Origin of the sequence: Carnobacterium sp., from assembly GCF_045617425.1 — a bacterium.
Classification (GTDB): domain Bacteria; phylum Bacillota; class Bacilli; order Lactobacillales; family Carnobacteriaceae; genus Carnobacterium_B.
This window is the reverse complement of the sequence record NZ_JAZLIO010000021.1, coordinates 1-85,938: the sequence shown is the minus strand read 5'-3', so window position 1 is coordinate 85,938 and position 85,938 is coordinate 1. Positions and strand designations below refer to the sequence as shown.

Here is an 85,938-nt window from a genome sequence, read left to right as displayed (position 1 = left end):
TTCCCATGCCGAACACAGAAGTTAAGCTTCTTAGCGCCGATGGTAGTGAAGGGATTCCCTTTGTGAGAGTAGGACGTTGCCACGCAAATCAAAAAGACATCATCTCCGGATGATGTCTTTTTTGTATTTGTTGTTAAGTTTTATTAACAAATGATTATTTGACAAATCGTGTGGATACTTCAAAATGACATTTCTTCTGGAATGGACGGGTTTGCTTGAAAAGCATGGGACTACCGCTAATACTTTCTAATCCACAAAAAGACACTTTGAATATTACATTATCCAAGGTGTCTTTATACGTTTATGTTTAAAGTTTACGCACGAGGGTTATCTAACAAAACAGTATTCTTAACATCTTCAACTGTTTTGGTCCCAGCAAGCTGCATAACAATCTCAAGTTCATGTTTAAAGTGATCGAAAACAGATTTAACACCTTGCGAACCGCCTAAAGCTAAACCATAAATAGCTGGGCGACCAATTGCAACTAAATCAGCACCACTAGCTAAAGCTTTAAAGACATGTTGACCTCTACGTACTCCACTATCAAAAACAATAGGGACTTTCCTATCAACTGCTTCAGCAACGCCTTGTAATGAATCAAACGCAGCAGGACCGCCATCTAATTGACGTCCGCCATGATTAGTTACCCAGATACCACCGGCACCAGAAGCAAGAGAGATTATAGCATCTTCTGCTGATTGAACGCCTTTAACAAATACAGGTAAACCAGAGTAAGATGCAATAAATTCAACATCTTTAGGACTAAGTACTTGTTTAGAAGAGCCATAAACAGAGTCCATGGATTGTCCAACACCTGATTGATAAGCTTGAACGATTGGCATACCTAAAGGAAAAACAAAACCATTTCGTTTGTCGGCTTCACGATTTCCTCCAACAGTTGCATCTGCTGTTAATACGATTGCTTTTACTCCATTAGCTTTAGCTTCATCCAAAATATCTCTGTTAATGCCATCGTCTTTACTCATATAAAATTGGAACCATTGTGGAGCACCAGCTCCGGCTGTTGAAATTTCTTTGAATGGTTTATTGGCATATGAGCTAATAGTCATGATAGAACCAGATTCAGCCACAGCTTTTGCAGTAGCTGGTTCAGCTGCTACATTAGCAAGACCATGAGCAGCGACTGGAGCCATAATGATTGGGGTAGCTAACTCGCTTCCAAAAACAGAAGTACGCTGATCAGGGTGCTCAATATTTTTTAATACACGAGGGACAATTAGTTTATGATTAAAAGATTCAATATTTTGTTTGATTGTCCACAAGTCTCCAGCACCACTAGAAATGTAGCCATAGCCGCCTTTTGGAATGACTTTTTCAGCTTCTAACTCGAGATCAAAAACATTTATGATATCTAATGGTTTTTCCGCTTCACTTGCCTTATAAGGAACTTTGTTGGCGGATGCTGATTCTTCTTCTATATTATCTAAGGAATGATTTATTTGTACGTCTTTTTCAATCTCTGTCATGATATTCCCTCCAAAAAGTTGTATTTGATGATAGGTCTAAGTTTACCACTCCAAAAGAAAAATTCAATTTTTAAGAGAAAATAAGATTAATTTAATGAGAAATTGCTTATTGCATTGAAATATTGTTCTGCTACAGCTAAAATTGAAATAAATAAGAGTGTATAAAAAAAGATTTATTACTTCGAAGGAACGTTATTTTTCAATATTGACAAAAATTTGTCTAATTATGACGATTGATTAAAAAAAAGGTTGACAAATGGTGGTGGATTACTTACTATTTATAACCAATAATGCTATAATGTTATGAAAGAGGTGAAGAAGATATGATAACCATTAAAGATGAAGAAAAAAATGTCTATTGTGAATCTAGGCAAAAAAAGATTTGCCCTAAATTTGAACATACATTTGCCATTTTAGGTAAAAAATGGATGGGACTTATCATTGAAGTGTTATTAGAAGGTCCTCAGCGCTTTAAAGATATAGCAGCTACTATTCCAAACGTAAGCGATCGCGTATTGGTCGAACGACTAAAAGAGCTTGAACAAGAAGGTCTTGTAGCGCGTACGGTTGATCCAGACGCGACGATGAGAGTGGCGTATAGCTTAACTGAAAAAGGTCAGGCTTTAAAAGTAGTGATGGCTGATGTTCAAACTTGGGCTGATGAATGGATTTGTGAGGAATAAACACAATCTTATTGGAAAGTACTTGACCTTTAAGTCAAGATTACGTTAAACTAAATTAGTATGTAAAAAATGAATAATTAAAAACTGTGATGGAAAAGAGTAATTTGGATTGTCTAAACCAGAGAGCAAGTGTCATTGGCTGAAAACACTTGAATTAGAAAACCAAATGAACGTTCACTTCCTGAGTTGACTTTGGGAATTACACTTAGCTAGTTAAAGGTAATGAATAAAGTTCCGGTATACGCCGTTATGTAAATGAAGTGTGGATTTTGCGTAAGCATTATTCAAACAAGGGTGGTACCGCGAACGTAGCCTCGTCCCTTTTTAGGGATTAGGCTTTTTGTGTGCTTTAAAATAGCTTGAAGCAGATTCAGTGAGCGTTGCAATGATAAATTTATTTAAAGGGGAATTAAAATGGACTTAAAAGACAATTTACAATTGTTAAGTAAGGAAGCTGTAGAAAAAATCGAAGCCGCCATAGATTTAAAAGAACTTGATCAAGTACGTGTAGCCTACTTAGGAAAAAAAGGCCCAATTACTGAAATATCTAAAGGAATGAAGACTGTTTCTCCAGAAGAACGTCCTATCTTAGGTGCGCTTGTAAATGAAGTTAGAAATGAAATTACTTCACACTTAGAAACAAAAAAAGCACGATTAGAAATGGAAAAAATCAATCGTGATTTAGAAAGTGAAACCATTGACGTAACGTTGCCTGGCAGCTCTGTAGCTGTTGGTCAATCACATGTATTGACTCAAATAATCGAAGAAATCGAAGACTTATTTATTGGAATGGGCTATCAAATTATAGAAGGACCAGAAGTCGAAGAAGATAGTTACAACTTCGAACGAATGAATTTGCCTAAAGATCATCCTGCTCGAGATATGCAAGACACCTTTTATATTACAAATGAAATTTTATTACGTACGCATACTTCACCCGTTCAAGCTCGTACTATGGATAAACATGATTTTTCAAATGGTCCATTGAAAATGATCAGTCCTGGTAAAGTTTATCGTCGAGATAGCGATGATGCAACTCACTCTCATCAATTTCATCAAATGGAAGGTTTAGTAATTGCTAAAGATATTACAATGGGAGATTTAAAAGGAACGTTAGAAGTGTTTGCAAAAAAACTATTTGGTGAAGAGCGTGAAATACGGTTACGTCCTAGTTACTTCCCGTTCACTGAACCTTCTGTGGAAGTAGATGTTAGTTGTTTCAAATGTAGTGGAAAAGGTTGTAATGTATGTAAACATACTGGCTGGATCGAAATTTTAGGTGCGGGTATGGTTCATCCAAACGTGCTTGAAATGTCTGGAATTGATGCAACGGTTTATAGTGGATATGCATTTGGCTTAGGTCCTGATCGTGTAGCAATGTTAAAATACGGAATTGATGATATTCGTCATTTTTATCAAAATGATGTTCGTTTCTTAAATCAATTCAAAGTAAAGGAGTAAGACTATGAATGTATCTTATCAATGGTTGAAAGAATATTTAGATTTATCAAAAGTTACACCTGAAGCATTAGCAGATAAAATGTCACGAACAGGTATTGAAATTGAAGACATCAATATACCAGAAACTGGATTGAAAAAAATTGTTGTTGGTCATGCGGTAGAAGTAGTGAACCATCCAGATTCTGATCATCTACATGTTTGTCAAGTAGATATCGGAGAAGAAGAATTATCTCAAATCGTTTGTGGCGCACCTAATATTGCAGCTGGTCAAAAAATTATTGTGGCATTACCAGGATCTCGTATTGCTGGAAATGTAAAAATCAAAAAAGGTAAGATGCGTGGTCAAGTATCAAATGGAATGATCTGCTCATTAGCTGAATTGGGTTTCTCTGAAAAAGTGATTCCAAAAAAATATGAAGATGGCATTTATATCTTGCCGGAAGATGCAGTAGCAGGAGAGCCTGTGTTTCCTTATCTTGCAATGGATGATTCGATTCTAGAATTATCGATCACACCTAACCGTGCAGATGCACTAAGTATGCGTGGTGTTGCTTATGAAGTTGGAGCAATATACGATCAACAGCCTAAATTTCCATCTTTTGAATTAACTGAAGATGAAACAGATTCAGTTGAAAACTATCTTAATGTGACTGTAGAAAATAGTGAAGATACACCAAGTTATAATATTCGGATTATCAAAAATGTTAAAGTTTCCGAAAGCCCAATGTGGCTGCAAACAAAATTAATGAATGCAGGCATTCGTCCGTTGAATAATGTAGTAGACATTACAAATTATATTCTATTAGAATATGGACAACCTTTACATGCATTTGATTACGATCAATTGCAATCAAAAGAAATCGTCGTTCGCCAGGCTAATGATGGAGAAAAGTTAACCACTTTAGATGGAGAAGAACGTTCATTAACTTCTGAAGATATAGTAATCACAAACGGTTCTATCCCGGTAGCGTTGGCAGGAACAATGGGTGGGTTGGATTCAGAAATTGAGGACACCACTGTAACAGTTGCAATAGAAGCAGCTGTATTCAATCCAATTTCAGTGCGTAAAACGGCTAAAAGATACAACTTGAGAAGTGAATCAAGTTCGCGTTTTGAAAAAGGAATTAATCTTTCTACGATTACAACTGCTGGAGATCATGCAGCAGCGTTAATAGCTGAATTAACTGGTGGAACAGTAGTAGCTGGAACGTCTTCTCAGTCTGTTTTGGAAATCAAAGACAAAGTTGTCTCTATTACATTAAGTAGAATCAACCGTTCATTAGGAACGTCTATTACTATTGAAGAAGTGAAAGCAATTTTTGACCGTTTAGGATTTAACGTTCTAGAAAAAGAGGGTTTATTTGAAGTAGCTATTCCACCACGCCGTTGGGATATTGAAATTGAAGCAGATTTAGTGGAAGAAGTGGCTCGTATTTTTGGTTACGATAATTTACCTTCGACTTTACCAACAAGTCCAGCTCAGCCTGCAGCTTTAAATAGTAAACAGCGTCTCGTACGTCATACGCGCCGTTTCTTAGAAGGAGCAGGGTTATCACAAGCCATCAGTTATGTATTAACAACTCCAGAAAAAGCAACTCAATACATGATGCGTGAGAGTAAAGCAACACAGTTAGAAATGCCTATGAGTGAAGATCGTAGTACATTAAGAATGAATTTATTAAGTGGTTTATTAGATGATGTTAGTTACAATAAAGCACGTAAAAATAAAAACGTCGCTTTATATGAAATTGGCCGTGTATTCTATAAAGAGTCAAGTCAAGTATTACCAATCGAAGAAGAACATTTGGCAGGTGTGTTGACTGGATCTTTACTGGAAAAAGATTGGAAAGGTCAACCAAAAAAAGTTGATTTCTTTGTTCTAAAAGGTATTTTAGAAAAGTTAATAGCTTCATATGGTTTAACTGAGAAGGTCACTTTTGTTGCAGACAAACAACGTGATGGAATGCATCCAGGACGGACAGCAGCTCTTTACGTAGGAGAAAAGGAAATCGGATTTGCTGGTCAAATTCATCCTTTGGCAGCAAAAGCGTATGAATTAGATGAAACGTACGGTTTTGAAATAAATCTACAGGCTATTGTAGAAGCTGAAAAAGAATCAACTGTCTACGAAGCTATTCCGAAATTTCCAGGAATGACGAGGGATATCGCTTTATTAGTAGATGAGACTATTACAAATCAGCAATTAGTAGATTTAATTTACAAAAAAGGCGGCAAATATTTAGTTGGCGTACGGTTGTTTGATATTTATCAAGGCGAGAATATTGAAGAGGGCAAGAAATCAATGGCTTATACACTTTCCTATTTAAATCCTACTGCAACAATGGTGGAAGAAGAAGTGGCAAAAGCTTATGATAAAGTAACAAGTGCGTTAATAGAAGAATATCAAGTCGTTGTACGCTAAGTCTAGTTGGAATGATTAAGTCAATCCAATGAATTGAGTGTTTAAATGTTGACCACATTTTTGGAAAAATAACAAAAAGAGTCTTGCTAGTAGCAAGGCTTTTTTGTTATGCTAACAAGCACTAAACACAAATGATTATTCTATCTTTTTGCTATCTAGGAAAAGATAATTCAGGGGGAACTATATGAGGAAGAACGAGTTAAAAAAAGAAGTAAGTGGAATAACGGCGTTGACTGTTTTAGTAGGAACAGTAATAGGGGCAGGTATATTTTTTAAACCAACAGCTGTTTATGGCGCAGCTGGTGCTCCAGGTTTAGGTTTATTAGCATGGTTTGTAGCTGGAATCATCACAATGGCTGGTGGTCTGACAGTTGCTGAAATTGGAACAATTTATCCTCAAACAGGCGGAATGATGATTTATTTAGAAAAAGTATATGGACGATGGTTAGGTTTTCTAGTCGGATGGGCTCAGATGATTATCTATTACCCAGCGAATATAGCAGCATTAGCTATTATTTTTGCTACTCAATTTGTTAATTTATTTACATTATCCGATAATGTGATTGTACCGACAGCTATTATAACAGCTATTTTTTTAATGGGCGTAAATTTTTTAGGAACAAAATATAGTGGGCGGATTCAAACAGCGGCCACTATTTTGAAGTTGATTCCTCTTTTAGTTATTATCGTAGCAGGGTTGCTTTATCCTGGTGGAGGTGTAGTAAGACTGATCCCACTTTCAGTAGAAAGTCATCCAGTTTTGACTAGTTTTGGTTCTGCTCTTATTGCAACTTTATTCGCTTATGATGGGTGGATTAATGTAGGGACGCTTGCTGGAGAAATGAAGAGTCCTGGTAAAATGCTACCAAAAGTGATTATTGGTGGATTATCAATCGTCATGGCCGTATACTTATTAACAAATATCGCTTATTTGTTTGTCTTAGACAGTACTCAGCTAGCTGGAACGGATACACCGGCAGCTCTAGTTGCTTCACATCTTTTTGATGGGATTGGGAGCAAATTAGTAACGATAGGAATATTGATTTCTGTATTCGGAGGAATAAATGGGTATATCATTTCTGGACTAAGAGTTCCTTATGCGTTAGCAACTCAAAAAATGTTGCCATTTAGTAACTGGTTTGCCAAAGTCAACACTAAAACCAATTTACCAATTAACGGAGGTCTAGTTATCTTAGGAATTGCCATCTTAATGATTTTGACAGGACAATTCAATCAACTGACAGATTTAATTATTTTCGTTATTTGGTTTTTTATAACTTTGACATTTATTGCGGTTATCATTTTAAGAAAAACTCAGCCAGACATTGAGCGACCATACAAGGTTCCTTTATATCCGATTATTCCATTGGTTGCTATAATTGGAGGATTATACATTATCATTAATACTTTAATCGTTCAGCCAGGAAATGCCTTTATTGGGATTTTTCTAACACTTATTGGAATACCTGTTTATCTTTATTGTAAAAAGAAATACGGAATACCTGAAAAAGAATAATGAAACTAAAAACCTCCATTTGCTGGTCTTCAGCTAGTGGAGGTTTTTAGTTGTATAATCAGCGCAAACCGCTAATTTTTTTTGCTTTTTCTGTATTCGCAAAATGTAACTTAGCATAGTTTCTAAGCAATGGGATTCCACCTTGTTTTAAAAGCTTTGCAGCAACTAAATCAATATTGCTACCGGCACCAGATGGAATTTTGAAACCTGCTTTTGCGCTCAATTCATCAAGACCTTTTAAAAAGGCATAACGTGCAATAATAGAAGCCGCCGCTACGGATAGGTGGTGGCCTTCGCCCTTAGTCTGAAAATAAACAGACTCTTTTACTTGTTTTGGTTGATCATTAATATGGTTGAAATAAGTTGCAGGAAGTTCAAATTGATCGATTAAAATACCATCTGGTTTTTGAGGGCTGATTTTTTCAAGCACATGACCTAAAGCTTGATTATGTAAAATAGCTTTCATTTTACCTTGTGTCATAGTTGGTTGAATAGTATTATATTTTTCAGGCATAACATTTAATAAGCTGTGTGGTAAGAAAGTAACCAAGTCTTTTGCTACACGAATAATTTCTGAATCCTTCATATCTTTCGAATCGCGTACGCCCAATTCCTTTAACAAAGCAAGTTGAGAGTGGTCGGCATAAGCTGCAACGACCGTTAATGGTCCAAAATAACTTCCGGTTCCGACTTCATCACTACCAATAACTGACCAACTACTAAAATCTTTTGGTAAAGGGGTATTCAAAGATGAAGCGGATGATTCTTTTTTTTTTGGTGGGACAATTGATGCTTTGGATTTCCAAATAGCAGCTTCTTTTTCAGAATCTGCACCTTGAAACAATACTTTGCCAGAATTGTATCCCGTTACGTTTACGGCTCCCTTTTTAGCAGCAAAAAAAGCACCAGGAGGAGTAGAGGATTTCAAGCAAGTAGTGTAATATTGTTTCATATCTGTTAAGGTTTTTTTTGAAACTAATAGTACTTCATTAGACATTCTGTCACTCATTTCTTCATTAATTAATCATCTAACTTGTAGTTTACCACATATTTTCATTTGATATTGGCAAGATATTAAAATGAAATGAAAAAAAGTGCAACTATTAGGCGATTCATGGTAAAATAAGGGAAATGTAATTTTTAGGAGGGACTGCCATGTCAAAAGGGAAAATTCGATATAAAACTACAATAGCAGGAAGACCCTATACGATTATCGGAGCTAGACCCGAAGAACACATGCGGTCAGTGTCTAAAATGGTAAATGAGCAAATGCAACAAATTGAATCATTATCAAAAGGATTAGACCCCGAACGTAGAGCAGTTTTAGTAGCGGTTAATGCTGTATCGGATCAAATTGAACTACAAATAAAACTAGATGCTATGCAAAAAAAAATAGCAGAATTAGAAAAGAATTTACAGAAAGATCAGGAATTTAAAATAAATGAAGAACAAATTCCTGAATAAAGGTGATAAGTAGTATGTTAATGACAGTCCTTATAGTTTTAATTTTAGCCATGGGAGCTTATAGTGGTGCTAGAAGAGGTTTAGTCCTTCAATTTGTTTTTACAATAGGTTATTTTGTTTCATACTTATTGGCAAGAAATTATTATCAAATGTTAGGATCACACTTAGAATTGATTGTTCCTTATCCATCAGCTACCGAGAGTAGTCAATTTGTTTTTTATGACCAAGCCTTAGGATTCAATCTAGATGGTGCTTTTTATAATGGTGTCGCATTTATAATCATCTTATTTGTAGGTTGGTTAATCACTCGTTTTATAGGTGGCTTACTAAATGCTGTGACGCTTATTCCAATTATCAAGCAACTAAATTCGCTAGGTGGAGCATTATTAAATGTTATTGTTTCTTATATCGCTATCTTTATCATTTTGTTTTTATTAACAATGGTTCCGATAGATGCTATTCAAGAAGCATTTAGTAATAGTTGGTTAGCACGTACAATAGTAGAAGATACACCAGTCATTTCAGCACAACTGTATAATTGGTGGATAGAATCGTCATTGAAGTAAGTAATATAGTTAAATAGTAAAAAAAAATCGTTTCTCTTAAACTAGGGGGACGATTTCTTAATGTGAACGATAGGAAAACTTTATTTTACAATTAAATAAAGCTAGTAATAAAAGTATAATGAAATGAGAGGTGAAATAGATGAACAAAAAAATCCTTCAAACATTGGAATTTAGTAAAATTATCCAAGCAGTTGCCAATTTTGCTGCTTCTGATTTAGGGAAAGAACAAGCTTTAACGTTAGCTCCCTCAATTGATAAAGAAGAAGTTGAATTATGGCAAGATGAAACCGAAGATGGTACAAAAATTATAAAATTAAGAGGCAGCATGCCTATTCCCAAATTACAAAATGTTCGTCCTCATTTAAAACGCTTGGATATCGGTGCTAGTTTAAATGGATTAGAAATTGCTCAAATTGGAAAAATTTTGCGCACTACTTCTGAATTAAACCGTTTCTTTGAGAATTTAAAAGAATCTGGTATTGAAATGAATCGCTTATATGATCTGGCTGAAAACTTTGTTACAACGCCAACTTTAAATCAGTTGATTCGTGAAACGGTAGATGAAGATGGCCATATTCTAGATGACGCAAGTCTTGCTCTAAAAGGGATTCGTACTGGCATCAAACGAGGAGAAAATAATGTTCGTGAAAAGCTCGATGGAATTGTTCGCGGGAAAAGTGCACAATATTTAAGTGATGCAATTATTACTATTCGTAATGATCGTTATGTTATTCCAGTTAAACAAGAATACCGTAGTCATTTTGGTGGTGTAGTCCATGATCAAAGTTCAACAGGCCAAACATTATTTGTTGAACCACAAAGTGTAGTTGAGTTGAATAATCGCTTGCGCCAACTTCAAATTGAGGAACGACGTGAAGTAGATCGTATCTTAGCTGAAATTTCGAATGAAATTGCTCCGTATAGTAAAGATATTTTAAATAACATGTTTTTATTAGGTAAGCTTGATTTTATTGGTGCAAAAGCAAGTTATGCAAAAAACGTGGCTGCAAATAGACCACTAATTCATGAAGATAACGAAGTGAAGCTATTGAGTGCAAGACACCCTTTATTGGATCCAGAGACTGTAGTCGCAAATGATATTTTAATTGGTGGAGAAAACCAAGCAGTTATTATTACTGGACCAAATACTGGTGGGAAAACGATTATCCTAAAAACATTAGGGTTGCTTCAATTAATGGGACAAGCTGGATTACAAATACCCGTTGCTCCAGAGAGTCAAATTGGATTATTTACTGAAATATTTGCTGATATTGGAGATGAACAATCCATTGAACAGAGTTTAAGTACTTTTTCTTCTCATATGACAAATATTGTATCTATACTAGATCGAATGGATAACAAAAGTTTGATTATCTTTGATGAATTAGGAGCAGGGACAGACCCTCAAGAAGGAGCTGCACTTGCTATAGCTATTCTAGATAAGGTTGGTGCTGTTGGCAGTTATGTTATGGTGACTTCTCATTACCCTGAATTAAAAGCATATGGATATAATCGTCCACAAACAATTAATGCGAGTATGGAATTTGATGTTGACACACTCAGCCCAACTTATCGATTATTGATAGGTGTTCCAGGTCGAAGTAATGCTTTTGAGATCTCTAAGCGATTAGGTTTGAGCGAAGATGTTATTGATTCTGCTCGTCAACTGATTGATGGTGAAAGTCAAAACTTAAATGAAATGATCTCTGATTTAGAAAATAGACGCAAAATGGCAGAAACAGAGTACCTTGAAGTGCGTCACTACGTTGATGAAGCAGAGCAATTGCATGCGGATCTACAAACGGCAGTACAGCAGTTTTATGCTGAACGTGAAGAATTGATGAAAAAAGCACGCGAGAAAGCTAATAATCTAGTTGAGGAAACAGAAGAGACAGCTGATCAAATCATTAAAGATTTACGCAAAAAACAAATTCAAGGGCATTATGAAAATGTAAAAGAACATGAATTGATTGATGCAAAAACACAGCTGTCTGGGTTAAAGCAAGAAGAAGCTTTAGCCAAAAATAAGGTGTTAAAAAAAGCCAAAGCGAAACAGGTAATGAAACCTGGAGATGATGTGATAGTTCAATCATTTGGCCAAAAAGGTGTGTTAATGGAACGAGCAGATAAAAATCATTGGGTCGTTCAAATGGGTATGTTGAAAATGAAACTTAAAGAAAGTGATTTAACATTAACTGAACCAGAAAAAGAACCGAATCGTAAAATGATTGCATCAGTACGTTCAGAATCAAACAGTCATGTTTCGCCTCAGCTAGATTTAAGAGGCGAGAGGTATGAAAATGCCTTAGCTGAATTGGATCGTTACCTTGATGCCGCTCTTTTAGCTAACTACCCTCAAGTGACTATAGTACATGGAAAGGGAACTGGAGCTATTCGACAAGGTGTAACGGATGCGCTGAAAAGGCATCCCTCGATAAAAGAATTTCATTATGCTCCACCTAACCAAGGAGGAAATGGTGCTACAATCGTAGAATTTAAATCTTAAGCTTTTGGGTAGATATTAAAAGTAATTTTTGATATAATGAACAAACAATATAACTTACTATTAATAAGTTGTAAAAATGTCTTTGGGAGGAATAGCAATGGTACAAGCAGTAACTGACGCAACTTTTGAAACAGAAACTAAAGATGGTTTAACAATTACAGATTTTTGGGCAACATGGTGTGGGCCTTGTCGCATGCAGTCGCCAGTATTAGAAGAACTTGATGAAGAAATTGGGGACGAAGTAAAAATCGTCAAAATGGATGTTGATGCTAATCCAGAAGTTCCAAGTTCGTTTGGAATTATGAGCATTCCTACTCTATTAGTCAAAAAAGATGGAGAAGTTGTTGAAAAATTAATTGGTTACCACAATAAAGAACAAATCGAAGATGTTATCGCTAAATACAAATAAACAACAAAAAAAGGATCGAGACAAAAATGTCTCGATCCTTTTTTTTGTTGTTTGTGCTAAAAGTTAGGTATTTTTAATAATTACTTTTTTTGAATGAGAATTCTTATAATAAAGAACTTCTTTCTTTAGCTCTTCTATTAATGAAAAATCTTCAATCGCTTCCAATAAATTAAAGCCTTTTTGAGTCCAGGTTTCTGTCTCAGCAGTAGATTTTTTTAATTTAGTTAATATAATGCCTTTTCGTACGTATACAACACCGAGTATTCGGTACCTCCCTTTGTCTTTGCTTAGTGCAATCAAAGAATCTGCTTTTTCCAACGCTGGTTGGTAATTATGATTTTCCATTAGTAAATAAATGAGATTCATAGAGTAAGCCAGTTTCAACTCTATTGCTTCATGAAAATGTTGGTAATTTTCTAACTCCAGCAATGCGCGTTTTGAAATGAAATGAGAAGTATCAAAATTAAAGAAAAAAAGAATATTGTTTAACAAACGCAATTCAATTAAGTACCATTTATCAAGCTGAGCAATGCGTTGCCAAACCTTTTCAGCATAAGGTGCTGCTTGTGATAGATCATTGGTTTTTGAAAGGGTGATGAGCGCATCACAAATATAAAAAATATCTTGTACAACGTTATCCTCATGCTCATTTAAATAGTTTTTTGTTGTTTCTCTAACTTTCATCAAGGTAGTTAAATCGTTATTTACAGCCATTGTTTTAAATTGATATAAAATAGCGTCTTTTCCTTTTAAGTGATAGTGATTGTGAATGTAATTAAATTCTTCATGACTCATATCTAAATTGTTTAAAATTTGAAAGTATTTAGTAATGGTTGGAATAATACTATCCAATTCAAATTTTGTATAAGTAGAACGTGCCATAGCTTCTTTCGCCACATATTGTTGAGTGTAACCTTTATTTTCTCTTATTTTTTTAAAGTCTTTGCCAAAATATTGACGAATATGTGTCATAAATTAAATCATCTCCTAATAAAAAAATGTGATTATATGAACATTATATAAAATAGTATAAATCATTTGCTATAATTAAGTCAAAGTTAGGAGGGATTGCATGAAAAAGATATTAAAAAAAATAGTATTATTTTTGCCGGTAATCTGGTTCATGGGCGGCGGCGGTGGCTAGTAGAAAGTTAAACCAGTTACTCTAGCATTTCCTTAATTCTTAGTCAGTTTTTCGGATTAGTAAGAGTGAGTTTGTTTGACTTACTCTTACTAATTCTTTGGATAATAAATGGATCTTTCGGTATTAAGTTTAGGAGGGACGCTATGGAAGCAAATAAAGTAAAAGCAAGAAATAGCTATGCTTATATTCTTGAAGGAAAGAATAGTTGTGATACTTTACTGGTAGACGAGGAAGACTTGATTGAAAATGCTGACGGAATCCTTGATTGCCCTCTTGATAGTGTGCTGAGAAAAAATGAATTATCTTTAAGTGATTTAAATGACATGAAAACTACAAAGTTGATATTTGTAAAATTAGACGAGAATAAAACCATAATATTGAATACTATCAACCTCAATATAAATATTTAAAAGAGGTAAAACTAAATAAGTGGATTTTAAAGCGTTGATATAAATTTAACGCTTTTTTTGCTGGTTAAAAAAATTATTTTTGCTACACTTATGTAAAATAATAGGTGTTAAGATTAATAATAAAAGTAGTAAGGATGATAACTTAATGAAAAGCATAACTATTAATACAGAAGATGGCAATCTTTATTGCACTGTAAGTGGGGTGGGCGATCCTTTACTTCTACTGCACGGCAATGAAGAAGACCACCAAATATTTGAACATCAATTCTCTCATTTTAGTAAACATTTTCAAGTTGTTGCACTAGATACAAGAGGACATGGACGTTCAGATCATGGAAAAGGCGTATTAACGTTTCAAAAAATTGCTCGAGATATTTTAGCTGTGTTGCGATATTTTAATTTGTCAGCTGTAAATATCATAGGTTTTAGTGATGGTGGAAATTTGGCATTGTATTTTGGCAGCCATTACCCAAAAAAAGTGATTAAACTTATTGTGATTGGTGCTAACTATAAAGTAAATGGGTTGAAAAAAGATGCTTTAGCTGAAGTAAAGAGAGAATATGTGTTATTGACCGTTTTAGGCGTCTTTTTTTTAAAAGCAGCAAAAAAAAGACAAATCATTGATCTCATGTGGCATCAACTAAATCTAAGTTCTGCTGATTTGGCAGCTATAGAATCGCCTACACTGATAGTAGCAGGTGAGAACGACGTTATTGAAGAAAGTCATACTAAAAAAATCCATAAATTGATCGCCAAGAGTGAATTAGTGATTGTACCAAAAGCAAGTCATTTTCTAATGGTTGAAAAGTATAAAGAGTTTAATCAATTTGCAACAAAATTTTTGCTTAACAATAGCTTTTCCTCATAAGTATTAAGTAGACTAATAGATACTAATTTTCAAGCCGATTTCTTGGAATATTTTAGCTTTTTAATGTATACTATTGGAGAAAATTTAAATTAAGAGAACAGATTAAATATAAAGCAAGATATTTATTTTTATTGTTTAATCTAGTTTCGATAACTAGATTGTATAGTAATTAAAACTGTGTTATCATGTTATTAAATATAGATAAACTAACTATTAAAAAGAAAAAATAAATGACAAAGTCTTTTGGGACACTACTAATTGCCAGATTTTTTTCAAGGAGGAAATAAAATGAACGAAGAAGCAGTGTATACAAAAAAATATCTAGTCACTAATGAGGTGCTTAATGCTGTAACACATGGTATTGGGGCTCTCTTGAGTATTGCTGGAATGGTTTTATTGATTATGAAAGCAGTAAACACAGGTACAACTTTAGAATTAGTTTCGTATTGTATTTACGGAACTTCACAATTTCTCCTTTATTTGTGTTCAACTCTTTACCATAGCTTGATTTTTACTCGAGCAAGAAAGCTGTTTAAAATTTTCGATCATTGTAGTATTTTCTTGCTAATTGCTGGTTCTTATACTCCTATTTCACTTATCACAATTGGTGGGAAAACGGGATGGGCATTGTTTGGAGTCGTATGGGCAATTGCTATATTTGGAATTGTTTACAAATGTCTTTGGATTGAGAAATTCAAAAAAATGTCGACACTACTGTATATTGGTATGGGTTGGCTGAGCATGTTTGCAATCAAACCTATGTATATTGGACTAGGATTTGATGGTTTTGCTCTACTATTAGCTGGTGGACTTTCATTTACCATAGGAACTATTTTCTACAGTATGAGAAACGTTAAGTACATGCATGTCTTGTGGCACTTATTCGTTTTAGCAGGTACTGCATTCATCTATTTTTCTATCTTACTTTATGCATAAAAAAGAAACTTAAAGAAAATGAGTTACTTTCTTTAAGTTTCTTTTTTTTTTGCTTCACTTAAAATTTATAAGGCTTTCTTTATGTTTATTTGCAAAAGAGTTGTATAATAAAACAGCTGAATAAGAATATGCAAGGAGGAATGACATGAGTATTGGGTATGCTTGTTTAACTGTAGGCGTTCCAAATACAGGTTTTAAAACTTGTCGGAAAGCAAATGCCACAGAAGAAAAACTAAAAGAATTAATACATTTTAATTTAAATTCACTAGAAAATGTGATTGAGTACAATATAAAAAATAACATTAAATTATTTCGTATTAGTTCAGACATCATTCCTTTTGGGTCTAGCCCGGTAAATACATTAGCATGGTGGGAACTATTTAAGCCTCAATTTGAACAAATAGGGAGTAAAATCAAATCTAGCGGTATGCGAGTGTCTATGCATCCCGGACAGTATACGGTATTAAACTCACCAGATGAAGACGTTGTGTCACGAGCGGTTGAAGATCTAAACTACCATACAAGATTTTTAGACAATCTTGGAGTAGGACCTGCACATAAAATTATTTTGCATATTGGTGGAGTTTATCAAGAAAAAGAAAAGGCTATGGAACGTTTTGTTAAAACTTACCAAACGCTATTGTCAGATGCCATAAAAAAACGATTAGTCATTGAAAATGATGATCGGTCCTATACGGTTTCTGAAGTCTTGAGAATTAGTCAAGCAACAGGTGCTCCTGTTATTTATGATAATCTTCATAATGCGATTAATACAAGCGATGTTACAAAAGATGATGCTTATTGGATTGAATTAACTCGAAAAACATGGAAAGTTGAGGACGGATGTCAAAAAATCCATTATTCTCAGCAAAGTCCAATGAATCGAATCGGGGCACATACGCAGACGGTCGCGATTGATCCATTTTTGGATTTTTATCATCAAGTATCGAGAGAAGATTTGGACATTATGTTAGAAGTAAAAGATAAAAATCTTTCTGCTGTAAAGTGTATTACTGCGACGACAGAGCACCCACATATTAACTTGCTTGAAAAAGAATGGAGCTTGTATAAATACAGTGTTTTAGAAAGATCACCGAAGTTGTATGATGACATAAGGCAGTTGTTAAAAGATAAAAGTAGTTTTCCAGTACTGGATTTTTATCGTTTACTGGACCAAGCAATAGCCATGGAAGTCACAACAGGAACAGCTGTAAATGCTGCTAGCCATGTATATGGTTATTTTAAAAATGAAACAACAGAAAAAGAAAAAGCGGGCTTTTTAAAGCAACTTGAAAAAGTTGAACAAACTAATGGCTCTATAAAAGCTCTAAAAAAAATATTGTGGAACTTAGCAGTAGGTTACAACCAACCTTACTTGCTTCAGTCCTACTATTTTGTATTTTAAAAATAAAAAAAATGTGAATGCTTGATGATGGAAATAAAATGAAGTATACTATTTTATTGTATCAAGCAATAGCTTGAATAGTTCACAGATGAAAGAGGAAAAAATATGAATATACAAAAAATTATTGCCTTAGTTATTTTACTTTCTGGAATTATTTTACTTTTTTATGGATTTATAGAAAGCAATCGAATTTCTTTAATTACCGGAATCGCCTTAATTGTGATTACAATACTAGATTATATGAAATTAAAAAACAAGAAAAATAAACCCTGAGCTATTTACTTCTAAGGGATTTTTTGTAAAAAAAAGAAAATATAAAATATTCAGTGCATTTAAGATCTAAGTATGCTATACTAATAGATGTAGATGTACGTGGTGTTTCACTTTTTAGAGGTCAAACGATTGTTTTTTCTTGTGTTTAAATAAGGTATAGGTTCGAATCCTATCTTCTACATTTTCAACTACCTTTGCTTAAAGGTAGTTTTTTTGTTTTAAAAATTAGTTTATTCAACATATAGTGTTATAAGGTAAGGTTCGTTAAATTGCTAAACGGATTGTTTGGGTACATCTTCTTTATTTGGTACTATAATAGTGTATTAATTAACTATGATAGGAGGACGAATAAGTATGGTGAAAAATTTCAAAGGTGCTTACCAATCAGTTGAGGAATCAGCAGCTCAAGTTGAACATTTAATTACAGAAGGTTATCAACCTGAGGATATTACTGTGGTCACTCATAAAGAAAATAAAGGTACGATTGAAAGTTTAACTATTGCCGAAGTGGACCCTATTCTTAATAAACAGAATAAATCAGTATGGAATCGAGTTAGAGATACCTTTAATGAAGCAGATGATACCAATCCGCTTAAAAAATATAAGTTAGACCCTACTATTACTCAAAGATACAATACAGCAATAAGAAATGGTGGTTATGTTATTATTACTGAAGAACCAGAGACCAACAAAACCAATCAAAACCTGAGAAGTCATCCAGTTAAGGATAAAAAAGATCCTACTTTATCAACAATTGGTGAAGTTTCCGCATCAGTAAAAGGAAAAATTTCAGAAGGAAACAATAAAGCTCCTTCAATAGACGGGATTCCTTTGAAAGAAACAGATGGGACATTTGGAGGGAATCATCCAACTGATAATCCAAGTATGCCTTCTACGCCTGGAACAGATCAACAAAGAGATATTCGAGTAGATCGATAATTTTAAAAAAATAAAAGCAGATTGAGGCTACGTTCTCAATTTGCTTTTTTAGTCTGTCTTGAAAGTTAACTAAGAATAAGTAGGAATTTATGGATAATAATGGTCTAACTATAAAAAGTCTGTTAGACTTAATACTTAAGTACATAGTTCAGATTACAAGAGTGGAGGAAAAAATATGTTAGAAGTAAAACAACTAAAAAAAACCTTCGGAACGTTAACTGCAGTAGATGATGTTAGTTTTACGATTCCTGATGGTCAGATTTTAGGGATGATTGGGCAGAATGGCGCAGGGAAAACAACAACTTTTCGCTTGATATTAAATTTCTTAACGGCTGATTCTGGAGAAGTATTATGGGATGGTAAGCCGCTGAAAAAAACGGATTATGATATCATTGGTTATTTACCGGAAGAGCGTGGGTTGTACCCTAAGGTTTCAATTGAAGATCAAATTATTTATTTTGCACAGTTACGTGGGAAATCAAAAAAGGAGATCAAACCTCAAATTGATAAATGGATGGAGAAATTCCAAGTTAAAGGAAAAAAGACAGATAAAATTAAATCCTTATCTAAAGGAAATCAACAAAAAGTGCAATTAATCGCTACGTTGATTCATCAACCAAAATTGGTTATTTTAGATGAACCTTTCAGTGGGCTAGATCCTGTCAATGCTGGATTGTTAGAAATTGGAATCAAAGAATTAAAAAAACAAGGGGCTTCGGTCATCTTTTCAAGTCACAACATGAATAATGTTGAGGATATCTGTGACAAGTTGATCATGTTAAGAAATGGTAAAATGGTCTTAGATGGAACCGTCCGTGAAATAAGAGAACAATTTGGTCGAAAAAAATTGTTTTTAGAAACAGCCATTTCTATTGAGGAATTGCAATTGATGCCTGGAGTTGTAAAAGCAGTAGAAACTAATGATGGAATGAAAGTTCTAGATTTAGAACATCCGGAAGATGGAAAAGCTATTTTCGAAAAAGTAACACAAGACGGATACATTACTACTTTTAGTCAGCAGCCACCTACGATAGAGGAAATATTTAAAATGAAAGCAGGTGAATTCCATGAATAAGTTTTGGGTAATTGTGACTGATGTCTACAAAAAAAATATTAAATCATTCGGATTTTTAACAATGGTACTATCACCTATTGTGATGCTGCTAGTCATTGGTGGAATTATTTATTTTATTAGTCAATCTGAAAATGATATTCCTGAAATTGCTGTTTTAACGTCTGATCAAGAGATCCAAACTCTTTTAGCAACTCAGGAAAATCAATTTACTATTAATTCTGAAATTACAACGAAAGAAGCAGCAGAGAAAGCTATGGAGCAAGAAGAGCTAGACGGTTATCTTGAAGTTAAATCTGATAACCAACTTGTTTCAGCAAACTATGTGGATACTTCAGGGAGCGATGCTTTAGATACGACTGTTTTAACAGGTTTACTAACCAGCATCCAATTAAATCGAAAGGCAACAGAATATGGATTAACACAACAAGAAGCAATGGAATTGATGACTCCTGCAAGCCTAACTACAGAAACAGTTCGTTTTGAAGATGGTGGAATCACTAACCAAGATAGTACAGAAGAGACTATTAAAATGTGGAGTTCATATGTTGTCGGTATTGCTATTTTCATTTTTATTATGAATTATGCTAGTATTATTGGGACTGAAATCGCATCTGAAAAAGGAACAAGAATTATGGAAATTATTTTATCAAGTGTTTCTTCTACAACCCATTTCTTTGGAAAATTAGTTGGGATATTATTGGTTTGTCTGACACAAATCATTATCTATGTTGTATTAGCCTTGATAGCTTATCCTTATATAAAAAATATTACTTTTGTTCAAGAATTTTTTGAAGGAATCGATATGGGAGCTTTATTAAGTAATTTATTAGGTACAACACTTATTTACTTTGTATTAGGGATTATTTTATATGCTGGTTTAGCAGCTTTCTTTGGTTCGTTAGTAACGAAAATAGAAGATGTCAGCAAAGCCGTTACACCTTTGGTTTTCTTAGCATTGATTGGGTTTTATGGCGGATTGTTTGCTTTTGCCAGTCCAAATCAACTCATTGTTAAAATTGGTTCTCAAATACCTTTATTCACTCCGTTTATTATGCCCTTTAGAGTAGCGAGTGAAACAGTGTCAACTACTGGGATAGTGATTTCTATTATCGTGATGATTGTATTTACTATTCTTTGTACGTTGCTATCACTAGTAATGTATCGTTCAAATGTTTTAGTTTATTCCGATGCCGGAATGATGAAAACAATGAAGACATCTTTTAGTATTCTAAAAAATGAACGAAAGAAGCCAGAATAGTAAATTAATAAAAGTAAAAGAGAGCTAGGTTAATGTTAACCTAGCTCTCTTTTACTTTTATTTACAGTTCATTTCTCGATGATCTTGAAGGGAAAGTAAATTCAGCTTGTTCAAGAACGTCAATGTTCATTAAGTCCGTTTCTTCATTTTCGTCGTCACTCATAATAAAATGAGTAAGGGGTTCTTCAATTGATAAGCGATCCTTTGTGTCTGATTGTACGATGAATGTAACAACCTTTGTCTTCATGTTTATTTCAGTTAGTGCTTCAGTATATAAACTGTCTAGTGTTTGGATTTGTTCAGCTAAAAATCCAGCTTCTAAATTAAAACTAGGTTGTGCATGTTCTAAACGGGCTTGTACAACTTTACCAGATAAAGTATAAACCTGTTTATTGTGTTGTTCCTTATTCAATTCTATTAAGCCAAAACCCGCTTTATCAAAAAAGCGAATTATGTCTTGCCTATTTGCAAGTGGATATTGTCTGGCCAATTCTTTACCAGCCCAATACAAAATTTCGTGTGTTTCTGCTCCTAATAAGTTGGGTATAAGAACATCTCTAATCAGTTCATATCCAAATAAGGAAGTTGTTTCGTTAAATTTCTCTAGATCCACTTTTTGTTCGTTCTTTTTTCTACTCACTAGCTCATTCACCTCTTTTGTCATTCACAATTTATTATAACGTGATTTGAAACAGAAACCTATCTTTTTAAAAAAAATGCTATTCAGTTACTTAAAAAAAAGAAAAAAGAAGTTATTTAAACGATTAACTAAGTTAATTTACCTAATCCCTTGAATTTCGTGCTAAAAAAAGGGAAAATAGATAGAGTATACAAATGAAAATAAACAGAGGTTGTTAAAGATGAAAAAACAAGCGATAGGTTTTATAGATTCTGGAGTTGGTGGTTTGACAGTAGTAAAAGAAGCTATGCGACAGTTACCAAATGAATCGATTTATTATGTAGGAGATACTGCACGTTGTCCTTATGGTCCAAGACCGGAAGAACAGATTCTACAATTTACATGGGAGATGACCCATTTTTTATTAAAAAAGGATATTAAGATGCTTGTAATTGCTTGTAATACAGCAACTGCAGTAGCCTTAGAAGATTTAAAGAAGAAGTTAGCCATACCAATCATTGGTGTTATTTTACCCGGAAGCCGTGCTGCAATCAAAGCAACAAAAAATAATCGTATTGGAATTATTGGAACTGAAGGTACGATAAAAAGTGACAAATATAAAAAGATGATTCGTTCAAAAGACACTTTAGCATCAGTAGACAGTTTGGCTTGTCCAAAATTCGTTCCTTTGGTTGAAAGTAATGAATATGATAGTGCAATTGCTAAAAAAATTGTTACAGAGACTTTGAAGCCCATAAAAAATAAAAATATCGACACATTAGTTTTAGGTTGTACCCATTATCCATTATTGCGTCCGATCATCCAGAATTTTATGGGTGATTCAGTAACATTGATCGATTCAGGTGCAGAAACCATTAGTGAAGTAAGCACTATTTTGGATTACTTTAATCTTGCAGAATTAAGCAAAAATAAAGAAGTTTCTGAACGGAAATTTTATACAACAGGATCTACACATATGTTTAATGATATTGCCTCTCAATGGTTGGGAAATGAAACATTAGATGTTGAACATATTAAATTAGGGACAGAAAAATTTTAAACAAGAGCTAAAAGCTCAAAAAAAAAGCGAGGTTCAAGTATGCGTGCTGATGGTAGAAAAAATGATGAAAATAGGTTGGTGACAATAGAAACCAATTATTTGAAACACCCTGAAGGATCAGTTTTGGTCTCTTTTGGAGACACGAAAGTAATTTGCAATGCAACAATTGAAACAAGAGTCCCGCGTTTCTTAAAAGGAATGGGTAGTGGATGGGTTCATGCTGAATACAGCATGTTGCCGAGAGCTACAAATACACGAAATATACGTGAAGCAGCTAAAGGAAAATTAAGCGGACGTACAATGGAGATTCAACGATTGATTGCACGTTCGCTACGTTCAAGTATTGACTTAGAAGCCCTAGGAGAACGTTCAATTACGGTAGACTGTGATGTGATTCAAGCAGATGGTGGAACACGAACTGCAAGTGTTACAGGCGCATTTGTAGCTTTAAAATTGGCGATTCAAACATTATTGGATAGTGGTGAATTAACAGAAAGTCCAATCAAAGAAAATGTAGCAGCAATCAGTGTAGGGATTTTAAAAGATGGAGAAGCGGTATTAGATTTAAATTACTTGGAAGACAGTTCTGCAGAAGTAGATATGAATTTAGTTATGACTTCTAGAGGACAATTTGTTGAAATCCAAGGTACAGGTGAAGAATCTACTTTTTCTGCAGAACAACTTTCAGTGATGTTAGAATTTGGTAAAAAAGGGATCAATGAATTGATTCAAGTTCAAGATGATGCATTTCAACAAGCTCTTTCTTTAAAAAATGAAGGTATAAAACCGTACCCGCTTATTCCAAAGGATGAAATTTTAATAGCAACAGGAAATGCTGGAAAAGCTAAAGAATTTGAAGCGTTATTTGCAAAAAAAGGATTCAAAGTAAAAACGTTACGTGATTTTCCTGAGATTCCTGAAGTCGAAGAAACGGGAACAACGTTCGAAGAAAATGCGTTACTAAAAGCAGAAATGATTGCTCGCACACTAAATATGTTAGTGTTAGCAGACGATTCAGGATTAAAAGTAGATGCGCTAGATGGTGCGCCAGGCGTTTTTTCTGCTCGCTATGCAGGAGAATTAAAAAGCGATGCTGCGAACAACGCCAAACTATTGCATGAATTGACAGGGGTAGATAAAGGAGATCGTACAGCACAATTTCACTGTACGCTTGCACTTGCTTTGCCTGGAAAAACAAGTTTAGTTGTTGAAGGCGAAGTAGAAGGATTAATTTTAACCATCCCTAAAGGGGAGAATGGTTTTGGTTATGATCCATTGTTCTTCGTTGAAAGTAAAGGGAAAACAATGGCAGAATTGACTCAAGATGAAAAAAATGAAGTCAGTCATCGTGCAGTAGCACTAGAAAATTTGGAACAAGTTTGGGATGATTGGATAAATAGTTAATCTATTGCTGCAAAAACGGAGGGAAAAGAATGAAAGTACTAGTTGTAAGCGACAGTCATGGAGATCGGGAAATTTTAGTAGAACTAATTGAACGGTATAAGGATAAAGTAGATCAGCTCTTTCATTGTGGGGATTCCGAGTTGGAAGCAACCGATCCCGTTTGGGATTCTATGTTGACTGTCAGAGGAAATATGGATTTTGAAGATGAGTTTGCAATGACACAAACGATTGAAGTACAAAATCAACGGATATTTATGGCTCATGGGCATCGCTTGGATGTTAACTACACTATGCAAGAGTTAGTCTTTGCAGCAAAAGAAGAATATGCAAACTATGCATTTTTTGGCCATACTCACCAAGCTAGAGTGGAACAAATAAATAATATAGTGATATTAAATCCTGGCAGTATTTCAGAGCCCAGAGGCAACTATCCTTTTCCTACCTATGCAATTATTGAGAATGATGACTCTCAAGTCAATGTAACATATTACAACCGCGCTCATGAAGCCATTGAACAATTATCTAGCCACTTTTCTAAAACGAAGGAATAGCAAGGTCCTAAATGCACTTTTTTTTAAGTGAATGATTATTTTTTTATCTAATTCCATTGTTTTACTACTCTTTTAGAACTTTTTCACGTAAAATAGTAGTTGGATTTAGTTATCTCAAGGAAGGAAATGAAGATAATGATAGGAAAAGAAATTGGCGAAATGTTACTAGAAAACAAGGAACAGTTTTTAATTCCAGCGGATCGAGTTGCTCATGTTCAGTTAAATAATCGTTTGAACCATGCTTTATTAGTTCTTACAAAAATTGGGTATTCAGTTATCCCCGTTTTAGATTATGATTATAAAATCAAAGGATTGATTTCAATGCCCCTGATTATTGAAGCTATTACAGGGTTAGAAGATATCGACTTTGATAAATTAGGAGAAATATTGGTTTCAGATGTTATGACAACTGATTTTGCTGTAATCAATGATCCTTATGATTTAGAGGAAGTACTTCATCTACTAGTTAATAATGCCTTTATCTGTGTAACAAGTGAGGATGGTAGTTTTACCGGTATTATCACGAGAAGTGAGATTTTAAAAGGTACTAACCGAATTGCTCATGAATTTGAAAATAAATATGATGTTATTCGTAAAACGGAACGCTTGCATTAAAAATTTAATGAACAGTAAGGAATGATCAAATGAATGCTAATGAAATTATTGAATTTATTGCAAAAAGTGAAAAGAAAACACCTGTAAAAGTTTACTTGAAAGGCAAATTAAATCATTTGAATTTTCCTGAAACGATTAAAAATTTTACTTCTGATGAAGTCGGTACTATTTTTGGTGAGTGGAGTGTTATTGAACCTTTTTTAGAAGCAAATAAACAATGGATTGACGATCAAGTGATTGAAAATGACCGTCGTAATTCTGCAATTCCGTTACTTGATTTGAAGAAATTTAAAGCTCGAATTGAACCAGGAGCATTTATACGGGAGCAAGTCGAAATTGGAGACTCAGCTGTCATTATGATGGGTGCGGTGATTAATATTGGCGCAGTTATCGGCGAAGGTACAATGATCGATATGGGTGCTGTGTTAGGTGGACGAGCAACCGTTGGGAAAAACTGTCATATTGGGGCAGGAACTGTTTTAGCAGGTGTCATTGAACCAGCAAGTGCTCAACCTGTTATTGTAGAAGATAATGTTTTGATTGGAGCGAATGCTGTTGTATTAGAGGGTATTCGAATTGGAGAAGGTTCAGTTGTTGCAGCAGGCGCTATTGTAATCCATGATGTTGCACCTTATACTGTTGTAGCAGGAACGCCGGCTAAAAAAATCAAAGATATTGATGAAAAAACAAAAAGTAAAACAGGTTTAATTGATGCTTTACGTGAATTATAGAAATAAAAAACGATAAATCAAAAGAGTGTGAAACAGAAAGAGAAATTACTTTCTGCTTCATCTCTTTTTTTAGAAGAGGGTAGTGAAAATGCTAAAAGAAAATCCGTTTATCCAAATGCGCAGAGAACTACATTTAATCCCTGAAATTGGCTTAGAAGAGTATGAAACGCATCGCTATTTAATGTCCAAAATTAAAGAATTGCCACAAGAGAACCTAGATATAAAAACATGGGAAACAGCTATTGTCGTTCGAGTCAAAGGAAGTATTGGTCAAAAAACGATTGGGTGGAGAACAGATATAGACGGTTTGCCAGTTGTTGAAGAAACTGAACTACCTTATCAATCGATTCATAAAGGAAGAATGCATGCGTGTGGCCATGATATGCATATGTCAATTGCTTTAGGATTATTGACTCATTTTAGCACACACCAAACGGTAGATGACCTGGTTTTTATTTTTCAACCAGCTGAAGAGAACGTAAGTGGAGCAAAAATCATTTACGATAGCGGATTCTTAAACGATTATATGCCGGATGAAATTTACGCACTGCATGTAAAACCAGATTTACCAGTAGGGACTTTAGGAACAAAAATTGGAACGTTATTTGCTGGAACATGCGCGATCGATGTTGAATTTAGAGGTGTAGACGGGCATGCTGCTTATCCACATGAATCCAATGATATGATAGTAGCGGCGAGTCAATTTATTAATCAAATTCAAACAATTGTTAGTCGTAGCGTTAATCCTATGGAGGGCGCAGTAATTACTTTAGGAACGATGCATGCGGGAACAGCTGGAAATATCATTAGCGGGTATGCAAGTCTTACTGGAACGATACGGACACTAACACCAGAAATGAGTGAATTAACTCAAAAAAGAGTAAGAGAAATCGTTAAAGGTATAGAACTTTCGTATAATTGTAAAATTTATTTAGATTTAGATCAAGCCGGATATTACCCTGTTATTAATAGTGAAGCAGAAACACTTACATTTATTGATTATATGATAAAAAATCAAGATGTAAATTATACAAAAATTGAAACAGCGATGACTGGTGAAGACTTTGGCTATTATTTAGATAAAATTCCAGGAACAATGTTTTGGCTAGGTGTAGATAGTCCTTACGGCTTGCATCATCCCAAAATGACGCCAAAAGAAGAGGCTATTCCGTTTGCAATCGAACACGTAGGAGATTTTTTAGAAAAGAAAGCCAATAGACAGTTATAATAAAAAAGCTTCTCTTTTAAACCAGCAATGGATAAAAGAGAAGCTTTTTTATTTAACAATTAGATAAAGTATACCCAATAAAATGAACAGTGAAGCACTAATAATAACCGTAACACTTGCATTAAAAGACGCAAGCAAACTCCCTATAATAGGTCCTAACATGGTTCCTACACCTTGGAAAGATGAGATGATGCCCCAACTAACATTTTGGTCTTCTTTAGTGATTTTTGTAGCCACAAAAGAATTCCAAGCTGGTAAAAAAAACGTATAGGCAATCGCCATTGACACGACTAAAATGTAAATAACTACAATAGAAGTACTAAAAGCTGTTGAAATCAGTGTAAATCCAAACCACATAAAACCAGCAATAAATAGAAGCCGAGCGCTAAAATAGTCAATCAATCTGCCAATAGGCATCATAAGAAGACCTGCTGTTAAGCCAGCAATGATTAGTAGAAGAGTATACTGATTGTAAGAAAGTTTAAGGTGCTGTAAGACAAAGGTTGGTAAAATAGGAATTAACATACCAAGGGAAATGCTTTGCAATAAAGTACCAGGTAATATGATGCGACTTTTTTTCAAAATAGAAAGAGTTTTTTTGAACATCTCTCTAAAGGGTTGCTTAGTATTTTCTAGTGCTTGATGGTCACCTGACAAACGAAAACTAAAAAAAGCAAGTACTACGAAGACTGGTAAAAGCCAATAAGAGACAGACAAACTAACATTCATTAAGTAATTCATTACGATGACACCACTAGCCATACCTAATAACCAATAAAAATAAATCAATCCCATATTTGTTCCTCGTGATCCTGAACTAGCCTTAGCCAAAAGTACGATCCAAATAGGGCATGCTCCAAAACCTAATAAAATTGAAGCAAGAATAATAACCAAACCGTTGAATTGAAATAATGGAACAATAATTAAAGAAAGAAAGATTAAAATAAAAGAAACAGAAATTATTTTTTTAATACCAAAACGATTCATTAAAAATCCTGCTTGGAAATTTGAAAAAGCATCGCTAATATAATGTAGACTGATAGCCAGTCCTACCAAAGCAAGATTAAACTGAGTACCTACTGCAGCCTGAACCGGCAAGTAACTAATAATAAAAGCAGCACGAACATATTCAACGAGCATTAATGAAATAAGCAAAAAAAAGAATTTTCTGTCAATTTTTAATCTCTTTTGAGTCATATCTTGTCTCCTTTTGAACATAAGGCTTTTCTATCAAAGTTAAGACTTTATCAACTATAAGTGCAGATGATTTTGTATGGAAATGCTTTTCCATTTGCTTGGATAAACTTCTCGCTAAAAGAGGCTGTTTTAATAAGGATAAAACTGCCGGAGCGACTTCCTCTTCGGATTTCGTTACAATAGCCATTCCTTCTTTTTCGAAAAAGTTGGCATTATCTTTTTCTTGTCCAGGAACAGCAGGTGTTAAAATTAAAGGAATTTGGATTGCTAAAGCTTCTGAAAGCGAAATTCCACCTGCTTTTGTTACCATAATATCAGACGTAGTCATTAGATTAGCCATATTTGAAACATAACCAAGAATGGTTATGTTCGTATCATTTTGGTATTTATAAATGAGTTCTTTAAAAAGTAATTGATTTGAACCGCAAACAACTGTAATGTGCAAATCTTCCTTGATTTTTAGTTCATCAAGAATATGAGCTAAATCTTTTAGCACACCATGAGCACCAGCAGAAATCAATAATTTTTTTGTTTCAGTAGAAGAAAAATCTTTGTGCGAAGAATCATAGGTATTTTGATAAAATTCTTCCTTTATTGGAATTCCTGAAATAGTGATTTTGTTTTCATTGATTCCTGTGTCCACTAATTCTTTTTTTAGACTGTCACATGCAACAAAAAAATAATCGATGCCATCTGAAATCCAACGGGTATGCAAACAAAAGTCAGTTAAGACATTAATAAAAGGAATTCCGGGTTTTGTGCGTTGTTTATAAATAGGCAAAGCTTGCATTGGAAAAGTATTAATAACTACATCAAAGTCATTTTCCTTCATTAATTGGCTAATACGCATGTAACCATATCGATCAATCATTCTATCAATTCTAAAATCAGTTAGTCTATAATCAGATTTATAATACAGGAAACCATAGATATTTTGTCCTTTAGAAAAACTTTTAATGTACAACTTTCTAGTAACGTTAGTTAAAATAGGATGAGCTTCATAAAATAAATCTGATGTGACGATATTTGTGATACCACGTTTGTTTAATTCTGTTATTAGCGAGCGGGTCACTTCTAGGTGACCGTTTCCGTAACTTCCAGTTAAAATCAGTATTTTAGGCGATACTGGTACCATAGTGAACCTCCTTTAGTTATTATAAAATGGCTAATGTATAACGTTAAGTGGATTTACAGGGATTTCAATCCCTTTTTTTGTCAACGCGGTAACATACGCTTGAGAAAAAGCGTTTTGGATTTCAAATTCATGTCCATGTAAAGCGAATATCACAATTCGTATTCCGTAATTACCATTTCCTAAGTTAATTAAACCTAGACTATCTGGAGGTTCAGTAATATCTGGATACTGTGGCACAAGGGTATCATTCACCTCAGCTATTATCATATTTACTTTATCTATATCGGTATCTGGTAAAAGGCGAATATCAATTTGAGCACGCATATCTTCGCGTGATTTATTGCTTACAATCGTGATGTAACGATTAGGTACAAAATTCATAGTACCATCAAAGCTTTTCACCTTAGTTGTTTTTAAATTTACATCAACTACTGTACCAGAAACGGTTTCTAAGTTTACAACATCACCAACATCAATTTGCTTCTCCAATAGAAGGAAAAAGCCATTTACAATATCGCTGACAAAACCTTGCGCTCCTAGAGATAATGCTAAACCGATGACCCCAGCACCTGCCAATAGTGTACCAACAGGAATACCAATAGCTGAAAGAATGGCATAGAATAAGAAAAAGCCTACAAAAGATTGAAATAAATTTTTTGTCAAGTTATAGAGTGTGTTTAAACGATTTGTTGAGATATCCTTTTTCTTACGGTAATTTTCAAATGTTCGTTCAATAAAAAAATTTCCGATTACTTTTATAAGATAAAAGAAAATGGTGAAAAAGACAATTTGAATGATGCTTGCTGTCACCATAGAAATAATTTTGGCCCAATCAATTGAAGTCCAAAATTCCGAAAAAATATTGGTTTGTTCTGTAATAGTATCAACTACGTCAACTGCGATTGAACTATCTAGCTGGCTGCTATTATCCATAATACTGCTATCCATAAACTAAATACTCCTTTAAATAAACTAATTTCTATTAAAATGCTTCTTACCTATAGTAACAAATAAAAGGATAAAATTATAGTCACATCTCTATTAAGAAAATTCTAAATTTTTTTATAGCTTTTGAATTAAAAGAAAAATTAAATAAGAGAGAAAAAATAATAAAAGTATTCGGTTTCATATTATTTGATGTAAAAAATAAATAGTGGTATTCTATACTTGTATAAGATACTTTATTTAAAGATGGAAAATTTGTTGATAAACTAGCTTTTTTTAATTGAAGTAGTTTGTAAAACAAATCTATTTTATCTGAAAAATAAGAAAATAGAAGGAAGTGAGGAGTTCATATGACAGGTGGAGAAATTGCAGCTCTGATAGCTGCTGTAGCATTTGCAGCATTAGTCGTGTTTTTAATTATCGTATTGTTGAAAGTTTCTAAGGTAATTGGAGAAGTCCAAAAAACGGTTAATGAAGCGAATAAAACCATAGGAGTTCTTACAAAAGATGCGGATAGTCTTCTGATTGAAGTTGAGGGATTACTAAACAAATCCAATACTACATTAGATGATGTCAATGGAAAGTTAAGTAAAACTGATCCATTATTCAGAGCTATTGGTGATCTAGGAACGACTGTTTCAAGTTTAAATGATTCTACTCGTAACTTAACTACCCATGTTGCAGGAGCTACAAAGAAAACAGCTCAAACAGGTGTGGTAACTAAAGTCGGTAAAACGGCAGTAAATATGAATAAAAAACGCAAAGATAAAAAAGTAAATGAATAAGCACTAATTAAAATTAAACATTATAGTGAATAGAGAAAAGGAGAGAAGTATATATGACTAAAAAAGGTGGATTTCTTTTAGGAGCAATCGTAGGAGCTGCAGCTGCAGGAATTACAGCATTGTTGTATGCCCCTAAATCAGGTAAAGAATTACGTGAAGATTTAAATCAACAAACAACTAATGCTAAAGGTTCAGCAAAAGAATATGTTGATATTGCAAAAGAAAAAGGTAAAGAAATGAAAACTGTTGCGAAAGATGCTTCTGAAGATATTAAAATTAGCTTGAAAGAGTCAGCTTCTCAAATGAAAGATCAGTTAACTCGTGCTTCAAAAGATGTTGGTGACGGCTTAAGTGATCTTAAAGATTCTGCAACAGATGTAGCTAAAGATACTAAATCAACAGTAACAGATGTAGCACAAGAGGCTAAAACTACTGCTACTGAAGCAGCAGGAGATGTAAAATCAAAAGCAAAAGATACAACAGAAGAAGTTAAATCATATGCAAAAGATAGTAAAGAAGAAGCAACAGATGTTTCGGCTAATCTAAAATATGATAACGAATCTTTGAAAGAAGAAGTTGAAAGAAATACAATGGACTATGCTTATGATCAAGAAAAAGCTGCAGAAGGTCCTGATTATTCAACTTCAAATATTAGTACAGAACAGACTACAGAAAATGGGAAAAAAGATGAGCACAAAACAACAAATACAAATGTGGGCATCTAATTCTAGTCAGTAAAAGCAGTGGAGCGATAAGCTTCACTGCTTTTTTATTTATATTTTTAGTAGTAGGTTAACAAAGTAGTTAAATAGAAGTGTACGTTTTTGGAGTGTGAGTAAATACTTCGCAACCATTTTTTGTAACTACTACACAATCTTCAATGCGGACTCCAGCTAAACCTGGTACATAAATACCAGGTTCTATTGAGAAACACATACCTTCTTGAATCACAAAATCATTATCTTGCATAATAGATGGAAACTCATGTACGGAACTTCCTAATCCATGCCCCAATCGATGTGTGAAATAAGATCCATAACCAGCATCTGTAATGATATCCCGAGCAATTTTATCTAATTCCCCAGCTGTTATACCAGGTTTTATTGCATTCAAAGCAGCGTTACAAGCCTGTAAAACGATAGCATAGATTTCTTTTGCTTGTTTTGAGGGTTTTCCAAAAGCAATAGTTCGCGTAACATCACTAGTGTATCCGTTGTATACAACGCCTAAATCAAATAAAATAAACTCATTTAACTGGACTTTTCTTTTCCCGGGAACACCATGTGGACTAGCAGCGTTATCTCCAGTCAAGACCATTGTCTCGAAGCTCATTTCTTTTATGCCTTCTTTTTTTAATTGGTATTCGATTTCTGCAACAATTTCTTCTTCAGATACGTCTTCTTTTATTGCGTTGAAACCAATTTCTAAAGCTCTATCAGCCCATTTACCGGCTTCCATCATTTTTTTAATTTCATCAGGCGTTTTGATTAACTTCATTGTCTGTATTTTTGGTGTTATATCTAAGAAAGAAGCAGTTTGAAAAAAGAATTGTAACTTCTCAAAGCGTCCAACAGTTAAAAAATCTTTTTCTATAGCTATTTTACTAAGATTGCTGCTATGAGATTGCAAGTGTTTGGCAATAAGTGCCCATGGGTCTTCATTGTCTAAATAACCATAAACATTATGTGTCCAATCACTTTTTATAGCATCCTCTTTTTCGAGTTCGGGTGTGAAGAGAAAAGGTTCGCCCTTAGCAAAAACTGCCAGAGCTAAGATACGCTCATGCGGTTCACTTTCATATCCACTTAAATAAGCTATTGTATTAGGCTCATTAATAAACGCTCCATCTATATTTTGTTCGGCTAACCATAGTTGTAATGCATTAAGTTGTTTATTCATACTTTTATCCTCACTTTCAACTAACTGAATGATTATAATTGTAGCACTATTGATCTTGATTTTCTTAAAAAAAGGTGAAAAATAGAAAATTGTCTAAATTTACTCAATGAAAGAAATAAAATGAAATTTTCATGAAAATGGAATTGAAACGCTTGCATTAGTGCCATAAGTTTGCTAAATTGGTAGTATGTAATAAGTAAGCGAATCTAATTATTCGAAGGAGATTGATTATGGAAAAACAAACCATCACTATTTATGATGTTGCAAGAGAAGCGAACGTTTCTATGGCAACTGTTTCACGTGTTGTAAATGGCAACCCAAACGTAAAGCCAACTACTCGAAAAAAAGTATTAGAAGTTATTGATCGTCTAGACTACCGTCCAAATGCTGTTGCACGTGGATTAGCAAGTAAAAAGACAACAACTGTGGGAGTAATTATTCCCGATGTTACGAATTTATACTTTTCTTCTTTAGCTAGAGGAATTGACGATATAGCAACAATGTATAAATACAACATTATCTTAGCGAACTCTGATCAAAATGATATAAAAGAAGTTCAAGTATTAAACACACTTTTAGCTAAACAAGTGGATGGAATTATTTATATGGGACATAAAATTTCTGATGAATTAAGAGCAGAATTTTCACGTTCGAAAACACCTGTAGTTTTGGCAGGAACAGTAGATCCTGATGAGCAAATGGGTAGCGTAAATATTGATTATGAAGCTGCAACAGAACAAACGATTGACCAATTGATTGCTAGCGGACACGAGCGTATCGCTTTTGTATCAGGATCAATAACACAAGAACCAATTAATGGGGTTTATCGCTTAAAAGGGTATAAAACAGCGTTAGAAAATGCTGGTATTGCTTATGATGAAAGTTTAGTTTTTGAAACAGCTTACACATTTACTGCTGGAGAAGAAGTATATAGTAAATTAGCTGAAGCAGGTGCTACTGCAGTATTTGCTGGTGATGACGAAATTGCTGTAGGAATCATGAATGGAGCTCTAGATCACTCTATCAAGATACCAGAGGAATTCGAAGTAGTTACTGCAAACAATTCTAAGTTATCTGAAATGGTAAGACCGAAATTGAGTACGATTACTCAACCTTTATACGATATTGGTGCTGTAGCTATGCGTTTGTTAACTAAGTTGATGAACAAAGAAGATGTAGATGAAAAAACAATTATTTTACCACATCATATTGCAAATAGAGGGACAACTAAAGAAGTATAAAAAAAGGCATCGGAAACCGATGCCTTTTTTTTATTCATTCTTTTTTTCTTCATCAGCTTTAGCTTTCTTAGCAGCTTCTTGTAATTTTTTCTCGTTTTCTATCTTCTCTTTAGCTTTCACTTCTTCAGCTTTTGTAGCATCAGCTTTTTTCTTATCTTCTTCAGTTTTCGCTTTTTTCGCTTCTGCGTTCTTTTTTTCTTCATCAGCTTTAGCTTTCTTAGCAGCTTCTTCGCTTGCTGATTTAGAAGCTTTGTTCCAATAATCTCCTAATTCTTTTTCAGAAGCAGCAAGAGCAAAGTTGTAAGTGGTTGTTTTGGGAAGGAACTTTTTATTAAAGAGTTCTGTTTTTGTAGCACCAGAAATCGTAACCTCTTTTCCATTCGCTAATTTTACTTTTCCTGGCATCATTCCTGTAGAAGCTAGAACTTTAGCCTCTACAACACCATCTGGTTGTTGGAAAGCTTGATCCGTGCCCAAAACAGTAGGATTAGCATTATAGATTGCATTCATCAATCGAGCCCAGTGTCTTTTGTTTCTTAAACTTGGACTTTCTGAACCAGAGTTAGATAAATCATTAATAGGTGTATCCACAGCATTATCGTATCCGATCCAAGAACTCAGAGTAACTTGAGGAGTGTAGCCGATAAACCAAATATCTTTTTGGCCATCTGACGTTCCAGTTTTACCTGCAATATCAGCTTGGAAATTCAATTGACCTTTTACGTCTTTAGCCGTGCCGGTGTCTAATACATCACGTAAAATATCAGTTGTAAGATAAGCTGTTTCAGCGCTGAATACTTCAACAGGTTTTACTTCATGTTGGTAAACAATCTCTCCAGCAGCATCCTCAATTTTATCAATGATATAACCTTCAGTGTAGTTCCCTTTATTTGCCAAAGTAGAGAAGCCATCTGTTTGATCTAAGACGGTTGTTCCTTTAGATATTCCACCAATAGGAAGAGCATAATAAACTCCTTGATATTCTTCTGTCGTAATGACATCAGAGCCAAATCCCATCTTGTGCATATAAGATTCAAGTTTTTCTTCCAAATTATACGTATCTTTCATTTGTTGATAAATTTTAGTTGTTACAATGTTGCTTGATTGAGAAAGACCTGAACGGACATCTGTCCATTTATTTGGAGTAACATTTCCAACATTGGTAATTTCATGAACGCCTAAAGAACCATTTTCCCAACTTGGTACTTTAGCAGTACTCTCAAAAAGCATCGAAGCCGGTGTAATAATGCCTTCTTCCAATGCTGGAGCAAAAGTTAATAAAGGCTTAATTGTTGAACCAGGAGAACGAGGAGATTGGTAAGCATGATTAACTTGAGTCAACTCATAATCGACGCCACCAATAAAGGAAATAATTCGTCCAGTAGCATTGTCTCTTAACACTGCTCCATTTTGAACCGGCTCAACAAGTGTTTTAGTTTCTTTGGTTTTTTCATCAATATAATCAATCACTTTTACAGTTCCTAGATCACTTGAATTGTTAATGGTTGGATTGCTATTTTCATCATAAGTAATTTCAGGATTTGCATACTGATCAACGACGTTATTCATAGCTTCGTAAACGCCTTTATCAATAGTTGAGTAAATTGTATAACCTTTCATTCGTAAATCTTGGTCTGCTTGATTGTAATAAACGTCATTCAGTTCTTGGTCATTAGAAAGATCTTCAGCTGAATAACCATCTGCAGTATATAACTGTTCCATGATAATCTGTCTGGCTTGTTGTTCTACAAAGTTGTAAACATAATCCGTACTATCTTTAACATCTGCTTCTTGAGGTAAAAAGTCTTGTGACAAATCATAAGCTAGAGCATTATCATATTCTTCTTTAGTAATGTAGTTTTCACGGTACATTCTGAACAAAACTTCATCTTTACGGCTCATACCTGCAGATAAATCTTCCTTAAGAGCCCCTACTTGAGAATAAGGACTGTAAACAATTGGATTTTGAGGAAGACCAGCAAGAAAGGCTGCTTGTGGTAGAGTCAGATCGATAGGATTCACTCCAAATATTCCTAATGAGGCTTCGTTTAAACCAGCAATGTTTTGGCCTTTATTATTTCTACCAAAAGGTGAGATATTTAAATAGTTTTCTAAAATCTCTTCTTTTGAAAAATAATTTTCAATACGGAAAGCTAATAAAATTTCATTTGCTTTTCGTTTAAAAGAGACTTCATTTGTTAAAATCTGCTGTTTAACCAGTTGTTGTGTGAGTGTTGATCCACCAGAAGTTGTACTGGCGCCTGTTACTTCTTGTGCCAATGCTCGAACGACCGCTTTCGGAACCACACCAGAGTGTTTATAAAAGTATTCATCTTCTGTAGCAATAAGGGCTTCTTGGACTAAAGGAGACATTTCACTTAATGGAATTTCAGATCGTTTTAAATCTGTTTTTAAGTCACTGATTTTTTCTCCAGTAGCGTAATACATTGAAGAAGTTGCTGATACATTTTCAATGTCAGCTTTCATTTCTTCATATGTGGGGATTTTTTCACCTGAAACAAGGTAAGCAAAGTATCCCGCTCCAGCTCCACCGATAAGGGCACCACCAATCAATAAGACAACGACCAACGTAATAATTAAATTTTTAATTACACTATAGCCGACATTGAACCCAAATAAAAATTTAGCTAATGTAGGTTTTTGGTCTTCCTTTTTAGCTTGTTCCCTTTTTGGAGAATCCGTTGACTTAGTATCTTTAGTAGTTGATTTTGGTGTGGAAGCTGAGTGATTTTGTTGATTAAAATGTTTCGTTTTGAAAGAGATCCATTGTTTCTTCATGAATTGTACCAATTTTAGAATAAATGCTTTGATTTTCTCTAGAAATGATGATTCATTAGTATTTTGTGGACTATTCAAATTTAGTTCACCTCGTAAAATTATATTTTCGTTCTCTAATTACTTGGCTTATTATAACAAAAAGAAAGGAGAAAGAGCAATTTTTGAAGAAATATAGTAGAAATTTAATCAATTTTAAAAAAAGTATGTTTTAAAAGCGAAAAAAGAGTGAATAACAGATTGAAGTAAGAGTAAGATGATTTTTCAATGAAAGAAATCTAATTTAGTTGTTGACTTTTCTCATTGTATTTTTTATACTTATAAAAACAAATCTAACTATTGTGAGGGATTAGTATGGACAATCATTTAATCAACCAAACACAATTGAATACATATTACTTTAGCTATTTTAGAAGCTGTTTGTAGACATAATTCGTTATGGGTGCAAACAGGAAACAGAAATGTTTGTATCTATGATGGCTGAAGCAGTTTGTTTTGCTGAATATTTGCCACGTAGAGTTTATCTAAGTGGTGGATTAAATAACTTACCGTTTATTTTTACATAAAGTAAGCACCCACTTAGATAAGGATATCTCTAAGTGGGTGTTTTTTGTTTTATGTAATCATAGAGGTTTAAAAAATAAGGGGGATATAAAGATGAGAACAATTGGAATGAAGAAAAAAGTTATTTTAGGTTTAGCAACAGTTACTGCAGGTTTAGTATTAGGAGCATGTGGAAACACAAGTGAAAGTGCAGATTCAGAAATGATAAATGTTGGGATTTTGCAGTATATGGAACATGATTCTTTAACGCAAGCAAGAAAAGGATTCGTTAGTGAGTTAGAAGAAGCAGGATACGTCGAGGGAGAAAATTTGACGTTAAACTATCAGAATGCTCAAGGAGACCAAGCGAATTTGCAAAGTATGAGTGAAAGCTTAGTTGGAGACAATGAAGTTATCTTATCTATCGCAACACCTGCTGCACAGTCACTTGCAACAACTACCCAAGAAGATTCAATTTTATTTACTGCAGTTACAGATCCAGTAGATGCGGGATTAGTTGCTGATAATGAAGCTCCAGGTGGGAATGTAACAGGAACAAGCGATATGGTTCCAATTGAAGAACAAATTTCGTTACTATTGTCTTTAGCGCAAGATGCTGATACGATCGGAATTATTTACAATTCCAGTGAAGCAAATTCAAAAATCCAGGCTGATCTAGCACAAGAGGCAATTGAGGCAGAAGGAGTAGAAGTGAAAGTATTGACAGTCACAACTACAAATGATGTACAACAAGTCATGACAACGTTGGCTCAAGAAGTTGATGCTGTATACATTCCAACAGATAACACGCTAGCCAGTACAATGCCAACAGTTGGCGAAATTGCTTTAGAGTACAAATTGCCTGTTGTTCCAGGATCTTCGGAAATGGTAGAAGCTGGGGGTTTAGCGACTTATGGAATCAATTATGAAGAACTTGGACGTCAAACAGCAAAAATGGCTCTTAAAATTATTGAAGACGATGCAGATCCAGCAGAAATGGCAGTGGAAACATCTACTAATTTAGAATTGGTTATTAATGAAGAAGTGGCAAAATCATTAGGTATTGACCCTGAAAGTATCGTACTACCTGACTAAAGGGTAAAACATAAAGGAGCATGAGCATGGATATTATATTATCAAGTATTTCGCAAGGACTTTTATGGTCGATTATGGCGATTGGAGTTTATCTTACATTTAGAATTTTAGACATTGCAGACTTAACTGCAGAGGGAAGTTTCCCCTTGGGTGCAGCAATTTGCTCGGTATCCATTGTTTCAGGAATCTCACCATTGTTAGCTAGTCTGTTGGCATTGGTAGGGGGAATGCTAGCAGGAATCGTATCCGGGTTATTGCATACGAAACTTAAAATTCCTGCGTTACTGACCGGGATTTTAACGATGACTGCTTTATACTCTATTAACTTAAGGATATTAGGCAAAGCGAATGTTACTTTGTTGGGCCAAGATACATTGATGCGCACGTTACAATCGTTTGGCTTAGAAAATCGTATGGCTGTTTTAATCGTTGGCGGGGGAGCAATTGTTTTAGTTATTTTAGTCCTTTATTTATTTTTTAGTACTGAAATAGGATTGGCATTGCGTTCTACTGGAGATAATGAAGCTATGAGTGAAGCGAATGGGATTCATACAGATACAATGAAAATTTTAGGGTACATGTTGTGTAACGGATTGATCGCTCTATCAGGTGCATTGATTGCCCAAAACAACGGTTATGCAGATATCAGCATGGGGATCGGGACGATCGTCATTGGATTAGCGTCTATCATCATTGGTGAAGTTATTTTCCAGCGGTTGTCTTTTGCCAAACGATTGATCACTATTGTGATTGGTGCAGTTGTTTACCGCCTAATTATTGATTTCGTATTGCAATTAGGAGTAGAACCTCAAGATATCAAATTATTTTCAGCCATTGTACTAGCAATTGCTCTTTCCACTCCTTTATTGAAAAAGAAACCAAGAAGGATTAAAAGAGTTGGTAAGAAGGGAGCAGAGTTAGTATGACAGCAATTTTGGAATTAAGAAATATCCATAAAAGTTTTGAAGTGGGCACGGTCAATGAGAACCATGTATTAAAAGGAATAGATTTGACGATTGAGGAAAAAGAATTTGTTACGATTATCGGAGGAAATGGTGCTGGTAAATCAACATTATTAAATAGTGTAGCTGGAACCTATGTAGTAGATGAAGGTGTTATTTTATTGGACGGAAAAGATGCTACCAACAAAAGAACCAACGAAAGAGCAAGAGATATTGGACGAGTTTTTCAAGACACAAAGATGGGAACAGCGACACGACTGACAATCGAAGAAAATTTAGCGGTAGCTTTTAAAAGAGGGAAAAAAAGAGGGTTAACACTTGGTGTAAAAGATAAGCAACGTGAAATTTTCAAAGAGCAATTAAAATTTTTGGAATTAGGATTAGAAGACAGATTGAAAATGGAAGTGGGATTATTATCTGGTGGACAAAGACAAGCTTTGACATTGCTGATGGCGACAATTATTCCACCAAAATTACTTTTATTGGATGAACATACAGCAGCACTTGACCCTAAGACTAGTAAAATGGTGTTGAAGTTAACAGATAAAATTGTCCACGAAAAAAAATTGACTGCGATGATGATTACTCATAATATGGAAGATGCGATTGCTCATGGAACAAGATTAATCATGCTTCATAATGGGAAGATAGTAGTAGATGTTTCTGGGGAAGAAAAGAATCGTTTAACTGTACCAGACTTATTAGCTTTGTTTCAAAAGAATAGTGGGGACACGGTTACAGAAGATGCATTGATATTAGGGTAAATATATCCTAGTTCACCTCTTTAATAAACAATAAAAAAACGAGGTTAGGATAAAGCCCTAATCTCGTTTTTCGATTCGAATAATTATTCTTAAGTAGCACTAAAAGCAGACCCAGCGAAAATTTTTATCTGATGCTCGTATTCTATTCTTTTACACTTTTAGCTAATGGCCATTTATCAAAGAACGTATTCATAAATAACATAGGCATCATATAGACGAATTGTCCGCCTAAGATGCCCAACATAGGATGACCTAAACTTAAATCATTTGCACCAAACGGAGACAGTTCTAACGTGGTCGTTAACCACAAGATTCCTAGAACTGAACCGATAATCAACACAATTACTAATTGAATCATTATACGGCCAACAGTTGAGGGCATCACTTCTTTTGATGGGTAATCGTCAAAGTGGTGGTGCCAAGTCAATAAGACATTAATGATTGTTAATGTACCTGAAGCTACCGCCATATCTGGTACGAGCCCTAACGAATTTGCTAGAGGTGTTAACAAGGTTCTCAATAATGGTAAAAAAGTAAAAGCTCCAACTAATGCTATGCCCAAACCAACAAACCCTGACCAAGGTTGTTTTGTAGTAATAAATTTTTGTGGATAACCTTCTGCACCTTCTGCTGGCAATAAAAAGAAGAAGATAAATAATTGGCACCAAGCCAATGCGGTTGACCAGTCTCCGAATGGAGTCCCTGTAACAGCTGTTCCATCTATTTCAAACGTCATAAAACTAGGTAAAATAAACACTACCCAGCTCAATATTGCTAAAAATAACCCTAAAGAGAGTGTTCCTATTGCAATGACACGTGGTTCGTGACTGAGCTTACTAAACGGGTATTTTCCAAATAAACTAACTAAAGGTATTTGAGCTAAGATGACCGTTAAAGCAAAAAAGTTTGTAGCAGCCCAGCCTTTAATAGCGAGTAAACCTTCTTGCTCACTGCCTGGTCTGAATAAAATTTGCCAATTGAACGGTTCCCACCAAAGACCCATCAAAGAAACAAAAGCGACAAAACCTAATAGACCGGCTAAGAAAGCTAGCAATGTGTAGCGAATTCCAACTATAGGTTGCTTCATTGATTTAGTATATTTCCCATAATTTCCCATGTTTAAACTGAACCAAACCCAAGTACCAATAACCATCCAAAAGAAAGTTCCCTCGACAGCCTCTTTCAAAAAATGACCTTGTACTCCTGAAGACAAACTACTAACAGCGTTCCCGCCAATGAATAAGAAAATTTGTTTCCAAACCAACGACCATGTGATCCAAGCTATTGAGGCAAAGACTAGTAAAAAAGCCACTGTAGCTAAACCGCTCAAAACAGGATGTCCAAACCTTTTTTTCATAACATATTTTTCCATTTGTTTCTCCTTTATTATAAGAGATGCGTCACTCACCAAGGAACTTCACTAGCTCTATTTATTAGACTAACTTATCATCATTGCAGTTCGAAATAGTAAACGTTTACAATTTTAGTCTAAGCGATACAACTAAATGTGTCTATTAACCATTACTTATAGAGTCTATTAAAAACTATTGCTGCTTTGCATTTCTCCTTAAATGTAAAAAGAAGGTAGAGGATGCGTTAGCGCAATCTCTACCTTCTTTTGCGAGTAATGAAGTTTAAAAAAATATTTATTAGATAGATAAAGGAAGTTTTTCTCCAATAACAGCTAGACGTTCGGCAACATCTTCTTGGCTTAAGCTGTTGCGTTTTACATACAAGTTTGCTGGCGCTACACGGCAGTCATGGCAGCATCCACGTAAATACTTGTGTTCATTTTCTTCCGAAGATAAAATTTGACGGTTACATGCTGGATTTGCACAGTTCACGTAACGTTCACATGGGGTGCCATCAAACCAGTCACGACCAACAACTACATGTTCTTTTTGATTAACAGGAACACTTATGCGTTCATCAAATACGTACATTTGACCATCCCATAAGTCGCCTTGAACTTCAGGATCTTTTCCATAAGTAGCGATTCCTCCATGGAGTTGTCCAACGTCTTTAAAACCTTCTTTAACTAACCAACCAGAAAATTTCTCACAGCGGATTCCACCTGTACAGTAAGTTACCACTCGTTTATCCATAAATTGTTCTTTATTGTCACGGATCCATTGAGGCAACTCTCTAAAGGTTCTGATTTCAGGGCGTACTGCACCTCTAAAATGACCCAAATCGTACTCATAATCATTACGAGCATCGATGACAATGGTATTTTCATCAAGAATAGCTTCGCGGAATTCCTCAGGGTCTAGGTATTCACCGGTTACTTCATTAGGGTCGATGTCATCTTCTAAGTTTAGAGATACCAATTCGGGGCGTAGACGTACAAACATTTTTTTGAAAGGAGCACGTTCTTCTTCATCTACCTTAAAAACTAGGTCTGAAAAACGAGAATCGGCATGCATCTCATCAATGTATTGTTGTGTTTGGTCATAAGTACCTGCAATAGTACCGTTTATACCTTCTTCAGCAATTAAAATTCTTCCTTTTAAATCAACTTCTTTACAAAAGGCCAAATGTTTTGCGGTATATTCTTCTGGATTTTTGATATGAACATATTTATAGTAAAGTAAAACACGGTAATCTTTAGACATAGTAAATCCTCCTAATTTGATTCATAACACTAGGTAGACGGACTACCTGAAAGTTAATCTATACTAACAATACATTATACACTAATAAAATAATAGAAATCAATACCTCAAAAAAAAGGATGTGTTTTAATGGAAAGGTGCAGTTGGGCAACAACAGATTTAATGAAGAAATATCATGATGACGAGTGGGGAAAACCTCTGCACGATGATCAAGCTCTATTTGAACTGCTAATTCTAGAAACAATGCAAGCAGGATTAAGTTGGTCTACTATTTTAGCTAAAAGAGAGAATTACCGTGAAGCATTAGATGGATTTGATCCAGAAAAAATTAGTCATTATGATCAAAATAAGATAGAAGAATTGCTTTCCAATCCTGGGATCATCAGAAATAAATTAAAGATAGCTTCTATCATTAAAAATGCAAAAGCTTTTTTAAAGGTAAAGCAAGAATACAACTCATTTGATCAATACATTTGGTCATTTGTAGAAGGAGAACCAATTGTAAATCACTTTAACAACTTCGAACAACTACCAGCTAAAAATGAACTATCCACTAGTTTATCTAAAGATATGAAAAAGAGAGGATTTTCATTTGTTGGGCCAGTCACGTGTTACGCATTTATGGAAGCGGCAGGTTTAGTAAATGATCATAGCGATAATTGTTCATTTAAATGAAAGACGTTTTATTTGACACACAGTTGTAATATAAACGATACGATTCTATCACATAGATTATGCTATACTGAAGTCCGTTAAGAAATCGATAAAAAAAGACTTTTAATCAAATTGTAATTTGGAGGGGTAAAAAACGTGAATAAAAAACTAGTAACTATCGCAATCTTAGGAACCATGACCTTTAGTTCTCTTATATTACCAACTGCCGTTAGCGCTGAAACTACTACAAATAAACTTACTGAATCTGAACAACAAGTAACCCAAACACAAGAAGCAATTGAAGCAGCTCAACAAAAAGTTGATGCTCTACAAAATCAATCAAGTGAAACAGAAGCAGAATTAGCAGCTATTACTAATTCAATTGATTCAAACAAAGATAAAACTGATTCATTATTAGCAGAAATTGAATCATCTCAAAAAGAAAAAACAACACTTGAAAATGAAATTAAAGCTCTTGAGGAAAAAATTGCACAACGTAGTGAACAACTTGAAGATCAAGCTCGTACAGTACAAGTAAATGGAGACACAAAAAACTACATAGAATTTGTTATTGAAGCTGATTCGATGTCTGATGTGATTGGACGAGTAGATGTAGTCACTGATTTAGTAAAAGCAAACAAAGATCTTGTTCAAGCACAAGCAGATGATAAAGAATCAGTAGTAGAAAAGAAAGAGAAAACGGAACAATCGATTGTTCAACAAAATGCCCTTGCAGCTCAACTTGAAAATGCAAAAGCTGAAATGGAACAACAATTATTAGAAAAAGAAGTTGTGGTTTCTCAATTAGCAATTGAAACAGCGAGTGCACAATCAGATAAAGATAAATACATCGCTCAAAAGGCAGAAGCTGAAAATCAAGTAGCAGAATATACTGCTGCCCAAGAAGCAGCAGAGTTAGCTGTATTGACAAGTTATGAAGCAGAACAAACAGAAGAACCAATTGTAGAAGAAACTTCTGAAAATGAAGAAGTGGTAGTTGCAGAATCAAGTGAGACTGTTGAAGAAACTCAAGCACTAGAAGAAAGTGAAGTGGTAGCTTCTACTCCAACAGAGACCGCAAAAAAAGTTGATAATGCACCTACTACAACAAAAGCGCCAGCAAAAACAAAAACACCAGCAAAAACTGAAACAAGTGCACCAGTAAAAACAGAGACTAAGGCACCAGTAAAAACACCTGAGGCTCCTAAACCAACAACGCCAGCACCGTCTACAAGTGGTGGTACATCTTGGTCAAAATTGCAACCACATGCAACTAGTGTGATGGGCACACCATATTTATGGGGTGGAACAACCACCAATGGTTTTGACTGTTCTGGTTTTACTTCTTATGTATTTGCAAAAATTGGAATTTCTTTGCCACGTACAGCAGCTGCACAATATGCATCTTCTACTAAAGTGTCAAATCCACAACCTGGAGATTTAGTTTTCTTTAGTAGTGGCGGATCAATCACTCATGTAGGAATTTATGTTGGAAATGGCCAATTTATTGGATCACAAAGTAGTACAGGCGTTGCTTATACTTCAGTTAGCTCTTCTTATTGGGGACCTAAACTTGTAGGATATGGACGTTACTAAAAGATAAAAAAGAATTTCCTTGTCAAATTGACAAGGAAATTCTTTTTTTATCAACTAAATAATTTAATTTCTAAAAACAACGGTTCCAAAGGGTGCTAAGTGTAAATGTGTTCCAGATAAACTATTCCCTTCATTTGCAAGAATAATAGTCCATTCTTGCAAATCATCAATTATTTGTACATTTTCTGCTTTATCAGAAAAATTACAATAAATCAGTGCTTTTTGTTCTCCATACGTTCTTTCGTAGATGTACAAGGAATCTTTGGTAGGTTTCAATTGAAAAGATCCTTCGACAAATAAAACTTCCTTTTTTAGAGAGATTAATTGACGATAATAATTTAGAATGCTATTCGGCTCAGAATTTTGATCGTTCACATTGTATTTTTCTTCTGTATTCGATTTTATCCAAGGTTTAACTGTAGAAAAACCAGAAAAACTTGAATTATCCCACTGCATAATTCCGCGGCTAATATTTTTAGCTCTAGCATTGAAATGCTGCTTTATTTCATCTTCTGAATATCCTTTTTCTTTAGCCTTTTCAATAATCTTATCCTTTCCAGGAATTTCAAAATCATCAAAATTATCAAAATAACTATTTTTCATACCAATTTCTTCTCCATAATAAATAATAGGAATCCCTTTTTGAAGATACATTAAAGTAGCTAACATTTTGCTGCTGTTATCTCTATATTGTTTTATATCGCCAAATCTAGAAACTGCTCTAGGCATATCATGATTATTCCAGTAAAGGATAGGACCGCCGCGCGCAGCTAGTTTTGATTGCCAATTATTCATTTCAAATTTAAATTTTTCTTTATCCAGTTTCCCGATTTGAATATCAGAAGGTAATGAAGGGTCTTTTAATTTTTCTATTTCAGGAAAATAAGTGAAGGAAATGACATTATCCATCATATCTTTTTCAGAGCCGATATAGTCTAATGCTAAATCGGCTCCAGCAGTTGGTGCTTCGCCAATAACTAAAAGTTCTTCATTGTATTTTCTTAGTTCATTACTGAATTCCTCAAGGTATTTAGTTATGTTGGGTCCATGTTCATTGACGGATTTACCGGAACCTTCTCCATCTTTAGCTGCATTTGAATCATCAGGCAATCCTTCTTTTTTATCAATAAATAAGACTGCATCTAAACGAAAGCCATCAATGCCATTTTCAATCCAAAATTTCCCAATATTCATCATTTCTTTTCTTACTTTAGGATTAGCCCAGTTGAGGTCAGCCATGCTATCTTTGTAAAGATGCAGATAAAATTGATTTCCATTCGGTTCTTTTGTCCAAGAAGGTTCTTTATCATCAGAATACCAATTATTTGGATAGTCTCTATCATCAGGAGCGTCTGCCCATATATAATAATCACGATAAGGATTCTCTGGACCTTTGATGGCCTCTTTAAACCAATAATGCTCAGTAGAAGTATGATTTAATGGAAAGTCATAGATAAGCTTCATTCCACGATTATGAACTTCTTTAACGAATGTTTCAGATTGTTCTTTTGTACCAAATAACGGATCAATTGCATAGTAGTCAGATACGTCATAACCATTGTCTTCTTGAGGAGACAGCATATTTGGATTTACCCATACTGTATTTACTCCTAAAGATTGCACGTAATCAAGCTGTTTTAAAGCTCCTTTTATGTCACCAATACCATCTCCGTTAGAATCTTGGAAACTTCTTGGGTAAATTTGATAGATGATTGCTTTTTGCCACCATTTCATTTTAGTCATACATAAGTCCTCCAATAGTGAATAGGGTTAAATTTAATAGAATAATTTAATTTTAGCGAATGATTCTATAATAATCTATTAACATGCTTGTTAAAAAGAACAAAGCTGAAAAATAATAAAATGAGTGCATTATATTCGATTAGAAAATAAATTATTGTTAAACTAAATATGGATAAAATTTTATTAAGGATGGTGAGCATCAATGACAGAACGAGAAAAAGAAATCATCGAAACTCAGGCTCCAAAAGAAGATTATCGACAAGAAGATGCAAATAAAGAAATGAGTCCGGTTCCAAAAAACGAGTCGCCTGATTACAAACCTGCTGGTAAATTGGAAGGGAAAGTAGCTATTGTAACTGGAGCAGACAGCGGTATTGGAGCAGCTGTTGCCATTGCATTTGCCAAAGAAGGGGCAGATGTTGTTGTAACAGATTACGAAAATAAAGAAGATGCTGAGAATTTAAGAAAACGGATTGAAGAAATCCGTGGTAAAGTTCTTTGGTTCACAGGGGACGTTGGTGACGAATCGTTTGCACAAGAAGTAATTAAAAAAACGATAGCGGAATATGGCAGTATAGATATTTTGGTGAATAACGCTGCCGAACAACATACGCGTAAATCGATTACCGAAATTACTGCTGCACAGTTGGATCGTACTTTCCGTACCAACATTTTTTCAATGTTTTATTTTGTAAAAGCAGCATTGCCTCATATGAATGAAAATGGAAAAATTATTAATACGACTTCTGTAACGGCTTATCAAGGTTCACCAGGTTTATTAGATTATTCATCTACTAAAGGTGCTATAGTAGCCTTTACTCGTTCGCTTTCACAAAATCAAGAAATCATTGATAAGAAAGTTCGTGTCAACGCAGTAGCTCCAGGTCCAATTTGGACTCCTTTAATTCCGGCAACTACACCAAACGATGATAAAGAAGAATTTGGAGCATCTGTTCCAATGAAACGAGCAGGTGAAGCATATGAACTTGCACCTACCTATGTTTACTTAGCTAGTGAAGATTCTAGCTATGTTAGCGGACAAGTTCTACACGTAAATGGAGGAACAGTTGTGAATGGTTAAAATCAGCATACGGTAAAGGTAAGAGTTAGAATAGGTTTAACAAATAGAATGATTATCCTATAGTTAAATAAAAAAAAGCAGAGCACAAGGCATTTATTATCCTTGTGTTCTGCTTTTTCAGTAACCTAAAAATGCCTTTTTGTAGCAATAGTATTGACCATAAGTTAAACTAACTATATAAAAAAACAAGTCTTATTTAGAAGTAGGAAAGGTTGATGGAAAATGAAAAAAGCTGTATTGATCGTAAATCCTTCTTCTGGGGGAGAAAAAGGAAAGGAATATTCTAAGCTCGCTTTAGAAACATTAGAACGATTATATGATGAAGTTGTACTAAAGGAAACAGAAAAAGGCGGGGATGCTGAAGCATTTGCCAAATCTGCGTCTAAAGAAAGAGTGGAAGCGGTTTTTGTTATGGGCGGTGATGGTACTGTAAATGAAAGTATAAGTGGTCTAGCTGAAGAAGAGTATCGTCCAAAATTGGGAATTATCCCTTTAGGTACAGTTAATGATTTAGGTCGTGCACTGGGTATTCCACTTGACCCAGCAACTGCCATTCGAATACTGCCAGATGCAATCACAAAAAAACTAGATATTGGCAAAGTAAATGATTCTTATTTTGTAGATGTCATTGCCATTGGGAAAATTCCTGAAGCTGTTAAAAACGTAGGTGCGGACCAAAAAACAAGATTAGGTTCATTAGCTTATTTTATTGAAGGTGCAAAGGCATTAAGTGATGGTCAAAGTTATACATTTAAATTAGAATTAGACGATGAGGTCTATGAACAAGAATCTAGTTTAGTACTTATTGCATTGACGAATTCTGTAGGAGGATTTGAAAAAATGCTGCCTCATGCAAAAATTGACGATGGTTACTTGCATTTAATCGTATTAAAAGGCAAAACGTTGATGGACAAGCTTAAATTAGTTCCCAAAATAGTCTCAGGAAATGCGATTGATGCAAATGAAACATTGTATAAAGAATTTAAATCAGGAAAGATCTCTGTTTCTGAAGAAGATAATCAAGTGATAAGCAATATTGATGGTGATGAAGGAGACAAGCTTCCTCTTAATGTTCAAGTTCTACCTAGTCACATTACTATTTTTGTTCCAAGGGATACAAAAGAAGAATAAAAAAAAGAACTATGACAATCATTTAAACGATTGTCGTAGTTCTTTACTATTATTTAATGTACTCTTTTGTTAATTCCATAAAAGTAGAGACGTCAGTTTTCATGATGGCAATACCAGCTTCCCAGAAATCAGGTTTTGTTAAGTCTACAGCTAGATGTTTCATAGCTAGGTCCTCAGTAGACATAGAAGCTGTATCCCTTAATAGTGCGATGTATTTATCTTCAAAACCAGATCCTTCTTCTAATGAACGAGCATAAATTCCTAAACTAAATAAGTAACCAAAAGTATACGGGAAATTATAAAAAGGAACGTCAGCAATGAAGAAGTGAAGTTTACTAGCCCAAAAATGAGGATGATATTCACTTAATGAATCTTGGTAAGCTTCTTTTTGTGCCTCTTCCATCAATTCACTGAGACGTTCATCTGTAACAATTCCATTTTGACGTTCATTATAAAAACTGGTTTCAAATAAGAAGCGAGCATGGATGTTTAAAAACATAGCTAAGGCATTTTGTATTTTAGTATCCAATAAGGTAATTTTTTCTTCTTTTGAAGCAGCTTCTTTAACGGTGGCGTCAGCTACAATCATTTCTGCAAAAGTACTCGCTGTTTCAGCAACATTCATGGCATAGTGCTGGTTAAGTGTTGGCAAATCAGTCATTACGTGGCTATGAAAAGCATGACCCAATTCGTGGGCTAAAGTCGAGACTTCGCTAGGCGATTCAGCGTATGTCATGAAAATACGAGATTCTTTACTTTCCGGTAATTCTGAACAGTAACCACCTGGTCTTTTTCCAGCGCGGTCTTCTGCTTCAATCCAGTTATGATCAAAAGCATATTGAGCAAAGTCAGCCATCTTCCCACTGAATTTCCTAAAATTTTCAACAATAAAATCAGCTCCAACGTCATATGGGTAGACTTTAGCTGTTGCATCCCCAATGATTACGGGTGCTTCCGTATCCTGCCAAGATAACTTGCCTTTTCCGAGTAAGTGAGCTTTCCGATTTAAATAATCAATAAAGGGTTGTTTCTGCTCGCTAACTGCTTTCCACATTGTATCTAATGTTTCTTGTTTCATCCGATTGTATTCTAATGGACGTTTCAAGAAATCTTTCACACCATGAGCTTTATAATCAGCTAAGCGAAACCCTGCTAGATGATTTAACGTGTCGCTAAATAAAGGAGACATACTTCCCCATGTTTTTTCCCATTTTCTGAATAATTGCTCACGAACGGCTGGATCAGGGTCGGTATTCATTTTATTGTAAGCCTGTCCTGCAGATAAAAGAGTAGTTTTTCCTTGGCTGTCTTCAAAAGGAATTTCAATTGTTGCGACCAATGAATCGTAATGGTCGCTCCATCCTTGAAATCCATCGATAGATAGGGCATTGATCAAGGTTTCTTCAGCTTCGCTTAATAAGTCTTTTCCTTGTGTACGTGTTTCATTTAGACTGAAATCAATCGCTTTGAAAGCAGGCAAGTCAATTAATTCATTCCATTTATCATCTGGCATGGAAACCATTTTTTTGGTTAAAATGGTTTGAAGAGTACTAAAAGCACTATTTAATTCGAAAATTTGGCCTAAAATAGCTCCTGCTTGTTTATCAGATACATCTGCAGATTGAACTGCTTCTATAAAGGTGAAAACTTGCGAAAGGCCTTTTGATAGTTCTTCTTGAATTAGTAAAATATCAGCAAAACTTTTAAACTTTGGATGGTCTTTTTCTGTGTCCCAGTGAGTAACTAGATGAGTGAATTCATCTAACTGACCTCGAATGGTATTTAACTTTTCTTTTAATTGAGGTGAGTTGCTGCCTCCTGGGAAAATAGATTCAAGATCCCATGTCATACTATATTTCATATCGTAACATCCTTTCGAGTTCTGAATACATTTATTATACTCTAGTTTGTAGTAGTTTTGAAACCAACAATAAGTTACAGGAGCCAATTTTTATAAAGCGACTTGAAAATAACTACCAAAATCAATTTCAGTTCATGTAAAATAGAAACAGCCAACGTGATGATGGATGAAACAGTAAAAAAAATTAGAAAGAAGGAAAATAAGGATGCAATCTACTTTAAAGGATAATCTTTTTATTGCACTTGCATTGATAATTATGGGTGGATTATTTTATAGTTCTTCTCAGCCATACGGTGAACAATCGTTAACAGGTGTATTGGATACCGTATTAGCTAAAGAACCATTGAAAGACCTATTAAGCCATATCCAATTTAATTATGCAGGTAGTGAAGTGAGCATTGCTGCCCAAGGATACAGTTCATTTGTGGAATTTTTTATTCGAAAATTAGCTCATTATGGAATTTATTTTTTATTAGGATTGTGCTGGTTTTTAGGATTAAAAAATAAAATGACGAATATTGGATTAGCAGCCTTTGTAGCTTGGTTATTAGCATCTGGGTATGCCGCATTTGATGAATTCCATCAAAGTATTACGCCAGATCGAACACCATTGATGGAAGATGTTGTTTTAGACTCAACTGGTGCCATCACAAGCATTCTTTTAGCTTTGGCATTTTTTTTGTTTATTTCTAAAAAGAAATATGCAAAACGATCCGTTAAAAAATTCAAGCGGTAACGAATACAGATGTATAGTTGCTCTATAATGGGATTTTTGATAAAATAAGTAAGGCTAATTATTCTAGCTTAATACACTTATACTATGAAATGGGGAGTTTGGAGTGTCAGGACATTCAAAATGGAGTAATATCCAAGGGCGTAAAAATGCTCAAGATGCAAAACGCGGAAAAATATTTCAAAAAATATCAAGAGAAATATACATGGCTGTAAAAAGTGGTGGGCCTGATCCAAACACAAATCCTTCATTACGTATGGTGATGGACAAGGCTAAGTCTAATAATATGCCAAATGATAATGTTGAACGTGCCATAAAAAAAGGTAGCGCAACAGGTGAAAATGAAAATTATGATGAAGTTATCTATGAAGGTTATGGACCAAAAGGAACTGCTGTTCTGGTGCATACGTTAACAGATAATTTAAACCGTACTGGAACAAATATTCGTGTAGCTTTTAATAAAAATGGCGGTTCATTAGGTGAAAAAGGTTCTGTTAGTTATATGTTCGATCGCAAAGGGTATATCGCAATCGAACGTGAAGGATTAGATGTCGATGAAGATACGATGCTAATGAGCGTTTTAGAGGCTGGTGGAGATGAAATGGAAACATCAGATGAAGTATTTGAAATTTATACTGATCCCTCTGATTTACCAGATGTGCGAGACGCTTTAGAAAAAGAAGGCTATACATTAGCGCAAGCTGAAGTAACGATGATTCCACAAACAACGGTTCAATTGCCAGAAGATAAAAAAGCTTTATTTAATCAAATGATTGACAAACTTGAAGAAGACGATGACGTATCAGAGGTCTTCCACAACGCTGAATTATAATAATAACTTAAAAGAAATCCGTGCCTTTCTAGCAATTATAGAAAGGCACGGATTTCTTTGTATATAAAGCAGTAGAAAGAATAACGAAATTCTTTGTCCTTTACATACATTTAAACTAAGAGCATTAAAAGAACTAAAGGGGAAGGAGGAACAAAAGTGGAAATGGAAGAGTTTGCTCAATATATTATTGTAAAAGCTAAAGAAATAGGAACTAGTGACATTCATGTTTTACCTGAGGAAGATCATTACAGTTTGTATTTTCGAATTGGTGGAAAAATGAGTTTTTGGAACAGTGTACCCGAAGAAAACGGAAAACGGGTTATCTCTTATTTTAAATATTTATCCAATATGGATGTAGGTGAGCGAAGAAAACCTCAAAGCGGAGCTTCACAATTGCTAATGAATGGAAAACCTACAGCTTTAAGATTTTCAACGATCACAAATTTTCGTGCTCAAGAATCAATGGTAATCAGAATTTTAAATCCAGCTGCTCATTTATCATTATTGAAAACAACCTATTTTAAAAAGGAAGTAGAAGTGATCGAGCAATTGGCTCAGTTTAATAGTGGGTTGCTGATTTTTTCCGGACCAGTTGGATCAGGAAAAACAACGACGATGTATCAACTTGTTCGTGAGAGCTATTTGATAAGTAAGCAACAAGTCATCACGGTTGAAGACCCAGTAGAAATTGAAGAACCGTTTTTTTTACAAACACAAGTGAATGAAAAAGCTGGAATTACTTATGAGTCCCTTTTAAAGTCTAGTTTACGTCATCATCCGGATACCATTATTATTGGTGAAATAAGAGATGAAGAAACAGCAAAAATGGTTATTAGAGGGGCGTTAACCGGACATCTGATTATTGCAAGCGTTCATGCTAAGAATGCTGTAGGGGTTGTTTCTCGTCTGTTAGAACTAGGTGTAACACAAGAACAACTAAAACAAACGTTGCTCGGTGTAGTATTTCAAAAATTGATCCCAAAATATTGCCCATTTTGTAAGGGAGACTGCGACCCTGGATGCGCACACAACAATCTATATGAAAAAAGAGCGGTTTTATATGACGTTTTATCGGAAAAAGAACTCAAACAATTTCTCGCTCAGACACACTCAGAAGAAGAAATCCAAGAAAAGCAAACAAGGTCTTTTAACTTATTACTAAGAAAGGCGTACGCATATGGCTATGTTAGTGAAAAAAACTATATTCAATTCCAGATTCCTTAAAAAGAAATCAATAGCTGTACAGGCAGCATTTTTAAATAAACTTTCTGCACTGATGACAGAAGGGTTCTCTTTAAAAGAGGCATTGTTATTTTTGAAAATGATTTTACCAAAAGAAGTTCAATGGATTCAATCGATTCTTGAAGAACTAGAAAATGGAGAACGGTTTGACAATAGTTTAAAAAAACATGGTTTTTCTGAACGAATCTCTTCTCAAATTTATTTATCCTTTATCCATGGAAATCTGACAGAAGCATTGACAGCTAGTGGGAACTACTTAGAAGAAAAGGAGAAGCAGAGAAGCCAATTAAAGAAATTGTTACAGTATCCTATTTTTTTATTGCTTTTTATGATTGGTATTTTAATGGCTATTCGCTTTATGATACTACCCAATTACGAACAAATGAAGGCGAATCAGGGTTCTATTATTAATGCATTTTCAATAGGATTTATTTATCATTTCCCGACACTTTTAGGTATTTTTACAGTGGTTGTTTGTCTAATGATTTTAGTGATTCGTCACCAATTGGGAAAACGAACTGCGCTACAACGCACCGTTTTATTTATGAAAATTCCAATTTTCTCGACACTATTACGACTCTACTATACCAATTTATTTAGTTATGAATGGAGCCAATTATTAAAGAGTGGTCATCAAATGAATAAAATTATTGAATTAATGCAGACAAAGGAAACAACTCAATTGATGCAAGAAGTAGCTTTTAAGATGGAAAAGGAGCTGAGAGCAGGTCGAGATTTTAAAGAATCGATGAGCAGTTTTACTTTTTTTAATCGTGAATTAGGTTTTATCATCATGCATGGCGAAGCGACTAGTCGATTAGGAATCGAATTAGCTGTGTATGCCCAAGATTGTCAATTAAGATTAACAGGGCAAATCCAAACATTACTTGGTTACATTCAACCGATTATTTTTTTAATTATTGCTTTTTTTATTATGTGTGTTTACTTAGCTTTATTATTGCCAACGTTCTCAATGATGGAGGGAATTTTATGAAGAAGAAAAAAATACTGAATCAAAAAGGATTTACGCTTATTGAAATGGTAATGGTTTTATTTATTATTTCAGTATTGATGCTCCTTATCGTTCCAAATATAGTAAAACAAAAAGATTCTATTGACGTTCAAGGAACAGAAGCCTTAGTGACGGTTATCCAAACACAAGTAGAACTTTATGAATTAGATGGTCAACAAGAAGCAGTTTCTTTAAATTCATTACAACAGCAAGGCTATTTATCTGCTAAACAAGTGAAACAAGCTACTGCAAAATCGATTATTATTACAAATGGTGTCGTAAGTTTAAGTAAAAAAGAATGAATCCCTTAAACGAAAAAGGGATGATACTTTTTGAGATGCTTCTTGTTTTATTCGTTGCAGCTGTTTTAGTACTGATTCCAACAATCTATACCAATGAAACTAAAAACCAATTAGACAATCAGCTTTTTATTGAAGAATTTCAAAGTCAGATGACAGCTATTCAAAATTATGCTGTTTTGTCTGGACAAGTAACCATGATGACGGTGTCTTCTCAATATAAAACAGTTCAATTTAAAGTTATTGGAGATGAGAAAAACATATTGAATAAACTAATTTATTTACCAGAAACGATTACGACCCCTACGTATAAAACGTATTATTTTAATGGCTATACTGGGAACTTAAGAAATTTTGATACGCTGGTTTTTTTTATCAATAAGCAAAGACACACAATGACTTTTCAGTTAGGGAGTGGACGATATAAATGGCAGTAAGAAACTAAATCAAAAAGGGTATTTATTGATTGAAAGTTTAGTAGCTTTTTCTTTAGTGAGTTTATGCATCGCTAGTTATATACCATTCATTGTAGGTATGCTAAAAAAAGTAGACGCAGAAAAAACAGCCGTTGAAATGCACCGTATCCAGTATGAACAAATACAAAAAATCGAACAGAACCAAGCAATAGATACTACTTGGAAAACAGGAGGAAAGTTTTTTACTATCAATCCACTGATAAACAGTAGTCTAAAAGGAGTACGGATAAACTATGAAAACGAAGAAATTTTCATTGAAGTCCGCTCGTTTCAAACGTCCCACCCTTGATCAAAAAGGATTTACATTGATAGAAGCATTAGTAGCGTTATTTATCTTAGTCCTCTGTATTGCTCTCTTAAATGTTGTCACAACTCAATACAAAACGATTCGTAAACAGACTTTTGAAGATCGGCAGCTTGAATGGCACATGTTCTTAAATCAATTTGAATATACTTTAGAAGGACTCATTTTGGTCAATACAAAACCTAATGAATTGCAGTTTAAATTGCTGGATGAAGAAGGTCGATTTAAAGAAATGGTTTACTATGAAAAATATGATAATTTAGTTAGACGTCGAACGGGATCGGGAGGACATCATCCTATGTTGATGAAAGTAAAATCGATTAACTTTGTTCAAAAAAATTCATTTTTAGAGATAATAGTAACTTTTTCAAATCAAGAGACTTATCATGCACAACTAGGTATTGAACGTAATGTAGAGGGGATTCAAGGTGAATGAAAAAGGCGCGATATTGCCATCTGTAATGGTATTTCTTTTGTTAATGAGCATCATGATTTTAGGTACGAATAGAGTTTTTGAGAATCAAATGAATCAGTTAAGAATGACGAAACACTATTATGAAGTAGAAAGTATGCTGATTTTATCTAAGATAGAACTTAATCGTCAGTATGAGTTAGATAAAGAAATTCAAAAAGGGATCGTTACATTTCCTAATGGAATAGTGACTATTCAACGAAAAGAGGCAAACGTATTTATCTTAAATGGAACTTTTAAAGATGTATTTTCAAAACAGCTAGAAGTTGAATTAACTCCACAGACAACTGAAGAACTAAAGGTCAAAGAAGAAAAAGAATCAAACCAAGCTTCATCACTTGAAAAGTAACTATAAAAGAAAGCGAAGTAACTTCATTGGAAGCTTAGATGAGGTTATTTCTTTTTGTGGTCGTATTTGATATACTATTTGAATAGAAACGGCTAATTCAACCAATAGATCAGATACATATAAGAGAAGGAGTGAGGAATAGTGACTAAATTAATTAAATTACGTGAAGGCATGAAAAAAAGAGGAATTGATGCATTGTTAGTAACTAGTCCTTATAATTTACGCTATATTTCAAACTTTACAGGTACAACAGGTTTAAGCTTGATTACATTGGATAAAGCTTATTTTGTAACGGATTTTAGATATACTGAACAAGTAGCAACTCAAGCTATAGGATTTGAAATCGTTACTAATGTTGGGCCAATTTTTAATGAGGTAGCACGATTAGTAGACGAAAATAAAATTGAAAAATTAGGTTTTGAACAGGATTTCGTTACGTTTAGTACATTTGAATTACTAGAACAAATTATTTCAGGCGAATTAATCCCCATAAAAGGATTGATTGAAGAACTGAGAGAAATCAAAAGTGAAACGGAAATTGAAATCATCAAAAAAGCCTGTTCTATTTCTGATGCAGCATTCAAGTATATTCTAGGAGAAATCAAACCTGGAATGACCGAAATTGAAGTAGCTAATCTATTAGATTTTCATATGCGCGGTTTAGGTGCAACTGGAGTTTCATTTGACACGATTGTGGCTAGCGGTGTTCGTTCAGCTATGCCTCACGGAGTAGCAAGTCATAAGAAGATTGAAACAGGCGATTTTGTAACAATGGATTTTGGTTGTTACTATGAAGGCTATGTTTCGGATATGACGAGAACAATTGCAGTAGGTGAACCAAATGAAAAGTTGAAAGAAATTTATGCTATTACATTAGAAGCACAATTGAAAGTGATTGATGCAGCTAAACCGGGAATGACTGGTGTTCAATTAGATGCTGTTGCCCGCGATCATATTGCTAAATATGGGTATGGTGAAGCTTTTGGCCATTCAACAGGACATGGTATTGGATTAGAAATTCATGAAGGACCAAACGTTTCTAAATTAGCAGAAAAACGATTTGTACCTGGGAATGTCATTACCAACGAACCTGGAATTTATTTGCCAGGCTTTGGAGGAGTAAGAATTGAAGACGATTTAGTAATTACTAAAAACGGAAATGAAGTCATTACGCACTCTTCAAAAGAACTTATCATATTATAACGTGATTTAAATCGACAATTTATTAGGCAGAACACTGAAAAAATGATACACTTATACAGAAAAATAGGAACGGACTCATAGGAGGAAATTAAATGATTTCAGTAAATGATTTTAAAACAGGATTAACAATCGAAGTAGACGGTTCAATTTGGCGTGTTGTTGATTTTCAACATGTAAAACCAGGTAAAGGTGCTGCTTTTGTACGTTCAAAACTTAAAAATTTGCGTTCTGGTGCAGTACAAGAAAAAACTTTCCGTGCAGGAGAAAAAGTTAAAAAAGCTCAAATCGATAATAAAAAAATGCAATATTTATATGAAAGTGCTGGCGCATATGTATTTATGGATAATGAGTCATATGAACAAATCGAAATACCAGGTGATTCTATTGTTGAGGAATTAAAATATTTGAAAGAAAATATGGAAGTTCATATTTTAATGTATGATACAGAAGTATTAGGTGTTGAATTGCCAAATACAGTCCAATTGCGTGTAGCTGAAACTGAACCTGGTATTCGTGGGGATACTTCTTCAGGTGGAACAAAACCAGCAATTTTAGAAACTGGAACATCCGTAAATGTCCCTTTCTTCATCAATGTGGATGATGTGTTAATTGTTAATACTCAAGACGGTTCTTACGTTTCTCGTGCATAATCAATTGAATTTAAAATGAAATTAGTAAATATAGGAGGTTTGCCAAATGGCTGAAGAATCGACAGTTGCAATAAATGATACTAAAGGTACACTTGGAGAAATTGAAGTAGCTCCTGAAGTAATTGAAGTGATTTCTGGTATTGCTGCAAACAAAGTAGATGGAGTCTATGCAATGCAAGGAAAACTTGCTTCTGGTGTTTCTGAATTATTTGGTCGAGTAGACCACAAAAAAGGTGTCCATTTAACATCTGATGAAGATGGCTTGAAAGTAGACATTTATTGCTACTTTATTTATGGCGTATCGGTACCAAAAGTTGCTTTAGAAATCCAAGAAAAAGTAAGAGAACAATTGTTACAAATGACAGATATAACATTAGCTGAAGTAAATGTTCATATTGTAGGAATTGTCCCAGAAAAAACAGAATTACAAGAATTATTAGATCTTGATCAAGAAGAAGATGGTGACGAATAGTGAGTTTAACACGACGTGATATTAGAGAAAAAGCCTTACAATCGCTTTTTCAACTTTCTGCTAATGAAGATTTATCTAAAGAAGAAGCTATGCAACAAGCGTTGACTAGTGAAGATGAGTTAGCTGATGAAGTTGAAACAGTTCTGATACCAAGTTATTTAGATTTACTTGTATCAGGTGTAATGGGAAAACAAGATGAGATCGATGAAAAAATCAAAGCTCACTTAGAGAATTGGTCCCTAAATCGTTTGGCTAAAACAGATTTAATGATTATTCGAATTGCAATCTTTGAGATGATGTATGTTTCAGATGTACCAGACAGAGTTGCATTGAATGAAGCACTAGAAATTACCAAAAAGTACAGTGATGAAAAATCCAGAAAATTTGTTAATGGTGTTTTAGCAAACATAGTAAATGAGAACAGTGAAGATGAAGCTGAATAAGCTTTGTTTTCACTGCTTTTTTTTGCTTAAGTACACTATATAAAAAGTTTTACGAGACAGATTTGAGGGTATATCTGATCTAATTCTTATGATAAGATAGATAGGGTAAAGTTTAGTTACTTCAAGTGAGATGAAAAGGATGGGATTCTTTATGAGCGCAACAATCATGAGTGGTAAAATATTGGCCGATGAAATGACGATTGAGATGCAAAATGATGTCAATCAACTCAAGGAAAAAGGAATTACTCCTGGTTTAGTTGTATTATTAGTTGGTGAAAATCCTGCAAGTCAAACGTATGTAAAGAACAAAGAAAAACGTGCAAAAACATTAGGATTTCATTCACTCATTAAACACTATCCAGTAGATATAACAGAAGAAGAATTACTAAATGAAGTCAATCACTATAATGAAGACCCAGCCTTTCATGGTATATTAGTGCAGTTGCCATTACCAAAACAAATCGATTCAGATAAAGTAGTAAATGCAATTGATTCGGTAAAAGATGTGGATGGTTTCCATCCTATAAATATGGGGAAATTACTAATAGGGAAACCAGACAAAATACCGTGTACACCTTATGGCATTATAAAACTGTTGGAACGATACCAAGTAGAAATTGAGGGCAAAACAGCAGTAATGATAGGGCGTAGCAATATCGTTGGAAAACCGATGGCTCAACTTTTAATGATGAAGAATGCTACGGTAACTGTTGCTCATTCTAGAACCAAGAATCTAGCTGCATTAGCCCGTACAGCTGATATTTTAGTTGTAGCAATTGGAAGAGGACATTTTGTTACAAAAGAGTTTATCAAACCAGGTGCTGCAGTAATTGATGTAGGAATGAACCGTGATAAAAATGGGAAATTGATTGGTGATGTTAAAAGTGATGAAGTAGCTGAAGTTGCAGGATATTTAACTCCAGTTCCTAAAGGTGTAGGACCCATGACTATTACTATGTTGCTTTATCAAACGATTGAAAGTGCAAAAAAAATTGGAGCATTACCAAAAAAAGATAAAGCATAAGCTTCGTTCTTAAAAAGGCTGAGAATAAGCCAGATTTAACGATAAATAAAAACAACAATTAAAGAGCTGTTTTCAATTTATGCAATGCTGCTAAGAGGAGTGAATATATTGTCAAATGATTACTTGACGGTCACCGCATTGACTAAATACATTAAACGAAAATTTGAACGGGATCCTTATTTAGAACGAATCTATTTGACAGGAGAAATTTCTAACTTTCGAAATAGGGCAAATGCTCATCAATACTTTAGTTTAAAAGATGACCATGCTAAGATTTCTGCAATCATGTTTAAAGCAGCTTTCCAAAAACTTAAATTCACTCCTGAAGAAGGAATGAAAGTATTGGTTATTGGACGAATCTCGTTATATGAGGCAAGCGGAAATTATCAAATAACGATTGAACATATGGAGCCAGATGGAGTTGGCGCTCTATATCAAGCTTTAGAAGAGATGAAGAAAAAATTAAAAAATGAAGGACTTTTTGATGCACCAAAACAACTAATCCCCACGTTTCCTAAACGAATTGCAGTAGTAACGAGCCCAAGTGGTGCCGTCATAAGGGATATTATGACTACAATAAAGAGAAGATTTCCTATTGTTCAATTGGTTATTTATCCTACTCTTGTACAAGGAAATAAAGCGGCAGATGCAATTGTATCAAGTATCCGCATGGTAGAAGAAAAAGGTAATTTTGACACAATGATTATTGCACGTGGAGGAGGATCGATTGAAGATCTGTGGCCTTTCAATGAGGAAAAAGTTGCACGTGCGATATTTGAAGCACAAACACCGATTATTTCTTCTGTAGGGCATGAAACAGATACGACCATTGCTGATTTAGTGGCAGATGTGCGTACTGCAACTCCAACTGCAGCAGCAGAAATTTCTGTTCCTTTGTTGTCTGATGAATTGATCAAAATTGAACAACTAAAATTGCGACTTGTTCAAAGCTATGCTCGAAAAGTAGAAATATTAAATCAACGGCTAACGAGTCAGTTAAATTCTTATATTTTTAATCAACCGCAGCGTTTATATGAAGGATATGCTCAAAAGTTAGATTTGTTGACTGAAAGGCTTGTTCGAGCAATGGAAGAAAAAAATCAACAGTTAAAAAACGACCTTAATGTTCATATGCTTCAGTTAAATGCTCAAAATCCAACACAGTTAGTCAAACAAAAGCATAGTGATTTAAGCGTGATGAATAGGCAATTGACGACTCAAATGGAATGGTATATGGAAAATCAGACTAAACGTTTTCAATATGCTGTTCAATCGCTGGATTATTTAAGCCCTTTAAAAATTATGAATCGCGGCTACAGTTATGCAACGAAAGATGGAAAAGTTATTAAAGATAGTAAGCAAGTTGAAGTAGAAGACAAGATACACATTCATTTGCACAAAGGAAGTTTTGAGGCAAAAGTGATAAAGAAAGAAGAGGAATCTAAATGAGTACAACAAAGAAATTAAAATTTGAAGAAGCTATGCAGCAATTAGAAGAAATTGTAACAAACTTAGAACGTGGAGATGTTCCATTAGAAGAAGCGTTGGATCAATTTCAAAAAGGCGTTAGTTTAAGTAAATTTTGTAAGGAAACATTACAAAATGCAGAACAAACATTAACTAAAATAGTTGATGAAAATGGTAAAGAAAAGTTATTTGAAGATGAAAGTGAAAGTAATTAAGAAAAGAGGGTCGATATGAATTTAAAGTCATTTAAAAATAATGTGATACCATCATTTGAAGAGGAAATGCTTGGATATATTGGGAAAAATGGAACTGAAAAGGAACCATTACACGAAGCTATGTTTTATTCCTTAGAAGCTGGTGGAAAAAGAATTCGACCTTTACTTCTTTTAGCAACGATTGAATCGTTGGGCGGCGATAGTAGAAAAGGGTATGCCGTTAGTGCTGCTTTAGAGTTTATCCATACGTATTCTTTAATTCATGATGATTTACCTGCTATGGATAATGATGAGTTGCGTAGAGGAAAACCGACAAGTCATATTGTTTACGGTGAAGATACAGCAATTTTAGCTGGTGATGCATTGTTAACACAAGCTTTTGAAATTATTGCTGCATCAGATGCTTCATCAGAAAAAAAAGTGAAATTAATTCTAGCTTTAGCAAAATCTGCAGGACCTGAAGGTATGATTTTGGGGCAAATGGCGGATATCCAAGGTGAAACGAAAGACTTAAGTTTGGAAGAATTACAATTTATTCATCGGAACAAGACCGGTGAGTTGTTAAAATTTCCTATTTACGCCGCATGTGTGATTGTTGACGCAGCAAAAGAAGTGGAAGAACAATTGATGGGGTATGCTGAGCATATCGGATTAGCTTATCAAATTCGCGATGACATTTTGGATGTAATCGGAAATGTAGAAGAAATCGGCAAAAACACTGGAATGGATGCAGCACACAATAAGAGCACTTATCCAGGTTTGTTAACACTTGAAGGAGCTAAAGTAGCTTTGAACCAAGAGCTAACAGCTGCAAAATTAAACTTACTGACTGTTGAACAAATTAGTCAAGATTCAGGTAGACCGGTTCAAATTAATTTATTGGTAGAAATTATTGATCTTTTGGTGATCGATTAAAAAGGTGGGAACCGTCACATGAAAAAAGAACGAGTAGATATCCTCTTAGTCGAACAAGGCCTGGTGGAATCTATTGAAAAAGCTAAAAGTATCATTATGGCTGGTCAAGTATACACAGAAAAAGAAGAGCGAATCGATACTGCTGGAGAAAAAATTCCTTCTGATACGAAACTTCAGTTAAAAGGAAAACATTCTCGTTATGTCAGTCGAGGTGGGTTTAAATTAGAAAAGGCGATGAATATTTTTGATGTGACGATTAAAGACAAAATCATGTTAGATATAGGTTCTTCGACTGGAGGATTTACAGATGCTGCTTTACAACACGGAGCTAAATTGAGTTATGCTTTAGATGTAGGAACGAATCAGCTAGCCTGGAAACTGCGTCAAGATCCAAGAGTCGTAGTAATGGAACAAACGAACTTTAGATATTGTAAGCTAGAAGATTTTTCAAAAGGTATACCTAATTTATCCTCTATTGACGTTTCATTTATTTCTTTACGTGTCATTCTACCTGTGCTAAAGAACATAATTGCTTCTGGTGGAGATGTATTGGCTTTGATCAAACCTCAATTTGAGGCACATCGTGAAGATGTTGGTGAAAAAGGAATCGTCAGCGATAAACAAGTTCATGAGCAAGTTTTGACAGACATGCTTTCATTTGCAACAAATATCGGATACGATGTACTGAATTTGACATTTTCTCCTATTACAGGTGGAGAAGGCAACATTGAATTTTTAGCTCATTTAAAATGGAATGACAAAATAAAAGGTAATCTTGCTGATTCTGTCGATATAGAATCAGTTTTAAGAGAAGCGTACGCTACATTAAAAAATGAAAAAAAATAAATAACGAATGTACCAGCTAAAATTGGTACATTCGTATTTTATTTTTAATGTTTAGAGCTTTTTGTTTTGATTTCTTTTATTTTTTCTTTTCTATCTGAATTAAGTACGCTATGATAGGAGTATTAAATGAATAATAGTGGTTATGAAAATGAGGTGGAAACATGAAAAAGAGAGAACGTCATCATTTGTTACAAGAGTTGATTAAAGAAAATGTTATTGAAAAACAAGAAGACTTTGTACGTATATTAGAAGAAAAGGGTATAGAAGTAACACAAGCAACTATTTCGCGTGATATTAAAGAACTTCAATTAGTTAAAGTTCCCTCTCAAACAGGAGGATATCAATATAGTTTACCGCCTGATATTCAATATGATACATCGAAAAAGTTGGAACGTTTATTTAAAGATGCTTTTGTTTCTATGGATACGCAAGATTGTTTTCTGCTCATTCGAACCATTCCTGGAAATGCTTTTGCTTTAGGCAGTTTAATTGATACTTCAAATTTTGACAGTGTCTTTGGAGCTATCTCAGGAGATGATACAGTACTGATTATTTGTCGTTCAAATGAAGAAGCACTCCAGTTGAAAAATCATTTTATACAATTAATTTAAGCAATCAAGAAAGAAGTATTGGAGGTGTTGAACAGTGCTTCAGGAATTAACAATTAAGGATTTTGCAATCATACAAGATTTGAATCTTAGTTTTAATCGTGGTATGACTGTTTTAACCGGAGAAACAGGAGCAGGGAAGTCGATTATTATTGATGCGGTTGGGCTACTTGCAGGTGGAAGAGGATCCAGTGAATTTATTCGTCATGGTGCAACTAAATGTGTTCTAGAAGCGTTATTTTCATTAGAAGGAAATTCCACTACTAATAAATTACTAAAAGACTATGATATTGACAGCGAAGAAGATAGTGTGATTATTCAGCGTGACATTCATCGTAGTGGTAAAAATGTTTGTCGTATCAACGGTCGTTTAGTAACGATTGCTACTTTACGTTTAATTGGAGAATCAATTATTGATATTCATGGACAAAACGAACATCAAGAATTGATGAATCCAGAACGTCATTTAAACATGTTAGATCATTTTGGCGATCAGAAATTGGTAATGTTAAAAAAGAATTATCAAGAAACATATACAGACTATAAAAAAGTTAAAAAAGCCTTTGATAAATGGCAAAATGGAGAACAAGAACTAGCTCAACGACTGGATATGCTTCAGTACCAAACAAATGAAATTGAAATGGCTGAACTCCTTGACGGTGAGGAAGAAGAGCTGTTAGAAGAAAAAAATTTATTAGCTAATTATCAAAAAATTATGTCTGCACTATCGATGAGCTATGATGCTTTGCAAGGAGATGAAGTTAATGGAATTGACTTGATTGGAAATGCAATGACTGAAATGAGTTCTTTAGAAGAGATAGATGAAAAATACAAAGTCTTGTCAGAAGCGATTTCAAGTAGTTACTTTCAGCTTCAAGAAGCGGCAAGTGATATCTTAAGAGAAATGGATCAAACAGCATATGATGAGGATCGCCTTAATGAAATTGAAAAAAGATTAGAGAGCATCAAACAACTAAAACGTAAGTATGGCGATTCTATTACAGAAATCAAAGCATATTATGAAAAAATTGTGGCAGAATTAAATCAAATTATGAATCGTGAAAATCATCTGACGAATATGACAAAAGAGTTATCCAGTTTATCGAAAGAATTGATTAGGCGAGGTAGCGAACTTTCTGAAAAACGTAGAGTAGTAGCCAAAAAAATTGAACAAGCCATTCATGAACAGTTAAAAGAATTGTATATGGAAAAAGTAGTTTTTGAAGTTCAATTTTTTAAACCGATTCAAGATTTCACGAGTGAAATTGCGCATGAGTCTGGCTTTGATGAGGTAGAGTTCTATATTGCTACAAATATGGGGGAACCGTTAAAACCTTTAGCTAGAGTAGCTTCTGGAGGAGAATTGTCTCGCATGATGCTAGCGATGAAAACTATTTTCTCCAAATCTCAAGGCATCACTAGTATCATATTTGATGAAGTAGATACTGGTGTTAGCGGACGAGTTGCTCAAGCGATTGCAAATAAAATTTATATGGTAGCTGTTCATTCTCAAGTTCTCTGCATTACGCATTTGCCTCAAGTAGCTGCGATGGCAGATAATCATTTATATATTTCAAAAAGTGTGGAAAATGATCGCACAAAAACGCATGTCAATTCTTTAATATCTTTAGAAAAAATTGAAGAAATTGCGCGTATGTTAGCAGGTACTGAAATCACAAAATTGACTTTAGAACATGCTAAAGAATTAACTGTTTTAGCTGAGACAGAAAAACAAAAACAAAAGAAAATGAGTTAAAATTAAAGAATCTTGTAAACCAACGGACTAAAAAGTTCGTAGGTCTACAGGATTCTTTTTTTAGAATGGGTATAGAAGTATAGAGTAGTAGTTTACCATCGAATACTGGAAAGTAGTTTCTCTAAAATGTGTTTTTCAGTGTCACTCAATCCCCAAAATTCAAGTTCCTTTTTGATATCTATTAAAAGACCGTATTCTCGAACAAAACCGTTCAAACGTGCTGCAATTGTTGAATCAACATAGTCAGCATATGTTGGGAAAAGGTTGCTTACTTTCTCAAGAGCCTTAGGATAACGTTTCATGAAATATTTTTGATGGTGATCTTCTGCTCGATAAAAATGAGTATATGGGAGAAGTTCAGTCTGTATTCGCTTATTGTATTTATTTTCCCACTTACTTTTGACCTCATTAGCAATTTTTTGCTGTTCGGAATTATGATAAAACAAAAGTGAAAGATATTGACGTCCTTTATAGTTGCGGTCTTTAACAGCATCATGACTGTTCCAAAATAAATTCAAAATATCAGAATAACTAATTAGCTCAGGATCAAAATCAATTTCTAGCGTCTCCGTGTGATCCTCAATGGATCTATAGTTAGGATTAGGGGAAGTACCACCAGCGTAACCAACACGTGTTCGAAGGATGCCAGGAAGATGACCAAAACGACTATCAGGCCCCCAAAAGCATCCCATACTAAAGGTAGCGGTTTGAGTATTATTCGCTTGTCTATCAAAATTTGTCATATTGGTGGCCTCCAAATTTTAAATTAAAAAACCACATTAACCGATTTACTCAATCGACTGATGTGGTGGGCTTTAATTCATAGTCATTAGTGTGGAAATAAGAGTTAGAAATACTGTACCTAACATTGCAATCAGCATGATCCAGACAAACACTTTAGTGAAACGTTGTGTTTTAGAGACTGATTTTTTGTTTTTTGTAGCCACGAGGTAATCCCCCACTTTCATATGGATATTTCTTATAGTTTACATCAAATAAGCAGAAAGAATCAATAGGCTATTAAAAATAATCTTTTTTTCTCAATATCCAAACGGTTAATCCACATATTGCAAGACTAATGAAGCAAAGTATCCAAAAAGCACCTGGAGTGTCTTCAAATGGGAGTGTCACATTCATACCCCAAAGTGCTCCGATAATATTTGGGATGGTCAAAACAATGGTAATGGACGTTAATACTTTCATAATATTATTTAAATTATTTGAAATAACAGAAGAAAAGATAGCACTGATCTGTTCTAACATTTTATTAGATTGGCGAATCATTGCTTCAGCTTGTTGATTTTCAATAACAACATCATGTAAAAAAGAAAGAATATTTTTATCTTTATTGAAACGCTCGATAGCTTTTAAACGTTTAAAAATCGGATGATTGCTTTCAATAGCAGTACTAAAATAAACCAAACTTTTTTGTAGAGACATTAAAACAAATAATTGTCGGTTTTTAGACGTCTTTGTAATGTTGACTTCTAATTTTTCGATTTTAGCATTTATTTCTTTTAAATAAATAATGTAATCAGAAGAAATGTGCCAAGCAATATCAAGTAAAAACCGCTCCTGATTTGAACTAGATATTGGAAAATTCGGATTATTCTCAATCATCCTTGAAATAAACTCAGGTGTATGAACAGCAGCTGTAATAACCGTTTTGGATGTCATGATAACAGCTAAAGGTCTCGTAACATACTCACTATCATTTGGATTACTTGATATTTTTAATGGATAAAGAAACATTGCTAATGAAGAACTCTCTCTTTCATCTAATTCTAAATTTTCATGTCTTGAAACCTCATCTGGATCCAATACACTAGAAAGGTAGTCTTTTGGGAACCCAAAATGTTTAACCACTCGATTGATTTCATCAGATGTCGGATTAGATAAGTGTAGCCATTCCACATGAGTGAACTCAGTGTCATGGACAACGTCACCGTTGGTTGTTGTATAATAAGAATGAATCATAGCAAACGCTCCTTGAAAATAAGATTAATAGAAGATATGATTAAGAAATAAACTCTACTCTACTGACTATTTTACACTAAGCAGGATAAAAAAAGGTGAAAAGTATTTTTTATTAGAAGGAAAAATACAGTTTCACTCAAAAGATACAATAGTTTTTGATAAAAGAGCATAAATCGTATTTCCAACTTAAAAAATGATTGTAACTTGAGTGGGGAAAATAAATTAACTTAACAGAATATATGAAACAACTTTTCATTTCTCGCTTTTTTTGCTAGGATAGTAAGGGACAAAGAAATAATATTAGTTAAATAGAGGTTGAAGAGAAGGGAGTTTAAATAAATATGAGTAAGCAACAAATTGGTGTAGTTGGAATGGCTGTTATGGGGAAAAATTTGGCTTTAAATATCGAAAGCAGAGGATATTCCGTATCAGTATACAACCGTACGACATCTAAAACAGAAGCAGTTATTGCAGAAAATCCAGGTAAGAAATTAGTTTTGACTCGCACAGTGGAAGAATTTGTGGATTCTCTTGAAAAACCAAGACGTATTTTGTTAATGGTACAAGCAGGTAAAGGAACGGATGCAACCATTCAATCTTTATTGCCACATCTTGATGAAGGGGACGTATTGATTGACGGAGGAAATACCTTCTTTAAAGATACGATTCGTCGCAGTGAAGAACTAGCAGAATCTGGTGTGAACTTTATTGGAACCGGTGTTTCTGGTGGAGAAGAAGGTGCCCTTAAAGGACCAGCTATTATGCCAGGTGGGCAAAAAGAAGCTTACGATCTTGTTGCACCTATCCTTGAACAAATTGCTGCTGTAGCTGAAGATGGTGAAGCTTGTGTTACTTACATTGGACCAAATGGAGCAGGACACTATGTTAAAATGGTTCATAATGGTATTGAGTATGGCGATATGCAGTTAATTGCTGAATCTTATCACTTGTTGCGTAACGTTGCAGGTTTAACAGTCGAAGAAATCGCTGAAGTATTTGCTGAATGGAACAAAGGCGAATTAGATAGTTTCTTAATTGAAATCACAGCAACAGCTTTAACTAAAAAAGATCCTGAAACAGGTAAACCAATGGTTGATATTATTTTAGACCGTGCCGGCAATAAAGGTACTGGTAAATGGACATCTCAAAGTGCATTAGATTTAGGTGTGCCACTGCCATTGATTACGGAATCTGTTTTTGCACGTTATATTTCAGCTTTAAAAGAAGAACGTGTTGAAGCAAGCAAAGTTTTACCAAAACCTGCTAAATATTCATTTGAAGGCGAAAAAGCTGAATTAGTTGAAAAAATTAGACAAGCTTTATACTTTAGTAAAATCATGAGTTACGCGCAAGGATTTGCACAAATGCGTACAGCTAGTGAAGAGTATGATTGGAATTTACAATACGGTGAAATAGCTAAAATTTTCCGTGCTGGGTGCATCATTCGTGCTCGTTTCTTGCAAAAAATCACAGATGCTTATGAACGCAAAGCAGATCTTAAAAACTTAATGTTGGATGATTACTTTATGGATATCACTAAAAATTACCAAGACTCTGTTCGTGATGTGATTGGTATTGCTGTGAAATCAGGTGTACCAATCCCGACGTTCTCTTCAGCAATTGCTTATTATGATTCATATCGTACTGCTGATCTGCCTGCAAATATCATTCAAGCACAACGTGATTATTTCGGAGCACACACATACGAAAGAACAGATAAAGCTGGAACTTTCCACTTTGACTGGTATGGCAATGAAGGAGAAGAACAACTGTAAGACATTATTTTTCTTAAAATAGATCCTAAAAGAGACTGAAAGTACACTTTCAGTCTCTTTTTATATGAAAAAATGATGGAAGTACCGATTAAATAATAGAGAACTGTCGAATTGCTTAAGAAATTCTTAAAGTTGAGTTTTGATTTTCTCATTTATTTCTAATTTATGGTAAAATGATAACGGACACATTAAAAATTGATTGTGAAAAACTATTTATCATGGTATCGTAACAAGAGCAAAAGAGACAAAAATAGGGATTTTAGAGGAGCAGGTGTACATTAACATGAACAAAATTTTAATTATTGAAGATGAAAAAAATCTGGCTCGTTTTGTAGAACTAGAATTAAAACATGAAGGCTACGCAACAGAGGTTCGTTACAATGGACGCACAGGATTAGAAGCTGCAGTTGCAGAAGATGCACATTGGGATGTTATTTTATTAGACTTAATGCTACCAGAATTAAATGGAATAGATGTTTGTCGTCGTATTAGACAAGTAAGTAATGTGCCTATTATTATGATGACTGCTAGAGATTCAGTTATTGATCGTGTATCTGGTTTAGATCATGGTGCAGATGACTACATTGTTAAACCTTTTGCTATCGAAGAATTATTAGCACGTTTGCGTGCATTATTCCGCCGTATTGAGATTGAAAGTGAACAAAATATCACCAAACAAACAACAGTTACGTATAGAGATTTAACGGTTGAAAAAGAAAACCGTGTCGTACGTCGTGGTGATGAAGTTATTGAATTAACTAAGCGTGAATATGAGTTGTTGCTAGAGTTAATGGAAAATGTGAATGTTGTTTTAGCTCGTGATGTATTATTAAATAAAGTTTGGGGATACGAAACTGAAGTTGAAACAAATGTCGTTGATGTATACATTCGTTACCTAAGAAATAAAATTGATGTTCCAAATGTTGACAGCTACATTCAAACTGTTCGCGGGACAGGTTATGTGATGCGTTCGTGAGATTCTCGTTCTATGACAAAAATAAGGAAGGGAAAAAAAGAAAACGATTATCCTTAAAATGGAAATGGACTATTGGAGCAACACTTGCAATATTCTTAACGTTCTCGATTTTTTCAATTGCTATTTTTGTAGGTTTTAGACAAATTATGTTCACGCAAGAGGAAGAAAATTTTAGAGAAGTTTTATTTGGAGCAACTAGTCGTCTAGTTGATGAAAATAAAATAACAGATAGTGATTCTACAGCTTTATCAAAGGCAACAGTTTATTCTGCATTTAATCCCTCTTACTTTCCCGATATTATGGAGCTGAACGGGGAATATGATCAGAGAAATACAACCTTTGAAGATTCTGGAAATTACGAAGATACTTTATATGCCAAAATGAATGAAGAAGATGTTATCGTAAGGGTGTATACTCCCACATCACGTTTACTTTTTGAATCAAAATTAGGCGATTTTTCTTTTGAAGAAAGCTCGGAACCGATTATCAAGATGATCGATGTAAATGGTGAAGAGGGTTATTATGGAGTTGCACCTGTTATTTCTAGCGAGACACAACAAATTATTGGATATGTACAAGTTATCGATGGGATGTCAGATTACCATAATATGATTGAGGTCACGCTTATTAGTTTAGTAGCTATGAGTTCTGCGGCCCTTATTTTTAGTGGTATTTTGGGCTACTTCTTGGCATCTAATTTTTTGAAGCCGATAAAAAACATTACAAAAACAATGAATGACCTTCGACAAGACACGCAATCGACTTCTAGAATTGAAGTGGTTGAAGGAAATGATGAATTGGATCATCTATCTATTGTTTTTAATGATATGTTGGATAAGATGCAAAAGTATATTGAACAACAAAAGCAATTTGTTGAAGATGTTTCTCATGAATTAAGAACACCAGTCGCTGTAATGGAAGGTCATTTGAAGCTATTAGATCGCTGGGGCAAAAATGATCCTGAGATTTTAGATGAATCACTTTCTGCTTCATTACAAGAAATCACACGGATGAAAAGTTTGGTTCAGGAAATGTTAGATTTATCTAGAGCTGAGCAAGTAGAAATTCATTATAAGAATGAAAAAACGGCTATAAAGCCGATTATTCAACAAACTTATAATAATTTTAAAATGATTCATCCGGACTTTGTTTTTAATTTGGATGATGATATCAATGACGAGGTATATGTTTCCATTTACCGAAATCATATTGAACAAATTTTAATTATCTTGCTAGATAATGCTGTGAAATATTCTACTGACCGTAAAGAAGTCCATATATCAGTGGCAAATGATGATCGAGAAGTCCAGATTGCCATTCAAGACTTTGGTGAAGGGATGACTTTAGAAGACGCTGAAAAGATTTTTAATCGTTTTTATCGTATTGATAAAGCACGTAGCAGACATAAAGGCGGAAACGGACTTGGTCTAGCGATAGCAAAAGAATTATTAAGTGGATATAATGGCACAATCACTGTAGAAAGTGTTTTAGACTATGGTTCAATATTTAGAATCACATTGCCTATCTACAAAGATGAAGTATAAAAAAATACCTACTCATTCGAGTAGGTATTTTTTTTAACGATTTTTTTGTTGTTTGCCGGCATTTCTACCACGGCCATTTGTTTTATTTGATGGTTGATTTAAAACTTTAGATTGTTGTGCAACAGGTTCAGCTTGTTTAATCGTCCGTTTTGGTTTAGCAGGACGTTTTCTAGCTTCTGCTTCAACTTGTGCTTTAATTCTAGGTTTAAAAATGAAATTAGTAATCAGTGTTTGGAAGACTGCAAAAATTCCTCCAACAAACCAATACAACCCTAATCCAGCAGGTGATGTAAATGAAACCATTAAAATCATAATTGGACTAACATACATCATTGTACGCATCTGTTTCTTTTGTTCATCAGGAAGACCAATCATGGAGACATAAGATTGAACAAAATAGACAGCACCGGCTGCGATAGCAAGAGCAATGTTTTGATTTCCTAAACTAAAGCCTAAGAAGGTACTATTTCCTATTTCTTTAGATAAATTGATTGCTTGGAACATAGCTGTAAATATCGGCATTTGAATCAGCAATGGTAAACATCCGATACCACCTAACATACTCATGTTGTTATCTTTATAAAGACTCATGAGTTCTTGTTGAGCAGCAGCTTTTTCTTCAGCTGTAACAGCAGATTTTTGTTTCTTCTGGACTTCTTCCATTTCTGGTTTGATCAAGGCCATTTTTTCTTGTTGTATAATAGATTTTTTTGATTGGCTTAAATTTAAAGGTAAAATAATTAAACGGACGACTAATGTAATGACAATAATAGCTAGTCCATAACTACCTCCTAATAATTCAGCAAGCTGTATGATCACTTGTTGCGTTGGAACCACTAGAAATTCGTAAATAAAACCACTAGGATTTCCATCTGAGTCATGACCCATACAACCAGACAAAAAAACCATAACGCTTAATAGCGTTCCTGATAAAAGTAATTTCTTGAAATTTTTCATTGTTCACAATCCTTCATTTTTAAAGTAAGTAGCATTACCTACTATACAGGATTCAGGAATGGTTTTCAATTGCTTATTATGAACTTATCTCTGACAGGCAAAGAGGAAAGTTCTTCTACATTGATAGAATCAACTTGCCCACTGGGTGTAGGGGAATTTCTTATTTTTTCTGTAAATTTGTCTATTTTTTCTTCATCGCCATTAGCTTCTATATAAACGCTCCCATCTGATTCATTACGAACAATGCCATAGACGCCAATCTGATCAGCTGCTAATTTGGTTGAATAACGAAAGCCAACGCCTTGAACAAGACCTGTTACACGAATTGAAACCTTCTTCATAGAAATCCCTCCATTACTATTGTCTTCTATTAAAGACTCTATTGATTTATTTACTGGAAAAAGAAACTCTTTGACTATTGTAAAAAAAGAACCCATCCTATACCTCCTTAATGTAATAGTAACTTATTAAGTTATTGTAACGAGTGATTTAAATTCGGTCAATCATTCTTGATGCTAACTAGTAAAAAAGAACAAACTTTTGGTCTTGTTGCATTGAGTATAGAGATAACTTACAATGGATGCATAATGGTCACAGGGAAAGTAAAAGTATCAGCAGTTTTAAGTAGAGAAAGGAATAAACATGAAGACATTAATTATTGCCGAAAAACCAAGCGTAGGGAAAGAAATTGCACGAGTATTAGGTGCAACACAAAAAAGCAAGACACATATTGAAGGAAATGACGTTATTGTAACGTGGGCATTAGGTCACTTATTGGGGTTGAAAATGCCAGAAGATTATAAAGTGGAATGGGCCACGTGGGACTTAAATGTTTTACCACTTATTCCAGAAAAAATGACAACTAAGCCGTTAACGAATACTAGAGGCCAATTAAAAGCAATCAAACAATTGGCTAATCGAAAAGATATTGGGTCAGCAGTCATTGCGACAGATGCTGGACGTGAAGGAGAATTAGTTGCAAGGTGGATATTAGAGTATGTTCATTTCAATAAACCAGTAAAAAGACTATGGATCTCATCGCAAACCGATAAGGCTATTAAAGATGGCTTTAATCAATTGCAACCAAGTAAAAAATACGATACATTGTATGATTCTGCAGTTGCGCGTTCAGAAGCAGACTGGTTAATTGGGTTAAACGTTACTAGAGCATTGACTGTAAAGTATCAAGATAATTTATCAGCTGGACGGGTACAAACACCAACGTTAGCCATGGTACGCAAGCAAGAAGCAAAAATACAGTCTTTCGTTCCAGAAACTTTTTATACGGTGCAATTGACAGTCGATGGAAAAAAAGCTTTGTTGCAAGAGGGAGCTCCACGTAAGTTTGCTGACCGAGAAAAAGCCGAGAAGCTAGTATCATCGTTAAAAGACAAACCAGTAAAAGTTGGAGATATAAAAGAACAACAATTGGTTCAACAAGCACCAATGCCATATGATTTAACCGAACTTCAACGCGAAGCTAACCAACGCTACCAATTCTCAGCAAAGAAAACACTTAGTTTGATGCAAACCTTATATGAACGTCATAAAGTGCTCTCTTATCCAAGAACAGATTCAAAATATTTGACTCAAGACATGGTAGGAACTATGAAAGAAAGAGTTACGGCGATTCAAGGATTTGCTCCTGAAGAAGCTAAAGGGATTTTGAAAAGAGGAGCTCAAGTAACTCAAAAAGGTATTTTTAATACTGCTAAAGTGACAGATCATCATGGTATTATTCCTACTGAAGAGCGCCCACGTCCAGAAAAAATGGAAGCAGATGAATTGAAAATTTATCGCATGGTTGTGGAACGCTTTATTGGACTATTTTTACCAGCCTATAAAGTCTCTAAGAGAACGGTTGTTTTTTCAGTAGCAGATATCTTATTTAGTCTACAACAAGAAACCGTACTTGAAAAAGGCTGGAAAAAGGACGTTCCAAAACAATCAGAAAATATATATAAACTAAACGAACAATTAATGCGTGCAGCTTATACTATTCAAAAACAGTTGACTGAAGCACCAGCTCGATTATCTGAAGGCACCTTGTTACAAAATATGGAAAAAAATAGTTTAGGAACACCTGCAACTCGTGCTGAAATCATCGAAAAACTAATCAGCAGCGAGTTAATGGAACGAAATCAAAATAAGCTAAGCACAACTCCTAAAGGACAACAATTGCTAACATTAGTAAACCCTGCATTAGTGACTCCTGAACTAACAAGTAAATGGGAGAAGTCGTTGGAAGAAATTTCAAATGGTGGTTTAAAAAAAGAGGACTTCTTAAAGCAAATAAAGACGGAAACGGCCAGATTAGTAACAGAAATCAAAACAAGTACGCAAACGTATAAAGATCATGCATTAACCAATAAAATCTGTCCTGATTGCGGCGAATTATTGAAAGAAAGAAGTGGCCGTGATGGGAAATTACTTATTTGTAGCAGTTCAACTTGTTCGTACAAACGTAGAAAAGATCCGAAAGTATCTAATCATCGCTGTGCACAGTGCCATCGAAAAATGGAAATTCATGAAGGTAAAAATGGGAATTACTTTAAATGCAAATATTGTAATATTACTGAAAAATTAGAAGGAAAAAATAGTAAGAAACCTAGTAAACACGAAACAAAAAAATTAATGCAAAAAATAAATACACAACAAGAAGAAGTAGAAAGTCCGTTGGCACTAGCCATGAAAGCTGCGATGGCAAAGAAAGACAATTAAATTTGGATTTAGGAAAGGATGGAATAAGGCAATAAAGATGGTCTATTTCATCCTTTTGCTGCATTCCGTTTAGGCGTAATTTTGTGTATAATCAAAGAAGAGTATAAGGAGGGAAGAAAATTGTGGCAGTGAAAAAAAAGACTAGCACAACTAAAAAGAACGCAAATTATCGTTTATCTTTTGAAATTATTGGCTTGATATTTATTATTTTAAGTATTTTTTCAGCTTCGAAAACTGGCTTTGCGGGTGTTTTTAGTGCAAATCTATTTCGTTTTTTTGTAGGAAATACATTTACTTTAGCATCCATTTTAGTAGGAATTTATGGCCTATATTTAGTATTTAAAGGTAAAGAACCTCCTTTTAAAAATAAACGCATCATGGGATTTTTACTTATTTATAGTAGTTTACTATTAGTATTGCATGCCCGTTTATTTGCACCTATTGTCCATTCAGATATGAACATCGTCTCTGCTACTTTTCGTTTTTTCATGACAGATATGGCAAATAACGAAATTACCCAATCGCTTGGTGGGGGTATGATTGGAGCTAGTTTTTATGCAATCAGTTATTTCTTGTTTTCTCAATGGGGTACTTATTTTATAGCAGGTCTTAGTTGCTTTGTTGGACTATTTTTATTATTTCAACTATCGTTTAAAACTTTTTTGAAAAAAACCGGGAATATATTTCTAATGACTTGGGAGAAATCAAAAGTAGCGTTAAATCATTTTACGACGGCTATCCATCAAAAAATGATTAGAATAAAAGAAGCTCCTAAGACTGATGGGATAAAAGACCATAAAAAAATTACAGAAAATAAAAATACAGTCAAAGCAAAAGCAGTTACAGATAAAATCGATCAATCAGGCACTAAAGATAAAAATGAACAATTACAGCTAGAAATTGACAGCTATCAAAATCGTGTTGAAAAACCGGCGACTAAGGAAGCAACAGATGCTACTCTTGATGAGAACGAGGGCGAAACGATTGATTTTGAGATAGTCTCTGAAAAAGAAAATAAAGATTATCAATTGCCACCTTCAGATTTATTGAATGAAATACCACAAAATGATCAGACAAATGAGTATGCGCTTATCCAAAAAAATGTAAAAAAATTAGAAGAAACATTCCAAAGTTTCGGAGTAGATGCCAAAGTTACTAAAGCAAACCTAGGTCCAGCTGTAACAAAATATGAAGTTCAACCGGCTGTTGGAGTAAAAGTGAGTAAAATAGTCAATCTCAGTGATGACATCGCTTTGGCATTAGCAGCAAAAGATATCCGAATTGAAGCGCCTATTCCTGGGAAATCATTTATTGGGATTGAAGTTCCAAATAGTGAAGTGAGTTTGGTTTCGTTTAGAGATGTTATTGAAGGTCAAGTTCATAATAAAGAAAAAATGCTTGAAGTTCCGCTTGGAAGAGACATATCTGGAAACATCACTATGGCAGATTTATCTAAAATGCCTCACCTACTTGTTGCAGGGTCTACGGGTAGTGGGAAGTCTGTTTGTATTAATGGTATCATCACTAGTTTATTGATGAAAGCTAAACCAAACGAAGTAAAATTAATGATGATTGATCCTAAAATGGTAGAGTTAAATGTATACAACGGAATTCCGCATTTGTTGACTCCTGTTGTAACAAATCCTAAAAAGGCAGCTCAAGCATTGCAAAAAGTTGTTACTGAAATGGAAAGAAGATATGAACTTTTTGCGGCTAGTGGAATGCGAAATATTACTGGATACAATCAGTATCTACAAAGTCATAACGATGAAAATGGCGAAAATTATCCTATATTACCTTTTATTGTAGTAATAGTGGATGAATTAGCCGACTTGATGATGGTAGCTAGTAATGAAGTTGAAGATGCCATCATTCGGTTAGCTCAAATGGCCAGAGCAGCAGGTATTCATATGATTTTAGCAACTCAAAGACCTAGTGTAGATGTCATTACAGGTATCATCAAAGCGAATGTACCTTCACGTATTGCTTTTGCGGTTTCAAGTGGTGTTGATTCTAGGACGATAATCGATGGCAGTGGAGCAGAAAAATTGTTGGGTAGAGGAGATATGCTATTTTTACCAATGGGCGAAAATAAGCCTGTTCGTGTACAAGGGGCGTTTATTTCAGATGAAGAAGTTGAACATATAGTGACTTTTGTGACAGATCAACAAGGTGCAAATTATGTAGAAGAAATGATGCCGACTGAAGAAACGAAAGCTATGGAAAGTGAAGTACAAGATGATGTCTATGATGATGCTGTAGCTTTGATTGTTGAAATGCAGACAGCAAGTATTTCATTATTGCAACGTCGTTTTAGGATTGGATATAACCGTGCGGCTCGATTGATTGATGAAATGGAAATGCGAGGCATTGTTGGGCCATCGGAAGGAAGCAAACCTCGTAAGGTGAATATTACTCAACTTCCTGGTGAAGATCATTTGACAGAAACAGAAACAGAAACAGAAACAGAAACAGAAACAGAGAACTATTAATAGATAACACTCGTTGAAGAGCAATTTATTTAACGAGTGTTTTTTTGGAACGTATACTTTTTGTTAGTCATTTGGTAAAAATGTAAATGAAATGAGGTCTAATATATTAGAAATGAATTAAAAACTGAACATTTTTCAACTAAAACGTTTTCATTAATCATTTTTGTTGTTTATTTTTTAAAATAAAGATGGTACTATAAATGCGAGGATGAATTAAAGTAAATTTAGTTCATACTAAAAAATTACTGGGGGTTTTTTGAGTGAAGAGTAGAAATTTCAAGAGTTTGTTAACTCTAGGTTTATTATCAAGTTTAACATTAGCAGCATGTGGTGCTGATGAAGGAAGCGAAAGTGCTTCATCTACTTCAGGTTCGGGTGAAGATTTTTCAATTGTCATGGTTACCGATGTCGGTGGAGTAGATGATAAATCTTTTAACCAATCTGCTTGGGAAGGTATGCAAGCTTGGGGAGAAGAGCAAGGACTTGAAGAAGGACCGAATGGCTACAACTACATTCAATCTGACGAAGATTCTCAATTTGTTACAAACTTAAATACAGCTGTGAACAATAACTTTGATTTGATTTATGGAATTGGATTTAAATTACAACCCGCAATGACAGATGTTGCTGCACAAAATCCTGATCAAAAATTTGTAATTATTGATGAACAGATCGAAGCAGATAATGTTGCTTCTGTATTATTTAAAGATCACGAAGCTGCATTCTTAGCCGGTGTTGCTGCTGCTGAAACAACTGAAACAGACCATGTAGGATTTATTGGTGGACAAGAAAGTGCTGTTATTGATCGTTTTGAAGCAGGTTTCGTAGCCGGTGTTGAAGCTGTTAATCCAGATATCGAAGTTGATGTAGAATATGCAGGTTCATTTGGAGATGCTGCTTTAGGTAAGCAATTAGCAGCTGCAATGTATAGTTCAGGAGCAGATATAATTTATCATGCATCAGGTGATACAGGTAATGGCGTATTCTCAGAAGCTATTGACCGTATGAATTCTAATCCAGATGAACAATTATGGGTAATCGGTGTTGACCGTGACCAAACTGCTGAAGGTGTATATGATGGCGGAAACTTAACACTTACTTCAACACTTAAAGGTGTAGGTCAAGCTGTAGAAGATATCGCAAATGCATCAATGGAAGGCAACTTTCCAGGAGGCGAAGTTAGCAACTTTGGTTTAGCTGAAGATAGCGTGGGCATTACAGATGGAGCTTTATCTGAAGAAACAATCGAAATTGTTGAAGGTTATAAAGAACAAATTATCAATGGTGAAATTACAGTCCCAGAAGCACCATAATTTTAATCTACGTCAAGTATTGAGTAGGTAATGAATAAAAGGTAAAGGACCGGTAACTTATACCGGTCTTTTGCTCTCTTATAAGTTAATAAATGTTATGTGATTTGATAAGTAGACTTTCTATTAAAATTAAAAGAGAAAATTTGATAATCACTTGTCTGTAAAAGAAGTATAAAGGATAATGGGTTGAGCAATAGAAAAGGAGTGAAACCATCGTGTCAGAATCAGTAAACGTCATTGAAATGAAGGGCATTACGAAACAATTTGGTACTTTCAAAGCGAATGACAATATTAATTTGCAGCTTAAAAAGGGAGAAATACATGCTCTTTTAGGAGAAAATGGTGCAGGGAAATCCACTTTAATGAATATTCTTTCAGGTTTATTAGAACCTACTTCTGGAGAAATTCTTGTTAATGGACAAGTAGTCAATATAAGTTCACCTAGTGTAGCCAACAAATTAGGTATTGGAATGGTTCATCAACATTTTATGTTAGTGAAAAAATTTACCGTAACTGAAAACATCATTTTAGGGATGGAAAAAACGAAGTATGGTTTTCTGGACAGAGACTCAGCTAAAAAAGATATTAAAGAATTGTCTGAGAAATATGGTCTTCTAGTAGATCCTAGCTCAAAAGTTGAATCTATTTCAGTAGGAATGGAACAACGAGTAGAGATCCTAAAAACACTTTATCGTGGAGCAGATATTCTGATTTTTGATGAACCAACAGCTGTATTGACTCCTCAAGAAATAGATGAGTTAATCAATATAATGAGAGCCCTAACAAAAGAAGGGAAATCTATTATCTTAATCACTCATAAACTTGACGAAATAAAAGCAGTTGCAGATCGTTGTACAGTTATTCGCCGAGGAAAAAGTATTGACACGGTAGATGTTTCAACTACTTCACCACAAGAATTAGCAGACATGATGGTTGGGCGTTCTGTTACCTTTAAAACAGTCAAAAAAGCTTCTGAGCCAAAAGAAACTGTGTTATCAATTGAGAATCTAGTTGTAAAAGAGCACCGTGGTCTTGAAGCCGTAAAAGGTTTAAGTTTAGACGTGCGAGCTGGTGAGGTTGTTGGAATAGCAGGTATCGATGGAAACGGACAAAGTGAGTTGATACATGCAATAACTGGTTTGGCGAAGACTGAAGGTGGGAAAATTACATTAAATGGGCAAGAAGTCCAAAATAAAACTCCACGTAAAATTACAGAAATAGGATTAGGTCATATCCCAGAAGATCGCCATAAATATGGTCTGGTTTTACCAATGTCTTTAGAAGAAAATATGGTATTGCAAACTTATTATAAAAAGCCTTTAAGCAATTATGGTATTTTAAATCAAAAAGAAATAAAAAAATTCGCTTTAAAATTAATTGAAGAATTTGATGTACGCACACAAAATGAAACAACTCCTGCGGGCTCATTATCAGGTGGGAATCAACAAAAAGCGATTATCGCTAGAGAAATCAATCGTAATCCATCATTGTTGATAGCTGCTCAACCAACACGCGGACTTGATGTTGGAGCTATTGAATACATCCATTCACGTTTGATTGAACAACGCGACAACGGAAAAGCAGTATTATTAATGAGTTTTGAGTTGGATGAAATTTTAAATGTTTCTGACCGAATAGCTGTTATGTATGAAGGAAATGTTGTTGCTATTGTAGATCCAAAAGAAACAACTGAACAAGAACTTGGTTTATTAATGGCCGGTACTTCTCTTGAAAAAGCCCGTTCTTTGATTAAACAAGGGAATGGGAAGGAAGGTGTTCACATTGACGAATAAAAAAGATACGCTTAATAATTTATTAGTACCAGTATTATCTGTAGTCTTGGGATTCATTCTTGGTGCTATAATCATGGTGATTTTTGGTTATAATCCAATTGCTGGATATACTGCAATGATCAATGGTGCTTTTGGTTCTTCATTTTACATTGGTGAAACTTTAAGACAAGCAACACCACTTATTTTAACTGCATTGGGTTTTTCTGTAGCATATAATGCAGGATTCTTTAATATTGGGGTTGCAGGTCAAGCATTACTAGGATGGCTATGTTCAGTATGGGTTGCAAATACCTTTATGGATTTACCTAGCTTTATTTTACTTCCTTTGAGCATATTGGGTGGCGTATTAGCTGGTGCAATTTGGGCTGGAATCGCTGGATTTTTAAGAGCCTATTTTAATACAAGTGAAGTTATTGTAACTATTATGTTAAATTATACTGCTCTTTATACAACTAATTATTTGATCCGTAACGTCTTGACGGAGTCAGCAGATGCAACGCCACGTATTTCAGAAGGGGCTAGTCTTCGAGCGGGATGGATCACAGAACTAACAAGTAATTCCACACTGCATACTGGAATATTTATTTCATTAGCCATGGCTGTTATTGTATGGTTCTTAATGAAAAAAACCACTACTGGATTTGAAATTAGAACAGTTGGATTAAACCCGAGTGCTTCTGAGTACGCAGGAATGAGTACTAAACGAAATATCATTATTTCTATGTTGATCAGCGGAGGTTTAGCTGGTTTAGGAGGAGTAATGGAAGGTTTAGGGAATTTCCAAAATATTTTCACACAAGGTGCAATGCCAACGATTGGTTTTGACGGTATGGCGGTTGCTTTGTTAGGATTGAGTAATCCTGTGGGAATCATCTTCTCAGCTATATTATTTGGTGCATTGAAAATTGGTGGGAACAGTATGCCGATGATTTCAGGCGTACCAACTGAAGTTGTAGATATTGTAATAGCATCTATTATCTTCTTCGTTGGAGCTAATTACTTAATTCGTTACTTTATTGACAAACGAGCTAGAGTGAATAAAGGAGGAGTAAAATAAGATGGATATTACAAATTTACTACAACTTATTATTTCATCATCGCTTGTTTATTCAGCTCCTCTTGTGTTGACGGCCTTAGGTGGAACCTTTTCTGAGCGCAGTGGTATCGTCAACGTAGGACTTGAAGGAATAATGGTTATGGGAGCATTTAGTTCAATTGTTTTTAACTTAACGTTTGCCGGAACTTTTGGTGATTGGACTCCTTGGATTGCTGCTTTAGTTGGTGGACTTGTGGGTACAATTTTTTCAATGATCCACGCAGTAGCAACTGTTAATCTAAGAGCAGATCACATAATTTCTGGTACTGTTATTAACTTAATGGCTCCAGCGTTAGCTATATTCTTTACACGTGTATTGTACAATGGTGCTGGACAAACGGATCGTATTACTGAAAGTTTTGGTAAAGTAACGATACCTTTGTTAAATCGTATTCCAATTATTGGCGATATTTTCTTTAAAGGAACATCAGCACCCGCTTTTGCAGGTATTTTAATTGCAGTTATTTGTTGGGTAGTTATCTTTAAAACACGTTTTGGTTTACGTTTAAGATCTGTTGGAGAACATCCTCAAGCAGCTGATACATTGGGAATCAATGTTTACTTAATGAAATATGCGGGTGTAATGTTATCTGGTTTGTTAGGTGGTATGGGTGGAGCAATTCAAGCTCAATCAATTTCGTTGAGTTTCCAAGCTTCAACAATCGCTGGACAAGGGTTTATTGCTATGGCAGCAATGATTTTTGGTAAATGGAATCCTCTTGGTGCAATGGGAGCAGCTATTTTCTTTGGCTTTGCTCAAAGCTTAGGGGTTATTGGAAATTATATTCCAATTATCCAAGATATTCCAAGTGTATGGTTGCAAGTCGCACCCTATGTTATCACTATTATTGTGTTGGTTGGAGTCATCGGTAAATCTGAAGGCCCAGCAGCAGGCGGTAAAACGTATATTAAATCAAAATAATCACTTTGTTGGCAGTAACGGACATTCATGTCTGTTGCTGCTTTCTTTTTTTCATTATTTATTCTAAGATAGACAATGTACACTTTTTAAGTTAGAGGAGGAAAAAGTATGTCCATTCAATTAAACGAAGGAGTTCATTTGCATGTTCTCCCCACTAAAAAATATAAAACCATTCGAATCATGATGAAATTTCGTGCTCCATTAAATAAGAGAACGATTACTAAACGGGCTATGTTAGCGAATTTATTAGAAACAAACAGTAAAAAATACCCTACACAAACAACGTTAAGAAGTGCTCTATCAAATATGTATGGAGCTAGTTTTGGAACTGGTGTCAGTAAAAAAGGAAATACTCATATTTTTTCTATCAGTTTGAATTTAGTAAACGAAAAGTACCTTTCAAAAGGCGATAATGTATTACAAGAAGGGATTGACTTTTTAAAAGAAATACTACTCCACCCGAATGCAGAGAATGGGCATTTCCATGAACAAACCTTTAAGAGAGAAAAAGAAAATTTAGTAGATTATTACGATTCACTCTTTGATGATAAACAGACTTATGCCAGTCTTGCTTTGCAAGAGCTTTTATTTGATGATATTAATCAACAAATACCTAGTGTGGGTTCAAAAGAAGATTTGAAAGAAATATCTCCTTCATCACTATATGGCTATTATCAAGAGCTTTTAAATCAAGACAAAATTGATATTTATCTAATGGGAGATGTTAATGAGGGTGAAATTCAATCAGCCTTTGAACAGTTTAATTTTTCGCCTCGTGAAATATTCCCAACAAGCAGTTTTTATGCTGAAAAGGAATCTAATGAAGTGAAAAATAAGACTGAAGAACAAGACATTATTCAAGCGAAATTTAATCTTGGTTACACAAGCTCAGTTTTTTATCAAGAACCTTCTTATTATGCTGCACAAGTATTCAATGGCTTGTTTGGCGGATTTCCGCATTCAAAATTATTTATGAACGTTCGTGAAAAGGAAAGTTTAGCTTATTATGCTTCCAGCTCATTGGATACGTTTAGAGGAATAATGACGGTTCAAACAGGAATTGATAAACAAAAAGTAGATCAGGTTCAAGAAATAATTGCTTTACAACTAAAAGAAATGCAAGCGGGCAATTTTACTGAGGAAGCAGTTTCTCAAACAAAAGAAATGCTGAAAAACCAACTTTTCCAATCAGAAGATAATCCTGGATCCGTTATTGAACGTATTTATGCGTTACAATTGACTAAAGGAAAGATTCTTACCATTGATGAATGGGTAAAAAGAATTGAAAAGGTTACTAAAGAAGAAATAATTGAAGTGGCCAACCAAGTGAAATTAAAGGCAACATTCTTTTTGACAGCGGAGGCGAAATAATGGAGAAAAAAGTTTACGAACAATTGCAAGAAATAATTTATACCGAAACGTTAGATAACGGATTAAAGGTTACGTTGTTACCTAAAAATGATTTCCATAAAACATATGGATTGTTTTCCACAAATTTTGGTTCAATTGATAATCAATTTGTACCGAATGGCAAAACCGAAATGGTTACGGCACCAGATGGAATCGCTCATTTTTTAGAACATAAATTATTTGAAACTAAAGGTGATGATATGATGAATGCTTTTTCGGCTATGGGTGCAGATGTCAACGCATTTACTAGTTATCGTGAAACAGTGTACTATTTTTCAATAACTGGCGAAGATGTTGAAGAACCTTTAAATTTGTTGTTAGACTTTGTGCAAGATTTTAATATTACACCGGAAAGTGTGGAAAAAGAAAAGGGGATAATTGCCCAAGAAGTGGCGATGTATGCCCAAATGCCAGATCAAAAACTATTAAATGAAACTTATAAGTGTTTGTATTATAACTTTCCAATGAAGTATGACATCGGTGGAGATAAAAAGTCTATATATGCTATCACTAAAAATGAACTTGAAGAATGTTACACTATTAACTATCATCCATCTAATATGGTAGTTTG

The 85,938-nt window shown here is 34.5% G+C and carries 81 protein-coding genes, 1 rRNA gene, 1 pseudogene and 1 other annotated feature; of the genes and pseudogenes, 65 read left to right on the top strand and 18 right to left on the bottom strand.

What is annotated here, in order from left to right:
* Positions 1-85: ribosomal RNA gene (rrf, locus tag ACKI3H_RS11050) — 5S ribosomal RNA — on the top strand; the annotation flags it as partial.
* Between the two features lie 229 nt (positions 86-314).
* Here rrf and ACKI3H_RS11045 read toward each other — a convergent pair.
* Entirely contained in the window at positions 315-1,487 is a 1,173-nt protein-coding gene (locus ACKI3H_RS11045) for an alpha-hydroxy-acid oxidizing protein (protein ID WP_407372293.1), read from the bottom strand.
* A 323-nt stretch (positions 1,488-1,810) separates the two neighbouring features.
* On the opposite strand from ACKI3H_RS11045, the gene ACKI3H_RS11040 reads away from it, so the two are divergent.
* The 4 genes from ACKI3H_RS11040 to ACKI3H_RS11025 all read left to right on the top strand — a co-directional run bounded on the left by ACKI3H_RS11040 (position 1,811) and on the right by ACKI3H_RS11025 (position 7,569).
* Positions 1,811-2,170: a winged helix-turn-helix transcriptional regulator gene (locus tag ACKI3H_RS11040; RefSeq protein ID WP_407372292.1), complete on the top strand. Its 360-nt coding sequence runs from the start codon at positions 1,811-1,813 to the stop codon at positions 2,168-2,170.
* Between the two features lie 77 nt (positions 2,171-2,247).
* Positions 2,248-2,495: a binding site (T-box leader), on the top strand.
* An 89-nt stretch (positions 2,496-2,584) separates the two neighbouring features.
* The gene (pheS, locus tag ACKI3H_RS11035) at positions 2,585-3,631 is read left to right on the top strand and encodes a phenylalanine--tRNA ligase subunit alpha (protein WP_407372291.1); all 1,047 of its coding nucleotides are present in this window, start codon (positions 2,585-2,587) and stop codon (positions 3,629-3,631) included.
* A gap of 4 nt (positions 3,632-3,635) precedes the next feature.
* Positions 3,636-6,053: a phenylalanine--tRNA ligase subunit beta gene (gene pheT / locus ACKI3H_RS11030; RefSeq protein ID WP_407372290.1), complete on the top strand. Its 2,418-nt coding sequence runs from the start codon at positions 3,636-3,638 to the stop codon at positions 6,051-6,053.
* A 184-nt stretch (positions 6,054-6,237) separates the two neighbouring features.
* The gene (locus ACKI3H_RS11025) at positions 6,238-7,569 is read left to right on the top strand and encodes an APC family permease (protein ID WP_407372289.1); all 1,332 of its coding nucleotides are present in this window, start codon (positions 6,238-6,240) and stop codon (positions 7,567-7,569) included.
* A 58-nt stretch (positions 7,570-7,627) separates the two neighbouring features.
* Here ACKI3H_RS11025 and rnhC read toward each other — a convergent pair whose 3' ends face one another.
* Positions 7,628-8,566: a ribonuclease HIII gene (gene rnhC / locus ACKI3H_RS11020; protein WP_407372288.1), complete on the bottom strand. Its 939-nt coding sequence runs from the start codon at positions 8,564-8,566 to the stop codon at positions 7,628-7,630.
* A 158-nt stretch (positions 8,567-8,724) separates the two neighbouring features.
* On the opposite strand from rnhC, the gene ACKI3H_RS11015 reads away from it, so the two are divergent.
* From ACKI3H_RS11015 to trxA, 4 genes are all read left to right on the top strand, one after another.
* Entirely contained in the window at positions 8,725-9,033 is a 309-nt protein-coding gene (locus ACKI3H_RS11015) for a cell division protein ZapA (RefSeq protein WP_407372287.1), read from the top strand.
* A 14-nt stretch (positions 9,034-9,047) separates the two neighbouring features.
* Positions 9,048-9,599 (top strand): CvpA family protein, encoded by a 552-nt coding sequence (locus ACKI3H_RS11010; protein WP_407372286.1) that lies wholly within the window; start codon positions 9,048-9,050, stop codon positions 9,597-9,599.
* Between the two features lie 139 nt (positions 9,600-9,738).
* Positions 9,739-12,105 carry an endonuclease MutS2 gene (locus ACKI3H_RS11005; protein WP_407372285.1) on the top strand — a complete coding sequence of 789 codons (2,367 nt, stop codon included), beginning with the start codon at positions 9,739-9,741 and terminating at the stop codon, positions 12,103-12,105.
* A 97-nt stretch (positions 12,106-12,202) separates the two neighbouring features.
* Positions 12,203-12,514 (top strand): thioredoxin, encoded by a 312-nt coding sequence (gene trxA, locus ACKI3H_RS11000; protein WP_407372284.1) that lies wholly within the window; start codon positions 12,203-12,205, stop codon positions 12,512-12,514.
* 63 nt (positions 12,515-12,577) lie between these two features.
* On the opposite strand, the gene ACKI3H_RS10995 is transcribed toward trxA, so the two are convergent.
* Positions 12,578-13,486, bottom strand: coding sequence for a helix-turn-helix domain-containing protein (locus ACKI3H_RS10995; protein WP_407372283.1), 909 nt, complete (start codon positions 13,484-13,486; stop codon positions 12,578-12,580).
* A gap of 315 nt (positions 13,487-13,801) precedes the next feature.
* On the opposite strand from ACKI3H_RS10995, the gene ACKI3H_RS10990 reads away from it, so the two are divergent.
* From ACKI3H_RS10990 to ACKI3H_RS10950, 9 genes and pseudogenes are all read left to right on the top strand, one after another.
* Positions 13,802-14,068, top strand: coding sequence for a hypothetical protein (locus ACKI3H_RS10990; RefSeq protein WP_407372282.1), 267 nt, complete (start codon positions 13,802-13,804; stop codon positions 14,066-14,068).
* Between the two features lie 145 nt (positions 14,069-14,213).
* Complete coding sequence (locus ACKI3H_RS10985) at positions 14,214-14,936, top strand: alpha/beta fold hydrolase (RefSeq protein ID WP_407372281.1); 723 nt, start codon at positions 14,214-14,216, stop codon at positions 14,934-14,936.
* Between the two features lie 288 nt (positions 14,937-15,224).
* On the top strand, positions 15,225-15,872 hold the full coding sequence (locus ACKI3H_RS10980; protein WP_407372280.1) for a hemolysin III family protein: 648 nt from the start codon (positions 15,225-15,227) through the stop codon (positions 15,870-15,872).
* Positions 15,873-16,017: 145 nt separating this feature from the next.
* Positions 16,018-17,277 (top strand): UV DNA damage repair endonuclease UvsE, encoded by a 1,260-nt coding sequence (uvsE, locus tag ACKI3H_RS10975; RefSeq protein ID WP_407372279.1) that lies wholly within the window; start codon positions 16,018-16,020, stop codon positions 17,275-17,277.
* 105 nt (positions 17,278-17,382) lie between these two features.
* Positions 17,383-17,550 (top strand): UV damage endonuclease UvsE, encoded by a 168-nt coding sequence (locus ACKI3H_RS10970; protein ID WP_407372278.1) that lies wholly within the window; start codon positions 17,383-17,385, stop codon positions 17,548-17,550.
* Positions 17,551-17,904: 354 nt separating this feature from the next.
* Positions 17,905-18,489 (top strand): hypothetical protein, encoded by a 585-nt coding sequence (locus ACKI3H_RS10965; RefSeq protein WP_407372277.1) that lies wholly within the window; start codon positions 17,905-17,907, stop codon positions 18,487-18,489.
* 175 nt (positions 18,490-18,664) lie between these two features.
* Positions 18,665-19,355, top strand: a pseudogene (locus ACKI3H_RS10960) (ABC transporter ATP-binding protein); the annotation flags it as partial.
* Positions 19,337-19,564: a DUF4162 domain-containing protein gene (locus ACKI3H_RS10955; RefSeq protein ID WP_407372299.1), complete on the top strand. Its 228-nt coding sequence runs from the start codon at positions 19,337-19,339 to the stop codon at positions 19,562-19,564. The pseudogene ACKI3H_RS10960 and the gene ACKI3H_RS10955, both read left to right, overlap by 19 nt.
* Positions 19,557-20,822, top strand: coding sequence for an ABC transporter permease (locus tag ACKI3H_RS10950; RefSeq protein ID WP_407372276.1), 1,266 nt, complete (start codon positions 19,557-19,559; stop codon positions 20,820-20,822). The genes ACKI3H_RS10955 and ACKI3H_RS10950 overlap by 8 nt, the downstream gene beginning before the upstream one ends.
* 61 nt (positions 20,823-20,883) lie before the next feature.
* Here the strand turns inward: ACKI3H_RS10950 and ACKI3H_RS10945 are convergent, their stop codons facing one another.
* Positions 20,884-21,462, bottom strand: a complete 579-nt coding sequence (locus ACKI3H_RS10945; protein WP_407372275.1) for a YslB family protein — start codon at positions 21,460-21,462, stop codon at positions 20,884-20,886.
* A 220-nt stretch (positions 21,463-21,682) separates the two neighbouring features.
* Here ACKI3H_RS10945 and racE point away from each other — a divergent pair, with 220 nt between their 5' ends.
* From racE to ACKI3H_RS10915, 6 genes are all read left to right on the top strand, one after another.
* On the top strand, positions 21,683-22,501 hold the full coding sequence (gene racE, locus ACKI3H_RS10940) for a glutamate racemase (protein WP_407372274.1): 819 nt from the start codon (positions 21,683-21,685) through the stop codon (positions 22,499-22,501).
* Positions 22,502-22,540: 39 nt separating this feature from the next.
* Complete coding sequence (gene rph, locus ACKI3H_RS10935) at positions 22,541-23,905, top strand: ribonuclease PH (RefSeq protein ID WP_407372273.1); 1,365 nt, start codon at positions 22,541-22,543, stop codon at positions 23,903-23,905.
* Between the two features lie 29 nt (positions 23,906-23,934).
* A complete protein-coding gene (locus ACKI3H_RS10930; protein ID WP_407372272.1) occupies positions 23,935-24,456 on the top strand; it encodes a metallophosphoesterase in 522 nt (173 codons plus the stop codon).
* 135 nt (positions 24,457-24,591) lie between these two features.
* Positions 24,592-25,071: a cyclic-di-AMP-binding protein CbpB gene (gene cbpB / locus ACKI3H_RS10925; RefSeq protein WP_407372298.1), complete on the top strand. Its 480-nt coding sequence runs from the start codon at positions 24,592-24,594 to the stop codon at positions 25,069-25,071.
* A 29-nt stretch (positions 25,072-25,100) separates the two neighbouring features.
* Positions 25,101-25,802, top strand: coding sequence for a 2,3,4,5-tetrahydropyridine-2,6-dicarboxylate N-acetyltransferase (gene dapD / locus ACKI3H_RS10920; RefSeq protein WP_407372271.1), 702 nt, complete (start codon positions 25,101-25,103; stop codon positions 25,800-25,802).
* A gap of 88 nt (positions 25,803-25,890) precedes the next feature.
* A complete protein-coding gene (locus ACKI3H_RS10915) occupies positions 25,891-27,030 on the top strand; it encodes an N-acetyldiaminopimelate deacetylase (RefSeq protein WP_407372270.1) in 1,140 nt (379 codons plus the stop codon).
* 48 nt (positions 27,031-27,078) lie between these two features.
* On the opposite strand, the gene ACKI3H_RS10910 is transcribed toward ACKI3H_RS10915, so the two are convergent.
* From ACKI3H_RS10910 to ACKI3H_RS10900, 3 genes are read right to left on the bottom strand one after another with little or no spacing between them, the layout of a single operon-like run.
* Positions 27,079-28,227 carry an MFS transporter gene (locus ACKI3H_RS10910; protein WP_407372269.1) on the bottom strand — a complete coding sequence of 383 codons (1,149 nt, stop codon included), beginning with the start codon at positions 28,225-28,227 and terminating at the stop codon, positions 27,079-27,081.
* Positions 28,202-29,362 carry an MGDG synthase family glycosyltransferase gene (locus ACKI3H_RS10905; RefSeq protein WP_407372268.1) on the bottom strand — a complete coding sequence of 387 codons (1,161 nt, stop codon included), beginning with the start codon at positions 29,360-29,362 and terminating at the stop codon, positions 28,202-28,204. The genes ACKI3H_RS10910 and ACKI3H_RS10905 overlap by 26 nt, the downstream gene beginning before the upstream one ends.
* A gap of 30 nt (positions 29,363-29,392) precedes the next feature.
* Positions 29,393-30,310 (bottom strand): mechanosensitive ion channel family protein, encoded by a 918-nt coding sequence (locus ACKI3H_RS10900; RefSeq protein WP_407372267.1) that lies wholly within the window; start codon positions 30,308-30,310, stop codon positions 29,393-29,395.
* A 347-nt stretch (positions 30,311-30,657) separates the two neighbouring features.
* On the opposite strand from ACKI3H_RS10900, the gene ACKI3H_RS10895 reads away from it, so the two are divergent.
* Complete coding sequence (locus ACKI3H_RS10895; protein WP_407372266.1) at positions 30,658-31,092, top strand: DUF948 domain-containing protein; 435 nt, start codon at positions 30,658-30,660, stop codon at positions 31,090-31,092.
* Between the two features lie 53 nt (positions 31,093-31,145).
* Positions 31,146-31,817, top strand: a complete 672-nt coding sequence (locus ACKI3H_RS10890) for a YtxH domain-containing protein (protein WP_407372265.1) — start codon at positions 31,146-31,148, stop codon at positions 31,815-31,817.
* A 79-nt stretch (positions 31,818-31,896) separates the two neighbouring features.
* Here ACKI3H_RS10890 and ACKI3H_RS10885 read toward each other — a convergent pair whose 3' ends face one another.
* A complete protein-coding gene (locus tag ACKI3H_RS10885) occupies positions 31,897-32,991 on the bottom strand; it encodes a M24 family metallopeptidase (RefSeq protein ID WP_407372264.1) in 1,095 nt (364 codons plus the stop codon).
* A 230-nt stretch (positions 32,992-33,221) separates the two neighbouring features.
* Between ACKI3H_RS10885 and ccpA the strand changes: the two genes are divergently transcribed.
* Positions 33,222-34,232, top strand: a complete 1,011-nt coding sequence (gene ccpA / locus ACKI3H_RS10880) for a catabolite control protein A (RefSeq protein ID WP_407372263.1) — start codon at positions 33,222-33,224, stop codon at positions 34,230-34,232.
* 30 nt (positions 34,233-34,262) lie between these two features.
* On the opposite strand, the gene ACKI3H_RS10875 is transcribed toward ccpA, so the two are convergent.
* Positions 34,263-37,109 carry a transglycosylase domain-containing protein gene (locus ACKI3H_RS10875; RefSeq protein ID WP_407372262.1) on the bottom strand — a complete coding sequence of 949 codons (2,847 nt, stop codon included), beginning with the start codon at positions 37,107-37,109 and terminating at the stop codon, positions 34,263-34,265.
* 576 nt (positions 37,110-37,685) lie between these two features.
* Between ACKI3H_RS10875 and ACKI3H_RS10870 the strand changes: the two genes are divergently transcribed.
* The 3 genes from ACKI3H_RS10870 to ACKI3H_RS10860 are packed head-to-tail and all read left to right on the top strand — an operon-like array spanning position 37,686 to position 40,392.
* Entirely contained in the window at positions 37,686-38,666 is a 981-nt protein-coding gene (locus ACKI3H_RS10870) for an ABC transporter substrate binding protein (RefSeq protein ID WP_407372261.1), read from the top strand.
* 26 nt (positions 38,667-38,692) lie between these two features.
* Positions 38,693-39,592, top strand: coding sequence for an ABC transporter permease (locus tag ACKI3H_RS10865; protein ID WP_407372260.1), 900 nt, complete (start codon positions 38,693-38,695; stop codon positions 39,590-39,592).
* Entirely contained in the window at positions 39,589-40,392 is an 804-nt protein-coding gene (locus tag ACKI3H_RS10860; protein WP_407372259.1) for an ABC transporter ATP-binding protein, read from the top strand. Before ACKI3H_RS10865 ends, ACKI3H_RS10860 begins: the two co-directional genes overlap by 4 nt.
* A gap of 142 nt (positions 40,393-40,534) precedes the next feature.
* Here ACKI3H_RS10860 and ACKI3H_RS10855 read toward each other — a convergent pair whose 3' ends face one another.
* The gene (locus ACKI3H_RS10855; protein ID WP_407372258.1) at positions 40,535-41,764 is read right to left on the bottom strand and encodes a hypothetical protein; all 1,230 of its coding nucleotides are present in this window, start codon (positions 41,762-41,764) and stop codon (positions 40,535-40,537) included.
* A gap of 277 nt (positions 41,765-42,041) precedes the next feature.
* Entirely contained in the window at positions 42,042-43,007 is a 966-nt protein-coding gene (locus ACKI3H_RS10850; protein WP_407372257.1) for a rhodanese-related sulfurtransferase, read from the bottom strand.
* Positions 43,008-43,136: 129 nt separating this feature from the next.
* Here ACKI3H_RS10850 and ACKI3H_RS10845 point away from each other — a divergent pair, with 129 nt between their 5' ends.
* Both ACKI3H_RS10845 and ACKI3H_RS10840 read left to right on the top strand, forming a co-directional pair.
* The gene (locus ACKI3H_RS10845; RefSeq protein WP_407372256.1) at positions 43,137-43,682 is read left to right on the top strand and encodes a DNA-3-methyladenine glycosylase I; all 546 of its coding nucleotides are present in this window, start codon (positions 43,137-43,139) and stop codon (positions 43,680-43,682) included.
* 135 nt (positions 43,683-43,817) lie between these two features.
* Entirely contained in the window at positions 43,818-45,257 is a 1,440-nt protein-coding gene (locus ACKI3H_RS10840; protein WP_407372255.1) for an NlpC/P60 family protein, read from the top strand.
* 63 nt (positions 45,258-45,320) lie between these two features.
* Here the strand turns inward: ACKI3H_RS10840 and ACKI3H_RS10835 are convergent, their stop codons facing one another.
* Positions 45,321-47,000 (bottom strand): glycoside hydrolase family 13 protein, encoded by a 1,680-nt coding sequence (locus ACKI3H_RS10835; RefSeq protein ID WP_407372254.1) that lies wholly within the window; start codon positions 46,998-47,000, stop codon positions 45,321-45,323.
* Between the two features lie 202 nt (positions 47,001-47,202).
* Here ACKI3H_RS10835 and ACKI3H_RS10830 point away from each other — a divergent pair, with 202 nt between their 5' ends.
* A complete protein-coding gene (locus ACKI3H_RS10830; RefSeq protein WP_407372253.1) occupies positions 47,203-48,081 on the top strand; it encodes a glucose 1-dehydrogenase in 879 nt (292 codons plus the stop codon).
* 222 nt (positions 48,082-48,303) lie between these two features.
* Positions 48,304-49,212, top strand: a complete 909-nt coding sequence (locus ACKI3H_RS10825) for a diacylglycerol/lipid kinase family protein (RefSeq protein ID WP_407372252.1) — start codon at positions 48,304-48,306, stop codon at positions 49,210-49,212.
* A 49-nt stretch (positions 49,213-49,261) separates the two neighbouring features.
* Here the strand turns inward: ACKI3H_RS10825 and ACKI3H_RS10820 are convergent, their stop codons facing one another.
* Positions 49,262-51,073: a M3 family oligoendopeptidase gene (locus ACKI3H_RS10820; protein WP_407372251.1), complete on the bottom strand. Its 1,812-nt coding sequence runs from the start codon at positions 51,071-51,073 to the stop codon at positions 49,262-49,264.
* Between the two features lie 205 nt (positions 51,074-51,278).
* On the opposite strand from ACKI3H_RS10820, the gene ACKI3H_RS10815 reads away from it, so the two are divergent.
* From ACKI3H_RS10815 to recN, 20 genes are all read left to right on the top strand, one after another.
* Positions 51,279-51,809, top strand: coding sequence for a VanZ family protein (locus ACKI3H_RS10815; RefSeq protein ID WP_407372250.1), 531 nt, complete (start codon positions 51,279-51,281; stop codon positions 51,807-51,809).
* Positions 51,810-51,912: 103 nt separating this feature from the next.
* Positions 51,913-52,638, top strand: a complete 726-nt coding sequence (locus ACKI3H_RS10810; protein WP_035021796.1) for a YebC/PmpR family DNA-binding transcriptional regulator — start codon at positions 51,913-51,915, stop codon at positions 52,636-52,638.
* 162 nt (positions 52,639-52,800) lie between these two features.
* Positions 52,801-53,862, top strand: coding sequence for a competence type IV pilus ATPase ComGA (comGA, locus tag ACKI3H_RS10805; RefSeq protein ID WP_407372297.1), 1,062 nt, complete (start codon positions 52,801-52,803; stop codon positions 53,860-53,862).
* Complete coding sequence (gene comGB, locus ACKI3H_RS10800; protein WP_407372249.1) at positions 53,816-54,874, top strand: competence type IV pilus assembly protein ComGB; 1,059 nt, start codon at positions 53,816-53,818, stop codon at positions 54,872-54,874. Before comGA ends, comGB begins: the two co-directional genes overlap by 47 nt.
* Positions 54,871-55,194 (top strand): competence type IV pilus major pilin ComGC, encoded by a 324-nt coding sequence (comGC, locus tag ACKI3H_RS10795; protein WP_407372248.1) that lies wholly within the window; start codon positions 54,871-54,873, stop codon positions 55,192-55,194. The genes comGB and comGC overlap by 4 nt, the downstream gene beginning before the upstream one ends.
* Entirely contained in the window at positions 55,191-55,628 is a 438-nt protein-coding gene (gene comGD / locus ACKI3H_RS10790) for a competence type IV pilus minor pilin ComGD (RefSeq protein ID WP_407372247.1), read from the top strand. Before comGC ends, comGD begins: the two co-directional genes overlap by 4 nt.
* Positions 55,606-55,956, top strand: coding sequence for a type II secretion system protein (locus ACKI3H_RS10785; protein WP_407372246.1), 351 nt, complete (start codon positions 55,606-55,608; stop codon positions 55,954-55,956). The genes comGD and ACKI3H_RS10785 overlap by 23 nt, the downstream gene beginning before the upstream one ends.
* A complete protein-coding gene (gene comGF, locus ACKI3H_RS10780) occupies positions 55,901-56,407 on the top strand; it encodes a competence type IV pilus minor pilin ComGF (protein ID WP_407372245.1) in 507 nt (168 codons plus the stop codon). The genes ACKI3H_RS10785 and comGF overlap by 56 nt, the downstream gene beginning before the upstream one ends.
* Entirely contained in the window at positions 56,400-56,792 is a 393-nt protein-coding gene (locus ACKI3H_RS10775) for a hypothetical protein (RefSeq protein WP_407372244.1), read from the top strand. The genes comGF and ACKI3H_RS10775 overlap by 8 nt, the downstream gene beginning before the upstream one ends.
* Positions 56,793-56,930: 138 nt before the next feature.
* Positions 56,931-57,995, top strand: a complete 1,065-nt coding sequence (locus ACKI3H_RS10770) for a M24 family metallopeptidase (protein ID WP_407372296.1) — start codon at positions 56,931-56,933, stop codon at positions 57,993-57,995.
* Between the two features lie 92 nt (positions 57,996-58,087).
* Positions 58,088-58,645, top strand: coding sequence for an elongation factor P (gene efp, locus ACKI3H_RS10765; RefSeq protein ID WP_013710292.1), 558 nt, complete (start codon positions 58,088-58,090; stop codon positions 58,643-58,645).
* A gap of 46 nt (positions 58,646-58,691) precedes the next feature.
* Positions 58,692-59,117 carry an Asp23/Gls24 family envelope stress response protein gene (locus ACKI3H_RS10760; RefSeq protein WP_013710293.1) on the top strand — a complete coding sequence of 142 codons (426 nt, stop codon included), beginning with the start codon at positions 58,692-58,694 and terminating at the stop codon, positions 59,115-59,117.
* Positions 59,117-59,560, top strand: coding sequence for a transcription antitermination factor NusB (gene nusB, locus ACKI3H_RS10755; RefSeq protein ID WP_407372241.1), 444 nt, complete (start codon positions 59,117-59,119; stop codon positions 59,558-59,560). The genes ACKI3H_RS10760 and nusB overlap by 1 nt, the downstream gene beginning before the upstream one ends.
* A 151-nt stretch (positions 59,561-59,711) precedes the next feature.
* A complete protein-coding gene (gene folD / locus ACKI3H_RS10750; protein WP_407372240.1) occupies positions 59,712-60,584 on the top strand; it encodes a bifunctional methylenetetrahydrofolate dehydrogenase/methenyltetrahydrofolate cyclohydrolase FolD in 873 nt (290 codons plus the stop codon).
* Between the two features lie 108 nt (positions 60,585-60,692).
* Positions 60,693-62,033 (top strand): exodeoxyribonuclease VII large subunit, encoded by a 1,341-nt coding sequence (gene xseA / locus ACKI3H_RS10745; RefSeq protein WP_407372239.1) that lies wholly within the window; start codon positions 60,693-60,695, stop codon positions 62,031-62,033.
* On the top strand, positions 62,030-62,266 hold the full coding sequence (locus ACKI3H_RS10740) for an exodeoxyribonuclease VII small subunit (RefSeq protein ID WP_407372238.1): 237 nt from the start codon (positions 62,030-62,032) through the stop codon (positions 62,264-62,266). The genes xseA and ACKI3H_RS10740 overlap by 4 nt, the downstream gene beginning before the upstream one ends.
* 15 nt (positions 62,267-62,281) lie before the next feature.
* On the top strand, positions 62,282-63,181 hold the full coding sequence (locus ACKI3H_RS10735; protein ID WP_407372237.1) for a polyprenyl synthetase family protein: 900 nt from the start codon (positions 62,282-62,284) through the stop codon (positions 63,179-63,181).
* Positions 63,182-63,199: 18 nt separating this feature from the next.
* The gene (locus ACKI3H_RS10730) at positions 63,200-64,027 is read left to right on the top strand and encodes a TlyA family RNA methyltransferase (protein WP_407372236.1); all 828 of its coding nucleotides are present in this window, start codon (positions 63,200-63,202) and stop codon (positions 64,025-64,027) included.
* A 161-nt stretch (positions 64,028-64,188) separates the two neighbouring features.
* Positions 64,189-64,638 (top strand): arginine repressor, encoded by a 450-nt coding sequence (gene argR / locus ACKI3H_RS10725; protein ID WP_350451943.1) that lies wholly within the window; start codon positions 64,189-64,191, stop codon positions 64,636-64,638.
* 34 nt (positions 64,639-64,672) lie between these two features.
* Positions 64,673-66,391: a DNA repair protein RecN gene (gene recN / locus ACKI3H_RS10720; protein ID WP_407372235.1), complete on the top strand. Its 1,719-nt coding sequence runs from the start codon at positions 64,673-64,675 to the stop codon at positions 66,389-66,391.
* Between the two features lie 92 nt (positions 66,392-66,483).
* Here the strand turns inward: recN and msrA are convergent, their stop codons facing one another.
* The 3 genes from msrA to ACKI3H_RS10705 form a co-directional block, all read right to left on the bottom strand.
* Positions 66,484-67,134, bottom strand: coding sequence for a peptide-methionine (S)-S-oxide reductase MsrA (msrA, locus tag ACKI3H_RS10715; protein ID WP_407372234.1), 651 nt, complete (start codon positions 67,132-67,134; stop codon positions 66,484-66,486).
* A gap of 72 nt (positions 67,135-67,206) precedes the next feature.
* Positions 67,207-67,338 (bottom strand): DUF4044 domain-containing protein, encoded by a 132-nt coding sequence (locus ACKI3H_RS10710; RefSeq protein WP_407372232.1) that lies wholly within the window; start codon positions 67,336-67,338, stop codon positions 67,207-67,209.
* Positions 67,339-67,411: 73 nt separating this feature from the next.
* Positions 67,412-68,368, bottom strand: coding sequence for a magnesium transporter CorA family protein (locus ACKI3H_RS10705; protein ID WP_407372231.1), 957 nt, complete (start codon positions 68,366-68,368; stop codon positions 67,412-67,414).
* Between the two features lie 341 nt (positions 68,369-68,709).
* On the opposite strand from ACKI3H_RS10705, the gene gndA reads away from it, so the two are divergent.
* From gndA to ACKI3H_RS10690, 3 genes are all read left to right on the top strand, one after another.
* On the top strand, positions 68,710-70,143 hold the full coding sequence (gene gndA, locus ACKI3H_RS10700) for an NADP-dependent phosphogluconate dehydrogenase (RefSeq protein ID WP_407372230.1): 1,434 nt from the start codon (positions 68,710-68,712) through the stop codon (positions 70,141-70,143).
* A gap of 283 nt (positions 70,144-70,426) precedes the next feature.
* Positions 70,427-71,119 carry a response regulator transcription factor gene (locus tag ACKI3H_RS10695; protein ID WP_013710305.1) on the top strand — a complete coding sequence of 231 codons (693 nt, stop codon included), beginning with the start codon at positions 70,427-70,429 and terminating at the stop codon, positions 71,117-71,119.
* Complete coding sequence (locus ACKI3H_RS10690; protein ID WP_407372228.1) at positions 71,116-72,663, top strand: sensor histidine kinase; 1,548 nt, start codon at positions 71,116-71,118, stop codon at positions 72,661-72,663. Before ACKI3H_RS10695 ends, ACKI3H_RS10690 begins: the two co-directional genes overlap by 4 nt.
* Before the next feature lie 33 nt (positions 72,664-72,696).
* Here the strand turns inward: ACKI3H_RS10690 and yidC are convergent, their stop codons facing one another.
* Positions 72,697-73,620 carry a membrane protein insertase YidC gene (gene yidC, locus ACKI3H_RS10685; protein ID WP_407372226.1) on the bottom strand — a complete coding sequence of 308 codons (924 nt, stop codon included), beginning with the start codon at positions 73,618-73,620 and terminating at the stop codon, positions 72,697-72,699.
* A gap of 65 nt (positions 73,621-73,685) precedes the next feature.
* The gene (locus ACKI3H_RS10680; RefSeq protein WP_407372295.1) at positions 73,686-73,961 is read right to left on the bottom strand and encodes an acylphosphatase; all 276 of its coding nucleotides are present in this window, start codon (positions 73,959-73,961) and stop codon (positions 73,686-73,688) included.
* Positions 73,962-74,262: 301 nt separating this feature from the next.
* Between ACKI3H_RS10680 and ACKI3H_RS10675 the strand changes: the two genes are divergently transcribed.
* The 8 genes from ACKI3H_RS10675 to yfmH form a co-directional block, all read left to right on the top strand.
* Complete coding sequence (locus tag ACKI3H_RS10675; protein WP_407372225.1) at positions 74,263-76,341, top strand: DNA topoisomerase 3; 2,079 nt, start codon at positions 74,263-74,265, stop codon at positions 76,339-76,341.
* 122 nt (positions 76,342-76,463) lie between these two features.
* Positions 76,464-78,833, top strand: coding sequence for a DNA translocase FtsK (locus ACKI3H_RS10670; RefSeq protein ID WP_407372224.1), 2,370 nt, complete (start codon positions 76,464-76,466; stop codon positions 78,831-78,833).
* 260 nt (positions 78,834-79,093) lie between these two features.
* Positions 79,094-80,146: a BMP family protein gene (locus tag ACKI3H_RS10665; RefSeq protein WP_407372222.1), complete on the top strand. Its 1,053-nt coding sequence runs from the start codon at positions 79,094-79,096 to the stop codon at positions 80,144-80,146.
* A 212-nt stretch (positions 80,147-80,358) separates the two neighbouring features.
* A complete protein-coding gene (locus ACKI3H_RS10660; protein ID WP_407372294.1) occupies positions 80,359-81,939 on the top strand; it encodes an ABC transporter ATP-binding protein in 1,581 nt (526 codons plus the stop codon).
* On the top strand, positions 81,929-82,996 hold the full coding sequence (locus tag ACKI3H_RS10655; RefSeq protein ID WP_407372221.1) for an ABC transporter permease: 1,068 nt from the start codon (positions 81,929-81,931) through the stop codon (positions 82,994-82,996). Before ACKI3H_RS10660 ends, ACKI3H_RS10655 begins: the two co-directional genes overlap by 11 nt.
* Position 82,997: 1 nt before the next feature.
* A complete protein-coding gene (locus tag ACKI3H_RS10650; RefSeq protein ID WP_407372220.1) occupies positions 82,998-83,957 on the top strand; it encodes an ABC transporter permease in 960 nt (319 codons plus the stop codon).
* Between the two features lie 108 nt (positions 83,958-84,065).
* Positions 84,066-85,328: an EF-P 5-aminopentanol modification-associated protein YfmF gene (yfmF, locus tag ACKI3H_RS10645; protein ID WP_407372219.1), complete on the top strand. Its 1,263-nt coding sequence runs from the start codon at positions 84,066-84,068 to the stop codon at positions 85,326-85,328.
* Positions 85,328-85,938: EF-P 5-aminopentanol modification-associated protein YfmH (yfmH, locus tag ACKI3H_RS10640; protein WP_407372218.1), on the top strand; the 611-nt coding region annotated here is incomplete at its 3' end. The genes yfmF and yfmH, both read left to right, overlap by 1 nt.

Coding starts and splice junctions, on each gene's coding strand:
- ACKI3H_RS11045 (WP_407372293.1), bottom strand. CDS start 1,487: ATGACAGAGATTGAAAAAGACGTACAAATAAATCATTCCTTAGATAAT.
- ACKI3H_RS11040 (WP_407372292.1), top strand. CDS start 1,811: ATGATAACCATTAAAGATGAAGAAAAAAATGTCTATTGTGAATCTAGG.
- pheS (WP_407372291.1), top strand. CDS start 2,585: ATGGACTTAAAAGACAATTTACAATTGTTAAGTAAGGAAGCTGTAGAA.
- pheT (WP_407372290.1), top strand. CDS start 3,636: ATGAATGTATCTTATCAATGGTTGAAAGAATATTTAGATTTATCAAAA.
- ACKI3H_RS11025 (WP_407372289.1), top strand. CDS start 6,238: ATGAGGAAGAACGAGTTAAAAAAAGAAGTAAGTGGAATAACGGCGTTG.
- rnhC (WP_407372288.1), bottom strand. CDS start 8,566: ATGTCTAATGAAGTACTATTAGTTTCAAAAAAAACCTTAACAGATATG.
- ACKI3H_RS11015 (WP_407372287.1), top strand. CDS start 8,725: ATGTCAAAAGGGAAAATTCGATATAAAACTACAATAGCAGGAAGACCC.
- ACKI3H_RS11010 (WP_407372286.1), top strand. CDS start 9,048: ATGTTAATGACAGTCCTTATAGTTTTAATTTTAGCCATGGGAGCTTAT.
- ACKI3H_RS11005 (WP_407372285.1), top strand. CDS start 9,739: ATGAACAAAAAAATCCTTCAAACATTGGAATTTAGTAAAATTATCCAA.
- trxA (WP_407372284.1), top strand. CDS start 12,203: ATGGTACAAGCAGTAACTGACGCAACTTTTGAAACAGAAACTAAAGAT.
- ACKI3H_RS10995 (WP_407372283.1), bottom strand. CDS start 13,486: ATGACACATATTCGTCAATATTTTGGCAAAGACTTTAAAAAAATAAGA.
- ACKI3H_RS10990 (WP_407372282.1), top strand. CDS start 13,802: ATGGAAGCAAATAAAGTAAAAGCAAGAAATAGCTATGCTTATATTCTT.
- ACKI3H_RS10985 (WP_407372281.1), top strand. CDS start 14,214: ATGAAAAGCATAACTATTAATACAGAAGATGGCAATCTTTATTGCACT.
- ACKI3H_RS10980 (WP_407372280.1), top strand. CDS start 15,225: ATGAACGAAGAAGCAGTGTATACAAAAAAATATCTAGTCACTAATGAG.
- uvsE (WP_407372279.1), top strand. CDS start 16,018: ATGAGTATTGGGTATGCTTGTTTAACTGTAGGCGTTCCAAATACAGGT.
- ACKI3H_RS10970 (WP_407372278.1), top strand. CDS start 17,383: ATGAATATACAAAAAATTATTGCCTTAGTTATTTTACTTTCTGGAATT.
- ACKI3H_RS10965 (WP_407372277.1), top strand. CDS start 17,905: ATGGTGAAAAATTTCAAAGGTGCTTACCAATCAGTTGAGGAATCAGCA.
- ACKI3H_RS10950 (WP_407372276.1), top strand. CDS start 19,557: ATGAATAAGTTTTGGGTAATTGTGACTGATGTCTACAAAAAAAATATT.
- racE (WP_407372274.1), top strand. CDS start 21,683: ATGAAAAAACAAGCGATAGGTTTTATAGATTCTGGAGTTGGTGGTTTG.
- rph (WP_407372273.1), top strand. CDS start 22,541: ATGCGTGCTGATGGTAGAAAAAATGATGAAAATAGGTTGGTGACAATA.
- ACKI3H_RS10930 (WP_407372272.1), top strand. CDS start 23,935: ATGAAAGTACTAGTTGTAAGCGACAGTCATGGAGATCGGGAAATTTTA.
- cbpB (WP_407372298.1), top strand. CDS start 24,592: ATGATAGGAAAAGAAATTGGCGAAATGTTACTAGAAAACAAGGAACAG.
- dapD (WP_407372271.1), top strand. CDS start 25,101: ATGAATGCTAATGAAATTATTGAATTTATTGCAAAAAGTGAAAAGAAA.
- ACKI3H_RS10915 (WP_407372270.1), top strand. CDS start 25,891: ATGCTAAAAGAAAATCCGTTTATCCAAATGCGCAGAGAACTACATTTA.
- ACKI3H_RS10910 (WP_407372269.1), bottom strand. CDS start 28,227: ATGACTCAAAAGAGATTAAAAATTGACAGAAAATTCTTTTTTTTGCTT.
- ACKI3H_RS10905 (WP_407372268.1), bottom strand. CDS start 29,362: ATGGTACCAGTATCGCCTAAAATACTGATTTTAACTGGAAGTTACGGA.
- ACKI3H_RS10900 (WP_407372267.1), bottom strand. CDS start 30,310: ATGGATAGCAGTATTATGGATAATAGCAGCCAGCTAGATAGTTCAATC.
- ACKI3H_RS10895 (WP_407372266.1), top strand. CDS start 30,658: ATGACAGGTGGAGAAATTGCAGCTCTGATAGCTGCTGTAGCATTTGCA.
- ACKI3H_RS10890 (WP_407372265.1), top strand. CDS start 31,146: ATGACTAAAAAAGGTGGATTTCTTTTAGGAGCAATCGTAGGAGCTGCA.
- ACKI3H_RS10885 (WP_407372264.1), bottom strand. CDS start 32,991: ATGAATAAACAACTTAATGCATTACAACTATGGTTAGCCGAACAAAAT.
- ccpA (WP_407372263.1), top strand. CDS start 33,222: ATGGAAAAACAAACCATCACTATTTATGATGTTGCAAGAGAAGCGAAC.
- ACKI3H_RS10870 (WP_407372261.1), top strand. CDS start 37,686: ATGAGAACAATTGGAATGAAGAAAAAAGTTATTTTAGGTTTAGCAACA.
- ACKI3H_RS10865 (WP_407372260.1), top strand. CDS start 38,693: ATGGATATTATATTATCAAGTATTTCGCAAGGACTTTTATGGTCGATT.
- ACKI3H_RS10860 (WP_407372259.1), top strand. CDS start 39,589: ATGACAGCAATTTTGGAATTAAGAAATATCCATAAAAGTTTTGAAGTG.
- ACKI3H_RS10855 (WP_407372258.1), bottom strand. CDS start 41,764: ATGGAAAAATATGTTATGAAAAAAAGGTTTGGACATCCTGTTTTGAGC.
- ACKI3H_RS10850 (WP_407372257.1), bottom strand. CDS start 43,007: ATGTCTAAAGATTACCGTGTTTTACTTTACTATAAATATGTTCATATC.
- ACKI3H_RS10845 (WP_407372256.1), top strand. CDS start 43,137: ATGGAAAGGTGCAGTTGGGCAACAACAGATTTAATGAAGAAATATCAT.
- ACKI3H_RS10835 (WP_407372254.1), bottom strand. CDS start 47,000: ATGACTAAAATGAAATGGTGGCAAAAAGCAATCATCTATCAAATTTAC.
- ACKI3H_RS10830 (WP_407372253.1), top strand. CDS start 47,203: ATGACAGAACGAGAAAAAGAAATCATCGAAACTCAGGCTCCAAAAGAA.
- ACKI3H_RS10825 (WP_407372252.1), top strand. CDS start 48,304: ATGAAAAAAGCTGTATTGATCGTAAATCCTTCTTCTGGGGGAGAAAAA.
- ACKI3H_RS10820 (WP_407372251.1), bottom strand. CDS start 51,073: ATGAAATATAGTATGACATGGGATCTTGAATCTATTTTCCCAGGAGGC.
- ACKI3H_RS10815 (WP_407372250.1), top strand. CDS start 51,279: ATGCAATCTACTTTAAAGGATAATCTTTTTATTGCACTTGCATTGATA.
- comGA (WP_407372297.1), top strand. CDS start 52,801: ATGGAAGAGTTTGCTCAATATATTATTGTAAAAGCTAAAGAAATAGGA.
- comGB (WP_407372249.1), top strand. CDS start 53,816: ATGGCTATGTTAGTGAAAAAAACTATATTCAATTCCAGATTCCTTAAA.
- comGC (WP_407372248.1), top strand. CDS start 54,871: ATGAAGAAGAAAAAAATACTGAATCAAAAAGGATTTACGCTTATTGAA.
- comGD (WP_407372247.1), top strand. CDS start 55,191: ATGAATCCCTTAAACGAAAAAGGGATGATACTTTTTGAGATGCTTCTT.
- comGF (WP_407372245.1), top strand. CDS start 55,901: ATGAAAACGAAGAAATTTTCATTGAAGTCCGCTCGTTTCAAACGTCCC.
- efp (WP_013710292.1), top strand. CDS start 58,088: ATGATTTCAGTAAATGATTTTAAAACAGGATTAACAATCGAAGTAGAC.
- ACKI3H_RS10760 (WP_013710293.1), top strand. CDS start 58,692: ATGGCTGAAGAATCGACAGTTGCAATAAATGATACTAAAGGTACACTT.
- folD (WP_407372240.1), top strand. CDS start 59,712: ATGAGCGCAACAATCATGAGTGGTAAAATATTGGCCGATGAAATGACG.
- ACKI3H_RS10740 (WP_407372238.1), top strand. CDS start 62,030: ATGAGTACAACAAAGAAATTAAAATTTGAAGAAGCTATGCAGCAATTA.
- ACKI3H_RS10735 (WP_407372237.1), top strand. CDS start 62,282: ATGAATTTAAAGTCATTTAAAAATAATGTGATACCATCATTTGAAGAG.
- ACKI3H_RS10730 (WP_407372236.1), top strand. CDS start 63,200: ATGAAAAAAGAACGAGTAGATATCCTCTTAGTCGAACAAGGCCTGGTG.
- argR (WP_350451943.1), top strand. CDS start 64,189: ATGAAAAAGAGAGAACGTCATCATTTGTTACAAGAGTTGATTAAAGAA.
- msrA (WP_407372234.1), bottom strand. CDS start 67,134: ATGACAAATTTTGATAGACAAGCGAATAATACTCAAACCGCTACCTTT.
- ACKI3H_RS10705 (WP_407372231.1), bottom strand. CDS start 68,368: ATGATTCATTCTTATTATACAACAACCAACGGTGACGTTGTCCATGAC.
- gndA (WP_407372230.1), top strand. CDS start 68,710: ATGAGTAAGCAACAAATTGGTGTAGTTGGAATGGCTGTTATGGGGAAA.
- ACKI3H_RS10695 (WP_013710305.1), top strand. CDS start 70,427: ATGAACAAAATTTTAATTATTGAAGATGAAAAAAATCTGGCTCGTTTT.
- yidC (WP_407372226.1), bottom strand. CDS start 73,620: ATGAAAAATTTCAAGAAATTACTTTTATCAGGAACGCTATTAAGCGTT.
- ACKI3H_RS10680 (WP_407372295.1), bottom strand. CDS start 73,961: ATGAAGAAGGTTTCAATTCGTGTAACAGGTCTTGTTCAAGGCGTTGGC.
- ACKI3H_RS10675 (WP_407372225.1), top strand. CDS start 74,263: ATGAAGACATTAATTATTGCCGAAAAACCAAGCGTAGGGAAAGAAATT.
- ACKI3H_RS10650 (WP_407372220.1), top strand. CDS start 82,998: ATGGATATTACAAATTTACTACAACTTATTATTTCATCATCGCTTGTT.
- yfmF (WP_407372219.1), top strand. CDS start 84,066: ATGTCCATTCAATTAAACGAAGGAGTTCATTTGCATGTTCTCCCCACT.